Raw genomic sequence first — 110,533 nt, 5'->3', positions numbered from 1 at the left:
CGAGCAGATGCTCGACTCGATGGATATCGAGAAGGAACGCGGCATCACCATCAAGGCGCAGACCGTGCGCCTGGAATACCGGGCCGAGGACGGCAAGGATTACATCCTCAACCTGATGGACACGCCCGGCCACGTGGACTTCGCCTACGAGGTGTCGCGCTCGCTGGCCGCCTGCGAGGGCTCGCTGCTGGTGGTGGACGCCTCCCAGGGCGTGGAGGCGCAGACGCTGGCCAACGTCTACCAGGCGCTCGACGCCAACCACGAGATCGTCCCGGTCCTCAACAAGGTCGATCTGCCGGCCGCCGAGCCGGAGCGGGTCAAGGAGCAGATCGAGGAGGTGATCGGCCTCGACGCCTCGAACGCGGTGCCGATCTCGGCCAAGACCGGCCTGAACATCGAGGCGGTGCTGGAGGCGATCGTGACTCGCCTGCCGCCGCCCAAGGGCGACCGGAGCGCGCCGCTCAAGGCCCTGCTGGTGGACAGCTGGTACGACGCCTATCTCGGCGTCGTCGTGCTGGTGCGCATCATCGACGGCGTGCTCAAGAAGGGCATGACCATCCGGATGATGGGCGCGGACGCCGTCCACGGCGTCGACCGGATCGGCGTGTTCCGCCCGAAGATGGCCGAGATCGGCGAGCTCGGCCCCGGCGAGGTCGGCTTCTTCACCGGCTCGATCAAGGAGGTCGCCGACACCCGCGTCGGCGACACGCTGACCGAGGACAAGCGCCAGACCACCTCGATGCTGCCGGGCTTCAAGGAGGTCCAGGCGGTCGTGTTCTGCGGCCTGTTCCCGGTGGACGCCGCCGAGTTCGAGAACCTGCGCGCGGCCATGGGCCGGCTCCGGCTCAACGACGCGTCCTTCTCCTACGAGATGGAGAGTTCGGCCGCGCTGGGCTTCGGCTTCCGCTGCGGCTTCCTCGGCCTGCTGCACCTGGAGATCATCCAGGAGCGGCTGGAGCGTGAGTTCAACCTCGACCTGATCTCAACCGCGCCCTCCGTGGTCTACCGGCTGAAGATGCGCGACGGCACGCTCAAGGAGCTGCACAACCCGGCCGACATGCCGGACGTGATGAAGATCGAGCTGATCGAGGAGCCGTGGATCCGCGCCACGATCCTGACGCCGGACGAGTATCTCGGCGGCGTGCTCAAGCTCTGCCAGGACCGCCGCGGCGTCCAGATCGACCTCAACTACGTCGGCAAGCGCGCCATGGTGGTCTACGACCTGCCGCTGAACGAGGTGGTGTTCGATTTCTACGACCGTCTGAAATCGATCTCGAAGGGCTACGCCTCGTTCGACTACCACGTCTCCGACTACCGCGAGGGCGACCTCGTGAAGATGTCGCTGCTGGTCAACGCCGAGCCGGTGGACGCCCTCTCGATGCTGGTCCACCGCACCCGCGCCGAATCGCGCGGCCGGGCCATGTGCGAGAAGCTGAAGGACCTGATCCCGCGGCACCTGTTCCAGATCCCGGTCCAGGCGGCGATCGGCGGCAAGATCATCGCCCGCGAGACGATCAAGGCCCTGTCCAAGGACGTGACCGCCAAGTGCTACGGCGGCGACATCTCGCGCAAGCGCAAGCTGTTGGACAAGCAGAAGGAAGGCAAGAAGAAGATGCGCCAGTTCGGGCGCGTGGAGATCCCGCAGGAGGCGTTCATCGCGGCGCTGAAGATGGACGATTGAGGCATTCCATTAGATGACTGACCGAGGCACGCGCGGAGAAAAATCTTTCAGCCTTCTCTGCTCCGATGCAGGCCTTATCTGCAATTCATCGGAAGAAGACATAGCGGGGTGGGATTTTTTCGTTCAATTTCCACTAGACACAGCATTTACCGGATCGGCAGACCACCGCCCGCCAGCCATCAGTGCTTTTTTCCAAGTAAAAACATCACAAAAACAGTTTGACGCAATATGCATCAAGTTGTCTAACGCCGAGCGAATGGCGAGAGAAATCAAGCCGACATTTTTTGCTCTTGGCTTGGACTGCGGACCGGGGAGCCCAATAAAATTTGAACTTGCCCATGTTGGCAAACTTGCGGTGTCTCATATTCTGGCCGCACTGAGAAAAAATCAAACACTGCCCTACAGCAAACGAAAAAAGACAGTATCAATCAGCCGATCAATTTTGGAGATAACTTCGATACAAAGTTCGGACGACCTACGGTCTGCCATTAAAAATTATAGCACAGATAGTATTGAGGGCTATATCAAAAGAAAAATAGAAATTACTAAGACAGTCGGCTACAACGAAAACGCCTTCAAGGGCAAATTTGCATTAAGTGGAATAGACGCAGACGATAAACTTATTTCCTTGATGATTGGTGAAATTGACGAGCTTGAAGTACAAGATTTTTCTGTCGTCGAGACAAGATTTGACATTGCGGTTCCGTTACAAGAAGCAACGTCAGTCATACTCCGGGCCGAACCGTCAGAGAAACAATACGGAATTGTTGAGTTCATCACTAAAGATCGCAGGCACCGGGCTGAATTTGAGTGCGAGGTCAGAGCACCACGCCTCCCCGATATAGATAAAGATAAGTTTATAGTTCGCGTTAGTAACGATATATTTTCTGTCATCTTCAGTCCAAGCCGCGGATTTTACAATTGGGACTGCGATCCCGATACTTCGAAATCTTTGGATTGGGATCAACTAAAAAATCTGCTGTATTTTTTGTATATTTCGACGCTTGAGTCGAGCTATATGTATATATATTTACATGGGCGAAAGGCGGTTGAAGCAAAATTTTCATCAACTGCTTCGTTAAATTGGGAAGAAGCATCATTGAATAAAACTATTTCCCTAATAGATTATTTTTATAAATTTCCTGAGCTCAGGTCTTACTTGAAGTTTTCTGGAAATGAATTTGTCAAAATAATGAACAATCGCACTGGGCTTTTCGCGCTCTTACGAGATCGTGACCGGAGTGACTCAGTCATTAGCTGCACACTATCACGTACTCCAGAAGAAGCTGTGAGCATTGCAAAATTTCTATTCCCGCTCGGCTTTCAATGCGGAGGAAGATTAATCGCAATGATGTTAATAGTCGAGGGGATACCTAAAATTGACGGTCGAGACGTAAGAATGAACATTAAAAATATCGAACTTGATGCGTTTGGCAGCTTTGAAAACAAATCTTTAGCTCTTAAGTCAATTGAAAATGCCGCGAAAAAATTTGCATCAAGAGAGCCGGACTCAACCCTCGTTGTCGTTGAACCAAGTATATACTCAGAAAAAGCAATCTCGAGCGATAAAACCATTTAATCAATTGGGCGGCAGCACGTCGATCTGGATGCCCGCATAATACGCGGCCAGGTTTGCGATATCGGCGTCCGACAACTCCTTGGCGACCACGTTCATGATCTCGTTCTGACGCTTGCCGTCGCGGTACTCGCTGAGCGCCTTCACCAGATAGGGCTCGACCTGCCCGGCGAGATTCGGCGCCTCCGGCAGCTTCGAGAGCCCGTCCATCCCGTGGCAGGTCTGGCAGGCGGTGGCCTTCTTGCGCCCGAGGGCCGCGTCGCCGGCCTGGGCCGAGAGCGGGACGAGCAGAGCGGCGAGAAGGAGAAGCGGGCGGATCATCGGCTGGGCTCGGTAGGCGGTTTCACGAACGGTCAACGGAATAGGCGCAGGTCCCCTCTCCCGTGCGGGAGAGGGACAGGGTGAGGGGTGCGACCTCTCCGGAAAATTCGGGTCCCTCACCCCAACCCTCTCCCGCACGGGAGAGGGGGACTGTCGCGCCTGTTTGCGGCGGTGGCGCCTCTCACGAACAGAGGCGCCAAGTCCCGAAAACCTACTTCTCGTAGGAGATCCGGTAGATCGCCCCGGCGGAATCATCCGAGACCAACAGCGAGCCGTCGAGCATCACCGCCACGTCCACCGGGCGGCCGAGATACTCGCCGTCGCCGGTCAGCCAGCCTTCCGCGAACGGCTTGACCGCGCCGAGCTTCCCGTCCGCCCCCATCGGCGCGAACATCACCCGGGCGCCCACCGGCTCGGTGCGGTTCCAGGAGCCGTGCTCGGCGATGAAGATCCCGCCCTTGTAGGAGGCCGGGAATTGCTTGCCGGTGTATAAGGTCATGCCGAGATCGGCCGCGTGCGGCGGCAATTCGGCGACCGGGGCGACCGCGTCGGCGGGCGGGGTCTGGTCCTTGTACTCGACGGTGCGGACCGCGCCGCCGCCATACCAGGGGAAGCCAAAGTTCTCGCCCGCCTTCGTGGCGTGGTTCAATTCGCCCGGCGGCTTGTCGTCACCCATGCCATCGACCTGGTTGTCGGTGAACCAGAGCGACTTGTCGGCGGCGAAATCCATGCCCACCGAGTTGCGGATGCCCGTCGCGAAAACCTCGCGGTTCTTGCCGTCGGCATCGATGCGGATGATGCCGCCGATGCCGGCCTTGCGGTACAGGTCCATCTTCTCGGCCGGCGGCACGTTGTAGGGCTGGCCGAGGGCGATGTAGGTCTTGCCGTCCGCACCCACCCGGCAGACCCGGGCGGTGTGATTGAAGCTCTCTTCCCCGGCCGGGATCAGCGCGCCTTCTTTCACCAGGATGCCGGCGGCGACATCCGGATTCTCGTAGAAGAACTCGGCGGCCGGGAAGGCGAGCACCCGGTTCTGCTCCACGATGGTGAGCACGCCGTCCTTCGAGAAGCAGACGCCGTTGGGGATCTTGAACGCGATGCCCGGCGCGAAGGCGCGGACCTCGTCGGCGACCCGGTCCTTGTCGCGGTCGGTCACCGTGTAGACCTTGGTCTTGCGGGTGCCGACGAACAGCACGCCGGCATTGGGGCCGACCGCGATGGCGCGGGCATCCGGCACCACGGCGTAGAGGTCGATCTTGAAGCCCTCGGGCAGCTTGATCTTGGTCAGCGTCTTGCGGATCGCGTCGGCGCGGCGGCCGGTCTGCGGGATCTCGGGGGCGGCCTGGGTGTCGGTGCTGCGGAGGTTCTGCAGCTTCTCCAGGTCGTCGGCCTTGGCCTTGGTCTCGGCCGGCGCCGCACCCTGTGCGAGGGCCGGAGCCACGAGGGCGGGCAGGGCGACGCCCGCCCAGAGCGCGGCGATGAACAGCGATCGCATCGTCTTCAAATCCTCCCGGCCGCCCTTGGGTTCGGACGGTTCCGGATCGGAGATAGACGACGCAAGCGGGCGGGCAAGTTGCGCCGGTGACGCGCGCCCGCAGCTGTCGCGTGTCAGGCGACCTTGCGGGGGACGAGACGCTCGCTGCTCAACGCCGCCTGCACGCCGGATTCGGTGTATTCGGCGTCCTCGTTGACCTGCCAGACATCGTGCCGGCGCCGGCCGCAGAGAATGTTCTCCACGGTCAGCATCGCGGTCATCATCGCGTGGTCCTGGTTGTTGTACTTGTGCATGCCGTTGCGGCCGACGAGGTGCAGGCTCGGGAAGTCCCGCTCCAGCTCGCGCCGCACGGTGACGACGTGGCCGGCATAATCCGCGTCGTAGACCGGATAGGCCTTGGGCTGGCGGACCACGCAGGCATCGACCACGTCGGCCGGGTCGATCAGGCCGATCTGGCCGATCTCGCGCTTGGCGAGCGCCACCAATTCCTCGTCCGAGGCGGTCCAGAGCCCGTCGCCCTCGAAGCAGAAATACTCGAGGCCGAGACACGTATGGTCGTCGTCCGGCACCATCTCGGGCGACCACGAACGGAAGTTCTGGACCCGGCCGACCTGCACGGACGGATCGTGGATGTAGATCCAGTTGTCCGGGAAGTTCTTTTGGGATTTCGCGATCAGGGCGACCGTGAGGAAGTCGCGGTACTTGAGGGACCTCGCGTTGAAGGTGCTGAGCGGGCGCGGGCGGATCGCGTCCACCAGTTCGCGCACCGGCGCCGACGAGATCACGTTCCGGGCCGTGAAGGTCTCGCGGCTGCCGTCGGCGCTGCGGGCCGCCACCGTCCAGATGCCGGTGCCGGCATCGTAGGACAACGAATCGACGCCGCGGTCGAGGAGCACGCGCCCGCCCTGGGCCTGGACCTTGGCGGCGGCGGCCTCCCACATCATGCCGGGGCCGCGGCGGGGATAGCGGAACGACTCGATCAGCGTCTTGATCACCTGGCCGCCGGCCTTGGGCGCCTTGCGCAGGCCGAGCGAGCGCTTGATGCCGTCGCGGATCGCCGCGCCGAGGTCGAGGCCCTTGATCCGTTGGGCCGCCCAATCGGCCGAGATCGCGTCGCAGGACATGCCCCACACCTTTTCGGTGTAGGTCTTGAAGAAGATCGCGAACAGGCGTTCGCCGAACTGGTTGCGCACCCAGGCGTGGAAGTTCTTCGGGTCGCGCACCGGCCGCATGCGGGCGTACAGGTAGGAGGCCACGCAGGCCGCGCTCGTGAACAGGCCGAGGTTGCGCAGTGCCTCGAACGCCCTGAGCGGATAGGCGTAGTACCGCCCGCGATAGTAGATCCTGGACAGGCGTGGCCGCTCGATGAAGTCGTTGGGCAGGATCTCGTCCCAGAGATCGACCACCGCCTTGGACTTCGAGAAGAACCGGTGTCCGCCGATATCGAACAGGTAGCCGTTGTGCGAGACCGTGCGGGAGATGCCGCCGACCTGCGCCGGATCCCGCTCCAGCACGGTGACCGACCGCCCCTGCTTCGACAGCAGGTAAGCGGCCGTGAGACCCGCCGGCCCCGCGCCGATCACCAGCGTCTCGGTGTGGTGGCTCATCCCCTGCTCCGGCTGCCGTCCCGGCCGGATCGCGGACCGGCTCGCGCGGAGATTGCGGAGGGATGGTTAAGGAACCGCCTCACGGTCGATTGACCGGCCATTAAGCCCGGACGCGCACCATGGCTCCCGCGCTCGCTTTCGGCGCATTCGGAAACCTGAACCGATGCCGCCCGCGGCCGCCGCTTCGCCGGCACGGATCGATCCGCGTACGTTCCTGTGGCTGCTCGTCGTCCTGTCGCTCGCGACGCTGAACGCGCCGCAGGACGTGTGGGACACGATCCGGCACCTGCGTGTGCCCGACACCGACGACGCGATGCGGCTTGTCGAAGTGCGCGACCTGCTGGCCGGCCAGGGCTGGTACGACAACACCCAGTACCGCTTCCTGGGGCCGGACGGCGTGGCGAGCCACTGGTCACGCCTCGTGGACGCGCCGATCGCGGGCCTGATCTGGGCGTTGACGCCCCTGGCCGGGCCCGACCTCGCCACAGGTCTGGCGGCGGCGATCTGGCCGATGCTGCTGTTCGGGCTGTTCTGCACCCTGCTGTACCGGGGCGTGAACGCGCATTTCGGGGGCCGGGCGGCGATCCTGGCGGTGCTCGCGGCGACCCAGACCTTCGGGATCGCGATCCAGTTCCAGGCGGGCCGGGTCGATCACCACAACGTCCAGATCCTGGCGATCCTGGGCCTCGCGTTCTGCGTGATCCGCGGCGGCTTCCGCGCCGGGGTCGTCGGCGGCGGGCTGGCGGCCCTGTCGCTGGCGGTGGGCCTCGAAGGCCTGCCCTATCTCGCCCTCGGCGCGCTCTACCTTGCCGGCGACTGGTGCCGGCGCGGCGGCGGCGCCCTCCCCTGCCTCGCAGGCTTCGGGCTCGGCCTCGGCCTGGCAGCGCCGCTCCTGTTCGCCGCGCAGACCGCCCCCGGCCTCTGGACCGCCACGCGCTGCGACGCCCTCTCCCCGCCCTGGCTGTGGCTGGCGACCGGTGGGCTCGTCTTCGGCGCCGCAGCCGTCGTCCTGGACCGGTCCCGCGCCACGGGCCGCACGCGCCTCACCCTGGCCATCGCCTGCGGCGTCGTCCTGCTGGGAGGGTTCGCCCGCGCCTTTCCGGTCTGCCTCGACGGGCCGTTCCCCGGGATGACGCCCCTGGTCCGGGACCATTGGCTGCTCACGGTCAACGAGATGGCGTCGGTGCGGAAATCCGTGGCCCAGGGGCGCTGGGAGATGCTCGTCTTCTACCCGGTCGTCCTCCTCGCGACCCTGGCCGCGAGCGGGATGGCGTGGCGCGGTCCGCAGCGGCGGGCCTGGTCGGTCGCCGCGCTGTTCCTCTGGCCCGGGCTGATCCTCGGGATGTTTCAGTTCCGCGGGCTCTACATCGCCTCCGCCTTCGTGCCGCTGGTGGCGGGGCCGGTGATCGACCGGGCGCTGACGCTGGCCGCCCGGGCCGCCCCCCGCCGCTGGGCGGCCGCCGCGCTCGGCGGCGGCCTCATCAGCACCCTCTGGTTGGCGCCCACGGCGCTGGCCGGCTGGCTCGGCGGCGAAGCCCGGACCGGGTCCAATCCGGCCGCCGCCTTCGCGTGCCAGGGCGACGCCGCCGTCCGGCCCCTGGCGGCGCTCCCCGCCGGGACGGTGCTGGCGCCGATCGCGCTGGGACCGTCGATCCTGCTGCGCACGCCGCACACCATCGTGGCCGCGCCCTATCACCGGGCGATTCCGGGCCTGACCGCAGCGATCGAGGGACTTGGCGGCACCGAGGCGGATCTCGGCCGCGTGCTCGACGCCTTCCGGGTCCGCTACGTGGTGGCCTGCCCGGCCCGGCCGGCCGACGACCTTCAGGCCGAGCCGGCCTTCGCGACCCGGCTCGCCCGCGGGGAGGTTCAGTCCGACCGGCTGGAGTCCGTCGCGCTGCCGGGCCCGCTGAAGGTTTGGCGAGTTGTTCGTTAGGCTGTCATAGCAGCCGGCGATCGAGACGGATGATCCGGCAGGCATCGCCGGCCTTCGCGGCCTTCTCGTGCGGCGCGCGGATCAGCAGCGCCTCGGCGCGTCCGAGCACGGCCAGCATGGAGGAATCCTGGCGCTTCTCTGGATCCGCCACCGGCAGACGGCCGGGTTCGAGCGAGAGGGTGGCGCGCATGTAGTCGGCGCGGCCATCGTTGGGCGGCAGGTCGCGGGCGAGCGTGGCCGGCTCGCTCCGGTCGGCGCCCGCCTGCGGGTCGCCCTGCAGCGCCCGGATCGCCGGCACCACGAACAGCAGCCCGCAGACGATCGACGAGACCGGATTCCCGGGCAGGCCGATCACCAGCATGTCGCCCAGCCGCCCGTGCATCAGCGGCTTCCCGGGCCGGAGCGCCACCCGCCAGAAGCCGAGTTCCAGCCCCTCCCGGGCGAGCGCGGCCTGGACGAGGTCGTGGTCGCCGACGGATGCGCCGCCGAGCGTGATCAGCAGGTCTGCCCGGGCCTCGCGGGCGCGGCGGAACGCGTCCTCGAGGGCGCCGTGGTCGTCGGCGGCGATGCCGAGGTCGATGATCTCGGCGCCGGCCTCGGCGGAGAGGGCGGCAAGCGCGAGGCTGTTCGAGGCGACGATCTGGTCCCAGGCCGGCACGGCGCCGGGCTCCACAAGTTCGTCGCCGGTGGCGAGGATCGCCACGCGCGGCCGGCGCCGGACCGAGAGTTCGGGATGGCCGGCCGCCGCGGCCAGCGCCAGGCGCCGGGCATCGAGAGTCATGCCGGCGACCAGCAGCGTCTCGCCGGCGGTGAAATCGAGGCCGGCCCTGCGGATGAAGCGGCTCTGTTCGACCGCCTCCATCACCCGGACGGATTCGCCCTCGGCTTCCGCGTCCTCCTGGATCAGGATCGCGTCGGCACCCTCCGGCACGGGGGCGCCGGTGAAGATCCGCACCGCCTCGCCGGGGCCGATGCGTCCCGGGAAGCCGTGGCCGGCCGCGCTGGTCCCGATCGATCTCAGGCTGGCGCCCACCACGGACGCATCGGCGAAGCGGACCGCGTAGCCGTCCATGGCGGAGGCGGGGAACGGCGGCTGCGTCCGGGAGGCGGCGACATCGGCCGCCAGCGTTCGCCCCGCGGCCCGGGCCAACGGAACCGTCTCCGCCTCGACCGGCGCGGGGATGCTCGCGAGCACCCGTCCCAGCGCCTCGGCGACCGGGATCAGCCCGGTGCTCATGCGTCGGGCGCCCGGTAGGCACCGGAGCGGCCGCCATCCTTGGCGATGAGGCGGATGCCCTCGATCCGCATGCCGCGATCCACCGCCTTCACCATGTCGTAAACCGTCAGGCAGGCCACGGAGACCGCGGTCAGCGCCTCCATCTCGACCCCGGTCGGACCCTCGACCCGGACCTCGGCGGCGATGCGCAGGCCCGGCAGCGCGTCGTCCAGCTCGCACTCCACCCGCACCTTCGACAGCAGCAGCGGATGGCAGAGCGGGATCAGCTCGTGGGTCCGCTTCGCGGCCATGATCCCGGCGAGCCGCGCGGTGCCGACCACGTCGCCCTTCTTGGCGTCGCCCTCGCGGATCAGCGCCAGGGTCTCGGGCCGCATCACCACGCTGCCCTCGGCCCGGGCGGTGCGGTCTGTGGCGGGCTTGTCGGTGACATCGACCATGTTGGCCGCGCCGCTGGTGTCGAGATGGGTGAGCGTCGAACCCGGTTCCATGCTCACCCCTTCTTCTTGTCGTCTTGCTTCTTGGCCTTGCCGGCCCTGGCGTCCGGCTCCGGCCCGTCGCCCTCGCCGAACAGCAGTTCCCGGGTCGCCCGCGTGACGTCCGCCTGGCGCATCAGGCTCTCGCCGACCAGCACCACGCCCAGACCGTGCTCCCTAAGCCGCTTCACGTCGGCATGGCCGCCGATGCCGCTCTCGGCCACGGCGATCCGGTCCGCCGGGATGCCCGGGGCGAGGCGGATCGCGGTCTCGAACGAGACCTCGAAGGTCTTGAGGTTGCGGTTGTTGATCCCGATCAGGGCCGTGCCGAGCGGCACCGCGCGGTTCAACTCGGCCTCGTCGTGGACCTCGACCAGCACGTCCATGCCGAGCTCGTGCGCGGTGGCGACCAGGGCCTGCGCCTCGTCGTCGTCCAGGCAGGCCATGATGGCGAGGATGCAATCGGCACCCCAGGCCCGGGCCTCGTAGACCTGGTAGGGCTCGAACAAAAAGTCCTTGCGCAGGACCGGGAGCCCGCAGGCCGCCCGCGCCTCGGTGAGGTATTCCGGACGCCCCTGGAACGACGGCTCGTCGGTGAGCACCGACAGGCAGGTGGCACCGCCGGCCTCGTAGGCCGCCGCCAGCATCGCCGGCGCGAAATCCTCGCGGATCAGGCCCTTCGACGGCGAGGCCTTCTTCACCTCCGCGATCAGGGCCGGGCGCCCGGCATCGAGATGGGTCCGGATCGCCGCCGCGAAGCCGCGCACAGGCTCGGCCTGGGCCGCCCGCCGCTCGAGCTTGGCCAGCGGCACCCGCAGCTTCGCCTCGGCGATCTCGCGGCGCTTGTAGGCCTCGATCCGGGCCAGCACGTTGGGCCGCTCGTTCGGCGCCTCGGCAGAACCCTCATGGGTCACCGATCCCTGCGTGAGCGTGCTCATCGGCGCTCCTCCCCGTTCGAGCGATCGTTCGAGGCCCGGACCAGGCGGGCGAGGGTGTCCCGCGCCGCCCCGGAATCGACGGCATCCTGCGTCCGCGCGAGCCCGTCCGCCAGGGTCGGAACCGCCCCCGCGACGACGAGGGCCGCGCCTGCATTGAGAACGGCGATGTCCCGGTAGGCGTTGCGTGCGCCGGCCAGGACGGCTTCGAGGGCCCGGGCGTTGTCGGCAGGATCGCCGCCGCGCAGCTCTTCCGGCGCCCGCAGCGTGAGGCCGAATTCCCGCGGATCGATGGTGAACCGGGACAGACGGCCGTCGTCCAGGGCGACCACGCGGGTCGGCCCGGTGACGGTGATCTCGTCCAGGCCGTCGGAGCCGTGGACGGTCCAGACCCGGCGGCTGCCGAGTTCGGCGAGCACCTTCGTCAGCGGTTCGGCCAGCGCCTCCTGGGCGACGCCGAACAGCTGGTAGGCGACGCCGGCCGGATTGCAGAGCGGGCCCAGCAGATTGAAAATCGTCCGCACCGGCAGTTCGGAGCGTACCGCTGCGACGTGGCGCATGGCGCCGTGATGGGCCTGGGCGAACAGGAAGCACAGGTTGGCCTCGGCGAGGCACCGGGCCTGCCCTTCGGCATCGAGCCCGAGCTTGACGCCCAAAGCCGCCAGCACGTCGGCGGCCCCCGAGCGCGAGGTCGCGGCGCGGTTCCCGTGCTTGGCCACCGGCACGCCGCAGGCGGCGACCAGGATGGCGGCGAGCGTCGAGACGTTCACGCTGCCGGAATGATCGCCGCCGGTGCCGACCACGTCGACGGCGCCTGCGGGCGCATCGATCCGGGTCATGCGGGCGCGCATCGCCTCGGCGGCGCCGACGATCTCCTCGACGGTCTCGCCGCGCACCTTCAGGGCGGCCAGGAAGGCGCCGGCCTGGACGGGGGTGACCTCGCCCGACAACAGGTCGTCGAAGGCCGCGCGTGCCTCGGCGCGGTCGAGAGCCAGGCCCCCGGCGACCTTGGCGAGATGGGGTCTGAAGCTGTCCATGCGCTCTGTCGGAAGGCCGCCCCGGCCGTCCGGCGTCAATGCACGTCGGCGCGGGTCCTGTCACGCGCCGCGTTCCAGGCGGCGGCCAGATCCAGGAAGTTCTTCACGATCTCCGTGCCGTGCTGCGACCGGATGCTTTCGGGGTGGAACTGCACCCCGTGGAGCGGCCGCTCGGCGTGCTCCAGCCCCATGATCAGGCCGTCGGCCTCGGCCGTGACCCGCAACGTGTCCGGGCAGCTGGCCCGGTCGACGATCAGGGAGTGGTAGCGGGTCGCCTCGAAGCTGTCGTTCAGGCCCCGGAACAGGCCGCTGGCGCCATGCCGGATGGTCGAGACCTTGCCGTGCAGCGGCAGCGGCGCGCGGATCACGTCGCCGCCGAACGCCTGGCCGATCGCCTGGAGCCCGAGGCAGACGCCGAAGATCGGGATGTCTTCGGACAGCTCGCGCACGACATCGAGGCAGATGCCGGCTTCGTTGGGCGTGCACGGACCCGGCGAGAGCACGATCGCGTCCGGCGCCTTGGCCCGGATGTCGGCGACGCTCAGCGCATCGTTGCGGGCGACCTCGACGGCGCCGCAGAGCGGGCCGATCAGGTGGACGAGATTCCAGGTGAAGGAATCGTAGTTGTCGATGACGAGAACGTTGGACATCGCGGAGGCACGCTCGGGCATGACCGCGATGTGACGACTCGCAACCCTCCGGTCAACCGGTGGCTACTGTCCCCGCTTGGCCTGCGCCGCGAACCGCACCGCCTCCTCGGCGGCCCGGAACAGCGCCTTGGCCTTGTTGACGCATTCCTGCTGCTCGGAGGCCGGATCGGAATCGTAGACGATGCCGGCGCCGGCCTGGACGTGCATGCGCCCGTCCTTCACGATCGCCGTACGCAGGACGATGCAGGTGTCCATCTCGCCGCGGGCGCCGAAATAGCCGATGCAGCCGGCGTAGGGCCCGCGCTTCTCGCGCTCCAGCTCGTCGATGATCTCCATGGCCCGCACCTTCGGGGCGCCCGAGACCGTGCCGGCCGGGAAGCCCGCCGCAAGGGCATCGAGCGGATCGTGGCGCGGATCGAGGTCGCCCTCGACGTTCGACACGATGTGCATGACCTGGCTGTAGCGCTCGATGAAGAACGAATCGGTGACCCGCACGGTGCCGATCTTCGAGACCCGGCCGGCATCGTTGCGACCGAGATCGAGCAGCATCAGGTGCTCGGCGCATTCCTTGGGGTCGGCCAGCAATTCGGCGGCGAGCGCCGCGTCCTCGGCCGGGGTCGCGCCGCGACGGCGCGTGCCGGCGATGGGACGCACCGTGACGATCCCGTCGCGCACGCGCACCAGGATCTCGGGCGACGAGCAGACGATCTGGAAAGCCTCGAAGTCGAGGTAGCAGAGGAACGGGGCGGGGTTGGTCCGCCGCAGCGACCGGTACAGGCTGTAGGCGGGCAGCGTGAACGGCGCCGAGAAGCGCTGGGACAGCACCACCTGGAACACGTCGCCGGCGACGATGTATTCCTTGGCCTTCGCGACCATGCCGGCGAAGGCCTCGGGCGAGGTGTTCGAGACCGGCTCAGGATGCGCCACCGTGGACAGGTCCACCCGCGCGTCCACCGGCAGCGGTCCTTCGAGGGCGTCCGCCACCCGGTCGAGGCGCGCGAGCGCGGCCTCGTAGGCGGCGCGGGCGGTGACGCCGGGCGAAGGCCGCACCGGCGAGATCACGGTGATCTGGTCGCGGATCGAATCGAACACGACCATGACGCGCGGGCGCATCAGGATCGCGTCCGGCACGCCCAGGGGATCCGGGTTCGGCTCGGGCAGCCGCTCCATGGCGCGGACCATGTCGTAGCCGAGATAGCCGAACAGGCCGGCGGCCATGGGAGGCAGGTCCTGCCCGCCGGATTCGCCGATCGCGCTCTCGGCGATCAGTGCCCGCAGGCTGGCGAGCGGCGCCCGGTCGTCCGGCTCGAAGGCGTCGAGATCGGCCCCGCGGGCGATGGCGGGGGCGCCGTCGCGGCAGCGCCAGATCAGGTCCGGATCGAGACCGATCATCGAGTAGCGGCCGCGCACCGCGCCGCCCTCCACCGATTCGAGCAGGAACGCCGGCCCGGCATGCCGGGCGCGCAGCTTGAGGAACGCCGCCACCGGCGTCTCGAGGTCGGCGACCAGGCTGAGTTCGACGAGGCTCGGCTGCCCGGCCTCGTAGCGTCCGGCGAAGGCCGCGTAGTCAGGCGCCTCGGCCATGGCCCTCAATACTCTCCGCCGATGGCCCGGCGCAGAGCCGCCTGATCGATCTTCACGCCCGCGTTCTTCTGGACCTCGGAGATGTACTGGGACAGCACGTCGTCGGCCAGCGCCGCCTGGAAGTTCTTGGTGATGGCCTTGTCGCCCTGGGTGTCGGCCACGAAGGCTGGCATCGTCGCCGCCGTGACCTTGAACACCGCGCGCGCATCGCCCGCGGCCGCGGTGCCGGCCTTGCCGACCGGCGTCGCGAAGATCAGGTTCACGTCGTCGGCGGTGAGCATGTCCTTGGCCTGGTTGCGGGCGAGGTCCTGCGCCTCCTGCGTGTTGACGCCGACCTCCTGGGCGACCGCCTCGATGGTCGCGCCGCCGTTGAGCTTCTCCGCCAGCTCTCGGCCCTTGGCCTGGAGCCGCTTGGCGATCTCGGCGGTGGTCCACCCGGCCTTCACGCCGTCCCGGACCTCGTCCAGCGGCTTGCCGTGCGCGGCGTCGATTCCGGTCACGTCGTACCAGACGTAGCCGCCGGACTTGGTGCGCAGCGGCTCGTTGTCGCCGCCGATCTCGGCCCGGAACAGGGCCGGCAGGGTGGTGTCCGGATCGGGGATGTCGGCGACGCGCTGGCCGTCCGGGCCCTTGCCCTGGGGATCCACCGCCTTGACGGTCACGAGCTTCAGCCCGCGCTCGGCGGCGATGTCGGCGAGCGGCTTGGCGCTGGCGCGCTGGTCCTCGATGGCGTCCCGGGTCGTCTCCATGGCGTCCCGGGCACGGCTGAGCGCCAGGCCCTTGCGGATCTCGCCCTCGACCTCGGCGAACGGCTTGACCGTGCCGGGCTCGATCTTGGTCACCCGCAGCAGCACGGTGCCGAAGCGGCCCTGGACCGGCTGGCTCACGCCGCCCTCGGGCAGCGCGAAGGCGGCATCCGCCACCACCTTGTCGAACAATTCGGCCTTGGTCAGCGTGCCGAGCGTCAAGTCGGTGCCGCCGGTGCTGCGCTCTTCGGCGACGGCCTCAAAAGTCTTCGCGCCGTCCTCGATCGCCTTGCGGGCGGTCTCCGCCGCGGTGGCATCCGGGAACACGACCTGCTGGATGGTGCGCTTCTCCGGGCTGCCGTAGCGGCCCTTGTTCAGCTCGTAGGCGGCCTTGGCGTCCGCATCGGTGATCGCGTCGGGCTTGGCCATCGCCTCGGGATCGACCACCAGCAGGGTCGCGGTCCGGAATTCCGGCGCCCGGAAGCCGGACTTGTTGGCCTCATACCAGGCCTTCAATGCGTCCTCGGTCGGGGCCGGGATCTCTCCGGCCACGGACGGGGTCAGCATCAGGTAGGCCGCCGCGCGACGCTCCGTGGTGTAGCGATGGACCGCCTCGCGCATCGCCGCCGGCACGTGCAGGTCGGACGACACGGCCTCGGCGAGCTGCAGCCGCGCGATCACGGAGCGCTGCTCGCGTACGAACAGGCCCTCGTTCAGGCCCGCCCGTTGGAGGGTCTGGTAGAACAGCTGCGGATCGAACTGCCCTTGCGCGTTCTGGAAGCTCTTCTCGTCGTGGATCGCCCGGATCACCGAGGCGTCCGGCACGCCGAGGCCGAGATCGTGCGTCTTCTGGTCGAGGGCCGCCTCGGTGATCAGCTGCGACATCACCGTCCGGTCGAGACCGAGCATGCGAGCTTGGTCGGGCGTGAGCGCGCGCTTCAGCTGCGTCTGATAGCGCTGCAGCTGGTTCTGGTAGGCCTGGCGCACCTGCTCAGCGTTGATCGGCGTGCTGCCCACCGTCGCGACGTTGCTGCTGGAGCCGCCGCGGAAGAATTCCTCCACGCCGAAGATCCCGACGCCCGCGATCAGCAGGGTGAAGATGATCGTCAAGACGATCTTGCCGAGCCAATGCTGGCTGGCGTTGCGGATGCCCTGAAGCATGATCTGTGATCGGATACCTTCGGCCGTCGACCCGTCGCCGGGCCGGTGCCATCCCTGAAAGCCGACCGCGATAGACCATTCGCGCCCACAGGCAAAGGCTCACCCATTCGGACGGTTTGCGCGCCCAAGCTCGCTCTGGTAGGCCCCGCCGACCCCGGAATACCGTGGCGGCGCGGGGACGAGGCGAGGGCTAGGGATGTCGCAGACGGGGCGGAAACCGCTGGTCGCCGGCAACTGGAAGATGAACGGGACCCGGGCTTCGATCAAAGTGGTCGAGGCGATCCGGGACGGTCTCACGCCGGACCTGGCATCCCGCGTCGAGGTGCTGATCTGCCCGCCCGCGACGCTGATCGGCTCCTGCGTGGCCGCGGCCGCCGGCTCGCCGATCGTCATCGGCGGCCAGAACCTGCACGCCCGGCCGAGCGGCGCCTTCACGGGATCGATCTCGGCGGAGATGCTGGCCGACCTCGGCGCGAAATACGTGATCGTCGGCCATTCCGAGCGCCGGGCCTACCATCACGAGACGGATGACGGCGTCCACGCCAAGGCGCTCGGCGCCCGCCGCGCCGGCCTGAGCGGAATCATCTGCGTCGGCGAGACCATCGAGGAGCGCGAGCAGGGGCGCGCCCTCGACATCGTGCGCGCGCAGCTGGCCATCGGCTTGCCCAAGGGCGCCACCGCGGCCGACACGGTGATCGCCTACGAGCCGGTCTGGGCGATCGGCTCCGGCCGGACCCCGACGCCTCGCGACATCGCCGAGGTCCACGCGTCCCTGCGGGAGATGCTGGACAAGCTCGTCGGCGACGAGGCGCACCGGATCCGCATCCTCTACGGCGGCTCCGTGAAGCCCAGCAACGCCCGCGAGCTGATGGCGGTGGAGAACGTCGACGGCGCCCTGGTGGGCGGCGCGAGCCTCGTGGCCGAGGACTTCCTGGGGATCTGTGCCGCCTACGCGTGAGGCGCGAGCGGAGTCTCGGGCGGAGGGGGCTCGGGCAGGGTCTCGGGACTGTCACACGATCCTGCTTTGTGGGGCGTGACGACACCCGACCGCGAAGCCTGCCATGACCATCGATCACGACCGCGCCGACCCATCGATGGTGGACATGATCCGCCGCGAGATCCTCGACAGCTACGACGAGGAGATGGAACTCGGATTCGAGGACGACCGCCTCGACAGCCTCGAGGGCGGGACCGGCTCCGGCAGCGACCGCCGCTTCTATTTCCGGGAGCTCCTGCGCCTCCAGCACGAGCTGGTCCGCCTGCAGGACTGGGTCCAGCATAGCAAGCTTCGCGTCGTCGTCCTGTTCGAGGGGCGCGATTCGGCCGGCAAGGGCGGCGTGATCAAGCGGATCACCCAGCGCCTCAACCCGCGCGTCTGCCGGGTCGCGGCGCTGCCGGCGCCGAGCGAGCGCGAGCGCACGCAATGGTATTTCCAGCGCTACGTCAGCCACCTGCCGGCCGGCGGCGAGATCGTGCTGTTCGACCGCTCCTGGTACAATCGGGCCGGCGTCGAGCGCGTCATGGGCTTCTGCTCCGATGCCGACGTCGAGGAGTTCTTCCGCTCGGTGCCCGAGTTCGAGCGCATGCTGGTGCGCTCCGGCATCGTGCTGCTGAAATACTGGTTCTCGATCACCGACGAGGAGCAAGCCCTGCGCTTCCATATGCGCATCGCCGACCCGTTGAAGCAGTGGAAGCTGTCGCCGATGGATGTCGAATCCCGTCGGCGTTGGGAGGATTACACCCGCGCCAAGGAAGACATGCTGACCCGCACCCACATCCCAGAGGCGCCCTGGTGGGTCATCGAGGCTGTGGACAAGAAGCGCGCCCGGCTGAACTGTATCAGCCACCTGCTCGAACAGATCCCCTACCAGGACGTCGAGCATCCGCCGGTTCACCTGCCCGAGCGGGTCCGCCACGCGGATTACATCCGCACGCCGACCCCGCCGGAGATGCTCGTCCCGTCGCGCTACTGAGCGGCGAACTGGTCGCGCGTCAGAGCTTGAACGCCTGGCGCGCCATCAGGCGCCAGCGGCCGTCGTCCCGGCGCCAGACCTGCAGCACACCGATATGGACCGGCGCAGTTTTTCCACCCGCGACGGTCTCACCGGTGAAGACGTGCCGGACGATCGCGTCCTCCCCGATCACCGAGGCCGAGCGGTCCGACAGCGTGATGCTGGGGAAGCGCAAGGCGCCGCTGGTCAGCGCGCCGACGAAGGCCGCCTTGTCCTGCACAACGCCGCTCGAATGGCCGTAGCTCAAGCCATCGAGGGTGAGGGCATCGAGGGCGGTGCCGTCGGCCGCCACCAGAGCCTTGGTCAAGGCATCCACCGCCGCCTCGACCTCGGCGGTCTGGGCGGAGGCCTCCGGTCCGGCGGCGAGTCCCGGCGGCGCATGAATCAGGATCGGCGCGGCGAACGCGGCGGCGAGCGCCGAACGGCGTGAGATGGTCATGGCGGGCCTCCCGGGCGGGGCGGCGCGTTCGATGAGCCGCCTTCCCGCCCGACAGAGCACGGTCCGGTGCCGGACGCGAGGCCGACCGAGAACAACCGGGGGCCGATCGTCAAGTTGGCGCCGGCCAGCGAGTGGTGTATGGCCCGGGGCAGATTTGCGACCGGCGCGCCAGGTCCGACGTCTGGCACCGGCCGCCCCGCGCCCGCCGCCGGACCGCCCCTCGAGACCGACGCGCGAAGCCGCACCAGATTCCGGAACACCGATGCAGACCGTCCTGATCGTCGTCCACCTCATCATCGTCCTGGCGCTGATCGGCGTTGTGCTGCTTCAGCGCTCCGAGGGCGGCCTCGGGCTCGGCGGGGGCGGCGGTGGTGGCGGCGTCGGCGGTTTCATGACCGGCCGCGGCCAGGCCAACGCCCTGACCCGGGCGACCGCAATCCTGGCCGCCCTGTTCTTCACCACCAGCATGCTGCTCGCCGTGATGTCGCACCGCTCGGCGGCGCCGAAGTCGATCCTCGACACCGGCGCGTCGACGCCCGCCGGCCAGCCGGCCAAGCAGCCGACCGGGGCCGACAACCTGCTCGACACCCTGCGCCAGCAGCAGGACCGGGCGCCCGCGACCGCCCCGGCCCAGCCGGCCGTACCCGAGGCGCCGCAGTCGCGCTGACGCGGCGCATGGCCGAAACGGATACCGGGTCGGCACTGGACGCGCGTGACAACCGGCCCCGTGAGCCGCAAGAGGTCAGGCGGCGGATGAGCGAGGGCCGACGATTCGGCTCAGCTCCGGTCCGCCCTGGCGGGCCGTTCCCGTTGCCCGCCTGATCCCCAACCATTCCATCGCCGGCAGGCTTGCCGTTTGGCAAAGGCCAGCGCTTTCTGTATGGACCGAGGCCCATGACGCGGTACGTTTTCATCACCGGCGGCGTGGTTTCCTCCCTCGGTAAGGGACTCGCCTCGGCGGCGCTGGCCGCCGTACTCCAGGCCCGGGGTTACCGGGTGCGGATGCGTAAGCTCGACCCCTACCTGAACGTCGATCCGGGCACGATGAGCCCGACCCAGCACGGCGAGGTGTTCGTCACCGACGACGGCGCCGAGACCGACCTGGATCTTGGCCATTACGAGCGCTTCACCGGCGTGCCGGCGAGCCGGGCCGACAACATCACCACCGGCCGGATCTACCAGGACATCATCGCCAAGGAGCGGCGCGGCGACTATCTCGGCGCCACGATCCAGGTGATTCCGCACGTCACCAACGCGATCAAGGATTTCGTCCTCGATGGCAACGACACGTTCGACTTCGTGCTGGTTGAGATCGGCGGCACGGTCGGCGACATCGAGGGGCTGCCGTTCTTCGAGGCGATCCGCCAGCTCGGCCAGGAACTGCCCCGCGGCACCTGCGCGTACGTCCACCTGACGCTGCTGCCCTACATCCCGTCGGCGGGCGAATTGAAGACCAAGCCGACCCAGCACTCCGTGAAGGAGCTGCGCTCGATCGGCATTCAGCCCGACATCCTGCTCTGCCGCTGCGATCGGCCGATCCCGGTCGAGGAGCGGCGCAAGCTCGCGTTGTTCTGCAACGTCCGCGAGACCGCGGTGATCGAGGCCCTCGACGTGGCCTCGATCTACGAGGTGCCGCTCTCCTACCGGAAGGCCGGGCTCGACCGGGAGGTGCTCGGCCATTTCGGCCTGGAGCACGGCGAGGAGCCGGATCTCGGGCGCTGGACCACCATATCGGACCGGGTGCGCAACCCCGAGGGCGAGGTCTCCATCGCCATCGTGGGCAAGTACACGGGCCTGAAGGACGCCTACAAGTCGCTCACCGAGGCGCTGATCCATGGCGGCATCAGCCACCGGGTGAAGGTCAACCTCGAATGGATCGAGGCCGAGGTGTTCGAGCGCGAGGATCCGGCGCCGTTCCTCGAAGGCCTCAACGGCATCTTGGTACCCGGCGGCTTCGGCCAGCGCGGGGCAGAGGGCAAGATCCGCGCGGCCCGCTACGCCCGCGAGAAGCGCATCCCGTATTTCGGCATCTGCTTCGGCATGCAGATGGCGGTGATCGAGGCCGCCCGCTCGCTGGCCGGCGTCCCGGACGCCAACTCCACCGAGTTCGGCGAGACCTCCGAGCCGGTGGTCGGGCTGCTGACCGAGTGGCTGCGCGGCAACGAGCTGGAGCGCCGCGCCGCGGTCGGCGACCTCGGCGGCACGATGCGGCTCGGCGCCTACGACGCGCAGCTCGAGCCTGATTCGAAGATCGCTCAGATCTATGGGTCCACGCAGATCTCGGAGCGCCACCGCCACCGCTACGAGGTCAACATGGCTTACCGCGAGCGGCTGGAAGCGAAGGGTCTGCGCTTCTCCGGCCTCTCGCCGGACGGGCTCCTGCCCGAGACCGTCGAGCATGTCGGGCACCCGTGGTTCATCGGCGTGCAGTTCCATCCGGAGCTGAAGTCGCGCCCGTTCGAGCCGCACCCGCTGTTCAAGGGGTTCGTCGGCGCGGCGATCGAGCAGAGCCGGCTGGTCTGAGCGACGGGGCGCGGCTCCGCGCCGCTGCTCGCGCCGTGGCCCCGAACCCTATATCGGTCGGACCGTGACCGAGATCCTGTTTTACCACATGCAGCGACAGCCCCTGGAGAAGGTGCTGCCGAACCTCGTCGAGCGCTCGCTCGGCCGGGGCTGGCAGGCCGCGATCCAGGCGGCCACCGAGGAGCGGCTTCAGGCCCTCGACGACCACCTGTGGACCTATTCCGACGAGAGTTTTCTGCCCCACGGCACCGACCGGGATCCCGATGCGTCAGGACAGCCGGTGGTGCTGACGCTCCGCGACGTGAACCCCAACACGGCCTCCATCCGATTCCTGGTGGAGGGCGCCGACCTGCCGCCGGACGCACAGAGCTACGAGCGGATCTGCATCCTGTTCGACGGGACCGACCAGGACGCCCTGCTGCGCGCCCGCGAGCAGTGGCGCCAGGCCAAGGAGGCGGGCCACACCGTCGCCTACTGGCAGCAGGACGATTCGGGCCGCTGGAACAAGAAGGCTTGACCGTGCTCCTCCGCAAGCGTCTCGCGCATGCCGCGCTCGTCCTGACCCTGGCGGCGCCGCTACCGCTCCACGCGCAGGACGCACACCATCCCGGCTCGCAAGCGGAGGCCAAGCCGGCGCCGCGCGGGCCGGAGGGCCGACGCCTGCCGCCGGACTCGACCACCCGCCAGAGCGTGACGCTCCCCGATGGACGGACCCTCGACTTTACCGCCACGGCCGGCAGCCTGCCGCTCGTCGACGAGGCCGGGAAGCTTCAGGCCGAGGTGGCCTACGTCGCCTACACGATGGCCCCGCAGTCCGGGCGCGAGCGCCCCGTCACCTTCGCGGTCAACGGCGGTCCGGGGGCGGCGTCCGCCTACCTGAATATCGGGGCGATCGGTCCGTGGCGCCTGCCCACCGGCGGCGCCAGCATCAGCCCGTCGCAACCGGTGGCGCTGACGCCCAATGATGGCACCTGGCTCGACTTCACCGACCTCGTCTTCATTGATCCGGTCGGCACCGGCTACAGCCGGGCGGCGGACGGGAACGGCAAGAGCTACTGGAGCATCGACAGCGACGCCGCCACGCTCGCGGCCGTCATCGCCCGCTACCTGCGGGTCAACGACCGCATGGCGAGCCCGAAATTCTTCGTCGGCGAGAGCTACGGCGGCTTCCGCGGGCCGCTGATCACCGAGAAGCTGCAGGAGGACATTGGGGTCGGCCTGTCCGGCCTGGTGCTGCTGTCGCCGGTGCTGGATTTCGGCTGGCTCGAGACCCCGCGGGCCAATCCCTGGGGCTACGTGCTGAAGCTGCCGTCCCTGGCGGCCGGCGCCCTCGAACGGGCCGGCACCGTGCCGAGCCCGGCTCTGCTCGGCGACGCCGAGGCCTACGCGGCGGGCCCCTACCTCGCCGACCTGCTCAAGGGCCCCGGCGACAAGGCCGCCGTCGCCCGCATGACCGACAAGGTCGCGGCCTTTACCGGGTTCGATGCAGCCTTCGTGAAAGCGCAGGCGGCGCGCCTGTCCACCCGCAGCGTCCAGCGCGAGTTCGACCGGGCGGAGCAGCGCGTCACCAGCGCCTACGACACCGGCATCACCGGTTGGGATCCGAATCCGGACGCAGCGCAATCGGGCTTCAAGGACCCCCAGCTCACCGCACTCCAGGCGCCGCTGACCAGCGCGATGCTCGACCTCTACGCGCGCACGTTGAAATGGCCGGTGCCGAACATGCGCTACGAGTTGCTGAACAATGCCGTGAACCGCGGCTGGACGTGGGGCTCGGGCCGGCAGGCCCCGGAGGCGCTGTCAAACCTGAAGGGCGTGCTGGCGCTGGACGGCCGGCTCCGGGTGCTCGTCGCCCACGGCTTCACCGATCTCGTGACGCCCTACTACGCCTCGAAGCTCCTGCTCGCGCAGGTGCCGGCCTACGGCGCCGGGCGGGTCAGCCTCGCGGTCTACCCCGGCGGCCACATGTTCTACTCGCGGGACGAGTCCCGGGCCGCGTTCAAGCGGGACGTCGAGCGCCTGTACCGGGATGCCGTACAGGCGCGCGGGGCGATCGCGGACCCCGTCGAGCACCGTGAGGACAAGCCCTGATCCTCAGGCAGCGTCGTCGAAGGCCAGCGCCTCGGCCGGGTACTCGATCATCATCCGGCGCTGCGTGTCGGTGTTCTGCCAATCGCCGACCTTGATGTAGCGCTCCTCCAAATCCCGGACCTCGACCACCCGGTCAATCGACGGGATGCCCCGGAAGATCTGCGGCCAGTTGGACGCGAAGTAGAAGACCTGCTCGACCCGCTCGGACAGGTGGCAGATCGCCGGGCCGAAGGTCCCCAGGCCGAACACGAGGTAGCGGCCGTTCACCAGGGCCGTGACGTCGGCGATCAGCGACTCGCTCTGCGTCTCCACCGGCAATCCGAGCCCCCGCGCGTAGGCCTCGACCTCGGCGATCACCGGGTTCAGCCGGTTCTCGAAGACCAGCTTGACCGAACGGATGCGGCCCTCGCCGAGCAGCCGGTCGATCACCATGCGGTAGAACGCGAAGGGCGGCTGGGGATAATGCGGGTCGACCCAGGTGCTGAAGATGTCGCCCGAGCGGATGTGGATCAGGAGCAGGTCGTCAGGCTTGGGCGGGAACGTCGCCGGCAAGCCGTTGAACAGAGGGCGGATCATCCCCTGGATGATCGCCCGCGAATCCGGCGGCGCGTCGAGGCTCACCTGCCGCTGGAACTGCGTCGGATCGAAGAACAGGCCGGACAGGAAATACCCATCGGCCGGCAGCGGCTCGTCCGGCGGCAGGAAGGTGATGCCGTCACAGGTCAGACGCTCGGTCAGGAAGATGACCTTGCTGCGGTCGAACTTCGGAACCGCCACGTATTTCAGGTTCAGCGCCTTCGCGACGGACAGCGCGATGATGTACTGGATCAGGCAATTGCCGAAGGCGCCGTTCTGGTACACCGCCACGCCCACCAGGGCGCGGCTCGTGCGGCCCGGACTGCTCTCCAGGGTGTAGGCGGTGAAGGCGTTGGCGCCGGGCTTCTCGTTCAGGAGCGTCACGTCGAGGCCCAGCATGGCCCGCAGGGCGATCAGGTCGAACGCGGCCTCCTCGCACATGACCCGGACCGTGGCGTTCGGCATCGCGGCCGGAATCGCGACGCGCACGGAGCGTGTCCAGGCGCGCTCGTCCGCCTCGATGACGGCAGTGCCGACACCCGACTCGACCTGACGGGACGCGATACCGGGTTCGGACCAGGGTGCGCCGTCCTGCGAGAACAGGATGGCGCCCTTAGCGGCCGAACCGCCCTCCCCGCCCGGGATCACGACGACGGACTGGACCGGGAAGCGGCCGCCGAGGTCGAGCTCCAGCCAGGTCCCATCCGCCTCGACGACGCTCTGCGGGGCGCGGCCGGCGGCGAGATCGACGAGGGCGGGTGTCGGGGCGTCTGCCGGGGCCATCGTGTCTCCGAAGCGGTCTGGACCGGACGCGGAGGACGCGGCCGGAAAGCGCGCCCGGCGGTGCCCGTATCGAACCCGGCCCGTCAAGCCCATGGGCGCGCCGTGAGGGCCGCTCCCGATCGGGGGGCAATCGGGAACGGCTCTCAGTTTTCGATACAACGCGCTCGCTTACGCCGAACCGGTATCCACTTCGGCGGCGAGCGCTCGAGACCGCCCGACCGTCTCATCCGCCCGACCTGGTCTTGAGCAGCAGGATATCGATATCCCGCTTCGGAACGTAGTCCCTCGCGATCATCTCGAAGGTCGTCGGGCCGGTCTTCTTCACCTCGGCACCGCAGAACGAGACCAGGGTCGCGGGATCGCCCTTGTCCACGACCAGCTTGAACACGCCGATCGGGCCGGCCCAGTCGCCCCCGGAGGTGATCACGTGGGAGAGGGATCGCTCGTAGGCCTGGAACGCCCGGCTGCCGTCGGCACTCGCCCGCCGGTACAGGGCCTGGGCCACCCGCTCGAAGGTCGGGTCCGTGCAATATCGGATCGCGTAGTGCGCCTTCTGCGCCGGGTCGAGGGTCGGCGCGCCGTAGGACAGGCTCGCGAGACCCCCGAGGCTCGGAACGTAGCTCTGGCGGATCGCGATCTCGCGCCCGGCCGGGAAGACCTGCCGGCGCCAGAACTTCGATTTCAGCGTCCAGAGCGGGGCGTCCGCGATCGTCCCGTCCTTGTGCTCCTGCCGCTCCAGGATCCCGGCAGCGATCAGGTCGCGGCGCTGGCGCTCGCCGAGCCGGCGCAGGGCCGCTTCCGTCGCCGCGGTGGTCGGCACGAGCGGGATCCCCAGTGCCTTGAGCTCGGCGGTGATCTCCACGGGCGGTGTGGCGCTCCGCATCAGGAAGGCCCGCTGCTCGACCTGCGCTTCGACCGGCTCGCCATCGACCGCGGCCTGGAGCTTCAGGAAGTTGTCGTGGGCCGGATCGGGAATCGAGACCAGCATCTCGGAGTCGCCGGTGATGTCGGGCATCGGGAACGTGATCGTGGTCTCGATGTCGGCATCGGTCTGGTTCCGGAACCGATAGTCGATCCGCACGGCCTGCTCCGAAAGGTACAGCTCCTCCGCGGCCAGGGCGATCCTGTCGGTCTTCCCCACGACAAGCCCCCCGGCGACGAGCGCGGCGGCGCGGTCGTCGGCCCGGACCGGAAGGGACGCCGCCGCCAGGATGGCGAGGGCCAGCGACAAGGTACGCATCGACATCAACGCTCACGGGTTCGAGAATCGGATACGGACCGGGATCGTCCACGCCGGCCGTTACACGGCGCCGGTGCTGACGGCCAAGCTGCGACGGCGGAAGCGCGCGTCGGCGACTCGCGCCCGGACGCGTTTCGACGCGCCCGGTGACCGCCCGACCCGCATATCCGCGCCGTACCCCAAGAGTCGGAAACGATTCCGCTTCGCGTCCGTTGTGCGAGAGCTTTCATGCGTCTACAACGATGGCGTGACGGTGCCCCGGTGACTGGGTGAAAAGGGAATGCGGTGAGGGGTGCGAACCTCGAATCCGCGGCTGCCCCCGCAACTGTGAGCGGCGAGCGTCTGCCAGTAGGCCACCGGAGCGATCCGGGAAGGCGGCAGGCGCGCCGAGCCGCGAGCCAGGAGACCTGCCGTCACGACGAGATCCCGCAATGCCGCCGGTGGGGCGGCTGGAGACATGTTGATGACCACCTCGACCCTCGCCCCCGTCGCCACCGGCACCCGCGCCGGAGAGCGCCCGGTCGCCGTCGCGCTCGCGGCCTTCCTGGGCCTCGGCCTGCTGTTCATGGCGGGCTTCTCGCCGGCGATCGCGCTGCACAACGCCGCGCACGATTTTCGGCACACCCAGAACTTCCCCTGTCACTGACGCCCCTGGCGCAGGGATGATCATCCGGCTTCTGTCGGCGGCCCTGGCCGCCGGCTTCCTCGCGGCCGTCGTCGTGACGGGCCTCGAGTTGACGCTGACCTCACCGCTGATCGTGGCGGCCGAGCGCTACGAGACCAAGCAGACGCATCAGGCCGACCGGGGCCTTCCGGTCGTGCTGGCGCATGCCGGGCACGATCACGCTACCCCCGACGCCGCGCCCGAGTGGCAGCCCGCTGAGGGCCTGCCCCGGATGGCCTTCACGGCTCTGGCAACGCTCATGGGCGGGGTCGGCTATGCCCTCCTGCTCGGCGCGGCGATCCTGGCCTGCGGCCGTGAGCCGACGCGTCAGGTCGGTGTGGCGTTCGCGATCGCGGGCTTTGCCAGCGTCGCCCTGGCCCCGGGCCTGGGATTGCCGCCGGAATTGCCGGGCAGCGAGGCGGCACCGCTCGCCGCCCGACAGGCGTGGTGGGTCATGACCGCCGCCGCCACCGGGATGGGCTTGTACCTGATCACGATCCGGCGCTCACTGATCGCGATCCTGGGCGGGCTCGTGCTGATCGTGGCACCGCACGTCGCCGGCGCGCCGCTGGCTTCGGAGGTGTCCTCGGAGCTTCCCGCAGCGCTCGCGGCGCAGTTCGCGGCGCGTTCGCTGGCGATCAGCTTCGTCTTCTGGATGCTGATCGGCCTCGGCTTCGGCTGGGCCTGGCAGGCTCTCGGCCACGGAAGCGCGCGCGGGACGGCCCATGCCTGAGGCCGTCCTCCCCGAGACCGTCCTCTACGTCTGCACGACCTGCCGCCGCCCGGGCGACGATCCGGACGGGCCCCGAGCCGGCACGCGCCTGCTCGATGCCCTGCACGCGTGCAACACGGCCGGGCAGTTGCGGATCGAGGGCGTCGAGTGCCTGTCGGTGTGCAAGCGGCCCTGTTCAGTGGCGGTCGCATCCGGGAACCGCTGGACCTACGTCTACGGCGACATGGACCCGGCCGAGTCGGCAACCACCATCCTGGACGGACTCGCGGCCTACGTGGCGACGCCGGACGGCATCGTGCCCTGGCGGGAACGCCCCGCCGCATTCAAGACCGGCGTGATCGCCCGCATCCCGCCCTTTCCCGATCCCCGCCCGCGTCCGGCCGGCACCTTGGAGGCTGCGGAATGACCATCGTGACCAAGATTCCCTGCACCATCGTCACCGGCTTCCTTGGGGCCGGCAAGACGACGCTGGTCCGCCACGTCATCGAGAACGCCAAGGGCCGCCGCCTGGCGATCCTGGTCAACGAGTTCGGCGATGTCGGCTTCGACAAGTCGTTCCTGGCCGCCTGCGGCGTCGAGGGCTGCACCGAGGATTCCATCGTCGAGCTGCCGAACGGCTGCATCTGCTGCACGGTCGCCGACGACTTCGTGCCGGCGCTCGAGAGCCTGCTCGGTCGCGCTGAGCCGCCGGAGCACATCCTGATCGAAACCTCCGGCCTCGCCCTGCCGAAGCCGCTGGTCCAGGCGTTCCAGTGGCCGGCGATCCGCTCGCGGGTCACCGTTGACGGCGTCGTCGCCGTGGTGGACGGGCCGGCCGTGGCGGCGGGTGCCTTCGCGGAGGATCCCGAAGCTCTGGCCGCCCAGCGCGCCGCCGACACGGCGGTCGATCACGACAACCCGCTGGAAGAAGTGTTCGAAGACCAGCTCCTCTGCGCCGACCTCGTCGTGCTCAACAAGTCCGACCTGCTCGACGCCGAGACCCGCGCCCGGGTTCGTGCCGAGGTCGAGGCGCAGCTGCCCCGCGCCGTGAAGGTGGTGGAGACCGAGAACGGCGCAATCGACCCGCTGGTGCTGCTCGGGCTCGGCGCCGCGGCCGAGGACGACCTCGACGCCCGCCCCTCGCATCACGGAGACGGCGAGGACCACGACCACGACGACTTCGAGACCGTGGCCCTGCCGATCCGCCCAGCCGTCACCGCCGGCGACCTCGCGGCCCGCGTCGAGAAGGCCGCCGAGGCCGCGGGCGTGCTGCGGATCAAGGGCTTCGCCGAGGTCGAGGGCAAGGCCATGCGCCTCGTGGTGCAGGGCGTCGGCCGGCGCGTCGCTCACCATTTCGACCGGCCCTGGCGGGCGGGCGAGAACCGGGACGGGCGCCTTGTGGTGATCGGCCTGAAGGGCTTCGACCAGGGCGCCGTCGCCGCGGCGCTCGCGGGATGATCGCGATCGCGCGCGCTCCCTCGTTGAGACGCTGCGCGCACGCCCGATCCGGCGTGGCCTAGGAGGCGCGCCATGCATCTCGTCCGCATCGATACGGTCTCCCTCGACGAGGGCGAGGCGGCGGTGGATCTCGGGCAGGAGCCCGGCGACCTCGTCGTTCTCTCGTTCACCGACAGCGACCTCGCGGGCATCGGCCAGGCCCATGCCGGCGAGCCCGGGCTGCCGAGCCTGCGGCTCGCCAAGCTCGCCAAGCTCCGCCACCCGATGTCGGTGGACCTCTACGTCGAGCGCGTCGTCGCCCGCGCGAAGCTCGTTGTGATCCGCTGCCTCGGCGGGCTGGATTACTGGCGCTACGGCATCGAGCGCTGTGCCGCCGCGGCACGGGCGCACGGCGTCGTGCTGGCGGTGCTGCCGGGCGACGACCGGCCGGACCCACGGCTCGCCGGCTTCTCCACCGATCCGGACCTCGCCGAACAGCTCGACGGATATTTTCGCGCCGGCGGCCCGGAGAACCTGCGGCGGATGCTGCGCCTGCTGGCCGTCCGGATCGGTGCGGGCGGCGTGGTCGAGCCGCCTCAGCCGCTGCCACGAGGGTTTCCCTGGTGCCCCGGCTGCGGCGCGCTGCCTCTGACCATCGCCATCGCGGCAGCCGAGACGGCGGTTCCGCTGGCCGACGTGCGGACCGGCACGGCACCCCTGGTCTTGCTGCTGGTCTACCGCTCCGCGGTGCTGGGCGGCGATACCGCGCCGTTCGTCACCCTGGTCGCGTCGCTGCGCGCCCGCGGCATCGGCGTGCTGCCGATGGCGGTGTCGAGCCTCAAGGAGCCGGAGGCGGCCCGGGCGGTGGCCGAGGCCGTGCGCGCCCGCAAGCCGGATCTGGTGATCGCCGCCACCGCCTTCTCGGCGCGGGAGGACGGGATCGACTTCGTCCTCGATGGCGCCGATTGCCCGGTGCTCCAGGCCTACACGGTCGGCTCGCCCCAGGCGGCCTGGGAGGCTTCGGCCCGCGGCCTCGGCGCCGCCGACCTCGCCATGCAGGTCGCCCTGCCGGAATTCGATGGCCGGCTTTCCGGTTTCTCGATCTCGTTCAAGGAAGAAGCCGCCGAGGTCGCCGGCTTCGCCGAGCGCCGGGCGGTTCCGTATCCGGCCGGCATCGAAGCCCTGGCCGAACGGGCGGCGGGCTGGCTGCGTCTCGCCGCCCTCCCCCGGGCCGAGCGACGGGTGGCCGTCGTGCTGTCCGACTATCCCGCCCGCGGCGGCCGGGCCGGCTTCGCGGTCGGCCTCGACACCCCCGAGAGCGCCCGCGCGATTTTTTCCGATCTTGCCGGGTCGGGTTACGCGACCGGCCTGCCGCCCGAACCAGCCGTGCTGATGCAGGCGCTTACCGAGGGCGAGACCGGCTTCGTGGTCCCGCTGGCGGATTATGGCGCTTGGCTCGCCGGATTGCCGGCAGGAATGCGTGACGCGCTGACCGCGGCCTGGGGCGAGCCGGCCGCCGACCCGGTGTGTCGCGATGATCTTTTCCGGTTCCGGATGGTCACAGTCGATGCCGCTGCACGTCGGCCAGCGTCACACGGCGGTCCGGGCAGCCTCGAAGAGAAGCAGCTTTCGCACGCCTTACCGGAGGAGTCGTGGGTCCCCTCTCTGGTGCGGGAGAGGGACAGGGTGAGGGATGCGCCTCGTCCGGAAAGACCTGATCCCTCACCCCAACCCTCTCCCGAACGGGAGAGGGGGCACGTGGCGTTACCCGCGGGCCGCGATGTGACTGCCAAAGCTGTTGCGGCTGGTGCGGGTAAACTTGCGCTCTTCCTTCAGCCGGACCGCGGTCGCGACCCCGACCGCAAGTCCGGCTACCACGATCCCGAGCGCGTCCCGACCCACGCCTACCTGGCGTTCCACCTCGGGCTCCGGCAGCATTTCGATGCGCTGGTACAGCTCGGGACCCACGGCACCACCGAGTGGCTGCCCGGCAAGGCGGTGGCACTGTCGCCCGGCTGCTTCCCGGCGCTCTGCGTCGGCGGATTGCCAGTCATTTACCCGTTCATCGTGGACGATCCGGGCGAGGCCGCGCCGCTCAAACGCCGGCTGGGCGGGATCGCGCTCGGCCATCTCACCCCCGATACGGAGGTGCACGCCCTGTCACCGGAGGCCGCGCGCCTGCGCGAGTTGGTGGAGGAATATTCGTCCGCCAACGTGCTCGATCCGCGCCGGGCCGGGCTGATCGCCACCGCGATCCTGGAGGATGCGGAGGCCGCCGGACTGCTGGCGGGTGCCGGGATCGGGCCGGACACGCCCATGGACGAAGCGCTCACCCGCCTCGACGCCCATCTCTGTGACCTCGGCGAGACCACGTTCCGCGACGGGCTGCACGTGTTCGGCCGTGCCCCCGACAATGCTCCGGAGCCGGTCCTGGCGAGCGCCGCCGGCGAGCGCGCGGGCCTTCTGGCGGCCCTGGACGGCCGCTTCGTGCCGCCGGGCCCCGCGGGCTCGCCGTCCCGCGGCCGCGCCGACGTGCTGCCCACCGGGCGCAACCTCGCGACGCTCGACCCGCGGGCGATCCCGAGCCGTGCCGCCGCCCTGCTGGGCGAGAAGGCCGCCGCCTCCGTGGTGACCCGCTATCTCCAGGACGAGGGCGAGTACCCGGCCCGGATCGTCATGGATCTCTGGGCGTCGCCGACCCTGCGCACCGGGGGCGAGGACGTCGCCCACGCCCTGGCGCTGATGGGCGTCCGGCCGGTCTGGGACCACGCCAGCACACGGGTCACCGGCTTCGAGGTGCTGCCGCTGGCGATGCTCGACCGGCCGCGCATCGACGTGACGGTGCGCGTCTCCGGCGCCTTCCGCGACACCTTCCCGGATACGCTGGCGCTGCTCGACCGTGCCGCCCGCGCAGTGGCCGAACGGGACGAGGAGGATTTCGAGAATCCCCTGGCTGCAGCGCGCCGCCGTGGTGAGACGACCGCCCGGGTCTACGGCGCGGCACCGGGTCGCTACGGCGCCGCCACGGCCGCCACCGCCCTCGACGGCGCGTGGGACGTCCGGGCCGATCTTGGACGGGCTTACCTCGCAGCCAGCAGCCACGCCTACGGCGACCGCGAGGGGCCGGACGCGGAATTCGGCGCCCGGGTCGCGGCGGCGGACGCCTATCTTCACGCCTTCGACGTGGCCGAACGCGACCTGTTCGACGGCGACGCCGCGGTGGACGCGATGGGCGGGTTCGCCGCCGCCGCCACGCTCCAGGGCGCCAGCCCCACCTTGTACAGCCTCGACGTCTCCGTTCCCGAGCGTCCGAAGGCCCGCACCGCCCGGGAGGATGCCGCCCGGCTGATCGGCGGGCGCCTGGCGGACGCCCGCTGGATCGCGGGCCAGCTCCGCCACGGCTACCGCGGCGCGCAGGAATTGGCTCAGGGCCTCGACGCCGTGTTCGTGCTGGCCGCGGCGAGCGACGCCGTGACCGATGCCGGCTTCGACCGCCTCTACGCGGCCTGGATCGCCGATCCCGACGTGTTCGACCGCCTGCGCGCCGCCAACCCGGCCGCGACCCGAGCGATCCTGGAGCGGTTCGACGAGGCCCGCGACCGTGGCCTGTGGCACAGCCGGCGCAACGCGCTGCCGGCCGACGCGCTGATGCCGGAGGCGGCCGAATGACTGTCTCCACCCATCGCCGGGTGCTCCCCGAGGCTCCGGCGCGCCGGGGCTGGTGCCCGGGGCTCAGCCGCCCGATGCCCACCGGCGACGGCCTGCTCGCCCGGGTGCATCCCCCCCTCGGGATCCTGACCTTGGCGCAAGCGCACGCCGTCGCCGAGGGCGCGCGCCGCTTCGGCAACGGCCATCTCGACCTCACCGCCCGGGCCAACCTCCAGATCCGCGGCGTCTCCGACGCGACGCGCACGCCGCTCGCCCGGCTACTGGAAGCCGCCGGGCTCGGCGACGCGCGTAGCGATGGCGGCCCGCAGCGGCTGACGCTGACAAGCCCCCTCGCCGGCCGCGATCCGACCGAAACGTTCGATGTGCCGGCCCTCGCGCGTGCGGTGGAGGCGGCGGGGCTCGCCGTGCCGGGGCTGCCGGCCAAGACGCTGGTGGTGGTCGAAGGGCGCCTGGGTGCGGAGCTGCCGGAGGCCGACGCGTACCTGTTCTCACATATATCCGGGGACATCGGGATCGCGGTCGCCGGAGGTCAGGGCTTTCACGATCTCGCCACCTGCGCTGCGGAGGAGGCGCCGGCCGCGATAGCGGCACTGCTGCAGGCCTTCGCCCGGACCGGATTGCGGCGAATGCGCGATCTGTCGCCCGATGACTTCAGCGCACTGGACAATGCCGTTCGGGTCGAAATCCAGACGCAGGTGCCCTCTCCCGTGCGGGAGGGGGGGCACCGTGGCGTCTCCCGATGGGCAGTGCCCTTCTCGCCGCGGGTCGGTGTCGAATGGTTGGCGCCAAGGCAGCGCATCCTCACGGTGGATGCGCCGTTCGGTCGCTGCACGGCCGATGCCCTCGACCAACTCGTGGGCCTTGCCGCCCGCCTCGGCGCCGAGGAGATCCGCCTGTCCCCGGCCCGCGGCTTCGTGTTGCTGCCGCTTCAGGATCCGTCCGCCGCAGATCTGACGGCTCTGGCCCGCAACTTCATCATCGCCCCCGATGATCCGCGGCGCAGCGTCGCCGCCTGTACGGGCGCGCCGGCCTGCGCCTCCGGATCGACGCCGACGCTCGTGGATGCCGCGCGTCTCGCGACGATGTTCGCGCCCCTCGGCCTGGAGGGGCGCGCGGCCCACGTCTCCGGCTGCGCCAAGGGCTGCGCCCGGCCCGGCCCCGCCGACCTGACCCTCGTCGGAAGAGGTGGCCTCTACGGCACCGTCATCGGCGGCGCGCCCGGCGATGAGCCGGCGATGCACCTCCCTATCGAGGCGGTGCTGGAGCGGTTAGGAAGGGCCAAGACCGTCGGGCTCGCCGCCGCCTTCGCGCCGGGGAACACCGTGACGGATTTCGGGAGGAACGAGAGACCGGCATGAGCGCGAGCCAGAATGCCCTGCGCCAGGCAGGTTCGGAGCCGGAGACGGCCTCCCGCTACGACTATATCCGCGACGGTGCGGCGATCTACGCGCGCTCCTTCGCGATGATCCGGGCCGAGGCCGACCTCGCGCGCTGGTCGGGAGCGGCCGAGCGCGTCGTCGTCCGGATGATCCATGCCTGCGGCATGACCGACCTCCCCGTGGACGTTGAGATGTCGGATGGGTTCGCCGAGGCCGGGGTCGCGGCGCTCCAGGCCGGAGCCCCGATCCTGTGCGATGTCCGGATGGTCGCCGACGGCGTCACCCGGGCACGGCTGCCTGCCAAGAACGCGGTGATCTGCACGCTGGGCGATCCGCGGGTGCCGGATCTCGCCGCGAGCCTGGGCACCACCCGCTCGGCCGCCGCCATGGAGCTGTGGCGGGAGCACCTGCCGGGCAGCATCGTCGCGGTCGGCAATGCGCCCACCGCGCTGTTCCGCCTGCTCGAGCTGCTGGACGCCGGCGTGCCGCCACCGGCCGCCGTGATCGGCATCCCGGTGGGCTTCGTCGGCGCCGCCGAATCGAAGGACGCTCTGGCCCGGGACGGACGCGTCCCGTTCGTGGTCGTCCACGGCCGGCGTGGCGGCAGCGCCATGACCGCGGCGGCGGTCAACGCACTCGCCAGCGAGGTCGAGTGATGGACGGGTTCGAGCGCGTCGAAGCCCCCGTCGAGGAGATTCCCGCAACGGCCGTGACCGGCACCCTCTACGGGGTCGGCATGGGCCCGGGCGACCCGGAACTGCTCACCGTGAAGGCGCAGCGCATCCTGATGCGCGCGCCCGTGCTGGTGCATTTCTGCAAGCGCGGCCGGCGTGGCAACGCCCGTACCATCGCGGACGCGATCCTGCGCGACCCCGCCCGGGAGATGCCGCTGGCCTATCCCTACACCACCGAGATCCACCCGGAGCATCCGGATTACGTGGCGGCGCTGGCCGCCTTCTACGACGACGCGGCCGGCCAACTCGCCGACCATCTCGGCGCCGGGCGCGACGTGGCGATCCTGTCGGAGGGCGACCCGTTCTTCTACGGCTCGTTCATGCACCTGTGGCGGCGCCTCAAGGACCGCTTCCCCGTGGAGGTGGTGCCGGGCGTCACCGGCATGTCAGGCTGCTGGACCCGGGCCGGCACGCCGATCACCTGGGGCGACGACATCCTCACGGTCCTGCCGGCCACACTGCCGCTGGACGCGCTCACCGAGCGCCTGCGCGGCACAGACGCCGCCGTGGTGATGAAACTCGGTCGGCATTTGCCAAAGGTGCGCGCGGCGCTCACCGCCGCCGGGCTGCTGGGCCGGGCCGTCTATGTCGAGCGCGGCACCATGGCGGGCGAGCGCGTGGTGATGCTCGCAGACAAGGCCGACGACGACGCGCCCTACTTTTCGATGGTCCTCCTGCCCGGCGAGGGGCGTCGGCCGTGAGAGCCGGACACGATCCGCGGCTCTGGCCAGTCATGCAGCGCAGCCTTACACTTTGTAGGTTGGAGGATGCATCATGACGACCTTGACGGTGACCGACCAGGGTCCGGTCACGTTCCGGAAGGACATCCTGAAGCATCTCGGAATTCAGCCCGGCGACAAGATCAGGCTGGAGCTGCTGCCCGATGGCCGGGCCGAACTGAAGGCCGATCGGCCGCGCGGCTCCTGGCGGCAGCTTCACGGGATCCTCAAGGGCAAGGGTAACGGCGCGCGTTGCTCGATCGAGGAGATCGACGAGGCCATCGCCGAGGCGGGGGCGGCCGCCGCTATGGCCGGTCTGGACCGGCCGTGAAGCTCACGCCTGATACAAACGTTCTGCTGCGCCTGGTCGTGGACGACGATGAAGCGCAGGCGCGCGCTGCGTTGGACCTAATGGAACGGGCCAGCCAGGTCGCGATCAGCCTTCACACGCTGTGCGAACTGGTTCGGGTTCTCCGCAGCCGATACGCGATGCCACGTGCTGAGATCGCGACTGCGATCCGCGGCCTGATCGAGGCCGACAACGTGGTAGCGAACCGACCGGGGGTCGAGGCGGGTCTGACGCTTCTCGAAGCCGGCGGTGACTTCGCCGACGGAGTTATCACCTTCGAGGGGCGGTGGTTGGGAAGCGAGGCTTTCGCGTCCTTCGATAAACGGCCCGTCAAGCTCCTTGGTGAGCAGGGCTTCGCCGCCCTGGTGCTGACATCGCAGGCAGACGCACGTTGAACCAGGGTGTGAGCGGCAGCGTCACGGTGGTCGGCCTCGGCCCCGGGGATCCCGGGTTGCTGACAGAGTCCGCACGCCGGGCCCTCGACGCCGCGCAGGACCTGATCGGCTACTTCCCCTACGTGGCGCGCGTGCCCGAGCGGCCGGACCTGGTGCGTCACGCCAGCGACAACCGCGTCGAGGTCGACCGCGCCCGCCATGCCCTGCAGCTCGCCGCCTCCGGCCGGCGGGTGGCGGTGGTGTCCGGCGGCGATCCGGGCGTCTTCGCCATGGCCTCGGCCGTCTTCGAGGCGGTGGAGTACGGCGAGCCCGGCTGGCGGGACCTGACCATCACGGTGGAGCCGGGGATCACCGCGATGTTGGCCGCCGCCGCCCGGCTCGGCGCGCCGCTCGGCGGCGACTTCTGCGCCCTGTCGCTCTCGGACAACCTGAAGCCCTGGCCGGTGGTGACGGCCCGGCTGGACGCGGTGCTGCGGGCCGACTTCGTGATCGCGCTCTACAACCCGATCTCGGCGGCCCGGCCCTGGCAGCTCGGCGCCGCCCTCGATCTCGCCGCCGGGATCCGGGCGCCCGAAACGCCGGTGATGTTCGCCCGCGCGATCAGCCGGCCGGACGAAGCGATCCGGGTCTCGACGCTCGCCGAAGCGCATGCCGTACCGGCCGACATGGCCACGATGGTGATCCTCGGCGCCTCCACCACGCGGCTGATCCCACGGTCCGGCGGCGTGCCGTTCGTCTACACCTCGCGCAAGGTCGCGGGCACGGCATGAACGCCGGTCTCGAGCCAGCACAGAGCGCCCGCGGCGTCGGCGACGCTCGGTACGTCGGGCTTCTCCGGCCGGCGCACCATGACCACCGGGATCGCGAGGCTGCGCGCCGCGGCGATCTTGCCGTAGGTCGCCGCACCGCCGGAATTCTTGCTGACCAGGATCTCGGTGCCGGTGGCGTGCATCAGCGCGGCCTCGGCCGCCGCGTCGAACGGGCCCCGCGCCTCGATGGCGGTGAGGTCCGGAACTGGCAGAACCGACCCGAGCGGCTCGACGCTCCGGGCCAGATAGCTGTGCTGCGGCGCCACCGCGAAGGCGCCGGCCTCCTGGCGGCCGATCGTCAGGAACACGCGCCGGGGCGCCTGCCCCAGGGCTGCGACCGCCTGCTCCATGGTCGCCACCTCGGTCCAGAGGTCGCCGGCCGCGCGGCGCCACCCCGGCCGGCGGATCGCCAGCAGCGGCACCCCCGCAGTCTCCGCGGCGGCGGCGGCGTTGGCCGAGATGGTCGCTGCGAACGGGTGCGTCGCGTCGATCAGGCGATCGATACCCTCCGCACGCAGATAGTCGCCGAGACCCGCGGCGCCGCCGAACCCGCCGATCCGGGTCGGCACCGGCTCGGCCTTCGGGGCCGCGGTCCGGCCGGCCAGCGACAGCATCACGGCGTACTCGCCCCGTCCGGCCAGGGCCCGGGCCAGGGCGCTGGCCTCCCCGGTGCCGCCGAGGATCAGGATTCGCATCGCGCCGCGGTTCATGGGGGTCTTGTCCATGAGCGCTGATCCCCTGTCGAGCCACCGCTGGCTATCGATCGTCGGCATCGGCGAGGATGGACGCTCGGGCCTCGCGCCGGCGGCCGCTGCCGCGCTCGATGGCGCACAGGTCGTCTACGGAGGCCGCCGCCACCTCGCCCTCGCCGCCCCCCTCGACGCCGAGACCCGGACCTGGCCGAGACCGATCCACGACGCCTACCCGGAGATTTTGGCCCGGCGCGGGCGGCCGACCTGCATCCTCGCCACCGGCGACCCATTCCATTACGGCATCGGCGCCGAGATCGCCCGGCTGGTGCCGCCCGCCGAGATTCGTACCTTCCCTCAGCCCTCGGCCTTCAGCCTCGCCTGCGTGCGGCTCGGTTGGCCGCTGGCCGAATGTGGTCTCGTGACGCTGCACGGGCGGGCGCTGGCCCGGATCGTGCCGCACATCCAGCCCGGCGCCCGCCTCCTGGTCCTGTCCTGGGACGGCAGCACGCCGTCCGCGCTGGCGACGCTGCTCGCCGAGCGCGGCTTCGGCGCCTCGATCATCACTGTGTTGGAGGCGATGGGCGGCCCGCGCGAGCGGGTCCGCTCCGGCCGGGCCGATGGCTTCGACCTCGAAACGATCGACCCGCTCAACACCGTGGCCATCGCGGTCGCCGGCGCGGGACAGGCCCTGCCGCTGGCGCCCGGCCTCGACGACGGGCTGTTCGAGAATGACGGGCAGCTGACCAAGGCCGAGATCCGGGCGTTGACGCTGGCGGCCCTGCGCCCGCATCCGGGCCAGCATCTCTGGGATGTCGGGGCCGGGGCGGGATCCATCGCGATCGAGTGGATGCTGCGCCATCCGAGCCTGCGCGCCACCGCCATCGAGGCTCGGCCGGACCGGGCCCAGCGGATTCTCCGGAATGCTCAGGCCCTCGGGGTTCCGGACCTGTCGGTGGTCACCGGCGCGGCCCCGGCAGCCCTCGCGGGCTTGGCCGCCCCGGACGCGATCTTCATCGGCGGCGGCGTTTCCGAGGCCGGGGTTCTGGCAGATACGCTCGCGTCTCTACGGCCGGGCGGGCGCTGCGTGGCCAACGCGGTTACGCTCCAGGGCGAGGCGGCGCTGCTTGCGGCCTTCGCCCAGCATGGCGGAAGCCTGCGGCGGTTCTCGGTCGATCGGGCGAGCCCGGTCGGGGGGATGCATGGCTGGCGGCCCGCGATGCCGGTGACCCAATGGGCGTGGACCAAGCCATGACCGACCCGCTCGTAGCCGGGATCGGGTTCCGGCGCGGCACAGGCGCCGACGAAATCGCCGCGCTGATTACCCGCGCCCTCGGTGCCGTCGGTGCCGCCCGGACCGATCTGACGGCCGTCGCCACGGCGTCCGACAGGGCTGCGGACCCGTCCATCTGCACGGCGGCGGCGGCGTTCGGCCTCTCCCCTCTGCCCATCGAGGCCGCGGCCCTGGAAGCCTGCGACCCGGAAGTGGTCACGCGCTCGGCCCGGATCGAACGCTTGCGCGGCGTCGGCTCGCTGGCCGAGGCGGCCGCCCTGGCGGCGGCGGGTCCCGAGAGCCGCCTCGCCCTTCCCCGCATCGCCAGCGCCGGCGCAACCTGCGCCCTCGCGATCCCGCACAACACCGCTCGGCACCCATGACCGTCCACTTCATCGGCGCCGGACCGGGCGCCGCCGACCTGATCACGGTGCGCGGGCGCGATCGCATCGCGGCCTGCCCGGTCTGCCTCTACGCTGGATCGCTGGTGGCGCCCGAGATCTTGGGCTGGTGCCCGCCGGGCGCCCGCATCGTCGACACCGCACCCCTCGATCTCGACGCGATCATGGCCGAGATCGAGACCGCGGAGGCGAACGGGCACGACGTGGCGCGGCTGCATTCGGGCGACCTCTCGATCTGGAGCGCGCTCGCCGAGCAGATGCGCCGGCTCGATCGACTCGGCATCGCCTACACGGTGACGCCGGGCGTCCCGGCCTTCGCGGCCGCAGCCGCGATGCTGCGCCGGGAGCTGACGGTGCCGGGCGTCTCGCAATCGGTCGTGCTGACCCGCACCTCGGGCCGGGCGAGCGCGATGCCGGAGCGCGAGACGCTGGCCGCCTTCGCGGCGACCGGGGCGACGCTGGCAGTGCATCTCTCGATCCACGTGATGGAGAAAGTCGCGGCCGAGTTGATTCCATTCTACGGCGCATCCTGCCCGGCGGCGGCGGTGTTCCGCGCTTCCTGGCCGGACGAGCGGGCGCTGGTCGGCGACCTCGCCGGGCTCCCCGCCCTCGTGGCGGAGGCCGGTCTTGAACGCACCGCCCTGATCCTCGTCGGGCCGGCACTCGGCGCGGCCGACTTCCGGGAGAGCGCGCTCTACGCCCCCGACTACGACCGACGCTACAGACCGGGCGGTACCGTGGGAGGCGCGGCATGAGCGCCCCCGGACTGCTGGTCGCGGCCCCGCGCTCGAGCTCGGGCAAGACCACCGTCACCCTCGCGCTGATGCGGGCGCTGACCCGGCGGGGCCTGCGGGTGCGCGGCGCCAAATGCGGGCCGGACTACATCGACCCCGCCTTCCACCGGGCGGCGACCGGCCAGCCGAGCTTCAACCTCGACAGCTTCGCCATGGCGCCCGGGCTCCTCGACGCGCTGGCGGGCGAGACGGCGGCGCAGGCCGACATCGTGGTCGCCGAGGGCTCGATGGGCCTGTTCGACGGCGTCCGGGCCGCGGAGAACCGGACCGGGGCGAACGCCGACATCGCGGCCCGCTACGGCTGGCCCGTGGTGCTGGTGATCGACGTCTCCGGCGCTGCGCAATCGGCCGCCGCCGTGGCGCTCGGCTGTACGCTCTACGACCCGCGGATCCGGATCGCCGGGGTGATCCTCAACAAGGTCGCGAGCGCCCGCCACCGCCGGCTGGTCGAGGCCGGCATGGAACGTGCCGGCCTCCCGGTGCTCGGCGCCCTGATGCGCGATGCCGAGCTGGTCTTGCCCGAGCGCCATCTCGGCCTCGTCCAGGCGGGCGAGACCGCCGACCTGGAGGCGCGGCTCGACCGCCTCGCCGACCTGGCGGAAGCGGGTATCGACCTCGATGCCGTGATCGCCTGCGCCGGCGGCAGCGCTCCGTCGTCGGTCGGCGTGCTGCCGCAACCACCCGGGCAGCGGATCGCGGTGGCCCGGGACGCGGCGTTCAGCTTCCTCTACCCGCACCTCGAAGTCGGATGGCGGCTGGCCGGGGCCGAGATCGTCCCGTTCTCGCCCCTTTCCGACGAAGCACCGCCGGATTCGTGCGACACCTGCTGGCTGCCGGGGGGATATCCGGAGCTGCATGCCGGGCAACTCGCTGCCGCGACCCGCTTCCTCGACGGCCTGCGCGCCTTCGCGACGACACGGCCGGTCCACGGGGAGTGCGGCGGCTACATGGTGTTGGGTCGGACACTCGAGGATGCGGATGGCACCACCCACGCCATGGCGGGGCTGCTGCCGGTCGCCACCTCGTACCGCAAGCGCAAGCTGCATCTCGGCTATCGCGTCGCCCGCCTCAGCAGCGACGGTCCGCTGGGCCGCCGGGGCACCCGGGTCGTGGGCCACGAGTTCCACTATGCCAGCGAGCTGTCACCGTCCGCCGCGGAGGCGGATGCCCTCGCCCGCGTCACCGATGCGGAAGGCACGGATCAGGGCTTGGCCGGGCATCGGGTCGGCCTAGCGGGCGGAAGCTTCTTCCACCTGATCGCGGCCGAGGAGGTCTGAGCGTCGATCGGCGTGCGGGTGCCGGATCGGCGGGGCCGAAACGCGATCCATTCGATCACGCCGCGCGTGCGGAACCGCCCCGGTGGAAACCGTTCAGACCGGATCGGCTGAGGGCGGTGCGGTGCGGTGCGGGCCTGCGCCAGCCGCGCGGCGCTCCGGACCAGCGCGAGGACGTCGCGGCGCATCTGCTCGTCCTCGATCAACGCGTAGGCGCGCAGCAGCTCGATCGCCCCGTGGGCGCTGAGGAAGCCGAACACGTCCTCCTGGGCGTTCTCGCGGGGCTCGCTCTCCTCGAAGAAGGCCGACACCGGCACCTCGAGCAGGCGCGCGATCTCGCGCAGCCGGCCCGCACCGACCCGGTTCTGGCCCTTCTCGTATTTCTGGACCTGCTGGAACGTGACGCCGACGGCGTTGCCGAGCGCGGTCTGGCTGAGGCCGCGGGCCTTCCGCAACGCGGTGATGCGAATACCGACCAGTCGATCGACGTCGGTGGTCTGCTTCGGCATGATCTGACTGGTCACGTCCTTGTCCGCGCTTTGAACAGCGTCCCCTTGCGGATCCGGTGTTCCCGCCTCGCCATCGCGCCGCTTCACCGTCCGACCCTCGATCTCATAACGCGCCTATACCTAACGTGCGGTGTCGCACGCTAGAGCAGCAACCGAATGCATTGCAAACGGCAACGGCTCTAAGCCCTTATTGTCACTTGCTCCCGTTTGCCGAACAAAATTTCGCGTCGACCGTGAGCGCTATAGCAATCGGCCTACACCCCGACTGCGACACAATATGGACCGTCCGGCAATTGGACACCAAGTTGTTAAGCTCCGCAAGTCTAAGCATACATCTTGTGGTTTAACCCGACGTATCTTCGAAACATTGTTGCTGAAATGTCGATCAGATAAGTCTGCGCAGTGCTTCGCGCGCGCCGCGTCGCCGCAGCAGGGCTCGCCCGGACCGGCTTCGGGGCCTAAATTCAGCCTCTCAACGGAGAACAGCATGTTTATCGCGATGAATCGCTTCAAGGTCGTTAAGGATGCGACCGAGGACTTCGAGGCCGTCTGGCTCGGGCGTGACAGCCATCTCGGCGAGATGGAGGGCTTCGTCGAGTTCCACCTGTTGCGTGGGCCGGAGCAGGAGGATCACGTCCTCTACGCCTCGCACACCGTCTGGCGCTCGCGCGCCGAGTTCGAGGCCTGGACGCGCTCCGAGCAGTTCCGCAAGGCGCACAGCCGGGCCCCGTCGACCAAGCCGCTTTATCTCGGGCACCCGCAATTCGAGGGCTTCGAGATGGTGCAGACCGTCGGCGGCGCCGAATCCGCGAAGCAGGCCGCCACCGCCTGACGCTGCTAACACCGCCTTCATGACCCGCCGCCGGACCAAAACCTGGTCCGGCGGCGGGACGACGTAAGGTTGGGCGACCCCGTCGACGGCCGCGCGCAGGCACCGCGCCGCCCCTGTGTCCGGGATACCGCGAGACTCGGCCAAGCTTCTTAGTCCGCCAAAATTCAACCGTTCAGCAACGTCCCGGCATTACCACGCAACTGCTGGTATCAAGCCGTCGAACGGTCGCGCACTGCATGTCTCCGTATTCTGGTGACTCAGCATTTACCATGTATTGCCGACCGCCAGACGTTCGCCTAAATGGGCGGCCACTCCGAAGCGGCCGGACTACCGGATTTCGCGGCTCACCCCTTGCTCCGTCATCGGCAGATGCCGGCGCTGAAATCTTTCGTGTTTCAGACCGGGACAAAGTCCGATCAAACCGGGACGTGGCAAGCAACATGTTTCACGAGCGGGTTCCGGAGACTTTCCAGCCCCTGCCGACCTCGGCCGAACGCCGTCGCAGCGTGTGGTCGGCGCTCCTGCCACGCCGCGGTCGCGCGTTCGCGCGGATCGCGATGTCGTCGTCGCTCGCCGTGGCCGAGATCGGGGCGATCGTCGCCGTCATCCTGGCCGTGGAATTCGGCTACCAGATCGCTTTCGCGGGCGACAGCGTGTGGGTGACGGCCTTCCGCGGGCTGCGCCTGGCCGCGCTGCTCAGCGCCATCATCGTCTCGTCGAACGTCCTGCGCGAGGATTACAGCCTCGACGGCATCATGGCGCAGAAGCTGAACGTCCAGCGCATCGCCTCGCTCTGGCTGGTCGCCTGGGCGGCGGTGCTGGTCGTCGGCTTCCTGACCAAGACGACCAACGACTATTCGCGTATCGTCTCGATCACAGCGTTCCTGCTCGGCCTGCCCGCTCTGCTGCTGACCCGCACCGTGGCGACCCGCCTGGTCCGCCGGAGCCTGACGGCGGGATCGGCCTCGGCCAGCCGCGTCCACCTCGTGGGCTACGAGGAAGACATCGCCCGGTTCTACGCCAGCCACGAGGCCGAGCAGCTCGGGTCCCGGATCGTCGGCACCAGCTACCTGCGCCGGGTCGATCCGGGCGCCGACACCGTGTCGCGGCACGACCAGCTCCAGGAGGATCTCGACCTCGCCGTGTCGGTGGTCCGGTTCCTGCGCCCGGACGACGTGTTCGTGCTGGTGCCGTGGACCGACACCGCCGAGGTGGAGCGCTGCATCGACGCGTTCCTGCGGGTGCCGTCCGCGCTGCACCTGCGGCCAGGCAGCGTCCTCGACCGATTCCCCGACATGCAGGTCGCCCGGGTCGGCGGCGTCTCCGGCATCAATATCGGTCGCCGGCCGCTCAACGTCACCGAGATCCTGCTCAAGCGCGCCCTCGACCTCACGGTGGCGGCGATCGCCCTGGTGTCGCTGTCGCCGCTGCTCGCGGCCATCGCCGTGGCGATCAAGCTCGACAGCCCGGGCCCGGTCTTCTTCCGCCAGAAGCGCTACGGCTTCAACCAGCAGCCCTTCGGTGTGTTCAAGTTCCGGTCGATGCGGGCGGATGCCAACGCGGTGTTCAAGCAGGCGACCCGCAACGACAGCCGCATCACCCAGGTCGGCGCGATCCTGCGGCGGACCAATCTCGACGAGCTGCCGCAGCTCCTGAACGTCCTCAAGGGCGAGATGTCGCTGGTCGGCCCGCGCCCCCACGCCCTGGCGCATGACCGCAGCTTCGAGCGTCGGATCGCGCTCTACGCGAGGCGGCACAACGTGCGCCCTGGCATCACCGGCTGGGCCCAGGTCAACGGCTATCGCGGCGAGACCCTGACCGACCTCGACATGGAACGCCGCGTCGCCTGCGACCTGCACTACATCGACAACTGGTCGATCTGGTTCGATCTCCAGATCATGGTCCAGACCATCGTCTCGCGCCGTGCCTACAAGAACGCGCGCTGAGCGACCCGGGGCGCACCTCAGGATTCCTGCGCACGCTCCCGGCAGGCCCCGCAATCACCCTCGACTTCCAGGATGCTGTGGGCCGGCGTGAAGCCCGCCCGCTTCAAGGTGCGGCCGAGACCGTCCTCCAATTCCTCGGACGAAGCTTCGTCGACGCCGCCGCAGGTGCGGCAGATCAGGAACACGACCCCCTCCCCCGGGGCATGCCCGTGGGCGCAGGGGATGAACGCGTTGCGGCTGGCGATCCGGTGGACCAGGCCCTGCTGCATGAGGAAGTCCAAGGCGCGGTAGACCGAGACCGGCGCCACGCGCTTGCCCGGCGCGCTGAGCTTCTCGGCGATGTCGTAGGCACCCTGGGCCTTCCCGGCCTCCGCCACCGCTTCCATCACCTCGCGGCGCAGCGGCGTGAATTGCAGACCGCGCTCGCGACAGACGGCTTCCGCCCGCGCGAGCATGTCGCCGACGCCCGCCTGGCACGCGTCGTGACCCTCGTGACGGTGCATGATCGCTCCAACCCCGAAACCGCCGGTTGTCCGGCGGGTTTGTTACAGTGTATCACCGCGGCCCCGGAACGCACCAGTAGCCCGACCGGTCCCCGCGCCGGCCCGAGCGCGCGACGAGGACGTCTTGCCCCCGATTTCCAGCCCACGCCAAGCGGTTCCGCGATCTCTGTTCCGCAGCGGCATCGGCCCGCGCCTCGCACTGGCGGTGGCGCTGTCGGCCCTGGTCTGGCTGGCGATCGCCTGGGCGCTCTCCGCATGAGCGACCGTCCCGCGATGCAGGATGCGATCCACCTGGTCGGCCTGACCCTGGGCTACGATCGGCATCCGGCAATCCACCACCTGTCGGGAACCGTGCGCGCCGGTGACCTGCTGGCGCTGGTCGGGCCGAACGGGGCCGGCAAGTCGACGCTGCTCAAGGGGATGGCCGGCGAGATCCGCTGCCTCGAAGGGCATATCGATCGCTCCGGCGCCCTCGCCTACCTGCCCCAGGCCGACGAGATCGACCGAAGCTTTCCGCTGAGCGTGATGGACCTCGCCGGCATGGGTCTTTGGCGGAAGGCCGGATCCTGGCGCAGCCTTGGCCGGCGTCGGCCGGAGATCGGGGCGGCCCTCGATGCGGTCGGGCTCGGCGGCTTCGAGGCGCGCCCGATCAGCACCCTTTCGGGCGGGCAATTCCGGCGGGCCCTGTTCGCCCGCCTGATCCTGCAGGATTGCCCGGTGATGCTCCTCGACGAGCCGTTCACCGGCATCGACAACCGCACGGTCGACGACCTGCTGGCGCTGATCCGGATCTGGCACGGCCAGGGGCGCACCGTCGTCGCCGCCCTGCACGACCTGACCCAGGTGCGCGAGCATTTCCCGACCACGCTCCTGCTGGCTCGGGAAGCCGTGGCCTGGGGGCCGACCGCCCGGGTTCTGACGCCGGAGAACCTGGCGCGGGCGCGCAACCTCTCCGAAGCCTGGGACGAGGACGCCCCGGTCTGCGTCGGGCCCCGGACAGCCGACGCGCGCGGGCATGATCACGGATCGCACGGCCCGGACGCCCACGACCATCATCACGAGGACGCGGCGTGATCGATCCGTTCGGACCGCTGCTGGCACCCTTCGTGGAGTTCGGCTTCATGCGCCGGGCGCTGGCGGGCTGCCTCGCACTGTCGGTCTCGGCGCCGCCGGTCGGGGTCTTCCTGACCCTGCGCCGGATGAGTCTGATGAGCGACGCGATGAGCCACGCGATCCTGCCGGGTGCCGCGGCCGGCTTCCTGGTCGCCGGCCTTTCGCTGCCGGCCATGACGCTCGGCGGGCTGGTCGCCGGTCTGGCGGTGGCGCTGCTCGCCGGCGCGGTCACCCGGGCCACGGTGGTGCGCGAGGATTCGAACCTCGCGGCCTTCTACCTGATCTCGCTGGCCGGCGGCGTGCTGCTGGTGTCCTTACGCGGCTCGCAGATCGACCTGATGCACTTCCTGTTCGGCTCGGTGCTGGCCCTAGACGACGCCGCGCTGATCCTGCTCGGCGGCATCAGCACGCTGACCCTGGTGGTGCTCGCCGCGATCTACCGGCCGCTGGTGATGGAATGCGTCGATCCGCTGTTCCTGCGCACGGTGAGCCGCAGCGGCGGCCCGGTGCATCTCGCCTTCCTGGCGCTGGTGGTGGTGAACCTCGTGGGCGGCTTCCAGGCGCTCGGGACCCTGCTGGCGGTCGGGCTGATGCTGCTGCCGGCCGTGGCGGCCCGGTTCTGGGCGCGCGACCTCGGCGGCCTGATCCCGGTCTCGATGCTGATCGCCGCGGTGGCGAGCGTGACCGGGCTCAGCCTGTCCTACCAGCTCGACTTGCCGAGCGGCCCGGCCATCGTGCTCGCCGCCGGCGCGCTCTACATCGTCTCGATGCTCGCCGGCCCGCGCGGCGGCCTGCTCCGTCGCCTCGTCCGGCCGCGGCACCTGGAAGCCTGATCAGGCCTCGTCCTTCAAGGCAGCAAGCCCTTCGCGATAGGTCGGGTAGGCCAGCGCGACGCCGAGTTCGTCCCGGATCAGCCGGTTCCGCACGCGCTTGTTCTCGCCGTAGAAGCTGCGCGCCATCGGAGACAGGTCGGCGGTCTCGAAGTCGATCTCCGGCGGCAGCGGCAAGCCGGCGAGCACGGCGGCGTGCTCGGTCACGGTCTGCGGCGGCGTCGGCTCGTCGTCGGTGACGTTGTAGACCGCCCCCGGCCTCGGACGGTCGAGCGAGGCCAGCAGGGTCGTCGCGATGTCGTCGACATGGATGCGGTTGAAGACCTGGCCCGCCTTCACGATGCGCTGCGACCGACCCTCGCGCAGCTTAACGATCGGGTTGCGCCCCGGGCCGTAGATACCCGACAGCCGGAACACCTGCACGGCCTTGCCGGTCCGGGCGCCGAGATCGAACCAGGCCGCCTCGGCCTCGAGCCGGATCCGGGAGCGGGCGCTGCGCGGCGCGGCCGGCGTGGTCTCGTCGATCCAGGCGCCGCCCTGGTCGCCGTAGACGCCGATGGTCGAGAGGTAGCCGATCCAGCCGACCCGGCTCGCCGCGATCGCGTCCGCATAGCGCCGCAGCACCGGGTCGCCCCGCTCGGACGGCGGCGCCGAGACGAGGAGCGCATCGGTGTCGGCGAGATCATCGGCGATGTGGGGATCGTCGGCTTCCGGCCCGAAGGCCCGCATCGTGAAGCCGGTCTCGGCGGCGATGCGCGCGGCACTCGCCGGGTCGGTGACGGTGGCCCGCACCGTCTGGAAGCGGTCGCGCGCCCGCTCGGCGAAACGCCGGCCTGTGAAGCCGAGCCCGAAGATGAAGAGGTTCATGGCGGGGATGTCTCGCCGGCCCGGACTTCCGTCAAGGCGGTGACGGCACTCCACTCGTCGCGAACGTGCGAATCCGTCTCGGCGGCTTCGTGCTGCCGGCGCAGTGCCTGGACGGTGGCTGGCTCCAGCAGGCGACCGCAGGCCCACACCGCCATGCCGCGCACCAGCGGCGAGTCGTCTGCGAGCCGCGCGATCGCCGCATCCGCGAGGTCGGGATCCCCGGAATTGCCGACCGCGATCATGACGTTGCGAAGAAACCGGTCCCGGCCGGTGCGCTTCACCGGCGTGCCGGCGAAGAGTTTCCGGAACGACGCATCATCCAATCCGGCAAGATCCACCAGCGCCGGAGCCGCGAGGTCCGCCCGGGCGGCCAGGCGGGCATCGGCCGCGGTCCGGGCGAACTTGTTCCAGGGGCAGACCGCCAGGCAATCGTCGCAGCCGAACACGCGGTTGCCGATCGCCGTCCGGAACTCCGCCGCGATCGGCCCGGCATGCTCGATGGTCAGGTATGAGATGCAGCGCCGCGCATCGAGCCGGTACGGAGCCGGGAAGGCATCGGTCGGGCAGATGTCGAGGCAGGCCCGGCAGGAGCCGCAATGGCCGCGCCCGGGCTCGTCGGCCTCGAACTCGGCGCTGGTGTAGATCGCCCCCAGCAGCAGCCAGTTGCCGTGCTCCCGGGAGAGCAGCACCGTGTGCTTGCCCTGCCAGCCGAGACCGGCGGCCTCAGCCAGGGCTTTCTCCATGACCGGGGCGGTGTCGCAGAAGACCTTCACCCGGACGTCGCCCTTGGCGGACAGGTAGCCGCCGAGTTCCTTCAGGCGGCCTTTCAAAACGTCGTGATAGTCCCGGCGGCGGGCATAGGCCGCGATCGCGCCGCGCTCCTTCATGGCCACGAGGTCGAGCGGATCGTCGTCCGGGCGGTAGCTCATGGCGAAGACCAGGATGCTGCGCAGGCCCGGCCAGAGGCCGACCGGGCTCGCGCGCTGGTCGGCGCGTTCCGCCATCCAGTCCATGGTGCCGTGGGCGCCTTCCTCCAGCCAGGACGACAGGCGCGCGGGCAGGTCCGGGAGCCGGTCGGGCCGCGTGACCCGCATCCCGCAGAAGCCGAGATGGCGCGCCCGCCCCTCGACGAGGCGGCGCAGGTCGGCACCGTGATAGGTCCGTCGTGCGCTCAGAAATCCAGATCCGCGTAATGGGCCGCCGGCGGCATGCCGGCCACCCGGTCGGCGAGCAGCCCCCGGAACGAGGGCCGCGACTTGACCCGAGCATACCAGTTGCGGGCCATCTCGTCCTCGTCCCACGGCACGTCGCCGAGATAGTCGGCGCACGAGAGATGGGCGGCCGCCGCCAGGTCGGCATAGGTCAGGTTGTCGCCCGCGAGCCAGCGCCGGCGCGCGATGAGATAGCCGATATACTTGAGGTGGTAGCGCACGTTGGTGCGCGCCGCCCGGATCGCGTTCATGTCCGGCGGGCCGCCGCCCTCGTGCGCCGACATGAAGCGCTTCGAGATCTTCTCGTTGACCAGGTAGCCGGTGACCTCGGAATCGAATTTGATCAGGAACCAGTCCAGCAGACGCCGGACCTCGACGCGCTCCACCGTGTCGTCCGGCAACATGCGGCGGCCGGAAAGCCCGAGGCCCCTCGTCTCGTCCAGGTATTCGGCGATCACTCCGGCACCCGGCACGACGAGACCGGTCTGCTCCAGCAGCACGGGCGTGGAGCCCGCCGGATTGATCAGCAGAAAATCGTCCCGGCGCTCCCAGGGGCGCTCCTCGAACAGCGTCGGTTCCAGGCCCATCTCGGCGAGCACGAGACGGATGAACCGGGAGTTCGCGCAGAAGGGGAAGTGGTAGAGGGTCGCCATTGAGGCCGTGAGGACTGCTCGGTCAGACGGCGCGGACAGTCCCGCGCCGGTCGTCGGCCCCGGCGCGTGGGATTTCGGCGCGCAGGACTTCAGAGCGAGCGTTATTGCTCGATCGTTGCCGAGCCCTTAACACGCGCGGCCCGCTCCGGTAACCGCTCGTCAACCCTGATGGGCGAAGCCTCCGGGCACATTCTTTGGACGGTTCGCGACGCGCCTGGTTCGGGCCGGCGTGCGCCCGCGGCGCGAGGCTCGACAATGGATCCGGTAAGCATCGGGAAGGCGGTCCTTCTCGCTCTGGTCGAGGGCGCGACGGAGTTCATCCCGGTCTCGTCCACCGGTCACCAGCTCCTGGTCGGCCACTTCATCGGCTTCCACTCCCCCAACAACACCTTCGAGGTGCTGATCCAGCTCGGGGCGATCCTGGCGATCCTGACGGTGTATTTCCGCCGCCTGGTCGGCATCGCCACCGCACTCCCGACCAACCCGCAGGCTCGCCGCTTCGTGATCGGCATCCTGGTGGCGTTCCTGCCGGCCGCGATCATCGGCGGCCTCTTCTCGAAGGTGATCAAGGCCTACCTGTTCAACCCGTGGATCGTGTGCGCGACGCTGGTGGCCGGCGGCCTGGTGCTGCTCGTCCTCGACGACACCGACCTCGAGGTGAAGAAGACCGACGTCTACGACTTCTCCCTGCCGATGGACCTGAAGATCGGCATCTTCCAGTGCCTGGCCATGATCCCGGGCGTGTCGCGCTCGGGCGCGACCATCGTGGGCGCGATGCTGATGGGCGCCGACAAGCGCTCGGCCACCGAGTTCTCGTTCTACCTGGCGATGCCGACCATGGCCGGCGCCTTCGCCAAGGACCTGTTCGACAACTACAAATTCCTCTCGCGCGACGATGTCGGCCTGATCGTGATCGGCTTCATCGTGTCGTTCGTCTCGGCCCTGTTCGTGGTCCGCGTGCTGCTCGACTACGTGTCCCGCCATGGGTTCCGGCTGTTCGCCTGGTGGCGGATCATCGTCGGCGCCCTGGGCTTCGCCGGGTTGATCATCCTCGGATAACAATCCTCGTCCAACGGGCGATTGCCTCCGGGCGAGCGGCATGCGAGGCAAGTCCCTGAAAGCGGTGCACAAGACGCCGCGCCCGGGGACTATCCGATGGAAGACACACCGCTCGCCGACCTGTTCAAGCCCGCCGACCGGGCGCGCTGGCTCGGCCTCGTGGACAGCGTCCTGAAGGGCGCCGACTTCGAGAAACGGCTGGTCTCCCGGACGAGCGACGGCCTGCGGATCGAGCCGCTCTACGAGCGTGCGGAGCCGACTGCGCAACCCTTCCGCGAGCCCGGCCCCTGGCGCGTATCCCAGCGGGTCGATCATCCCGAGATCGCGATCGCCAACACCCAGGCGATGACCGACCTCGAAGGTGGCTCCGACGCGCTGGCCCTGGTGTTCTCCGGCGCGGCCGGCGCCCGGGGCTACGGCCTGACCGCCCGGAGTGTCGAGGATCTCGACGCCGTGCTGAAGGGCGTGATGCTGCCGCTGATCGCCCTGCGCTTCGACGCGGGCGCGTGCGGCCTGGAAGTCGCCGCCCTGGTGAAGGACCTCGCGGCCCGCCGCGGTGAAGACCTCTCGACCTACGACCTCGACCTCGCCATCGATCCGGTGGGGACGCTCGCCGCCACCGGCAGCCTCGGCGCGGTCTGGTCCGAGATCGCCCCGCGGCTGGCCGACACCGTCTCCGACCTCGAAGCCGCGGGCTTCACCGGCCGAGCCCTCCTGGCCGACGGGCGCCCCTACCACGAGGCCGGGGCCGGAGAGGCGGCCGAACTCGGCGCCGTGCTCGCTACCGCGGTCACCTACCTGCGCGCCCTGGAAGCCGCCGGCCACGACCTCGCCACGGCGCGCGACCGGATCTCGGTGCTGCTCGCCGCCGATGCCGACGAGTTCGTCACGGTCTCGAAGTTCCGCGCCATGCGGCGGCTCTGGGCCCGGATCGAGCAGGCCTGCGGGCTGGATCCGAAGCCCCTGCGCCTCCACGCCGAGACCGCATGGCGGATGATGACCCGGCGCGATCCGTTCGTGAACATCCTGCGCACCGGCATGGCCGCCGCGTCGGCCGGCATGGGCGGCGCCGACAGCGTCACGGTCCTGCCCTACACCCTCGCGCTCGGCCTGCCCGACGCCTTCGCCCGGCGGGTGGCACGCAACAGCCAGATCGTTCTGCTGGAGGAATCGCACCTGGCGCGGGTCAGCGATCCGGCGGCCGGTGCGGGCGGGTTCGAGACGCTGACCGCCCAGCTCGCCGAGGCGGCCTGGGAGGCGTTCCAGGCGATCGAGGCCGAAGGCGGCATCGTCGCCTCGCTCAGCGTCGGCAAGCTGCAGCGGCGCATCGAGCTGACTCGCGAGGCCCGGGCCAAGGCCGTGGCGACCCGCCGCGAGCCCCTGACCGGCGCGAGCGAGTTCCCGAACCTCGCCGAGAAGCCGGTCACGGTCCTCGACGTGAAGCCGGTGACCGCCCGCCCAGCCTCGAATTTCGGCTCCGGTTCGGCCGTCGCCTGCGATGCGCTGCCGTCGATCCGTCTGGCCGAGCCCTTCGAGGCGCTGCGCGACGCCTCCGACGCAGTCTTGGCGAAATCCGGGCGTCGGCCCGCCGTGTTCCTGGCCAATCTCGGCACGGTCTCGGCCTTCAACGCCCGGGCGACCTTCGCGGCCAACGCCTTCGCGGCGGGCGGCATCGAGGCCGTGTCGAACGACGGCTTCACGGACCCGGCCGCCCTCGCGGCGGCATTCCGGGAATCCGGCGCGACGCTCGCCTGCATCTGCTCGACCGACGCGCTCTACGCCGAGCACGCGGTGGCGGCCGCGGAAGCCCTTAAGCAGGCGGGTGCCGGAACGATCTACCTCGCCGGCAAGCCGGTGGACCTGATCGATCCCCTGAAGGCGGCGGGCGTCCATGCCTTCCTGCATGTCGGCTGCGATCTGGTGAGCCTGCTCAACGGTGCCCTCCGGGCCGCCGTGCGGCCGCCCGCCGCCTGAGACGATCACGAGACCGCCTGCCCCGATCATCGCCATGAGCCGACACCGTTTCGGGTGCCTGACCGGCGCCGCCCTGATCCTCGGACACGCGATCCCAGCCGCGGCGACGCCGCGGGGCGTCCGGATCCCGGACCGGTTCGACGGCCCATACCGGTTCGACGGCACTTGGAGCGTCGAGATCCGCACCGAATCCGGTCCCTGCCACCGGGCCTACCGATACCCGGTGCGCATCGAGCACGGGCAGGCGCGCCTCATGGGGACAGCCTTCGTCGTGCAGGGCAGCGTCGCCCGGAACGGCGTGGTCCGGGGCTCGATCGCCAACGGGCTCGGCACCGCCGACGTCGCCGGCCGGCTCGGCCCGAACGGGTTCGGCGCCGGCACCTGGGCCGCCTCCGGCGCCCTCGCCTGCCGCGGCCGCTGGCGGGCCGAGCGGCGGGGCTGAGCGCGGTCGCGAAATCGTCCGCATCTTGCCCGAGATCGGGCGGACGCAACGTCCCGTCAGCCGCGATCCCGACGCAATCATGAGGGAATGCTGAACGCCATTCGGACACCCGACGAGGCCGCCCGCATGAAGTCCACGATCCTCGCCACCTTCGCCGTTCTCGCGCTGGCATCGACGGCTGAGGCGCGTCCCCACCGCCATCCGGCCGCGCCGGTGGTGAACAAGGCGGAGGCCGAGAAGGTTCTGGGCCCGCTGCGGCAGGCGGCGACGGAATGCTTCGCCGAGACCGTGCTGGCGAACCCGAAGGCGACGGCCGAGGCCCGGGCCGGCCATTGGTACGAGGCGGTGGGCATCACCGGTTTCCTGTGCCGCCCGGAGGTGGCCGCGATGATCCAGGCCCATGACCGGCTCTACGGCGCAAAGACGGGTGAGCGCTACTTCAAGGGCGCCTACGTCAAGCATCTCGACCAGCAGCTCGCCGAGCACCTGCAGCCGATGCTGGCCCACAAGGCGGTCGCCAGCGCCGAGCCGCCGCCCGAGAAGGCGACCGACGGCGACGCCCCGGGCAACTGAGCGGGAACCGCGCGCCGGCACCGCGCCTTCCCGGTGGAGGAGACGCGATGCCCTACGAGCTGCATTACTGGCCGATGATCCAGGGGCGCGGCGAGTTCGTCCGCCTCGCCCTCGAAGAGGCCGGTGCCGACTATGTCGACGTCGCGCGCCACGACAACGACGCCGGCGGCATCGAGCCGATGCTCGACCGCCTCGCCGATCCGGGCAATCGCCGGCCGCCCTTCGCGCCGCCGTTCTTGCGCGACGGCGATGTCGTGATCGGCCAGAGCACCGCGATCCTGCTCTATCTCGGGCCGCGCCTCGGCCTCGTCGGCGCCTCCGAGGCGGACCGGATCTGGACGCACCAATTGCAGCTCACCATCGCGGATTCGGTGGATGAGGCCCACGACACGCACCATCCCCTCGGGGTCGGCCTGTACTACGCCGACCAGAAGCCGGAGGCCGCGCGCCGGGCCGAAGGGTTCCGCCAGGACCGCATCCCCAAATTTTTCGGGTATTTCGAGCGCGTGCTGGCGGCGAACGGGAGCGAACGCCTGGTCGGATCAAAGCTGTCCTACGCCGACCTATCCCTGTTCCAACTTGTCGCCGGATTGCGCTACGCCTTCCCGAACGCATCCAATGCTGCCCTGCGCGACACGCCGCATGTCGCCCGGCTGCACGAAGCGGTGGCGCAGCGCCCGCGCATCGCCGCCTACCTGGCGAGCGACCGGCGCATCCCGTTCAACGAGGACGGAATCTTCCGCCGGTATCCCGAACTGGACCGTTGACGCGCCGAGTCACCGGGGCGGGTGGGCGATCAGGATGCCGGCCAGCCCGAGTGCGACGAGGCCCAGCACCAGCGACAGCAACCGCCAGAACAGCAGCGGATCGCGCTCTAGCAGCGACGCCCGTCGGGTCTCCGTGAAGGCCGGGTTGGGGTGCCGGAGATCGTGGACGAATTCCGAGAGCGCCTGGTACCGGCGGGCGGGATCGGCATGCACGGCCTTCCGGAGCGCCCCATCGACCCAGGCCGGCAACAGCGGCCGGGCATTGCGGGCCGAGACGTAGCGGAGCTTGCGCTGGGCCGCGCGCGTCAACGCCCGGGGCACCCGGTCAGCGTAGGGCAGCCGGCCGGTGAGCATCTGGTAGGCGATCACCCCCATCGCGAAGATGTCGGAACAGGCCATGGACGGCTCGCCCAGGAAGCATTCCGGCGCCGTGTATTGCACGGTCCCCAGGATCTCGGCCGCATCGAGCCGGGGATCGCCCTCAACCACCCCGGCCACCTTGGTGGCGCCGAAATCGATGACCTGGACGGTGCCGGCTTTGTCGATCAGGACGTTGTCGGGACGCAGATCCTGGTGGACCATCTCTTTTCGGTGGAAGGCCTGCACGCCCTTCGCCAGTTGCTCGACGAGGCCGCGCACCGCCTCCAACTCGGGAGCCGGGTGGTCGCGCATCCACTGGGTCAGGGTCTGACCCTCGACGTAGCGCATGACCGTGTAGAGGTGGCTGCGGCGGCGGGTCTGCAGATGGGCCTTGAGCACGTGCGGGCTGTCGATCCGCCGGGCGATCCACTCCTCCAGGGCGAAGCGCTTGCGCTGGGCCGGGTCGTCGCGCAGATCGAGGGATAGGACCTTCAGCGCGACCGGATCCCCGGTCTCCGCGTCGAGCGCCAGGTAGACCCGGCTGCGCGGTCCGGAATGCAGCGTGCGCAGCAGCCGGTAGCCGTCGAAGTCGGCCGGCGGATCGAGCAGGGGTGCCGGATCGAGCCCCTCGACGCCACCGAGCAAGTCGGCCGGCTCGCCCTCCGGCACGGAGTCGATCCGCACGATCTGGACGGTCAGGTTGTCCGGGCTGCCGGCCTCGTGCGCGGCCTCCACGATCGCCCGGGCGGCGCCGTCGAGATCGTCTCCGGCCTCGGCGATCATGGCGGCCACGTCCCGCGGGCGGACATGCTCGTGGACGCCGTCGGTCGTCAGCACGAAGACGTCGCCGGCCTCCAGGCTCGCCGTGTGATAATCGATCTCGACATGCCCACCCGCCCCGAGCGCGCGACCGAGATACGATTCCGCCGCGGAGACCACGACTCTGTGATCCTCGGTGAGTTGCTCCAAGGACCGGCCGGCGACACGCCAGATCCGGGCATCGCCGACATGGAACAGGTGCGCGGTGCGCGCCTTCAGGACAAGCGCATCGAAGGTGGTGACGTAGCCCTTGTCGGCATCGTGCGGGTCGCGCCCGCGCCGTGTCTGCGCGTAGAGCCAGGAATTCGTCGCCGCGATCACCCGCTGGGCCGAGGACTTCACCGACCACGTGTCCGGGGTGGCGTAGTAGTCGCCGAGGAAGCTCTTGACCGCGGTCTCGCTCGCCAGGGCGCCGACCGCGCTGCTGCTGATCCCGTCGGCCAGCGCCACCGCGATCCCTTTGAGGCCGAGCGCCGGCTGCACCGGCACCAGGGCACCGTGGAAATCCTGGTTCGCATCCTTGCGGCCGGCCGCGCTGGCCTGCCCGATCGTGACGGCCAGGTCCGCGCTCACGCGGCCGCCGCGGACGCGTCGCCCCGGCCGCGATAGGACAGAGCCTCGGCCAGGTGTAGCCGGCGCACCTGCGCCTCTCCGTCGAGGTCGGCCAGCGTGCGCGCCACCCGGAGGGTTCGGTGGAAGCCGCGGGCGGAGAGCCGCATGCTCTCGGCCGCCTGCCGGATCAGGGCCGCACCCTCGGCATCGGGGCTCGCCACCTCCTCGATCAGCGTCGCCGGGCAGGTGGCATTGGTGGTGGCGGCCGGCAGGGCGCGGGCGGCATAGCGCGTCGTCTGGAGCGTGCGGGCTTCGGCGACCCGGGCGGCGGCCTCGCGGGAGCCCTCGGCCGGCGGCGGCAGGATCAGGTCGGCGGCCGTGACCGCCGGGACCTCGATGCGCAGGTCGATCCGGTCGAGCATCGGCCCGGAGATCCGGGACTGGTACTGCGCCATGCAGCGCGCGTTCGGCCCGCGCCGGCAGGCATAGCCCGGCTCCAAGCCTTGCCCGCAGCGGCACGGGTTCATGGCCGCCACGAGCTGGAAGCGCGCCGGGTAGGTCACCCGGTGGTTCGCCCGGGCGATCATCACCTCCCCGGTCTCCATCGGCTGGCGCAGGCTGTCGAGCGCCTGCGGGTTGAACTCGGGCAATTCGTCCAGGAACAGCACGCCGCCATGGGCGAGCGACACCTCCCCGGGTCGCGCGCCGAGACCGCCGCCGACCAAGGCCGCCATCGAGGCGGAATGATGCGGCTGCCGGAACGGCCGGCGGTTCGAGAGCGCGCCGCCCTTCAGCTGGCCCGCCACCGACTGGATCATGGAGATGTCGAGCAATTCCCGCGGCGTCAGCGGCGGCAGGATCGACGGCAGACGGGCGGCGAGCATCGACTTTCCGGAGCCGGGCGGCCCGTTCATCAGAAGGTTGTGACCGCCCGCCGCCGCAATCTCCAGGGCCCGCTTGGCCCCCTCCTGACCCTTGATATCGGAGAGATCCGGCAGCGGTCCGGCCAGGCTGGCCACGGACGGTTCCGGCCGGGCCATGACCTGGCTGCCCTTGAAGTGGTTGGCGAGCTGGATCAGCGAGCGCGGGGCGAGCACGTCGAGATCGCCACCCGCCCAGGCCGCCTCGGACCCGGTCGCGGCCGGGCAGATCAGCCCGAGGCCGCGCGCCCCCGCCGCGATGGCGGCCGGCAGCACGCCGTTCACCGCCGTGATGCTGCCGTCCAAAGCCAGCTCGCCGAGCACGCAATAGCCCCCCAACGCGTCGGCTGGGATCGCCCCGATCGCCGCCATGACGCCGAGCGCGATCGGGAGGTCGTAGTGCGAGCCTTCCTTCGGCAAGTCGGCCGGGGCGAGGTTGACGGTGATGCGCTTGGCCGGCAGCGCAAGACCCGAGGCGATCAGCGCGCCACGCACCCGCTCGCGCGATTCGGCCACCGCCTTGTCGGGCAGGCCGACCACGTTGAAGACGACGTTGCCCGGGATGATCTGGACCTGCACGTCCACGGCCCGGGCCTCGATCCCCTCGAACGCCACGGTGGCGACGCGTGTGACCATAGGTCGGCAGTCCTGGGCCCCGGCGCCGGAGCGGCGCGACGGGCAACCTTAGCTGTGCGGGAAAATCGAAGCGGCCTCAAGAGGATCGCGGTCAGGCCGGAACCTCGGCGTCCTCTTCCTGTTCAAAGCCGGCACGCAACGAAGACACGGAGCCCCTCATGCGCCTCGCCGCCCCCTTCCTCGCCCTCACCCTGGCCGCCGGCCTCACCAGCGTCGCCCGGGCCGACGAGAAGCTGCCGCCCGACCAGCAGGCCAAGGTCGAGGCCGTGCTCCGCCAGGAGGGCTTCACCAAGTGGAAGGAGATCGAACTCGACGACGGCATGATCGAGGTGGACGACGCCATCGACGCCAGCGGCAAGCAGTTCGACCTGAAGCTCGATCCCAAGACCCTTGCTGTGGTCAAGCGCAAGGCCGAGTAGCCGGCGCTTGCGTTCGGCAAAGAGCCCGGCCATATAGCCGGCGGGGGGTTGGCGAGGGACGTTTCACTCGCCAACCGGGTCAGATCCGGAAGGAAGCAGCCCTAACGAGACCGAGCGGGTCTTCGTCCAGCCTCCCACCTTATTTCTTGCCTCGTTTCTTGGCGCTCGGCAGCCCGACCCGATACGGCATGGACGCTACGACCGGCACGCCTGACGACGAGCCGGGCCTGCCCGGGTTCGCGAGCCCCGCTGGCGCGGTGACGCCCTATCGGGTGCTCGCGCGGAAATACCGCCCGACCAATTTCGGCGACCTGATCGGCCAGGACGCGATGGTCCGGACACTGGCCAACGGGTTCTCGGCCAACCGCATACCGCAGGCGTGGATGCTGACCGGCGTGCGCGGGGTCGGCAAGACCACCACCGCCCGCATCCTCGCCCGCGGCCTCAACTACGCCCGCGCCGGAGTTCCCGATACCGGCCCGACCGTGTCGATGCCGGAACTCGGCCTGCACTGCGCCGCGATCATGGAATCCCGGCACATGGACGTGCTGGAGATGGATGCCGCCTCGCATACCGGCATCGACGACGTGCGCGCGATCATCGACGGCATCCGCTACGGACCGGTCTCGGCGCGCTACAAGGTCTACATCGTGGACGAGGTCCACATGCTGTCCGAGAAGGCGTTCAACGCCTTCCTGAAGACGCTCGAGGAGCCGCCGCCCCACGCCAAGTTCGTGTTCGCCACCACGGAGATCCGCAAGGTCCCGGTGACGATCCTGTCGCGCTGCCAGCGGTTCGACCTGCGCCGGGTCGAGGCGCCGGTCCTGCACGCCCATCTCGCCAAGGTCTGCGCGGCGGAAAAAGGCGAGGCCGAGGAGGAGGCGCTGGGCGCCATCGTGCGGGCCGCCGAGGGCTCGGTCCGCGATGCGCTCTCGCTGCTCGACCAGGCCATCGCACACGGCGCCGGCGCGGTCACGGCCCAGAGCGTGCGCGACATGCTCGGGCTCGCCGACCGGGCGCGCATCCTCGACCTGTTCGAGGCGGTGATGCGCGGCTCGGTGCCGGCGGCCTTTGCGGAGCTGCGGGCCCAGTACGATTCCGGCGCCGACCCGTCGGTGGTACTGTCCGACCTCGCGGCCTTCACCCACCTCGTGACCCGCCTCAAGGCCGTGCCGGAGACCGCCTCCGACCCGACGCTCAGCGAGACCGAGCGGGTCCGCGGCGGTCAGTTCGCGGAACAGCTCTCGATCCGCGCCCTGTCGCGGGCCTGGCAGATCCTGCTCAAGGCGATCCCCGAGGTCCAGGCCGCGCCCCGCCCCCTGGCGGCGGCCGAGATGGCGATCGTCCGCCTGGCCTACGCGGCCGACCTGCCGACACCGGACGAGGCCCTGCGCCAGCTCAAGGCCGAGGCTGCGGCGGCACCGGCCGAGGAGGCACCGCCATCCTCCGGCCGTCCGCCCCTGCCGCCGATCCCCGACCTGCGTGGCGGCGGACAGACGGCGGCGGCCGTCGCTTCCCGCCCCATGCCGGTCTCCGCACCGATGGCGGCGCCCGCTGCCGCCCCAATGGCGGCCCCCATTGCAGCGCCGGTGGCGAGGGCGGCTCCCTCCGTCATGGCCGCCCCGGCCGAGCGGCCGGCTGCTCCGCCCGCGCCGCGGCTGGCCCGCTACGAGGACGTGGTGGCGCTGGCCGACGCCAACCGCGACATCCTGCTGAAGACCGCGCTGGAGCGCGACGTCCACCTCGTACGCTTCGAGGAAGGGCGGATCGAGTTCGCCCTCGCCCCGGGCGGCCGGGCGACGCTCGCCACCGATATCGCCGCCGCGATCCTGCGCTGGACCGGCCAGCGCTGGGTCGTCGCGGTCTCGAAGGAGGCCGGCGCCCCGACCCTCGACGCCGCCGTGAAGGCCGCGACAGAGACCCGCCGCGAGAATGCCGCCGCCGACCCGTTCGTTCGTGAGGTGCTGACCCGCTTCCCCGGCGCGGAGATCGTGGATGTGCGGGAGACCGCGCCGCTCCCCTCACCCCATCAGGAGATCCCGGGGGACGGCGATCCGGTGCCGGCGGACGAGGCCCCGGACGACGACTTCTGACACGCAGGCGCCGCCGCACATGGCGGCGAGCCGACGCGATACCCAACTAGACTAACCGAGACACCACACGAGAGAGCTGCATGCGCGACCTGATGGGCATCATGAAGCAGGCTCAGGCCATGCAGGAGAAGATGGGCTCCCTGCAGGCCGAGCTCGACGAGATCGAGGTAACCGGCGCCTCGGGCGGCGGCTCCGTGCGGGTGACCATGTCCGCCAAGGGCCAGATGAAGGGCGTCAGCATCGACCCGTCCCTGATGGTCGCCGACGAGCGCGAGATCCTCGAAGACCTGATCGTGGCCGCCTGCAACGACGCCCGCGGCAAGGCCGAGGCGACTATGCAGGAGCGGATGGCAGAGTTGACCAAGGGCATGCCCCTGCCGCCCGGCATGAAGCTGCCGTTCTAGGAGCGGGCTCAAGCTGCGTCCGCCTCACCGCGGCCGGCGGCTCACCAGGACGATCCCGGCCAGGATGAGCGGAATCGCCAGCGCGAGGATCGGCGGCACGCTCTCGCCCAAAAGCACAACGGCGAGCCCCTTGCCGGTGATCGCCCCGATCCAGCCGATCTGGCTCAGCCCGACCGGGCCGCTGCGCTTCTGCAAGACGAAGAACAGCGCGTAGGTCCCAGCGATGATCGCCGCCTGGAGGGGCAGCAGGCCGGCTGTGTGGACGGAAGTTGCCGCCAGGAGCGGGATCTTGGAGATCACCGCGTAGGCGCCGACGATCGCCGCGGCGATCAGCACCATGACCGGCGCCAGCAGCCGCGGCGGCGCGTCGGCGGGCCATGCCACCGTGCGATAGATGTTGCCGGCTGCGACGCTGACCGGCGCCGCGAGCGCGAGCGCAGTCCAGAGCCCGCCTCCCTCGGCTCCGGTCAGGCGTGAGGCGGCGAACAGCATCGCGCCCCCGAGTCCCAGCGCCATGCCGGCCAGCCCCTGAACCGACAGCCGATCCATCCCCAGGACCAGGGCGAGGCCGTAGGTCAGCAAGGGCGGGAAGGCGAGGCAGAGCGCCACGAAGCCGGAGCCGACATGCGGGATTGCCGCGAAGGACAGGATGTTGGGCAGCGCGAAGCTCAAAAGTCCGGCCTGCAGCCCGTAGCGCAGGAGCGCGGGCGACGGCGTCAACCTCTCACCAGCCGCCAGGGCGAGGATGGCCAGGATCAGCCCGCCGCCGAGCGCCGACCAGAACAGGAACGCGATCGGCGGCCAGCCCAGCCCGGCGGCGAGACCGGCCACGACGGTCGTCAGGCCCAACAACGACCCGGTGAACAGGAGCAGGAGGTGAGCCGACACCGCAATGTGACCCATGGTGGTTTGGACCGGCAGAGCCATCGCCTCCTCCATCCGCAGCGGTGATTCCCACACGATTGCCCGTGCGATTCTCTCAGCCTAAAATCTCGATGGGAAGTATCTTGACGTCAAGATATCTAGGCAAAGGGGAGGGCGTGTGACGGACCGTGCGGCGCAGGCCGTGGCGCAGTGGCGGCGCGAGCGGCCCGACATCGAGGCCTTCTCCATGGAGGTCCTGGGGCGGCTGACGGAGCTGGCGCAGCTTGTGGTGCGGGACCGGCACAATCCGGTCTTCGCCGAGTTCGGCCTGCAGCAAGGCGAATTCGACGTGGTCGCGACCTTGCGGCGGTCCGGCGCGCCTTATGCGCTGACGCCGACGGCCCTGTGCGACGCGGCGATGATCTCGTCGGGCGGGATGACCGCGCGGATCGACCGCCTGGAGAAGGCCGGTCTGATCGAGCGGCGAAAACATCCGACGGACCGGCGCGGGACGCTGGTAGCGCTGACGGATGGGGGAAAAAAGCTGATCGACGCCCTGCTGCCGGTCCATGTCGAGACCGAGCGCAGGGTCCTGGCCGTCCTGACGGATGGCGAGCAGCGCACGCTGAACGCGCTGCTGGCGAAGTTGCTGAGCGGGCTCGGGTGAACGGGCGGCAGCGGCAATCGCCGCCCGATCCGCGTTTTAGGCGGCGATGGCCTGCGCGGTCGGCCCGGCGGCGCGCACGTCGGAATCGACGTGGGCCTCGAAGCGCTTGAAGTTGTCGTCGAACATCTTCACCAGCCGCGCCGCCGTCTCGACGAAGGCGCTCTTGTTGCCCCAGGTCTTGACCGGGGTGAGGATGTCCGCTTCGACGCCCGGGACCGAGACCGGAACCGCGAAGCCGAAATACGGGTCGCGGCGGAACTCCGCCTGGGCGAGAGACCCGTCGAGGGCCCCGGCGAGCAGGCGGCGGGTGACGCGGATCGGCATGCGCCGGCCGGTGCCGACGCCGCCGCCGGTCCAGCCGGTGTTGACCAGCCAGCAATCGACCTCGTGCTTGGCGATCAGGTCGCGCAGCAGGTTGCCATAGGCGCTCGGGTGCCGGGGCATGAACGGCGCGCCGAAGCAGGTCGAGAACGTCGCCTCCGGCCCGGTGAGTCCGCGTTCGGTGCCGGCGACCTTGGCGGTGTAGCCCGACAGGAAGTGGTACATCGCCTCGGCGCCGGTGAGCTTGGCGATCGGGGGCATCACCCCGAAGGCGTCGCAGGTCAGCATCACGATGTTCTTCGGATGCCCGGCCCGGCCGGTGGCGCTGGCGTTGGCGATGAAGTCGAGCGGGTAGGCGCAGCGGGTGTTCTCGGTGAGCGACCCGTCGTCGAAATCCGGCACGCGGCTGACCGGATCGATCACCACGTTCTCCATCACGGTGCCGAAGCGCTCCGTGGTGGCGTAGATCTCGGGCTCGGCATTGCGCGAGAGGCGGATCGTCTTGGCGTAGCAGCCGCCCTCGAAGTTGAAGATGCCCTCGTCCGACCAGCCGTGCTCGTCGTCGCCGAGCAGCTGGCGCGAGGAATCGTTCGACAGGGTGGTCTTGCCGGTGCCCGACAGGCCAAAGAATATCGCCGAGCCGCCCTCGGCGTCGAGCGCGGCGTTGGCCGAGCAGTGCATCGGCATCACGTTCTGGCCGGGCAGGATGTAGTTCAGGTAGGTGAAGACCGACTTCTTCATCTCGCCCGCGTAGGCCGAGCCGCCGATCAGCACGAGCTTCTTGGAAAAGTCGATGGCGATCACGGTCTTGGACCGGCAGCCGTGCCGGGCCGGATCCGCCTGGAAGCTCGGCAGATCGATGATCGTCAGGTCGGGCACGTAGGCCGCGAGCTCGGAGCGGTCCGGCCGGATCAGCAGGTTGCGGATGAAAAGCGAGTGCCAGGCGAACTCGGTGAACACCCGGGCCTTGACCCGGTGGGCCGGGTCGGCGCCGCCGTAGAGGTCCTGGGCGAACAGCTCCTTGCCCTCGGCATGCTTGAGGAAGTCCTGGTGCAGGACCGCGAACTGCTCCGGCGTGATCGCGCCGTTGTTCTCCCACCAGATCTCGTTCTCGGTGCTGGCATCGCGCACCACGAACTTGTCCTTGGGCGAGCGGCCGGTATGGCTGCCGGTGGTCGCCACGAAGGCGCCGCCGCGGGCGAGCTGGCCCTCCTTGCGGGCGAGCGCCTCCTCGTAGAGGCGCGGGGCCTCGAAATTCCAGTGGACGGCCTTCAGCGCGTGGAAGCCGGCCGCGTCGGCATCGTGGGCCGCGTTGTGATCACCGATGTTGGTCAAGAGCGTGTCTCCCGGGGCCCCTGTTCGTGCCGTCGACGCGACAAGACCGGACGCCAGGGGCGTCCGGGACTAACCCGGGAGACGTCCGTGCGGGCGTACAGGACCGCCGCACGCTGGATCACCGTTCCCCGGTCGCTCGCCCCCATACTGGATAGGCGGCCAAGCGTTGCCGTCTTACTGGGTGTTGCTGAGCGCCCGCAACATCATGGGGCGTGTTTGACCACAGTGCTGATCGCAAGTGGCGCCTAGTGTAACCCATTGCTGCTCGGTATTCTTAATTTGCGTCGGAGCAGAACGCGTCGGGAATACCCATATCCTGGGTGGGCTGAGATGCGCCCTTGCGCGTTGCCCGGTGGCGGCTATGCCCTGCCGGACGTTTCGACGTCCCGACCTTCGAAATCCCCACCGTTGATCCCCGCCAAGAGGCATGATGCCCCAAGCCGTCGCCGGCCCCGAGATCGAACGCCTGATCCAGCTTTTGTCCCGGATGCCGGGTCTCGGACCGCGTTCCGCGCGCAGGGCCGCGCTCCAGCTGATCAAGAAGCGCGAGACGCTGCTCGCCCCGCTGGCCGACGCCATGCGGGTGGCGGCCGAGCGCATCGTTGTGTGCACGAGTTGCGGCAACGTCGATACCTCCGAGCCGTGCACGATCTGCCGGGACACCGAGCGCGATCCCACGACCCTGGTGTTGGTGGAAGACGTATCGGACCTCTGGGCGCTCGAGCGGTCCGGGGCGGTCAAGTCGCGCTACCACGTGCTCGGTGGCGTGCTGTCGGCGTTGGATGGCGTGCGGCCCGAGCACCTGAACCTGGCCAGCCTCGTGGAGCGCGCGGCCGATCCCGCCGTCAAGGAGATCATCCTGGCGCTGAACGCCACCGTCGACGGCCAGACCACCGCCCACTACGTCACCGAGTCGATCCGACACCTCGACCGTAAGGTGACGCGGCTGGCCCACGGCGTCCCCGTCGGCGGCGAGCTGGATTACCTCGACGAGGGCACGCTCACCGCGGCGATCCGCAGCCGCACGGCGTTCTGAGCTGAGCCGGTAGCGCGGACCGCGCGGCAACCCTGGATAGGGGCGGGTCGGAGCATCGGAATTTGACCGGCCCCGACCCACGCCATATTGCCTCGGGATCCCCGGGGCACAGGTTCGATGCGCGCCCCCTGCCGGTTTCCGCCATGACCATCCGTCCGCTCGTCATCCTCCCCGACGCCGTCCTGCGCCGCGTCTCCGATCCGGTCGGGCCGATCACGCCCGAGATCCGCACGCTCGTCGCCGACATGTTCGAGACGATGTACGACGCGCCGGGCGTCGGGCTGGCGGCGATCCAGGTCGGCGTCGCCAAGCGGGTCGTGACCATCGACACCTCGAAGGAAGAGGGCGTGCGCGACGCGCGCGTGTTCATCGATCCGGAGATCGTCTGGGCCTCGGAGGAGAAGCGGGTCTACGACGAGGGCTGCCTGTCGATCCCGGAATACTACGCCGAGGTCGAGCGGCCGGACCGGGTCCGGGTGAAGTTCCGCGATATCAAGGGTGAGGTGCAGGAGATCGAGGCCGACGGCCTGCTGGCGACCTGCATCCAGCACGAGATCGATCACCTGAACGGCGTGCTGTTCATCGACCACATCTCGAAGCTGAAGCGCGACCGGGTGATCAAGCGCTTCACCAAGGCGGCCAAGCGCGACGCGGCGTGACCGCCATGCGCGCCGTCTTCATGGGCACGCCAGATTTCGCGGTGCCGACGCTCGCCCGGATCGCGCAGGACGGCCACCAGATCGCCACAGTCTACACCCGGGCCCCGGCCAAGGCCGGCCGCGGCATGAACCTGCGCCCCTCGCCGGTCCACGCGTTCGCGGACACGCTCGGGATCCCGGTGCTGACCCCGGGGACCTTGCGGACGCCGGAGGCCGCCGAGACCTTCGCCGGGCACGCGGCCGACGTCGCCGTGGTGGTCGCCTACGGCATGCTGCTGCCCCAGGCGATCCTCGACTTGCCCCGGCATGGATGCCTGAACCTGCACGGATCGCTTCTGCCGCGCTGGCGCGGTGCCGCGCCGATCCAGCGCGCCGTGATGGCTGGCGATGCCGAGAGCGGCGTCGGGATCATGCGGATGGAGGCCGGGCTCGATACCGGACCGGTGGCCCTGGAGGCGCGGGTCCCGATCACGCCGGGCATGACCGCCGGCGCGTTGCACGACGCGCTGATGCCGGTGGGCGCCGCGTTGATGTCCGAGGCCCTGGAACGCCTGGGCCGCGGCGACCTGACCTTCACGCCGCAATCCACTGAGGGCGTGGTCTACGCGCACAAGATCGGCAACGACGAGGCACGGATCGACTGGTCACGTCCGGCCGGGCAGGTGGCGAACCACATCAACGGCCTGTCGCCGTTCCCCGGTGCGTTCTTCGAGCTCGATCTCGGCAAGGGGCCGGAGCGGGTGAAGGTGCTCCGGGCGTCGGCTGCCGAGGGCGCCGGTGCTTCGGGGGCGCTCCTCGACGCGGAGGGCCTGGTCGCCTGCGGCGCGGGTGCGATCCGGCTGCTCGAATTGCGGCGGGCCGGCAAGGGCGGCAGCGCCAGCGGGGCGGAGTTCGTGCGCGGCGCGCGCATCGCGCCCGGCACGCGTCTCGGCTGATGCCCCGCTACAAGCTCGTCATCGAATACGACGGCACGCCGTTCTGCGGCTGGCAGCGCCAGACCGCGGCGCCCACGGTCCAGGGGGCGATCGAGGCGGCGGTGACCCGCTTCTCCGGCGAGCAATCCCGGTTGACCTGCGCCGGCCGGACCGATGCCGGGGTGCACGCCATCCATCAGGTCGCCCATCTCGACCTCGTCAAGGATTGGCGGGCCGACACGGTGCGGGATGCGCTGAACGCCCACCTGCGCCCCCGGCCGGTGGCGATCCTCTCGGCCGAGATCGTCCCGACGAGCTTCGATGCGCGTTACTCCGCGATCCGCCGGCACTACCGCTATCGGATCCTCAACCGCCGCAGCCCCGCCGCGCTCACCCGCGCCCATGTCTGGCAGGTGCCCTGGCCGCTCGATCCGGACGCGATGGACCGCGCCGCGCAGCGCCTCGTCGGCCTGCACGACTTCTCCGCGTTCCGTGCCGCCGAATGCCAGGCCAACAGCCCGATCCGGACCCTGGAACGGCTCGACGTCGCCCGCACGACGATGGCGTTGCACGAGGAGATCGTGGTGACGACCTGCGCGCGCTCGTTCCTGCACCATCAGGTCCGGGCCATGGTCGGAACGCTGATGCTCGCCGGCTGCGGCCGGCTCTCGGCCGACGACGTCGCCGACATCCTGGCCTCCGGCGAGAAGCGCCGGTGCGGGCCGCTCGCGCCGGCCGCCGGGTTGACGTTCGTGGGGGTGGATTACGCCTGACCGCGTATTCGAAATCGCGATTTCCGGCGGAAGACGGTTCGTGGCAACGGGGATCCTATCTCTCCCTTATCCTTAGGTGCCGGAGCGAAGCGGAGGCCTCGGAGGAGTCCTCCCGGGATCGCCGAGCCATCTGAAGGGCTCCTTCGAGGCCCGATGGCGCAATCAGGTCAGGATGAGGGCGGGATGGGAAGCCGGATCGGACCGGATCGGAACGCGCCGTCCGATCAGTCCTGTGCCGAAAAATACGCCTCCAGCACCCGTTCGTAGATTGCCGTCAGGCGGTCGAGATCCGCCACGGCCACGCATTCATCCACTTGGTGCATGGTCTCGCCAACGAGGCCAAACTCGATCACCGGGCAGGCATCCTTGATGAAGCGGGCATCGGAGGTGCCGCCGGTGGTCGACAGGGCGGGCGTCAGGCCGGTCTCGGCCCGGATCGCCTCGGAGACGAGATCCACGAAGGCGTCCGGCCGGGTCAGGAAGGCGGGTGCGTTCGAGGGCTGCAGGTCCAGGCTGAAGCGGATCGCGTTGCCGGCGGCCTGCTCCAGCCGCCCGCGGAGTTCGGCGCCCAGACTCTCCGCGGTCCAGTCGTCGTTGAACCGGACGTTGAAGGTCGCCCGGGCGGTCGCCGGGATCACGTTGGTGGCCGGGTTGCCGACGTCGATCGTCGTGAATTCGAGGTTCGAGGCGTCGAAATGCGCCGTGCCGCCGTCGAGCGGCTCCGCGACGAGCGCCGAGGCGAGCCGCAGCAGCCCGGGGATCGGATTCTCGGCCTTGTGCGGGTAGGCGACGTGGCCCTGGCGGCCCAGCACGGTCAGCTTGCCGGTGAGCGAGCCCCGGCGGCCGATCTTGATCATCTCGCCGAGCCGTCCCGGATTGGTCGGCTCGCCGAGCAGGCAATGGTCGAAGCGCTCGCCCCGGGCACGGGCCCAGTCGAGCAGCTTCACCGTACCGTTGACCGCCGGCCCCTCCTCGTCGCCGGTGATCAGGAAGGCAATGGAGCCGGCAAAGTCGCTGCCCCTGCGGCCCAGGAACGCCAGGGTCGCGGCCAGCATGCAGGCGATGCCGCCCTTCATGTCGGCGGCGCCGCGGCCGTAGAGCATGCCGTCCGCCACCGCCCCGTCGAACGGTCCGTGGCGCCAGGCCCCGTCGCCTTCCGGCACCACGTCGGTGTGGCCGGCGAACACGAGGCAGGGGCCTCGCGTGCCGATGCGCGCGTACAGGTTTGGCGTATCGGGATAGCCCGGCTCGGCGAAGACCGGGCGCTCCACCGAAAAGCCCGCTCCGCTCAATGCCTGCGCCACGATATCGAGGGCGCCGCGATCCTCAGGCGTCACGGAGGGACAGCGGATCAGCGCCTGAGCGAGCGACAGAGCGGATTGAGCGGCCGGCATGGGGCGTGTCCCGGGACGGATGGGCTGACGTTGCCCCTTACACCAAGTCGGGCGGTCCGCAGACGGGAGACCGACGAGAAGCTATCATCCGAGAACATTGCCGTTCGCGCAGCGCCTTTTCCCGGGCGTATGCAGCAGCAGCGGAATGCGATCCGGGACCCAGCACGAAGACCCGCGAAGCGTCCGCTAAATCATTCATTGTTGCCGCCTCGCGGCGCGTCCCCCTCCGGGGTCCCGGAGCACATTCCACTGACGGTCCAGGCGTCCGGGAAGGGGCGTGTCAGCTGTCCCGTCCTCGACCTGCCATGAACAAAGCCTAACGTCGGCTGCAAGCCAGCCGCCGCGGCGCCGTCACCGGGCCGCGGCGACTGGCGGGCCCGCCTACTTCGTCACGATCAGCTGCACGTCGCCGTGGCGGCGCAGCACCGAGACCGTGACGTCGTCGTCGTAGCGCTGGAACCGGATGTCCAGGCGCGAGTGACCCAGCTTGACGTTGTAGAGCGTCACGCCGTCGAGGAATCCGGGCAGGACCGGATTCTTCAACCGGACGCTGTTGCGGTCGTGGTCGAGTTCCAGGCCCAGGCAGGCGGCCAGGAACGCGAAGGGCGCTGCCGCGGCCCAGGCCTGCGGGCTGCAGGCCACCGGGTACGCCACGGGACCGCGCTGGCGCCGGCGCATGAAGCCGCAGAACAGTTCCGGCAGCCGCTTCTGGTCCTGGTAGAGCGAGGTGTCGAACATCCCCTGGAAGATGCGCGCCGCCTCGTGCTTGCGGTCGTAGCGGGCCAGCCCCATCGCGATCAGGGCGTTGTCGTGCGGCCAGATCGAGCCGTTGTGGTACGACATCGGGTTGTAGCGCGCCTCGCCCTTGGCGATGGTGCGCACGCCCCAGCCGTTGAAGCCGTCCTTGCCCAGGAGGGTCTCGGCGACCCGGGCGGCCCGCTCCGGCTTGGCGATTCCGGTGAACAGGGCGTGCCCGGCGTTCGACGAGCGCACGGCGCACTGCTTCTTGGAGCCGTCCAGCGCCAGCGCGTAGGTGCCGATCTCCTCGTTCCAGAACGCGGCGTCGAAGCGTTCGCGCAGGGCGGTGGCTTCCTGCGACAGGCGCTCGGCCATCGGATCGTGCCCGAGCAGCGCCGCGAGCTTGGCCATGCCGTTCTTGGCGGCGTAGACGTAGCCCTGCACCTCGCACAGCGCGATCGGGCCCTTGGCGAGTTGGCCATCGGTGTGGAAGATCGAATCGTGGCTGTCCTTCCAGCCCTGGTTCTCGAGGCCTTTGTCGGTGTCGCGGGCGTATTCGACGAAGCCGTCGCCGTCGCGGTCGCCGTACCGGTCCATCCATTCGAGGGCGAGTTCCAGGGATGGCCAGATCGCCTTGATGGTCTCGAGGTCACCCGTGACCGCGTAGTACTCCCAGGCGAGCATCACGAAGAGCGGCGTGCCGTCGATGGTGCCGTAGTAATGGCGGAACGGCACTTCGCCGAGCATCGCCATCTCGCCCCGGCGGGTCTCGTGCAGCACCTTGCCGGGCTGGGCGTCGGCGGCAGGGTCGACCGCCCGGGCCTGGGTCGCGGCGAGGTAGCGCAGGACGCCGCGGCCGAACTTCGGATCGATCCACAGCGCCATCATGGCGGTGATGATGCCGTCGCGGCCGAACACCGTGGAATACCAGGGGATGCCGGCGAACGGGTAGATCCCCTCCGGCGTGCGGCTCGCCAGCATGTAGAGGTCGGCCGTGGCCCGGCACAGGCCCTCGTTGAACTGGTCGTTCGACGAGATGATCGTGGTGATCCCCGCCGTCAGCTCGCGCAGGTCCCGACGCGAATCGCGATAGGCCCGGGCGAAGATCATGCCCTCGGCGAGGTCCTTCGGCTCGCGACGGGCGCCGCCGACATTGGCCGCCAGGGTCAGCTTGGCGGCCGCGTCCTCGCCGACCATCTCGGCGCCCGGGGGCTTCGTGAAGGCCCGGTGGGCCTCGAAGGCCACGCGGATGAACAGGGAGGCACGGCCCTCCGGCGGCAGGGACACGTCGAAGGCCACGCGGCCCGGCTCGATCACGTCCGGCTTCGGGCCGAAGTGGAGGGAGGTCGTGCGCACGATCTCATCGAGCCCGACATAGCGGAACTGCACCTCCCGGTCGCTCGCCACCAGGACGCCGCGCTTGCCGCGCTCCTTGCGGTCCGTCCCGCGCACCTCGAACAGGTCGCGGTAATCGGCATCGAACGTGATGGCGATGCGCAGGCGGCGATGCTTGGAATCGAACGAGCGCAGGCCGATGCGGTCGTAGCAGGCGCCCCGGAACAGGAACTTGGTGCGCTCGATCGCGATGGTCTCGCGCGGGATCGAGGTCTCGTCGTGGGCGTCGAGGCGGATGTCGGGCGTCGTCATGTCGACGCTGAGAGCGCCGTTGTCGTCCTGCATCACCGAGGACAGCATCAGCGGACGCTGGCCCTCCACCGTGAGTTCCAGGCGGGACAGGTACCGGGTGTCCTGAAAGTACAGGCCCTCCGGTCCGGGCTGGACGCCGATATCCCCGTAGGAATCCAGGACGCCGAACGCCTCGCCGAACTTCAGGGCCCGCAGCGGGCGCTCGACCAGCGAGGTGTGAGCCTCGATGTGGTAGGTCGGCAGCACATCGTCAGCGTCCTGGAAGCCAGGGGCTACCGAGACGGTGCCGCCCTGTGTCCGCGCGGTCGCGTCGTGGGCCGCCGTATTCTCCGCCGCCATGCAGAACGTCTCCGAGTGCGTGTGAGGGTACGAATCGAGAGGGCCGCCGCATCAACGCTGATGCGGCGGCCCTCGTGACCATTCGGATGAGGCGCCTTTACGACGCTAGGCCGGGCTGGCCGTCTCTCGCAAGCCCGATGCCGGATCTTAGGCCGGCATCGCGGCGACCGAGATGGCCGGACGCGCGGAGCCGTTGACGTCGCCGTAATGCGGCTGGAACCCGGACTTCTGCATCTGGATCACGTCGGCGCCCCGGGACAGGAGCTCCTCGTAGGCGGCGACGTACTTCTTGACCATGCACTCGGCCGTGAACTGGCTCTCGAAATGGCGGCGCACGCCCTCGCGGCTCATGGTCTTGACCTTGGCCACCGCGTTCACCGCGTCGTCCATGGTCTCGCACAGCACGCCGCTGACGCCGTCCTTGATCACCTCCGGCACGGAGCCGTTGCGGAACGCGATCACCGGCGTGCCGGCCGACATCGCCTCGATCATGACCAGGCCGAAGGGCTCCGGCCAATCGATCGGGAAGGCAAGCGCCAGGGCGTTGCCAAGGAACGCCTTCTTCTGCTCCTCATTGATCTCGCCGATGTACTCGACGAGCGGGTGATGGGTCATCGGCTCGATGACCTCGTCCCAGTAATCCTGGTCCGCCTTATCGACCTTGGCGGCGATCTTGAGCGGCGTGCCCGAGCGGATCGCCATCTCGATGGCACGGTCGGGGCGCTTCTCAGGGGAGATGCGGCCCAGGAACGCCAGGTAGCCGCCCGCAGCATCGGGGGTGTAGGGGCAATTCTGCGACGGCAGGCCGTGATGGATCGTCGCCAGCCAGTTGACGTTCGGCGGCATCGGCTCGCGCTGGTTGTCGGAGATCGACACGAGCGGCATGCCGGTGAACGTGCGGTAGACGGGCATGAAGTCCGGCACGTCGAGCCGACCGTGCATCGTGGTGATGCACTTGTGGTTCAGATCCTCGAACATCGGATACTGGAGCAGGTCGATGTGGAAGTGCAGGATATCGAACTCGTGCGCCCGGCGATGGACCTGATGCAGCATGGCCAGGTGGCTGGCGGTGTGATCCCGGTAGCCGAGCAGGCGCAGGCCCTCGGGCGTGCAGGCGGCGAGCTTGGCCGACGTCTCCGAATCGCCGCTGGCGAACAGGGTGACGTCGTGGCCCTGGCGGACCAGTTCTTCCGTGATCCAGCTGACGACGCGCTCGGTGCCGCCGTAGAACTTCGGAGGGACGGCCTCCGACAACGGAGCGATTTGGGCAATGCGCACGAAGTGTCTCCTGGTTGGCCGACTTTGACGAGAGGTCTAACTCTGACGGCCTGAGCGGGACATGAATGAAACCGACGGCCAAGGTTATGGTTCCTGCGCCTGCAGGTTGTCTCGATAACTTTTGTGCAGCGCGGAAGCTGTCCCCGCATTCCCCGATGCGAGCCTGCTTCCAGGCTGTATGAGCGGAGGGCTGCGATGCCGCCGAAGCCGTTGCCGTGGCTTCGCGTTTCTGTCATAAGCCGCCCCGCGTCGAACCGCCCGGCCGATAGGGCTGCCGTGGCGGCTCGTGCTGCTCCACCAGAAGCATCATCGCGCACACCTCATCCGACCCTCACGGGTCGGCCCGGAGGGATTTTCGCGCAACGGAGAGCCAAATGCCCAAGCTGAAGACCAAATCGGGCGCCAAGAAGCGCTTCAAGATCACCGGCACCGGCAAGGTGATGTACGCCCAGGCCGGCAAGCGCCACGGGATGATCAAGCGGACGACCAAGCAGATCCGCAACCTGCGCGGCACCACGACCCTGTTCGAGGGCGATGCTGCCAACGTGAAGAAGTACTTCCTGCCGAACGCGCGGTAAGCCTTCGTCACCCGTTGCCACTGTCTTTCGTCGAAACCAGGAGATAACCGATGGCCCGCGTCAAACGCGGCGTGACCAGTCACGCGAAGCACAAAAAAGTTCTGAAGGCCGCCAAGGGTTATTACGGCCGGCGCAAGAATACCATCCGCATCGCCAAGCAGGCGGTCGAGAAGGGCATGCAGTATGCCTATCGCGACCGCAAGAATAAGAAGCGCACGTTCCGCGCCCTCTGGATCCAGCGCCTCAACGCGGCGGTCCGGGAGCATGGCCTGACCTATTCGCGCTTCATCAACGGTCTTGCGAAGTCCGGCATCGTCGTCGACCGCAAGGCGCTGTCGGAGTTGGCGATCCACGAGCCGGCGAGCTTCGCCGCCGTGGTCGAGAAGGCCAAGGCCGCCCTCCCCGAGACCACCGCCAAGGCCGCCTGACCTCAGGCCCTCGGCGAGACACAGGAAGGCGCGGCTCTCTCCCGAGAGTCGCGCCTTCTGCGTTCCAGGGGCACGGCCCTGACACGCGCACGCTTGCGCGACGGCGAACAACGCGCGAGAGCACGCCGCAACGGCGGCTCCGACAACCCTGCTCGAAGGCAGCGATGACCGATCTCGATACCCTCGAACGCGACCTCCTGGCTCAAGTGACGGCGGCCTCCGACGAGACGGCCCTCGACGCGGTGCGCGTCGCCGCGCTGGGCAAGAAGGGCAGCGTCTCGGACCTGTTGAAGACGCTGGGCTCGATGACGTCGGACGAGCGCAAGGAGCGCGGGCCCCTGATCAACGGCCTGCGTGACCGGATCCAGGGCGCCGTCACCGCCCGCAAGACCGTTCTGATGGAAGCCGCCCTGGAGGCACGCCTCGCCTCCGAGCGGGTCGACGTGACGCTGCCGTTGCGCGAGGCCCCGGAGGTCCGCGGCCGGATCCATCCGATCACCCAGGTCATCGACGAGATCACGGCGATCTTCGCCGACATGGGCTTCGCCGTCGCGGAAGGCCCCGATATCGAGACCGACGAACTGAACTTCACGGCACTCAACTTCCCGCCCGGCCACCCGGCGCGCGAGATGCACGACACCTTCTTCCTGGCGCCGGACCATGCCGGGAAGCGCAAGGTGCTGCGCACCCACACCTCGCCCGTCCAGATCCGCACGATGCGGTCTCAGACGCCGCCGATCCGGGTGATCATCCCGGGCCGGACCTACCGGCACGATTCCGACCAGACCCACACGCCGATGTTCCACCAGGTCGAGGGCCTGGTGATCGACACGGCGGCCAACATCGCCAACCTGAAGTGGGTGCTGGAGGAGTTCTGCAAGGCGTTCTTCGAGGTCGACGGCGTGAAGATGCGCTTCCGCCCGTCGTTCTTCCCGTTCACCGAGCCGTCGGCCGAGGTCGACATCCAGTGCTCCCGCAAGGGCGGCGAGATCCGCTTCGGCGAGGGCGACGACTGGCTGGAGATCCTAGGCTGCGGGATGGTCCACCCGAACGTCCTGCGCAATTGCGGCCTCGACCCGGACGCCGTGCAGGGCTTCGCCTTCGGGGTCGGCATCGACCGCATCGCCATGCTGAAATACGGCATGCCGGACCTGCGTCCGTTCTTCGACGCGGACGTGCGATGGCTCGACCATTACGGCTTCCGGCCGCTCGACGTGCCGAGCCTGATCGGCGGTCTGACGGGGTAGGGAGAGGTCGGGAGGCGGCGATGATGACTGAGAGCGAGATCCGTACGATCGCCAGCGAGATCCTTGCTCGGACGCTTGGAAGTTCCGGTTACGAGCGGGTCGAGGTGCATCCTGGCTTCGATCACTCCGGCGAGCCGTCCTTGTTCCTGAAAGCGGTCTTCAAACCCGGTTCCGGCGTTACTGACGGAGGGCGATTAAATGGGGCCAACGCCGATTTGCGGATGCAACTCTTGGAGCGGGGCGAAGATCGATTCCCCTATCTGAATGTCGAATATCCCGATGATGAGGTGTTAACGGATGACGAGTGTGGGAATCCGTAATGCCACGGCTCGGCAATCCCATCGTCTACGACCTTCTCGAAGTGGCCGAAACGCTAGCCCACCAGAGCGGTCGGATGAACTTGCGCAAGGCGTCGATGCGACGTGCGGTGAGCACGGCCTATTACGCCGTCTTCCACGGTTTTTGTTTCGTTTGCGCGAGTGTGATCGTCGGCTGGAGCCGAACCGGCGAATTGGAGCCCATCTACCGCATGCTCGATCATGGCCAAGCGAGGAAGCGTCTCACCTCCGCTGAGGCAGCCGAGATCGGACCTGTCGTGGCCAGGATCGGTGCGACCTTCGCGTTTCTCCAGGAGCGGCGTCACCTCGCCGATTACAGCCCTCCGGCCCTGCTCGTGAACAAGAATGAAACACTCGCGATCGTGGCTCGCGCCGGAGAGGCCGTGGAGGCTCTTGAGTCCCTGGGCGACGATCAACGCCGCAAGCTGGCCATCCTCCTCATAACGAAAGCCCGGCTCTCTTGAGCCGAGAGGTTACGATCGATGAAATTCACCCTCTCCTGGCTCAAGGAACACCTCGACACCGAGGCGTCCCTCGACACCATCGCCGAGACGCTGACGCGCATCGGTCTCGAGGTCGAGGGCGTCGAGGACAAGGCGGCCGCGCTCAAGCCCTACGTCGTCGCCCGGATCCTGACGGCCGAGCAGCATCCGAACGCCGACCGACTCCGGGTCTGCACCGTCGAGACCGGGGCCGGCGCGCCGATCCAGGTGGTCTGCGGTGCGCCGAACGCACGCGCGGGTCTCGTCTCGGTGTTCGCGCCGCCCGGCACCTACGTGCCCGGGAAGGCGATCACCCTCTCGGTCGGCACGATCCGCGGCGTCGAGAGCCACGGCATGTTGTGCTCGGGGGCGGAACTCGGACTCGGGGATGACCATGACGGCATCCTCGAACTCCCGGCCGATGCGCCGGTCGGCCAGGGCTACGCCCTCTATGCCGGGCTCGACGATGCGGTCATCGAGATCAACCTGACGCCGAACCGTCCGGACTGCACCTCGGTGCACGGCATCGCCCGCGACCTCGCGGCGACCGGGATCGGCACCCTCAAGCACGAGGCTGCGCCGGGTGTGCGCGGCGAAGGCCCCTGCCCGGTCGAGGTCGACCTGTCCTTCGCACCCGAGGATCGCCGGCTCTGCCCGCTCTTCGCTCTGCGGCTCGTGCGGGGCGTGAAGAACGGTCCGTCGCCGGCCTGGATGCAGGCCCGGCTGCGGGCGATCGGTCTTCGGCCGATCAACGCGCTCGTGGACATCACCAACTACGTCACCTTCGATCGCGGCCGGCCGCTGCACGTGTTCGACGCCGCCAAGGTCTCGGGTCATCTGACGGTGCGGCGCGCCCAGGAGGGCGAGAGCCTGCTGGCGCTCGACGGGCGGACCTACCCGCTCACCGACGACGCCGTGGTGATCGCCGACCAAGCCGGCGTCGAATCGATCGCCGGCATCATGGGCGGCCAGGCCTCCGGCTGCGACGAGACCACCACGGACGTGCTGATCGAATCGGCCCTGTGGGATCCGGCCAACATCGCCCAGTCCGGGCGCCGGCTCGGCATCATCACCGATGCGCGCTACCGGTTCGAGCGCGGCGTCGACCCGGCCTTCACAATCCCCGGCCTCGACCTTGCCACGCGCCTCGTGGTCGATCTGTGCGGGGGCACGCCCTCCCAGGCGACGATCGCCGGCGAGCCGCCGGAGGCGGAGCGGATCATCGATTTCCCTTGGACCGAGGTGCGGCGCCTGGCCGGCATCGAGCTGCCGCGAATCGAGATTAAGCTGATCCTGGAGACGCTGGGTTTCCACATCTCCGGCACCGGTGACCGGGTGAAGGTCCTGACGCCGTCCTGGCGGCCCGATGTCGAGGGCAAGGCAGACCTGGTCGAGGAGGTCATCCGCATCGCCGGCCTGGACCGGATCGAGCCGAAGCCGCTGCCGCGACTTGCCGGGATCGGCCGGCCGCTGCTCACGGTCATGCAGAAGCGCACCCGGACGGCCAAGCGGGCCCTGGCGAGCCGCGGACTGATGGAAGCGGTGACCTGGTCCTTCGTCCCGCATTCCGATGCCGAGCTGTTCGGCGGTGGCGGCGCCGACCTCGTGCTCGCCAACCCGATCGCGTCCGAACTGTCGGACATGCGCCCGAGCCTCGTGCCGGGCCTGCTGCGGGCGGCGCAGCGCAACGCCGACCGCGGCTACCCGGACGCGGCCCTGTTCGAGGTCGGCCAGTGCTTCGCCTCGGACGAGCCGGAAGGGCAGAGCATCCGCGCCGCCGCCGTGCGCCGCGGCAGTGCCACCCTGACGGGCGCCGGGCGCCATTGGGACGGCGCGGCCAAGACCGTCGACGTGTTCGACGCCAAGGCCGACGCGCTGGCCCTGCTCGGCGCCCTCGGCGTGCCGACGGGGGGCCTGCAGGTGGCTGCGGGCGGCCCGGCCTGGCTCCATCCGGGCCGCTCGGGCACGCTGCGCTTCGGGCCGAAATCGGAGATCGGCTGGTTCGGCGAGGTCCATCCGCGGACCCTGCAGGCGCTGGACCTCAAGGGCAGCCTGGTGGCGTTCGAGATCGTGCTCGACGCCCTGCCGCTGCCCAAGCACAAGCCGACCAAGGCCAAGCCCGCTCTGGCCCTGTCCGAGTTCCAGCCGCTGTCCCGCGACTTCGCCTTCGTGGTCGGCCGCGACGTCCCGGCCGGCGACATCGTCAAGGCGGCCCAGGGGGCGGAGCGCAAGCTGGTCACCGGCGTCGAGGTGTTCGACCTCTACGAGGGGGCCGGCGTGCCCGACGGGTCCAAGTCGGTGGCCATCGCGGTCCGCCTGCAGCCGGTGGAGCGAACCCTGACCGATGCCGAGATCGAGGCGGTGAGCGCCAAGATCGTCACCGAAGTCTCGCGCCGGACCGGCGCGACCCTTCGGTCCTGAGGAGAGCGGCATGAACCGGATCGCAGCGCTCATCGAGGACTTGGCAGCGTCCGAGCACCGGCCGACCAAGGCGCTGCGGGAGGCGCTCGAACATCCGGCCGAGATCGCCGAGGCGACGCTGCCGCTGCTGGAGGCCGCGGCCAACGGTGACGAGCTCACCCCGGAGCAGGAGAACCTCCTGTTCTGGGGCCTGCACGTCCTGGCGCATGCCCGGGACACGCGCGCCCTCGCGCCGCTCCTCAAGCTCCTCCGGCAGGACGAGGACACGCTCGACGCGATCCTGGGCGACGCCGTGACGGCGACGCTGTCCAAGGTCGTGGCGAGCCTGTTCGACGGGGATCACCAGCCCCTGTTCCGGCTGATCCTCGACAGCACGGTCGATGACCTCACCCGCATGGCGCTGCTGTCGGCCTGCACCTTCCTGACCCTCGAGGGCCGGATCGACCGCGACGCGATGCACGCGCTGCTGGTCCGGTTCGACGACGCGCAGGCGGCCGTCGAGGAGGGACCGGCCTGGGTCGGCTGGGAGGAGGCGATCGCACATCTGGGCTTTCGCGATCTCGCCCCGCGTGCCGCGGCGGCCCGGGCGGACGGGCGGATCACCGACGAGATCAGCGACGCCGCCTGGTTCAAGGAGGCGCTGCGCAAGGCCGAGACCAAGCCGGAGGACCGGGATCGTCTCGGGCCCTACCAGTACGGCTATCTCGACGATCCGGTCGAAGCGCTCGACTGGACCGCGGAGGGCGCCGGCGAGCCGCAGCGCAATCCGTTGAAGGATGTCGGGCGCAACGATCCGTGTCCCTGCGGCTCGGGCAAGAAGTTCAAGAAGTGCTGCCTCGGCAAGACGGAGACTGACGGCCCGTGGATGCCGCCGGGCGCTCTACTGGGCTGAGGCCGCGGTGCCGCTGAGCGGATTGTCCGGGTCCCAGCCGTAGCGCAGCGTCTCGAATCGCATCGAGCGAGCGTCCACCATGAGCAGGCGCCCGACCAGCAGCTCGCCGAATTGGGCCACGGCACGGATCACCTCCATGGCCATCAGCGAGCCCATCACGCCGGCCAGCGCCCCGAGCACGCCGGCCTCCGCGCAGGCCGGCACGCTGCCGGGCGGCGGCGGGTTGGGGAACAGGCAGCGATAGGTCGGATTCGGCTTGCCGTCCGGGCCGGTCTCGTGCGCGCGGATCGTGGTGAGCGTGCCGTCGAACCGGCCGAGCGCAGCGGTCACCAGCGGTCGCCCGGCGTGGAAGCAGGCATCCGAGACGGCGTAGCGGGTGGCGAAGTTGTCGGAGCCGTCGGCGACGAGGTCGTAGCCCGCGATCAGGTCGACGGCATTGTCCGGCGCGATGCGGAACGGGTGCTGGATCACCGCCACGTGCGGGTTGAGGCGTTCGACCGCGTCGGCCGCGCTCTCGACTTTCGGCCGGCCGAGATCCGGCGTGCCGTGAATCACCTGGCGCTGCAGGTTCGACAGCGAGACGGTGTCGTCGTCGACGATGCCGATCGTGCCGATGCCGGCGGCCGCGAGATACTGGATCAGCGGCGCGCCGAGCCCCCCTGCCCCGATCACCAGCACCCGGGCCGCCTTGAGGCGTGCCTGCCCGGGGCCGCCGACCTCGGCCAGGACCAGGTGACGGGCGTAGCGTTCGATCTCTTCGGGAGCCAGGGCCATGGCCCCGAGATAGTCGCCTCCGCGGCTTTGCGGAAGCGCTACAAATGCGAACGCCGCCCCGGGTCAGGAGGCGGCGTAAATCGCTGTGGCCGAGCGGATCAGCGCGGCGCGAGGATCATGATCATCTGGCGGCCTTCGAGCATCGGCTCGCTCTCCACCTTGGCGATCTCGGCCGTCTCGTTCTTCACGCGCTCCAGGAGGCGCAGGCCGATATCCTGGTGAGCCATCTCACGACCACGGAAGCGCAGGGTCACCTTGACCTTGTCGCCCTCCTCGAAGAAGCGGTGAACCGACTTCATCTTGGTGTCGTAATCGTGCTTGTCGATGCCGGGGCGGAGCTTGATCTCCTTGACCTCGACGGTCTTCTGCCGCTTGCGCGCCTCGTTTTGCTTCTTCTGCTCGTTGAAGCGGAAGCGCCCGTAATCGAGCAGCTTGCAGACGGGCGGCACCGAGTTCGGCGCGATCTCCACGAGATCGAGGCCGGCTTCCTCAGCGAGAGTCAGCGCGTCGAAGAAGGGGACGACGCCGCGGTTCTGCCCGGTATCGTCGATCAGCTGCACTTCCCGCACCCCGCGAATGTCGCGGTTGGCGCGCGGCCCGTCCTTCTGCGGGGCCGGCATGGCTCTCATCGGTCTACGAATGGCTTCGGTCTCCTGCTGCAACGACGAAACGGCGGACCTGGCGACCCGTTCCTCGGATCCCCTGACCGCCAGCCGTTCCGGTCTCTCCCGGACCTACTACGTTGGAGGAAGCTCCACGAGAGTCAACGGGTCGCCGACGCGGTCGGCGAAATAATCGGCACCCCGGGGTCGTCTGGCCGGCCCACCGTGCCCGGAGGCCACGGCTTGTCAGGTGTGCCGCCCGAGCAACTGGGCGTAGACCGCCAAGGTGTCGCTGGCCATGCGCTCAAGGGAGAAATTCGCCTCCACATGGGCCCGTCCGCGCCGGACCAGGGCATCGCGGGCGCTGGCACCGAGAGACAATGCTTCGGTGAGGGCTGCGGCGAGCGCGCCGGCATCGCCTGGCGGCACGCGCCAGCCCGTCCGCTGGCCGGACGCGACGTCCGGCGGCGCCAGCACCGTCTCGGGCACCGCGCCGAGATCGGAGACCACCACGGGCGTGCCCAGCGCCTGGGCTTCCACGGCCGAGCGGCCGAACGCCTCCGGCTCCACGGACGGGACGGCCACCACGGACGCTGCGCGGAAAGCCGCGGGCATGTCGGTGCAGTGGCCGACCCGACGCACGATGCCGCCCAGGCCCCGGGCGGCGATCAGCGCATCGAGCTCGCGCTCGTAGGACGTCCGACCCTGCGGATCGCCGGCGAGCACAACCGCGAGGTCCGACACGCCCCGATCCCGCATCTGCGCGGCGGCGTCGATCAGCACCCGATGACCCTTCCAGGCGGTCAGGCGGGCCGCGAGCAGGATCACCCGCTCGTGGGGCGCCACGTTCCAGGCCCGGCGCAGGGCCTCGACCCGTCCGGCGCCCACCGCCACCGGATTGAACACCGCGAGATCCGTGCCCCGGTGGATGACCCGGACGCGGTCGCCGGCCTGCTCGGCGTGCAGCCGGTGGATCAGGTCGGCGGTGTAGCGCGAGTTGGCGATCACCACGTCGCCCCGGGCCATCACGGAATTGTACAGCACCTTCACGCCGGTCCGGCCGGAATAGCTGCCGTGATAGGTCGTGACGAACGGCAGGCCGAGCCGGCGTGCGGCCCCGAGCGCGACCCAGGCCGGCGCCCGGGAGCGGGCGTGGACGATCTGCACGCCCTCGCGCCGACACAGGGCCATCAGCCGCACGACGTTGATCGCCATGCTGGCCGGATTCTTCGACGCGGCCGGGAAACGGAGCCAATGCCCGCCCTTCGCCTGAAGCTCGCCGATGAGGCGGCCGCCCTCGGTGGCGACCAGGGCCCGGGCGCCCACCGCGGCCAAGGCGCCGGCCACGTCGACGGTCGTCCGCTCGGCGCCACCGGCATCGAGTTCCGGGATGATCTGCAGGACGCGGGCGCCCGCAAGGACATCGATTTCGGCGGGGAAGCCCGTGAGGCCGCGCGTCACATCACCCATCCGCGCTCGTTCGGCGTGGAGACGCAAGCCTCCCGCCGGCATCTGCAACATGCTGGTACCCATTGCTCCAGCATCGCGGTCGCGCTTTACGGTCTGGTAAACGCAGGCTGAAGCCGATCCGGTCAGGGATGGACTTCTTCAGGATCGAGATAGGCCTACCGGAGAGATCGATGACCGATACAGGGCCGAACTTCATCAGCGTCGGCGAAGGTAAGGCCGCACGCAAGATCGCCGTGCGGGTTCGAGAGGGCGCGAGGCCGCCGGTGGTCTGGCTCGGGGGGTTCCGCTCCGACATGACCGCCACCAAAGCCGCGGCCCTGGACGCGTGGGCCGCGGAGGAAAAGCGCGCCTTGGTGCGGTTCGACTATGCCGGCCACGGCGCCTCCGGCGGCACCTTCGCCGACTGCACCATCTCGTCCTGGCTGGAGGACGCTCAGGCGGTCCTGTCGGCCTTCGTGCCCGAGCCGCCGATCCTGGTCGGTTCGTCGATGGGCGGCTGGATCGCGTGCCTCGCCGCCCGCGACCGCGCCGCGCTCGGCCAGACGACGGCGGCGCTGGTGCTGGTCGCTCCGGCCCTGGACTTCACTGAAGACCTGATCTGGTCCAACCTCGACGAACCGGCCCGCGCGATGATGAAGCGAGAGGGTATGCTCCGCCGGCCGAGCGACTACGCGCCGGAGCCCGATCCGATCACCCTGGCGCTGATCGAGGATGGTCGCGGCAACAGGCTGCTCGAGCGCCCCTTCGACCCCGCCTGTCCCGTCCACATCCTGCAGGGGATGCGCGACCCGGACGTGCCGTATCAGCACGCCCTGAAGACGGTGAGCCGCCTTCCCGCCGAGGGCACCGTGCTCACGCTGATCGCGGACGGAGACCACCGCCTGTCACGGCCGCAGGACATTGCGCGGCTCGTGGCGGCGGTGGCGGAGTTCGCCTGACTAGCACGGCCTGCCCGGCGTCAGTGCAGGCTGACGGCGTGGAGGTCCTGGGCGACGGCATTGGCCAGAACCACATCCCGCGAATCGGCCAGCATGATCGGCTCGCCGCTCGCCGAGAGCAGGGCGAACAGGTCGAGACCGGGCATCAGTTCCGGGGCCTGCGGGAACAGGCGACGCACCTCGTCGGAGCGGATCGGGCGGACGTAGGCGATATGGCCCTCGCCGAGCGCCGCGAGATCCGCCGGGTTGAACTCGGTCGGGTCGAGATCGGCGGGGGTGAGGGGCGATGCGTTCAAGTTCGTCATGTCTAGCCCTCCTGGGGTGGCAGAGCGTCTACCTCCGGTCCCGGAGGCACCGGTGGTTCCATCCTGATGTGGGGTGTTCCGGCGTCCAATCAATCGATTGCAGGCATCGCTGGGCTGCGTTCACGCCGCACCCTGGATCGCCGACCCGCTAGCCGCGCGCACCGATATCGATCTTGCGCACGATCCGGTCGGGTTCCGGGCGGACGAGATCGATGGAGAGCAGGCCGTTGGCCAGATCCGCCCCCAGGACCACCATGCCGTCGGCCAGCAGGAACGTCCGCTGGAACTGGCGCGCCGCGATGCCACGGTGCAGGAAGTGCCGCTCACGCTCGTCCACCTGTCGGCCGCGGACGACCAGCTGATTCTCCTCCAGCGTCACGTCGAGTTGGTCCTGGGTGAAGCCGGCCACCGCGAGCGTGATGCGCAAGCGTTCAGGCTCGCGCTCCGTGCGGGGCAGCCGTTCGATATTATAGGGGGGATACCCGTCGTTGGCGCCCTTGGCGACCCGGTCAAGCGCCTGCTCGATCTCGTCGAAGCCGAGCAGGAACGGGTGCCCGAAGGGCGAGGGTCGAGTCATTGCGGCCGCCATCCTCACAGCGAGGCCTCCGACCCCAAGGCTAGCCGCAGCCCGCGGATCTCCGAGCACCTCGACGCTATGGAGCCCGTCCGGGACAGCGCTCCGCCGGGCGGAACGCCGCCGGTGAGTGGGATATGGCCGAGGGAGGCAACCCCATCAAGGGAACGGTTTAATTCTCATACCCGCCCCAGCAGTGCACCGCGAAAAAGCGAACGAACCAGGATAATTCGGCATATTCAAACGGGATATTTTAGCAAGTCCACGAGCAGCCACGCTTCTGACTAACAGTTTGGAACTGCTCTGATTTTCGCGTCGGGCCTTGATCCAGGAAGCGCCCATGTCTACTGCCGCGACTGGTGATCGTCCGGGTCGGACGGACGCTCGCCGGAAGTTCCCGAACCCGACGGGATGCAGTGGAGTCCCGATGAGCGCGCCTTCGACACCGGCAAGTCATGCGGCGATGCAGCGTGTCGCCGACGTGTGCGGCGACGAGGCCGATATCCTGGCGCTGTCGGTGGCTCGGTTCGTCGCGGCCGGGTACATGACCAGCGACATCGCCTGCTGGAATGCCGCCTTCGACGGCGCGGAACAACTCCTCGGCGCGGCTGAGGGCTGCCGTTTCGTCGCGAGCGTGGTCGCGATCGTGCGCGCGCTGAGGGCGGAGCGCGAGGACGACTGGTCCTTCATGCCGGCGAGCTGCTGCCGGGTCACCGGCCACGAATGCGCCCTGGTCGCCCTGATCGGTCGTGGCCGACGTCGGCTCTGGGCCGACCTCGAAGAGGCGGCTGCCGAAATCACCGGGCGGGAAGCGGCGCCCCGTCTGGTCGAGGCGGTCCGTGCCGCTGTGGCGACCCTCGACGCGGCGGCGGAGCGCCTGGCGCCGGCAGCCTGCCCGCGGCGGGTCGTGCTTCACTGAGTCGGCCGCTTCGACGGCCTGGTCCGGCTGCGGCCGACCCTGAGGAAAGAGGAAATCAGTCTGGTGCTTGCCCTGAGCGTCCCACTGTACCGCCGACGGATCGGTCGGATCGCCCTCGATACGGCCGCGTGCTTCGCACTCTCGGCGCTCCTGGTCGCGTCGGCGCTGGCGCAGGACGCCGGCGCCGACAAGACGCCGCTGAAGCTGCAGCTCAACAAGGTCGAGACCGCGGGCGAGGCGTGCCGGGTGACCATGGTGGTCGACAATTCCAAGGGCGCCGGCCTCAAATCCTACAAGGTCGACCTGTTCGCGTTCGATCCCGAGGGGGTGGCCCAGAAGCGCGTCGCGGTGGAACTCGGCCCCCTTCCGGCCCGCAAGACCATCGTGAAGATCTTCGACTTCCCCGGCATCGCCTGCGGCAAGGTCGGACGGGTGCTTCTGAACGACGTCCTGGCCTGCGATGGCGGCGATGCCGCCCGCGAGGCTTGCCTGGAGCGGACCGAGACCGAGAGCAAGGCCGGCCTCGCCTTCGACCGCTGATGCAGGCGCCATAAGGGTCGGTTCGACCAAACCGTCCGGCGGTGCGCCGCCGGACGGCCAGCGGCTTTCGCCGCCCCCCGATGCGATGGCGGCCTCAGGCCGCGTGACACCACGATCCCAGGAGCCCCTGATGGACCCGACACAAGCCCCGACCGAGGTCGCCCACGACTTCTCGTTCCTCGGCCTGTTCCTGCAGGCCGACCCGATCGTGAAGGGCGTGATGATCCTGCTGGTCATCGCCTCGATCGCGTGCTGGACGGTGGTGTTCGAGAAGATCATCCGGCTCTCCGCGGCACGGCGTCAGGCGAAGGCGTTCGAGAAACTGGTGCGGTCCGGTGGCAGCCTCGACGGCAATCACAAGGGCCTGACCGGCCACGTCGTGAAGGCCGCCATCGAGGCGTGGCGCGACCAGGACCCGACCGAGACCCGGGCCGAACGGCGCGAGCGGATCGAGCGGGCCATGCGCGGCGCGCTCGGCCTCGAAGTGAAGCGCCTGCGCACCGGCCTGTCGCTGCTGGCGACTTCGGGCTCCACGGCCCCGTTCGTCGGCCTGTTCGGCACGGTCTGGGGCATCATGAACTCCTTCTCGTCGATCGCGCGGAGCCAGGACACCTCGCTCGCCGTCGTCGCCCCGGGCATCGCCGAGGCGCTGTTCGCCACCGCCATCGGCCTGGTCGTCGCGATCCCGGCCGTGATGGCCTACAACAAGCTCGCCGGCGACATCGGCGGCATCCAAAGCTCCTTCACGTCCTACATTTCGCTGCTGGGCGATCGCCTCGCCCGCGAGCGGACGGGGGCCGGGCAGCACCGCGCGGCCGCCGAGTAGGTCTCCCTCGGCGCAGGGGCCCGTCGCGAGCGGGCCCGGCGCTCCGTCCCTGATCCGAGGCGCCCAGCCGGTCGGCCGCGTGCCGCGGCCAAGGATGCCTCGAACCCCGGCTCGATTCGGGCCGAACCCCTTCATTCGGAGACGCCGCCATGGCGATGGCATCGCCCCGCGCAAGCGACGATGACGACAACGACGACATGCCGATGTCCGAGATCAACGTCACCCCCATGGTCGACGTGATGCTCGTCCTGCTGATCATCTTCATGGTCGCGGCGCCGCTGATGACCACCGGCGTGCCGGTGCAGCTGCCCAAGACTGCGGCCGCCAAGGTGGCGCAGTCGAAGAAGCCCCAGGAGGTCACGGTCGACAAGGACGGCAACCCGTCGATCGCCAAGGAGGTGTTCACCATGGACAGCCTCGTTCCGCGCCTGCGCGAGATGGCGGCCTCCGACAAGGACCAGGTGATCCTGGTGCGGGGCGACCGGGACGTCCCCTACGGCAAGATCATGCAGGTGATGGGCCTCGTCGGGCAGGCGGGCTTCACCAAGGTGTCGCTGATCGCGCAGTCGCCGGGCGGCCCAGCCCCGGCGGCACCGGCCGCCCCCGCAGAGACCGCGCGCTGACATCCATGAGCACGCTGACTTCGACGGATCTGTCGTCAGGGCCCGGCGAGGGGCGCCCGAACGGGCTGCTCGCCGCCTTCCTGGTCGCGTTCGCGCTGCACGCGCTCGTGCTCGTGGCGGTGATGTTCTATCGGCTGACGCCGCCGGCCCCGCCCGGCGAGCAGCAGATCTCGATCGATCTGGCGCCGGTGATGACTGAGTCCTCGACCGAGGCTCCGGCGGAACAGCAGATGAGCCAGGCGGCGCCTCCGGAGGCGAAGCCGGTGGAATTGCCGCCCGACGAGGCCGTGCAGCCGCCACCGCCCGAGATGACAGAGGTCAAGCCGGACGAGACCGAGGCCGTCACCGAGCCGCCGCAGGAGGCCGTTCCGGTGGAGGCGCAGAGCGAGGTCATCACCTCGACGGCCGAATCCGCCGAGCCGCTGGCGCCGCCGCCGACCGAGGTCGCCAAGACCGAGGAGCCGCCGAAGCCGACGCCGGATCCGGCCAAGATCAAGGCCGAGCGCGAGGCGAAGCTGCGCAAGATCCGCGAAGAGAAGCTGCGCGAGCAGAAGCGCGAGGAGCGTCTCGAGGAGATCCGCGAAGCAAAGCAGAAGGCAGCCCGCGAAGCGAAGGCGAAGCAAGCCAAGGCCCAGCAGGGGGCCGAGGCGCGCAACTCGGCGTCGGCATCGCGCCAGAACGCCGCCGGCCGGGCCGCCGCGGGCAGCGATCCGAGTGCGCTGCGTCAGTGGACCGGAGCGATCAGCGCGGCGATCCACGGCCGGATGAATCCGGGCGCCGCAGCCGGCACCGCCGGAGGTACCGCCATGGTCCGGTTCACCGTGATGCGGTCTGGCGCGGTGTCGGGGGCGGGCCTCGCCCGGTCCAGCGGCGTGGGTCAGATCGACAGCGCCGCGCTGGCGGCGGTGCGGGGCGGCTTGCCGCCGGCGCCCCCCGGCGTGACGCAACCGAGCCTTTCGGTGACGATCCCGCTCAACTATCGCGTGCGCTGAGAGCGAATAGACGACACGCGGCGAGGCAGAGGCGTCGGTTTCGATTGAACAGGCGCCTCACGATCCGGGACGAATACGTTCCACTGTCCAGCACGATCAACAGGCCGGATTCGCCATCCGGCGCGGGAGCGTGCTAAAGCCTTTGCGATCACGGCCTCGAACAGTCGTCTCAGGACGGCGCGGCGGGGCGGATCATCCGGCCTTGCCCCTTCACCCCTCGAACAGGCCGGACCCGCTCCAGAAGACCGTTCCCGCGCGCGACGCGCAGGACGCGGTTCCGCTGGACCGGGGCGAAAGGCACAGGATGAGCGACGAGACTGAGACCGACCTCGAAGAGGCCGAGGACATCCGCGACGCGGAGGCGGAAGCCAAGACCCGGGCCGACAACCGTGCCGAGCGGGCGGAGCGGGCCGAGCGCATGGCCCGCGAGGGCGCGCAGGCGATGGCCGAGCACCACGCGTCGATCAAGGCGATCGACGAGCGGACGCTGAAGCTGCGTTCCCTGCGTCTCGCCAAGGAAGCGGCCGAGGCCGAGGTCAAGGCCGCCGAGGTGCAAGCCAAGGTTGCCGAGAAGGAAGCCAAGGCCGCCGCCAAGATCGCGAGCAAGACTGCAAAAGGTGCCGCCAAGAAGGCCGCGCCGAAGAAAGCCGTCGCGAAGGACTGAGGGCCGATGGCCGACGATCGCAACCGCCGCCGCTTCACCGATCCGCGCGCGGCCGCCGAGGCGGCTTTCAAAGCCGCCACGACCGCCAAACCCGCCGCTGCCCCTCCACCACCCGCGCCGTCGGCTCCCCGCCCGACGGCGGTCCCGGGCACGCGCGAGATGGTCACCCTGCGCCTCGACAGCGCCGTGCTGGCCCATTTCCAGAAGGACGGCCCGGGCTGGCAGGACCGCGTCAACGAGGCGCTGAAGACCCTCGTTCCCGCTGACGACGCGTAGAGCGGATCGGGACTTCCCGGTTCGATGGCGGGTTCCTCGAAGGCGCCGGGGGTTCGCGGCCGCTTGCGCGCGCCGTCGATTCCATCCGAGCCGGCCGACCGCTTATGACGGGGTCCGTGGGCTGTGCTCGTCCCCCGAAGGTCTTGGCGTGCGGTGTTGCGCTGATACGCCGGGCCGGCCTCATGGTGCCCGCGTCCACGTGGCAGTTTACGGTGAACCGGCTTCAGATTGGGTAGCGAGCGGCCTCGCGCATCGTGCCGGTTGTCGGACCACCAGGACAGAGCGGGATCTTGGCCTGGTTCCGATCAGCGCCCTGCCGACCCGATCCCCGGATTCGGGGTCTTCCGGTTCGCCGCTCCGGGCAGAGGATGCGGCGCGCTCGGGACCTTCCTCTCCCTGACCAAAAACGGGACATTCCCGAAAGTCGGGGCCGAAGGTAATGGCAGAGGGCGAACACGCGATCCGGTTGGCAAGCAGTTGCCCACATATGCTTCTGCGGAAGGTGCGGGTCCCAGCCCTTTCAAGGTGTTTGCCGTGGTGGTCTGCATATGACCGTCCCGCTTGGCCTGCGACCCCTGTCCCATGTAGAGGCCGTTCTGAAGACAGCCCGTCATCCCGGGGCCGCGAAGCTGAACCCTGGATCAAGAACCATTGTTGGATCAATGACTTGCGCTGCCTGCGGATCTGGATCCCGGGCGCGCCTGCGGCGCCCCGGGATGACAGAGTGGGGGCTGAAGCGTCTGCGGAAATTTGCCATCCTGACGAGTGATTGGCGCATACCGTCGGACCTAGCCTGCGTCTCTGAGCCGGACCGTTACCCTCGCGGCTCGATCGCCGTCATCGTTTGCCCGAACGTTGGCGACAGCACGCGGCCGAGAATGCGGCCGAGTTGATCGGCCGAGTATGGCTTGTGGATCAGCTCGAAGCCGTGCAGCCCGTCCTGGGCCAGGACATGGCTGTAGCCGGTCGCGAGCAGCACCGGGAGTTTCGGCATCCGGCGCTGGAGCAGCCGCGCCAGCGCGATGCCGCCCATGCCGGGCATCACCACGTCGGAGAACACTGCGTCGTATCCGGCGCCGTCCGGGCCGAGCTTCTCGATCGCATCCTCGGCGTTCGCCGCCCAGGTCGCCCGGTAGCCGATATCCTCCAGGATCTGGGTGGCGAAGCGCCCGACCTCGACGTTGTCCTCGACGATCAGGACGTGCTGGCCGCCGCCCGACGGGAAACCCTCGCGGAGATACGGCACCGCAAGGTCCTCCGGTGCCACGATGTCGATCTCCGGCAGGTAAAGCGTGAAGGTCGTGCCACCTCCGACGACGCTGTGGACCTCGACGTCGCCGCCGGATTGCTTGGCGAAGCCGAACACTTGGCTGAGCCCCAGTCCGGTGCCCTTGCCCACTTCCTTGGTGGTGTAGAACGGCTCGAAGATACGGCTGAGCATGTCCGGTGCGATGCCGGTGCCGGTATCGGTGAGCGACACCGCCGCGAACGGACCCAGGGCGGCCGCGTGGCCGCGGATCGGCGGCAGGGCGCTCGCACAGGTCAGCCGAAGCGTGAGCGTACCTGCGCCGTCCATGGCGTCGCGGGCGTTAACCGCCATGTTGACCAGGGCGGTCTCGAACTGGCTGAGATCGGCTTTCACGTAGCAGGGTTCGGCCGGCAGTTCGGTGCGCACCTGGATGCGCGCACCCGTCAGGGTGTCGAGCATGTCGGCGACGCCGCGCAGGCGCTCGCCGACTTCGAACGCCTCGGGCTTGAGCGTCTGGCGCCGGGCGAAGGCCAATAGCTGGCTCGTCAGCTTCGTGGCGCGGTCGACCGTGTCGGACACGGCATCCATGTAGCGGTCGCGCCGGTCGGCCGGCAGGTCGGGACGGCGTAGGAAATCCACCGACGAGCGGATGATGGTCAGCAGGTTGTTGAAGTCGTGGGCGACGCCGCCGGTGAGCTGGCCGACCGCCTCCAGCTTCTGCGACTGGCGCAGCGCCTCCTCCGCCCGGCGCAGCGCGTCGGCCTGCTCGTGCTGTGCGGTGGTATGCCGGCCGGTGCCATAGATCTGCCCGTCCTCGAACGCCCCCGTCCAGGCGAAGCGGCGATAACTCCCGTCCGCGTGCCGCAGACGGGACTCGAACGGGACGCTCACGGGAGCCGTCACGATGCCGGCCAAGGCAGCGTGGGCCGCAGCGAGGTCGTCCGGGTGGATGAAGGCGAAGACCTTCTGCCCGACGAGATCGACTGCGCCCCAGCCGAGCAGGGTCGTCCAGGCGGCATTCACGGCCGCCACGACGCCATCGGCATCCGCCATCACGAGCAGATCCGGAGAGAGCCGCCACGCCCGGTCGAGGGCGCGGGCGCGTTCCGCCACCCGGACCTCCAGCGTCTGATTGAGGTCCTGCAGGGCGATCCGGGCCTGGTCCGCGTTGCGGCGGGCCTCCAGAAGGTCACGCTCGTAGCGGCGGCGGTCCGAGGCATCGAACACCGTGATCCGGATGAAGCGGATGGCGCCCGCGTCGTCCCGGCGGACGACCGCGTTGGCGATGACCGGCAACGCCGTGCCGTCGCTCCGCACGAGATCGAACGCCACCTCCTTGAACGATCCCTGCAGGCGCAGAACCGGGGCGAAATGGGTCTCGTAGTAGACCTTGCCCGCAATGGTCAGCAGGTCGAGGAACCTGCGTCCGACGAGATCCGCGGCCTGATAGCCCAGCCAATCGGCCAGCGTCCGGTTGACCCGTGAGAACCGCCCGTCCGGCAGGGCCGAGGCGTAGCCGCACGGGGCGTTCTCGAAGAGGTCTTCGAGGTCGTCGACGGCCGGCCCGGAAGCGCAGTGCGGCGCGTCGCCCTCAACCGCCAAGGACGAAGGCCTCGATCGCCGCGATGGTCTCCTCCGGGGCGCTCAGGTTCGGGCAATGTCCCGACGCCTCGAAATGGACCAGCGTGCTGTTCGGTAGCTTGTGATGGACGTACGCGCCGACCTGCTGCGGCGCGACGATGTCGTCCGAGCACTGGATGACGAGGCAGCGGGCGGTGACGCCATCCAGGTCGGCCCGGTTGTCCGACAGGAAGGTGGTCCGGGCGAAGCGCTTGGCGATCTCGGGATCCGTGCGGCAGAAGCTGTTGGTCAGTTCCTGCCCGAGTTCCGGCCGGTCGGGGTTGCCCATGATCGCCGGGGCCATCGCGTGCGACCATCCCATGTGGTTGCTGTCGAGGAAGTCGAGCAGTTCCTCCACCTGCGCCTGGCTGAAACCGCCGACGTAATCGCCGTCGTCGACGTAGCGCGGCGACGGGCAGACCAGGACGAGGCTGTCGAACAGGTCCGGCGCCCGCTTCCAGGCAAGGATGCCGATCATCGCGCTCACCGAATGGCCGACGAACACGCCGCCCTTCACGCCGAGCGCGCGCGACAGCGCCACGACGTCGTCGGCGTAGCCCGCCAGGGTTGCGTATTTCGCCGGGTCGTAGGCCGACAGGTCCGACCCGCCGGCGCCGACATGGTCGAACAGGACAGTCCGGAACCGGTCCTCGAACGCGGGCGCCACGAAGCGCCACATGTTCTGGTCGCAGCCGAACCCGTGGGCGAAGACCATGGCGGTCTCGCCGGATCCCGCGACCCGCACATTGTGACGTTGGAGGACCGACACGTCCGCTCCCTTCGATCGCGTTCCGGTCTAAGGCCGTTTCCGATCGCGAAGCAATCCGGAGGGTCACTGAGCCCGTCATGGAACGCTCGGTTCGACGCGGCGAGCATCGCTCACGGCGGCGAGCACCCCGCGCCCTCGGATAAGCCTGGGCGCTGTCCTGGGACTGGCGGCCGTCTCGGCTGTGCGCCGAGGCCTGCGCGTTGTCCCGAACCTCAGGAGCCGCTGTCCCGGTCGATCCTTCCGCTGCACTGGCTCCCCGGCCACGTGCCTGCGATCCGCGCATCACCGGCTCAGGATCCCGCGCGGCCGCCGCAGCCGACGACCGCGCGGGGTAGCGGAGTGCGTCAGCGGATTCCGCCGCTGGCGGTGATCACCTCGCCGGTCAACCAGCGGGCGTCGTCGGAGGCCAGGAACGTGACCACGCCGGCGATGTCGTCCGGACGTCCGGCGCGGCCGAGCGGCGTCTGGGCGATGAAGCCGGCCTCCATCTCGGAGCCGACGATGCCGGCCGTGTGCGTGCCCTCGGTCACCACGAAGCCCGGGCTGACCACGTTCACGCGTATCCGGCGGGGCGCCAGCTCGTTGGCCAGGACGCCTGAGATCGCGTTCAGCGCACCCTTGGTCCCGGCATAGGCCGCGGCGGCGGGTGTGTGCACGTGGGTGATGGCCGACGAGATGTTGATGATGCTCGCGCCCTCGCCGAGATGCGGCGCGGCGGCCTGGCTGGTCAACAGGACGCCCAGCACGTTGACGTCGAACAGCCGGCGGTAATGCGCCTCCGTGATCTCCTCCAGCGTCGCGAATTCGTAGACGCCGGAATTGTTGACCAGCACGTCGAGCCGGCCGAACTGTTCCACGGCCGCCGCGATCAGGCCCTGCGCCTGCCCAGCCTTGGACACGTCGCCCTGCACCGCGACGGCCTTGCCGCCCTCCGCGGTGATGGCCGCGGCCACGGCCTCGGCATCCGCCCGGCTGCTCGCATAATTGACCACGACCGCGGCGCCCTCCCGCGCCAGCGCCTTGGCGATCCCGGCTCCGATGCCCTTCGATGCGCCGGTGACCACGGCGACCTTGCCCTCGAGCTTCGACATGTGTGCTAACCTCGACCCGGGACCGGCGCCGGTATGGCCACCTCAGTCCCATAGTTCGGAAATTCGGAACTAACGAGGCGCGGATCAAGACCCCACATGCGAAAATCATGAGGCCGCTGTTTCACCCCGCCATCGAGGACATCCAACCGGAGGCGATCCTCCACGCCCTGTCCGATCCGAACCGGGCGGCGATCTTCGCGCGGATCATGCGGACGGGTTGCGTCGAGGCCTGCTCGGCCGTCTCCGCGCTGGGCGATCGGGTCATCCCGAAATCGTCGCTGTCCACGCACTTCAAGGTGCTGCGCGAGGCCGGCCTGATCCGGAGCGAGCGCCACGGGGTGGAGATGCGCAACCACTCGCGCTGCGCCGAGGTGGAGGCGCGGTTTCCGGGCCTGCTGGCGGCGATCATCAACGCCTACGCGTCGGACGCCTGCAAACACGCGCGCGGGCCCGACGCGTAACGTTCCGCATCAAAGACCGCCGACCCGGCCGCGCCGCCCGTCCGGGTCGGTCCGTAGACAAGATCCCCTCCCCCAGACGGCCAGCAACGGCCGAGGCTCGCCGCAGCCTCATTGCCGGCTCACGCACACGTTTGTTCGCCGCGCCGACGGCAACCCGAGCGCATGGCGCAACATATGTTTGTCTATCGCGCCGACTTAAGTGCGGCAATTGGCTGCAAAACTAACATCGTTTGGTTTCTGCTCTTCAAGATGGTCATTGGCGGCGCAAAAAGCGCATCCTGATCGCAAGAAATACTGAACCGATCCCGCCAAACGCGGTTGATCGGATAGCGCGGCGGGATACCCCGACGGTATCGAGCCCGCACCAGTTTGCGCGCCTAAAGCCGGCGCCCATCATCAGCGCGAGGAGCAAACCGCATGTACTACCTCGACAAGCGCCTCCAATACCCGGTCAAGGTCGATAGCCCGGACCCGATCTACGCACGGATGCTTCAGCAGGCGATCGGCGGGATCGAAGGCGAGATCCGAGTCTGTATGCAGTATTTCTTCCAGGCGTGGGGCAATCGCGCGCCGACCACGAAGTATCGCGACATGCTGCTCAACACCGCCACGGAGGAGCTGGGCCATATCGAGATGCTCGCCACCGCGGTGGCGATGAACCTCGAGACCGCCCCGACCAAGGTGCAGGAGGCGGGCGCCGCCGACGCGATCGTCGGCGCCGTGATGGGCGGCGAGAACCCGCGCCACGTCGCCGAGGGCATGCTGCACAAGACCCTGCTGTCCGCCGGCATGGCGGCTTTCCCGGGCAATTCCGACGGCCTGCCCTTCGACATGAGCCACGTCTACGCCAGCGGCAACATCGCCGCCGACATGTACTGCAACGTCGCCGCCGAGAGCACCGGCCGGGTGCTGGCCGTGCGGCTGTACAACGCGACCAACGATCCCGGCATGCGCGACATGTGGAGCTTCCTCATCGCCCGGGACACGATGCACCAGCAGCAATGGCTGGCGGTGATCGAGGAGCTGGGCGGCCATGCCGGCACCCTGCCGATCCCGAACTCCTTCCCGCAGGAGAAGGAGAACCAGAAGTTCAGCTACAACTACTTCTCGTCCTCGGCCGACGGCTCGCCGCCGCCCGAAGGCCGCTGGACCCAGGGCCCGTCCCTCGACGGCAAGGGCGAATACAGCATCGTCCAGAACCAGCCGATGGGTCAGGAGCCGGTGCTCGGCCCGGCACGGCCCGACAGCGCCGCCCAGTCCCAGCAGATCGGCTGATCGCTCAGCTCCCCAGGGCCGGGGCGCGGAGTCCGGCCCCGGGGCACAATCAGGGCCTGCGGACAGAAAAACTCCGGAGTTCCGGCCGGTCCGACGACGATCGGACGACGAACAGAAGCGGGAAGAACGCCCCCATGAAGGCACTGGTCTGGCACGGCACGCGTGACGTCCGCTGCGACACGGTCCCGGACCCCGAGATTGAGGACGGGCGCGATGCGATCATCAAGGTGACGAGCTGCGCGATCTGCGGCTCGGACCTGCACCTCTACGACCACTTCATGCCGGGCATGAAGTCGGGCGACATCCTGGGCCACGAAGCCATGGGTGAAGTCGTCGAGGTCGGCAAGGACAACAAGGCCCTGAAGGCCGGCGACAGGATCGTCGTGCCGTTCACCATCACCTGCGGCCAGTGCGACCAGTGCCGGCGGGGCAACTTTTCGGTGTGCGAGCGCTCCAACCGCAACAAGGCGCTCGGCGATACCGCGTTCGGGCACACCACCGCCGGCCTGTTCGGCTACACCCATCTCACCGGCGGCTACGCGGGCGGCCAGGCCGAGTACCTGCGCGTGCCGTATGCCGACGCGACGCACATCAAGGTGCCGGACGGCATCTCCGACGAAAAGCTCCTGTTCCTGTCCGACGTCTTCCCGACCGGGTGGCAGGGCGCGGTCCAGTGCGACATCCAGCCGACCGACACGGTGGCGATCTGGGGCTGCGGCGCCGTCGGCCAGATGGCAATCCGCTCGGCGATCCTGCTCGGCGCGAAACGCGTCATCGCGATCGACCGCGTTCCGGAGCGCCTGAGGATGGCCGAGGCCGGGGGTGCCGAGGTGATCGACTACAACACGGAATCCAACATCGTCGGCCGCCTGAACGACATGACCGACGGCAGGGGCCCGGAGAAGTGCATCGACGCCGTCGGGCTCGAAGCCCATGCCATGGGCGCGGTCGATGCGGTCTACGACCGGGCCAAGCAGGCGATGATGCTCGAGACCGACCGGGCCCACGTGCTGCGCCAGATGATCATGGTCTGCCGTCCGGCCGGCGTGCTCTCGGTCCCGGGCGTGTATGGCGGCCTGATCGACAAGTTTCCCATCGGCGCGCTGATTAACAAGGGCCTGACGGTCCGCACCGGGCAGACGCACGTCAACAGGTGGACACCGGACCTGCTGCGGCGGATCGAGGCCGGGCAGATCGATCCGTCCTTCGTCATCACCCACACCATCGGGCTGGAGGACGGCCCGGAGATGTATCGGGTGTTCCGCGACAAGCAGGACGGCTGCATCAAGGTGGTGATCCGGCCATGAGCGCCAGACAGCATTCGCAGGCGACCCGGGGTGCACCGGGGCGCGGTCCCGAGACCGGGCACGACGCGCTGGCGCGCGGGCTCGGCTGGTTCTCGATCGGCCTCGGCCTCCTGGAGCTGACGGCGCCGCGCGGCCTGTGCCGGGCACTCGGCCTGCGCGGCCGGGAATCGTTGGTGCAAGCCTACGGCGTCCGTGAGGTCGCCACCGGCGTCGCGATCCTCATGAGCCACGATCCGACGCCCTGGATCATCGGGCGCGTCGGCGGCGACGCGCTGGATCTCGCCACGCTGGCGACCGGCTTCGAAGGCGACAACCCGAAGCGCACGAACCTCGCCGCCGCGACCGCCGCCGTGGCGGGGGTGACGGTCCTCGACGTCCTATGTGCGCAAGGGCTGATCGGGCAGAAGCGCCTGTCACCCCCCGGGACCTTCGATTACGGCGACCGGAGCGGCTTCCCGCGTGGCGCCCGGAGCATGCGTGGCGCCGCCTCCGACTTCGAGCCGCCGGCGGATTTCCGCATCCCGGAGCCGCTGCGGCCGTGGTCGGGCGAGCGCGTCGGGCCGGGGAGCTGAAGCATCGTTCCGAAAGGGTGGCCGCCGGCTCGGATATGCGGCACCATGGATTAGGGCCGTTCCCGCAGGATCCGCATCACCGCCCGGTCGAGGGCCGAGAGGAACGTCGAGCGGTCGGCGCGGGAGTACGGCGCCGGACCGCCCGTGATCGTGCCGGCCTCACGCAGGGATTGCATCAGGTCGCGGGTGGCCAGCGCCATGCCGATCGAAGACTCGCTGAACGGCTTGCCGGTAAAGGCCAGGACCGTGGCGCCGGCCTTCACGCAGCGGGCGGCGAGCGGCACGTCGGCGGTGAGCACGATGCTGCCGCGCCCGGCCCGCTCCGCGATCCAGTCGTCGGCGGCGTCGAGGGCGGAACCGACGACGACGCGTACGATCCAGGGCTCGCGCGGCAGGTTGAGCACGCTGTTGGCGACGACGTAGACGGTGAGGCCGTAGCGCGCGGCCACCCGGTAGGTCTCGTCCTTCACCGGGCAGGCATCGGCATCGAGATAGATCGTCGGCCGGTTTTCCGGAGTGCTCATCGCTGGGGCACCAGCTTGGAGGTGAAGCCCGCCAGGATCAGGAGCGCCCCGAGGGCGAACTGCCAGCGCTCGATATCGCCGCCGATCGACAGCACCACCGCGCGGCCGATGACGATCAGCCCGAGCAGCGGAAAGCCGAAGCGCACGGCCATCTTGACGACAACCAAGACGGTCCGGGGTCTGGCCTGGGCTGCTGCCATCAGCGGATCGCCGCGACCTTGCGCGGGGCCGGCTCCTCGGTCACCGCGGTTCCGGCCTCGTCACCGCGCTCCAGCGTCGCCACCGACAGCGGTGCGCCGCGGCCGCGCAGGGCGTGGGCGCCGAGCGAGCGCGCCCGCACGCCCGCCGGCAGGCGCGGCAACCGGCCCAGGAGATCCTGCGAGATCAGGATGCCGACCCCGAGCGGCCGGCACAGGGCCTCGATCCGCGAGGTCACGTTCACGGCGTCGCCGAAATACGCGATCTTGTGGCGATCGACGCCGACTTCGGCGGTGACCACCGAGCCGCCATGCAGCGCGGCGCGCAGCTTCGGCACCGTGCCGAACCGGGCGGTCCACGCGGCCTCGTCGGCCTCGATCCGGTCGATGACGTCGAACACGCAGGTGACGCAGCGCGCGTCCTTCAGTCCGCGGCTCATCGGCCAGGTCACCATGGCGAGGTCGCCGATATAGTCGTCCACGGACCCGCCGTTGCGGCGCACCGGCTCGGCCAGCGTGGCGAAGACCGCGCTGAGATATTCCTGCGCGCGCAGATCGCCGTGCGCTTCCGCGAAGGCGGTCGATCCGACTACGTCGAGGAACAGGAAGATCCGCTCCTCGGCCACCGGCTTGTGATAGCGGCCGATCATGAAGTTCACGAAGATCTCGCCACCGACGAGGTCGCGCATGCGGATGACGAAGACCAGAAGGCCGGCCACCGCCAGCGCGTAGGCGAGGACGCGGGCGGTCATCCGGGTCGCCACCGCGAGTTCGTCGCCGGTCAGGCCGAAGCTCCACACGATCAGGCCGCCCAGCGCGTTGCCGGCCACGATCATCAGCACGGTAGGCCAGCTCGGCCGCGATGACGTAGAGCCAGGCCGGGAGCCGCCGGATCCGGGCCTGCAACCCGGCCAGGATCAGGCCGCGGTCGAAGGCCAGCACGGTGGCGCCCATGCACAGGCCGTAGGTGAAGCCGGCGAGCGGCGCGGCGGCATCGGCGAAGATGACGTTGTAGAGCAGCCCGGCGCCGGCGGCGGCCAGGAGGATCAGCGACCAGAACATCCGGTGAGCCGGCAGCATCAGCGCGTCCCCCCCAGGGTCGGCTCGGCGGCGCCACCGCACGGGGCGCTCCAGGCCCGCGCGGGCAACCGGGCAGGCCCTCTGGCGGCCTCGTTGAGCGCGGTGTGAGACACTGGCCTAAAGTTCAACACCGGAGCGGCGACGGCCCATTGCTCATCCCCCCAAGATGGCGCGAGTAAGGCGCAGCGGGGTCCGCGGACCGGCTCGGTCGGGTCGGTCGGACGATCAGAACGAGACCCCGCGCGGCCGGAAGGGAGCGCTGCCATGTACGCCAGAAGCTTCGGGGCGACGCGCGTCTCGGTGCCGGTCATCGGCCAGGGCACGTGGCACATCGACGGCTCGGACAGGGCCGACGCCGTGCGCGCCCTGCGGGCCGGCATCGATGCCGGCATGACGCATATCGATACCGCCGAGATGTACGGCGACGCCGAGGCGATCGTGGCCGAGGCGATCGTGGATTGCCGCGAGGAGGTGTTCTTGGTCTCGAAGGTGGTCCCGGGCAACGCCACGCGCCGCGGCGTCGTGCGGGCCTGCGAGGCCTCCCTGCGGCGGCTGAGGACCGACCGGCTCGACAGCTACCTGCTGCACTGGCCCGGCCAGCATCCCCTGGCCGAGACGATCGCGGGGTTCGAAGACCTGCGCCGGGCCGGCAAGATCCTGTCCTGGGGCTTGAGCAACTTCGACGTGGACGACCTCGACCGGGTGCTGGCCATCGCCGGGCCGGACCGGATCGCCTGCAACCAGGTTCTGTACCACCTCAACGAGCGGGCGATCGAGCACGCGGTGCTGCCGTGGTGCGAGAAGCACGGCGTCGCGATGGTCGGCTACTCGCCGTTCGGCAGCGGCGAGTTCCCCGACCCCGCCAGCGCCGGCGGCCGCGTGCTCGACGGCATCGCCAGCGCCCACGGCACGACGCCCTACGCGGTGGCCCTGGCCTTCCTGACCCGGTTGCCGGCGACCTTCACGATCCCCAAGACCGGCCGGCCGGCGCGGGCGATCGAGAACGCGGGCGCCGCGGACCTGCATCTCGGCCCAGCCGAGATCGCCATGATCGACGCGCATTTCCCCCGCGGGCCGCGGCCCCGGATGCTGCCGATGCTGTGAGCGGCGGGGGTAGCGGGATTCCGTCGAGGCGTGTGGCGGGGGGCGCGGAATCGCTGTACCGCGGCCGTCACGCGCACGCCGTCCGAAAGCCCCCGACCGTCATGCTGAAACTGCTTCTGCCCTCGGCGCTCGCCCTCACGGCGGGCGTCAGCATCGTCATCCAGCAGGCGCTGAACGCGAACCTGCGCACGGCCCTCAACTCGTCGGCGCTGTCGGGCGTCGTGAGCTTCACGGCCGGGGTGGCCTGCATGATCGTCTTCGCCCTCGTGGCCCGCGACCCGATCCCGTCCGCCGGGGTTCTGGCGCGGATCCCCTGGTGGGCGTGGAGCGGCGGCATGTTCGGGGCGATCTTCATCGGCCTCGGCATCGTTCTGGTCCCGCAGCTCGGGGCCGGAACTTTTCTGGCGCTCCTGGTCACCGGCCAGATGCTGGCCTCGGTGATCTTCGACCATTATGGCTGGCTCGGCCTCGCCCAGCGGCCGATCGACCTGCCGCGGGCGCTCGGCGTCGCGCTGCTGATCGGCGGCGTGGTCCTGATCCGGCGCTGAGCCGGACCGGCTTACTCGCCGATCCCGAACAGCTTCTCGACGAAGTTTCGGTCGTCCTTCGGGGCCGCCCGGCGCGCGGGGGCCTGCTGGCGAGGCGCGGCCGGATCCCCAAAAATCTGGCCGAGGATGTCGGTCGGGCCGCTCGGCGCCGCGCTCGCCACGGAGGCCGTGGTCTCGGGCGGCGGCTTGCGCCAGCGGTTCAGGCCCGGCAGCGGAACCGGGTTCTGGCCCTTCAGCGCCTGGGTCATGTAGGTCTTCCAGATCTCCGCCGGCAGGTTGCCGCCGGTGACCTTCTTGGTCAGCTCGCCGTCGTCGTTGCCGAGCCAGATCCCGGTGACGAGGGTACCCGAGTAGCCGATGAACCAGGCGTCCCGGAAATCCTGGGTGGTGCCGGTCTTGCCCGCGAGCTCCCAGCCCGGGATGTCGGCTTTCTTGGCGGTGCCCGACACGAAGGTCTCGTGCATCATCGCGTTCATCATGCCGTCGGCGTTGGCGTCGATGACCCGGCCGAGGCCGTTGTCGGAACGCTTGTACAGCATCTTGCCGGCGGCGCTCTTCACGGAGGTGACCACGTAGGGGATCACGCCGGTGCCGCCGTTGGCGAAGGCCCCGTAGGCGCCGACCATCTCCAGCAGGGTCACCTCGGAGGTGCCGAGCGCGATCGAGCCGTTGGCCTGGAGCGGCGAGGTGATGCCGAGGCGCTGCGCCGTCTGCACCACCGTCTTCGGGCCGACCTCCTGGCCGAGCCGCACCGCCACCGTGTTGAGCGAGTGCGCCAGCGCCATGCGCAGGGTGACCGGGCCCTCGTAGCGGTGCGAGTAGTTCTCGGGCGCCCAGGTGCCGATCCGGATCGGCGCGTCGTCCTTGACGGTCTCGGGCGTCGCCCCGTGCTCCACGGCGGCGAGGTAGACGAACGGCTTGAACGAGGAGCCGGGTTGCCGCTTGGCGGTGGTCGCCCGGTTGAACTGGCTCTGCGCGTAGTCGCGCCCGCCGATCAGCGCACGGATCGCCCCATCGGGCCGCATCGAGACCAGGGCGCCCTGGCCGACGTTGAACCGCGTGCCCTTGGCGTTCAGCTCGTCGGTGAGCGCCTTCTCGGCGAGCCCCTGCAGGCCGGTGTCGACGGTGGTCTGGACCGTGATGTCGGTGTCGAACTTGCCGACGTAATCGTCGAGCACGTCCATCACGAGGTCGGCCACGTAGTTGGCCGAGCCGCCGCCGCGGGCGTTGGCGGGCCGGGCCGGCTGGGCGAGCGCCACCTTGGCGTCCTGCGCCGGGACGAAGCCGAGTTCCTGCATGGCGGCCAGCACCTGGGCGGCGCGGGCCTGGGCGGCGGGCAGGTTGCGGTTGGGGGCGAGCCGCGAGGGCGCCTGCACGAGGCCGCCGAGCATCGCGGCCTGGGCCAGCGACACCTCCTTGGCGGGCTTGCCGAAGTAGCGCTGCGCCGCGGCCTCGACGCCGTAGGCGCCGGCGCCGAAATAGACCCGGTTCAGGTACAGTTCGAGGATCTCGTCCTTGCTGTACTTGTGCTCCAGCCACAGGGCGAGGATCGCCTCCTGGATCTTTCGCGAGGCCGAGCGCTCGGGGGTCAGGAACAGGTTCTTGGCGAGCTGCTGGGTCAGCGTCGAGCCGCCCTGCGCGACGCCGCGGCGCGTCAGGTTCTGGCCGATCGCCCGGAGGATGCCGACCGGGTCGACGCCGAAATGCTGGTAGAACCGCCGGTCCTCGATCGCCACGAAGGCCCGGGGCAGGTAGGGCGGCAGCTCCTTGATCGAGACCACCCGGCCGCCGGTCTCACCCCGGTTGGCCAGCAGCGAGCCGTCGCTCGCCAGGATGGCGATGTTGGGCGGGCGCTTGGGCACCGCGAGCTGGTCGATCGGCGGCAGCTGCGAGGCATGGTAGGCGATGAGGCCGGCGACGCCGATCACCGCCCACAGGCCGAGCACCACGCTGCCGTAGGCGATCCGGCTGAGCCACGAGCGCCGGCGCCGGCCGGACTTCTTTTGGGTCCGGCGTGGCGCCGTCTTGGCCGGAGCCCGCGCCGTGTCGTCCGCTCGCTTGCCCACGCGTTCCCCTGTCCCGGCCCGGTCTTCCCGGGACAGGCGCAGGTCGAGTTCGCCGCGATCCCGGACGCGCCCTTCGGGCACGTCGAAATTCGGCTCCATCCTGCCCCGACCCTTGGCCATGCATCCCGTCTTCGAACGATCCGAAACCAGCGCGCGCGTGCGTTGCGGCGTAGCCCGGTTACGGCACGCTAAATGCGGCGGTTTAAGGGGTCGTTAGCGTTCCGTTCAGCAACCCACCCTCGGGGCGCGGGTGCTCCGTTGTCTTCAACCGGCCGCCGTCGGATCCTGGCCCAGCACCCGCCGGGCCTCGGCGAGGAGCACCGAGTGCCGGACCGATTGCGGGCCGGAATCCGGCGTCTCGCGGCCGAGACGGGCGATGCGCGCCGTGAACAGCTTCCGGCGCAGGCCGAACCGGCCGATGCTGGCCGTAAGCGCCAGCAAGACGACCCGCACGGCCTCGGTGCGCTCCCGCTCGTGGACGATCTCGGTCTTCAGTGCCTCCTCGCGCCGCAGGGCCGCGTCGAGTTCGAGCCGGACGGCGGCCCGGCTCGCTTCGTCCCGGCGCGCGGTCTCCAGCTGGATCCGGCATTCCTGCAGCGCGCTGAGGATCATGAGCTCCTGCGCCGACGCATCCCGCATTGAGTCCTCCCGGCGCACCGTCGCCCGGTAATCAACCCGGCACGCGCCCGATCCTTGTCATGAAAATTCGGCCCCGACCTGCGAAGGCGTCGAAGGGCGGACCGTCGGTGAGGCTCGCCTTACCGATGCGGGGCGCCGGCTGGAAGGCACCGCCCCGGGATATCGAGGCCGCGACCGTCGGCCAAGCCGGGATCGACGCCGTGCGTTGCAGGATTGCCGTGACCCGGTTGTGTCAGGGTCGGCTTTATCCTGGCGAGGCCGCAGCGGCGGCGCATCGACCGGCATGATACAAACGCGTATTGAGTTTCAGCCAGGGATAGCAGTCTCCGCGCGCTATCGGGCCTGTTAACCGCCCTGCCGCATTGTTCACTCCGCGCGCCCGGGAGTCGCGGGCCGGGACCGGAGGGAAGGTGCGATGACGGAGGATCGCCGCGGGGCATTCCGCAAGAACGCCTTCACGTTCGGTACCCTGCTGCTCGCCTGCGGCGAAGTCGGCTGCCTCGTCTGGGACGCCACCGAGACCGGCGCGCAGATCGAGGTCGAGGACGACCAGGCCGTGCCGGACCGCTTCCCGCTTCGTCTGACGGACGGGGCCGACCCGCGGCCGGCCGCCGTGGCGTGGCGCCGCAGCCGCCGGATCGGCATCGCGTTCGAGGGGTGAGCCGCCGGCCTCACGTGGCCGCCAGGGACCGGCGCGAGCGCGGCCCATCCGCCAGCCGGAACCAGGCCGGGCGCACGAACAGCAGGGCGAGCGGCGTGTTCCGCACCAGCCGCTCCAGCGCCAGCGGCACCAGCAGCGCCGCCGCCATCACGATCAGCCCCGCGAGCCCGATATCGTTCACGAGGCCGGTGCGGACCAAGGTCTCCCGGGTCGCGGCCATGGGCAGCAAGAAGGCGAGATAGATCACGATCGAGCGCTGCCCGCAGGTCCGGAGAGCTTCGGCGACGACGCCTCCCACCCGCTCGATCAGCGCGGCCACGACTACGATCGCCAGGGCGCCGGCCGCCCCGAGGACGAGGCTCACGAGGGGCAGGCTGGCAAGGGTGGGATAGGCCGGATCGCCGGCGGGCGTCAGCGCCAGCCATCCCTCCACGACGGCCCAGGCGGCGAGGCCGCACAGCGCGGGGCCGACATGCCGACGGGCAGCGTCGGCAAGGGCGAAGATCCGGCCGGCGAACAGGTAGCCCGCCACGAAGTAGACGTAGCGGCCGCAGAACTCCTCGATGAGGGTCGCGTCGCTGCGGATGTCGGCGACCTGCAGCAGGGCCGCGCCAGCCAGCAGCAGTGCCCCCGGACACCGGCGCAAGGCCTTGGTCACCACGGAAAAAACCGCCAGCAGGTAGACGAACCACAGGCTCGAATAGGGCTCGACCAACGCGTGGGCGAGGTGGGCGGCGAACGCGCCCGGCCCGGCCTCCCCGACGATGCCGCCGTAGCGGGCCGCCGACTGGATCACCAGCCAGAGCCCGTAGAAATACGCGAAGTGCAGGACCCGGCGGTCGGCGAACAGGCGCCAGTCCCGGTCGATCACCCGACCCAGGAACAGGCCGGACAGCAGGAAGAAATCCGGGATCCGGAACGGCTTGGCGAAGGCCACCACCGGGTGCAGGAACCCCTCGCCGCCCAGGGCCGTGCCGGTGCCGATGACGGAATGCATCATCACCACCAGGAGGATGCAGATCCCCTTGGCGATATCGACCCAGGCCAGCCGGCCGTCCGCGTCCCCTGCCCCGCCCATCGATCAGCTCCCAGACCGGGGCCAATGTGGATCGACAAGGTTGACAGGCTTGCCGGCCGTGGGGCGGAACCTGCGGATGTCCTGAGCGCCGGGTAAACGGCGGCCTCAATCCCGGCGCTTGCCCGCGCGGCGGTCGCGGGTCATCCGCGTGGCGGCATGGAAATCGTCGGGCTTGCCGCGGATCCAGGCCAGGAACCGCGCGATCTCGGGATCGTCCCGCAGCGCGTCCACGTCGGCGAGCCGCCGGGCGATCTCGGCCTCGCTGTAGCGGGCATGGATCGCCGAATGGCAGATCTGGTGCAGCCGCACCGTGCCCTGGTGGGTCCCGCCCTTCAGCTTCGGGGTCAGGTGGTGCAGGCTGGAGCGGGCGCGGGGCGGGATCGGCCGACCGCAGAGCGGGCAGACCGGATCCGCCCGGGCAACCGCTCCGGGCATCTCCGGATCGTCGGCATTCCAGCGCCGGGAGCGGCGTCCGACCAAACCGTGTTTCCTCCCGCCCGCTTCAGGGCACAGCCTGATCCGCCGTCCCGCAGGCCGGCCCGACGAACAGCCGGAACAGCGCCTCGGCCTCGCGGTCCCGGGCCCCGACGATCGACACGTGGTCCCCCGGCACCAGCGCGAACTGCGCCCGGGGACCCGCCGCCGTGGCGAGCGCCCAAGCGAGCTTGGCCGGCACCACCGGGTCGTCGGAGCCCTGGACGATCAGGATCGGCGCGGACCCGCCGCGGATGCGCAGGTCCGAGCGATAGGTGTCGCGCAGGAGCCAGGACGGTGCCAGCGGGACATGCAGACGCACGGCATGGGTCAGCGAATCGAATGGTGCCTCAAGGTAGAGCCCGATCGCCTCGACTTGCCCGGCGATCGCGACCGCCACCGCGGTCCCCAAGGAATGGCCATGCAGCAGGATCGGCGCCCCCGGGGCCCGGGTACGCGCGGCCGCGACCGCCGCGAGCCCCTCGCGGATCAGGCCGTGCTCGCTCGGCGTGCCCGTCGAGCCCGGATAGCCGCGATAGGCCGGCGCCAGCAGGCCCCAGCCGGCCGCGCGCCACGGATCGGCCGCGAAACGGTCCGCGTGCGGCTCGGGCCGGGAGCCGTTGCCGTGGAAGCTGATCACGATGCCGCAGCCGGGACGCGGCGACCGCCACAGGGCGAACAGCCGCTCGCCGTCCTCCGTCGCCAGAGTGACTTCTTCGGTCCCGGGCGGGGCGACCCGGATACGTGCGGGCTGCCCGTTCCAGGCGGCGCCCGGGTAGATCAGCCGCCGCTGGAACAGCGCGAGGGCGACGAGCCAAGCCAGGTACAGCACCGCCACGGCGGCCAGCAGCAGGAGCAGGATGCGCATCGTTCCTTGAAGGTTCAAAGATGGGCATCGTAGCCAAGTTTGTTTGGCCCAGGGCGGCTTTGATGAGTGGTTGGGCGGCCCTGCCCCTACACAGGGCTCTCGGCTTTGGGCGACCGGAGCTTCTCCCGCCGGACAACACCGGCCTCTTATCCGCTCGCCTCGCCGCAGCATTGACAAACCCATCCCCGGGGCCGAGTCTTGAACCGTTCCGAGGGGGGCCCTGAAGGGGGCTGAGATTGGGCATGCTGCCCTGACCCTTGAACCTGATCCGGCTCATACCGGCGGAGGGACGGGAACCTGCGGCTGCCCGCGTGCGTGCGGCCGGATCTCATCTCAGCCATCGCGTGGTCCGGAGCGCTCCAACACGAGGAGAGGCCCACGATGAACGCACCCGTTCTGCCCAAGGACGTGAAAGGCAGCCCCGAGACCGTGACCACGGGTCCGGTCACCGGGTCGCGCAAGGTCTACGCGAACCCGGTCGGCCGGCCGGACATCCGGGTGCCGTATCGCGAGATCGCCCTGTCCGATCCGAAAGAGGAGCCGGTGCGGGTCTACGATCCGTCGGGTCCCTACACCGAGACCGACGCCCGCATCGACCTCACCGCCGGCCTGCCCGGCGTGCGCGAGCCCTGGATCGCGGCGCGCGGCTACACCGCGGTGGAGCCCCGCGCGGTGAAGCCGGAGGATAACGGCTTCGCAGGCGACAAGCTCGTGGCGCCCTGCCCCGCCACCCGGACGATCCGCATGGCGGCCCCCGGCCAGATGGTGACGCAGTACGAGTTCGCCCGAGCCGGGATCATCACCGAGGAGATGATCTACGTCGCCCACCGCGAGAACGCCTGCCGCGACGCGATGCTCGCGGGCGCCGAGGCCACGCTCGCAGACGGCGAGAGCTTCGGTGCGTCGGTGCCGCCGTTCATCACCCCGGAATTCGTGCGCGACGAGATCGCCCGCGGCCGGGCGATCATCCCGGCCAACATCAACCACACCGAGCTGGAGCCGATGGCGATCGGCCGGAATTTTCTGGTCAAGATCAACGCCAACATCGGCAACTCGGCGGTCACGTCGTCGGCCGCGTTGGAGGTGGAAAAGCTGGTCTGGTCGATCCGCTGGGGCGCCGACACGGTCATGGACCTGTCCACCGGCCGCAACATCCACAACATCCGCTCGTGGATCATCCGCAACAGCCCGGTGCCGATCGGGACGGTGCCGATCTACCAGGCGCTCGAGAAGGTCGGCGGCGATCCGCTCAAGCTCGACTGGGAGGTCTTCAAGGACACGCTGATCGAGCAGGCCGAGCAGGGCATCGACTACTTCACCATCCATGCCGGCGTCCGGCTGGCCTACGTGCCGCTGACCGCCCGGCGGGTCACCGGCATCGTCTCCCGCGGCGGCTCGATCATGGCGCGCTGGTGCCTGGCCGGGCACCGGGAATCGTTCCTGTACGAGCATTTCGACGAGATCTGCGACATCATGCGGGCCTACGACGTGTCGTTCTCGCTGGGCGACGGTCTGCGCCCGGGCTCGATCGCCGACGCCAATGACGCCGCGCAGTTCGGCGAGCTGGAGACGCTGGGCGAACTGACCAAGATCGCCTGGGACAAGGGCTGCCAGGTGATGATCGAGGGCCCCGGCCACGTGCCGATGCACAAGATCAAGGTAAACATGGAGAAGCAGCTGCGGGAATGCGGCGAGGCGCCGTTCTACACCCTCGGCCCACTGACCACCGACATCGCCCCAGGCTACGACCACATCACCTCGGGCATCGGCGCCGCGATGATCGGCTGGTTCGGCACCGCGATGCTCTGCTACGTCACCCCGAAGGAGCACCTCGGGCTGCCGGACCGCGACGACGTGAAGACCGGGGTGATCACCTACAAGATCGCCGCCCACGCCGCCGACCTCGCCAAGGGCCACCCGGCCGCCCAGCTGCGCGACGACGCGCTCAGCCGCGCCCGGTTCGACTTCCGCTGGGAGGACCAGTTCAACCTGGGCCTCGATCCGGATACGGCCCGCCGCTACCACGACGAGACCCTGCCCAAGGACGCCCACAAGGTCGCGCATTTCTGCTCGATGTGCGGGCCGAAGTTCTGCTCGATGAAGATCACGCAGGACCTGCGCGCCGAGGTGCTGGCGATGGAGGAGGCCGGCGCGGTCGTGGGCGCCGCACCCGCGATGTCCAAGGCCGAGGCCGAGGCCGGCATGCGGGCAAAATCGGAAGAGTTCCTGGCCGAGGGCGGCAAGCTCTACGTCGACGCGGCCGAGTGAGGAGCCGGCACGCCCCGTCCGCTCAGGACGTGGGCGTGCCGCATCCGGCGCCGCCGCCGCGCGGCGCCGTGATCGCGATCGCCGAGTCCGGCTCGGCCCCGTAGGCATCGTAGAGCACCGCGAGCATCAGTTCGGCGGCGATGCCGACATCGGGAGGATCTCCGAGGATGACGGTGCGCGAGAAATTCGCTCCTCCGTCGGCTTGGTCATACTGAAGGGCCCGGAGGGCGGCCTGGGATTGCGCCTGGAGCCGAAAACCCGTTTTCCCGTAGGCGCCCGACGAGGCTTCGCACAGCATCGCGGTGTCGAAGGGCTGGAAGATGCACTGGACGTAGTGCATCGGCCGATCGCGCAGCGCCACGACGATGAAGCGATCGCGCGACGTTTCGACGGGTCCGCGCCGATGGATCGCGTCGAGGCGCGCCACGACCGCGCAGCGATGCTGCCGGATGAACGCCTCCCGGAGTGATAAACCTGGTCGCGCCTGCACGCTGCCCGCTGGTGCCTCGGCAGACGCCGCAACCAGGAACGCCATCGCCATTCGGGTCCAGCGCATGGATACCTCCGGACGCGTGCCGTGCCCCGTGGCGCAACAGCGGCACGGATCGCCCCACCCGCGCGGCACGCGGGACCAAGGACCGGACGAATCGCAAAATGATGCCGTTCCGGTAACGGGATCTTCATCGCGACTCGGGCTGGCCCGCAACCATCCCCTGCGCCGGGGGCGTCCGTTAACGGACGCTTAGGCGGCGGAACCGCTGAATCCCTCGATCACAGGATCGCAGGAGATCAGCCATGGATATCCGTCCGCTCAACGCGACGACGCCGGGGCCGCAGGGTCTCGAATCGCTCGCGGCGTCGGCCGCCCCGGCCGCCACCCAGGTCACCACCCCGGCGCAGGCCGCCACCGCCCCGCTGGAGCCGGCGGTCAAGCTCGACATCACCCCAACCGGCGACAAGGCGCGCTACATCCAGGATCCGGACACGAGCTCGATCGTGTTCCAGGTGGTCGATTCCCGGTCCGGCAACGTCGTCGAGCAGCTGCCCAGCGAGACGGCCCTGCGCAACCGGGCCTACGACGCCGCCCGCGAATCGCACGCCGCCGCGGGGAACCTGTCCCGGATAGCTTGAGCCACCCGCTCAAGCCGAGGCAGCTTTACTGGGCGCGGTCCGACCTGCGGACATGCGGCCTTACGGAAACTGGAAAAACCCCGTTTGACGGACTCGTCGGCGGGCTGCTAGATCGCTCTCGTACACGGGCGCACGGAGCACCCGCGAGGCCCCGGCCTCGTGGGCGCGACACCACCGCGCCGGCCGTGTCCGCGGGCGTAGTTCAGTGGTAGAACGTCAGCTTCCCAAGCTGAATGTCGTCGGTTCGATCCCGATCGCCCGCTCCAACTAACTTTCCAAGACCGTTGTACGCACGTACCCCGCTTGGTTTCCCGAGGATTGGTAAAAACCTGTCTTCGCGGCCCGGTGGGTCGGCTTCAGGCTCGTTTCCGTCCGTGATTTCCGAGCCGCGAATAGCTCTGCGTCGTCGAGATCCGTGTGGGGGCTGTGGCTGACCGGATGCGGTTTCGGTCGGGCTTGCGGGCTCGGTGAGCGCCCCGGCTGTGAAAGCCGTGTCCCAGGCCTGTCCCGGTGCGCAGGCCTCGATCCGCTCGCGCCGGTCGGAGACCGATTGGGCATGGGGCCGACCCACGGACCTGCGGATCGCCTTGACCGACGCGGTGACGCTCTACCCCGGTGACACCCCAACGGTCCCGTGAGGCAGCATCGCACGATCTCGTCGGGTTCCGGTCGCCAAGCCATCGGTTCCGTCCAGGGTCGGCTCGAAATTCATACGTCAGGGCGGACCGGTCCCAGGGGACCGATCCTGTGCGACAGGCCCGCCCCGGGCTGTTCAGAACCTGACCGTGAAGGCGCCCTTTGCGGCGTGGTCCTG

At 69.7% G+C, this 110,533-nt stretch carries 107 protein-coding genes, 1 tRNA gene, 1 other RNA gene, 2 pseudogenes and 2 riboswitches (1 of these 113 cut by a window edge); of the genes and pseudogenes, 68 read left to right on the top strand and 43 right to left on the bottom strand.

All coding sequences use genetic code 11. From position 1 onward, the window contains the following. Nucleotides 1-1,681, top strand: partial view of a translation elongation factor 4 gene (gene lepA / locus MFF40_RS00550; protein ID WP_147938642.1) — the 3' portion only. It extends 122 nt beyond the left edge of the window; the window shows 1,681 of its 1,803 coding nt (coding positions 123-1,803); its start codon lies beyond the left edge, outside the window; the stop codon is at nt 1,679-1,681. A gap of 13 nt (nt 1,682-1,694) precedes the next feature. Further along, nucleotides 1,695-3,260, top strand: a complete 1,566-nt coding sequence (locus MFF40_RS00545; protein WP_238259363.1) for a hypothetical protein — start codon at nt 1,695-1,697, stop codon at nt 3,258-3,260. On the opposite strand, the gene MFF40_RS00540 is transcribed toward MFF40_RS00545, so the two are convergent. The 3 genes from MFF40_RS00540 to MFF40_RS00530 form a co-directional block, all read right to left on the bottom strand. Next, nucleotides 3,261-3,578: a c-type cytochrome gene (locus MFF40_RS00540; protein WP_238259362.1), complete on the bottom strand. Its 318-nt coding sequence runs from the start codon at nt 3,576-3,578 to the stop codon at nt 3,261-3,263. A 211-nt stretch (nt 3,579-3,789) separates the two neighbouring features. Beyond that, on the bottom strand, nt 3,790-5,073 hold the full coding sequence (locus tag MFF40_RS00535; RefSeq protein ID WP_238259361.1) for a PQQ-dependent sugar dehydrogenase: 1,284 nt from the start codon (nt 5,071-5,073) through the stop codon (nt 3,790-3,792). 113 nt (nt 5,074-5,186) lie between these two features. After that, the gene (locus tag MFF40_RS00530) at nt 5,187-6,680 is read right to left on the bottom strand and encodes an NAD(P)/FAD-dependent oxidoreductase (RefSeq protein ID WP_238259360.1); all 1,494 of its coding nucleotides are present in this window, start codon (nt 6,678-6,680) and stop codon (nt 5,187-5,189) included. Nucleotides 6,681-6,843: 163 nt separating this feature from the next. Between MFF40_RS00530 and MFF40_RS00525 the strand changes: the two genes are divergently transcribed. Further along, on the top strand, nt 6,844-8,616 hold the full coding sequence (locus MFF40_RS00525) for a hypothetical protein (RefSeq protein WP_238259359.1): 1,773 nt from the start codon (nt 6,844-6,846) through the stop codon (nt 8,614-8,616). 4 nt (nt 8,617-8,620) lie between these two features. Here MFF40_RS00525 and MFF40_RS00520 read toward each other — a convergent pair whose 3' ends face one another. From MFF40_RS00520 to MFF40_RS00490, 7 genes are all read right to left on the bottom strand, one after another. Continuing rightward, on the bottom strand, nt 8,621-9,853 hold the full coding sequence (locus tag MFF40_RS00520; RefSeq protein ID WP_238259358.1) for a molybdopterin molybdotransferase MoeA: 1,233 nt from the start codon (nt 9,851-9,853) through the stop codon (nt 8,621-8,623). Beyond that, entirely contained in the window at nt 9,850-10,341 is a 492-nt protein-coding gene (gene moaC / locus MFF40_RS00515; RefSeq protein ID WP_238259357.1) for a cyclic pyranopterin monophosphate synthase MoaC, read from the bottom strand. The genes MFF40_RS00520 and moaC overlap by 4 nt, the downstream gene beginning before the upstream one ends. Before the next feature lie 2 nt (nt 10,342-10,343). Further along, nucleotides 10,344-11,264, bottom strand: a complete 921-nt coding sequence (trpC, locus tag MFF40_RS00510; protein WP_238259356.1) for an indole-3-glycerol phosphate synthase TrpC — start codon at nt 11,262-11,264, stop codon at nt 10,344-10,346. After that, the gene (trpD, locus tag MFF40_RS00505) at nt 11,261-12,298 is read right to left on the bottom strand and encodes an anthranilate phosphoribosyltransferase (RefSeq protein WP_238259355.1); all 1,038 of its coding nucleotides are present in this window, start codon (nt 12,296-12,298) and stop codon (nt 11,261-11,263) included. The genes trpC and trpD overlap by 4 nt, the downstream gene beginning before the upstream one ends. 35 nt (nt 12,299-12,333) lie before the next feature. Beyond that, nucleotides 12,334-12,948, bottom strand: a complete 615-nt coding sequence (locus MFF40_RS00500; protein ID WP_238259354.1) for an anthranilate synthase component II — start codon at nt 12,946-12,948, stop codon at nt 12,334-12,336. Nucleotides 12,949-13,011: 63 nt separating this feature from the next. Beyond that, complete coding sequence (trpE, locus tag MFF40_RS00495; protein ID WP_147898634.1) at nt 13,012-14,532, bottom strand: anthranilate synthase component I; 1,521 nt, start codon at nt 14,530-14,532, stop codon at nt 13,012-13,014. A gap of 5 nt (nt 14,533-14,537) precedes the next feature. Continuing rightward, complete coding sequence (locus MFF40_RS00490; RefSeq protein WP_238259353.1) at nt 14,538-16,439, bottom strand: peptidyl-prolyl cis-trans isomerase; 1,902 nt, start codon at nt 16,437-16,439, stop codon at nt 14,538-14,540. 196 nt (nt 16,440-16,635) lie between these two features. Here MFF40_RS00490 and tpiA point away from each other — a divergent pair, with 196 nt between their 5' ends. Both tpiA and ppk2 read left to right on the top strand, forming a co-directional pair. After that, nucleotides 16,636-17,397, top strand: coding sequence for a triose-phosphate isomerase (gene tpiA, locus MFF40_RS00485; protein WP_147854921.1), 762 nt, complete (start codon nt 16,636-16,638; stop codon nt 17,395-17,397). A 103-nt stretch (nt 17,398-17,500) separates the two neighbouring features. Next, nucleotides 17,501-18,412: a polyphosphate kinase 2 gene (gene ppk2 / locus MFF40_RS00480; protein WP_187277719.1), complete on the top strand. Its 912-nt coding sequence runs from the start codon at nt 17,501-17,503 to the stop codon at nt 18,410-18,412. A gap of 19 nt (nt 18,413-18,431) precedes the next feature. On the opposite strand, the gene MFF40_RS00475 is transcribed toward ppk2, so the two are convergent. Beyond that, nucleotides 18,432-18,890 carry a nuclear transport factor 2 family protein gene (locus tag MFF40_RS00475; protein ID WP_238259351.1) on the bottom strand — a complete coding sequence of 153 codons (459 nt, stop codon included), beginning with the start codon at nt 18,888-18,890 and terminating at the stop codon, nt 18,432-18,434. 262 nt (nt 18,891-19,152) lie between these two features. Here MFF40_RS00475 and secG point away from each other — a divergent pair, with 262 nt between their 5' ends. The 4 genes from secG to MFF40_RS00455 all read left to right on the top strand — a co-directional run bounded on the left by secG (nt 19,153) and on the right by MFF40_RS00455 (nt 23,504). Further along, nucleotides 19,153-19,557 carry a preprotein translocase subunit SecG gene (secG, locus tag MFF40_RS00470; RefSeq protein WP_147896929.1) on the top strand — a complete coding sequence of 135 codons (405 nt, stop codon included), beginning with the start codon at nt 19,153-19,155 and terminating at the stop codon, nt 19,555-19,557. A 227-nt stretch (nt 19,558-19,784) separates the two neighbouring features. Continuing rightward, nucleotides 19,785-21,413, top strand: a complete 1,629-nt coding sequence (pyrG, locus tag MFF40_RS00465) for a CTP synthase (protein ID WP_147854407.1) — start codon at nt 19,785-19,787, stop codon at nt 21,411-21,413. A gap of 64 nt (nt 21,414-21,477) precedes the next feature. Then, nucleotides 21,478-21,930, top strand: a complete 453-nt coding sequence (locus MFF40_RS00460; RefSeq protein ID WP_238259350.1) for a DNA polymerase III subunit chi — start codon at nt 21,478-21,480, stop codon at nt 21,928-21,930. Between the two features lie 2 nt (nt 21,931-21,932). Next, complete coding sequence (locus MFF40_RS00455; protein ID WP_238259573.1) at nt 21,933-23,504, top strand: S10 family peptidase; 1,572 nt, start codon at nt 21,933-21,935, stop codon at nt 23,502-23,504. Between the two features lie 3 nt (nt 23,505-23,507). Here MFF40_RS00455 and MFF40_RS00450 read toward each other — a convergent pair whose 3' ends face one another. After that, nucleotides 23,508-24,863: a coagulation factor 5 8 type domain-containing protein gene (locus MFF40_RS00450; protein WP_238259347.1), complete on the bottom strand. Its 1,356-nt coding sequence runs from the start codon at nt 24,861-24,863 to the stop codon at nt 23,508-23,510. 223 nt (nt 24,864-25,086) lie between these two features. Further along, complete coding sequence (locus tag MFF40_RS00445; RefSeq protein WP_238259346.1) at nt 25,087-26,103, bottom strand: DUF4424 domain-containing protein; 1,017 nt, start codon at nt 26,101-26,103, stop codon at nt 25,087-25,089. A gap of 234 nt (nt 26,104-26,337) precedes the next feature. Beyond that, a riboswitch (cobalamin riboswitch) is annotated at nt 26,338-26,532 on the top strand. A gap of 34 nt (nt 26,533-26,566) precedes the next feature. Between MFF40_RS00445 and MFF40_RS00440 the strand changes: the two genes are divergently transcribed. From MFF40_RS00440 to cobJ, 11 genes are all read left to right on the top strand, one after another. Beyond that, nucleotides 26,567-26,749 carry a CbtB domain-containing protein gene (locus MFF40_RS00440; RefSeq protein ID WP_147854404.1) on the top strand — a complete coding sequence of 61 codons (183 nt, stop codon included), beginning with the start codon at nt 26,567-26,569 and terminating at the stop codon, nt 26,747-26,749. A gap of 16 nt (nt 26,750-26,765) precedes the next feature. Next, entirely contained in the window at nt 26,766-27,500 is a 735-nt protein-coding gene (locus MFF40_RS00435; RefSeq protein ID WP_147896926.1) for a CbtA family protein, read from the top strand. Further along, the gene (locus MFF40_RS00430) at nt 27,493-27,906 is read left to right on the top strand and encodes a DUF1636 domain-containing protein (protein WP_147896925.1); all 414 of its coding nucleotides are present in this window, start codon (nt 27,493-27,495) and stop codon (nt 27,904-27,906) included. The genes MFF40_RS00435 and MFF40_RS00430 overlap by 8 nt, the downstream gene beginning before the upstream one ends. Further along, the gene (cobW, locus tag MFF40_RS00425; RefSeq protein ID WP_147896924.1) at nt 27,903-28,937 is read left to right on the top strand and encodes a cobalamin biosynthesis protein CobW; all 1,035 of its coding nucleotides are present in this window, start codon (nt 27,903-27,905) and stop codon (nt 28,935-28,937) included. Before MFF40_RS00430 ends, cobW begins: the two co-directional genes overlap by 4 nt. Nucleotides 28,938-29,009: 72 nt before the next feature. Next, nucleotides 29,010-32,585 (top strand): cobaltochelatase subunit CobN, encoded by a 3,576-nt coding sequence (gene cobN, locus MFF40_RS00420; RefSeq protein ID WP_238259344.1) that lies wholly within the window; start codon nt 29,010-29,012, stop codon nt 32,583-32,585. Further along, the gene (gene cobG / locus MFF40_RS00415) at nt 32,582-33,943 is read left to right on the top strand and encodes a precorrin-3B synthase (protein WP_147896922.1); all 1,362 of its coding nucleotides are present in this window, start codon (nt 32,582-32,584) and stop codon (nt 33,941-33,943) included. Before cobN ends, cobG begins: the two co-directional genes overlap by 4 nt. Beyond that, on the top strand, nt 33,940-34,620 hold the full coding sequence (locus MFF40_RS00410; protein ID WP_147896921.1) for a precorrin-8X methylmutase: 681 nt from the start codon (nt 33,940-33,942) through the stop codon (nt 34,618-34,620). Before cobG ends, MFF40_RS00410 begins: the two co-directional genes overlap by 4 nt. Then, entirely contained in the window at nt 34,620-35,399 is a 780-nt protein-coding gene (locus tag MFF40_RS00405) for a precorrin-2 C(20)-methyltransferase (protein WP_147856049.1), read from the top strand. The genes MFF40_RS00410 and MFF40_RS00405 overlap by 1 nt, the downstream gene beginning before the upstream one ends. 73 nt (nt 35,400-35,472) lie before the next feature. After that, on the top strand, nt 35,473-35,748 hold the full coding sequence (locus tag MFF40_RS00400) for an AbrB/MazE/SpoVT family DNA-binding domain-containing protein (RefSeq protein WP_147896920.1): 276 nt from the start codon (nt 35,473-35,475) through the stop codon (nt 35,746-35,748). Continuing rightward, nucleotides 35,745-36,161, top strand: a complete 417-nt coding sequence (locus tag MFF40_RS00395; RefSeq protein WP_147896919.1) for a type II toxin-antitoxin system VapC family toxin — start codon at nt 35,745-35,747, stop codon at nt 36,159-36,161. Before MFF40_RS00400 ends, MFF40_RS00395 begins: the two co-directional genes overlap by 4 nt. A gap of 8 nt (nt 36,162-36,169) precedes the next feature. Beyond that, on the top strand, nt 36,170-36,931 hold the full coding sequence (gene cobJ, locus MFF40_RS00390; protein WP_147896936.1) for a precorrin-3B C(17)-methyltransferase: 762 nt from the start codon (nt 36,170-36,172) through the stop codon (nt 36,929-36,931). Here the strand turns inward: cobJ and MFF40_RS00385 are convergent. Further along, on the bottom strand, nt 36,898-37,695 hold the full coding sequence (locus MFF40_RS00385; RefSeq protein WP_238259342.1) for a cobalt-precorrin-6A reductase: 798 nt from the start codon (nt 37,693-37,695) through the stop codon (nt 36,898-36,900). The genes cobJ and MFF40_RS00385 overlap by 34 nt on opposite strands. Between MFF40_RS00385 and cbiE the strand changes: the two genes are divergently transcribed. From cbiE to MFF40_RS00365, 4 genes are read left to right on the top strand one after another with little or no spacing between them, the layout of a single operon-like run. Beyond that, nucleotides 37,694-38,914, top strand: a complete 1,221-nt coding sequence (cbiE, locus tag MFF40_RS00380) for a precorrin-6y C5,15-methyltransferase (decarboxylating) subunit CbiE (RefSeq protein ID WP_147896918.1) — start codon at nt 37,694-37,696, stop codon at nt 38,912-38,914. The genes MFF40_RS00385 and cbiE overlap by 2 nt on opposite strands. Further along, nucleotides 38,911-39,315, top strand: a complete 405-nt coding sequence (locus MFF40_RS00375) for a cobalamin biosynthesis protein (protein ID WP_238259341.1) — start codon at nt 38,911-38,913, stop codon at nt 39,313-39,315. The genes cbiE and MFF40_RS00375 overlap by 4 nt, the downstream gene beginning before the upstream one ends. Continuing rightward, a complete protein-coding gene (gene cobM, locus MFF40_RS00370) occupies nt 39,312-40,088 on the top strand; it encodes a precorrin-4 C(11)-methyltransferase (protein ID WP_147896916.1) in 777 nt (258 codons plus the stop codon). The genes MFF40_RS00375 and cobM overlap by 4 nt, the downstream gene beginning before the upstream one ends. After that, on the top strand, nt 40,085-41,404 hold the full coding sequence (locus MFF40_RS00365; RefSeq protein WP_147896915.1) for a cobyrinic acid a,c-diamide synthase CobB: 1,320 nt from the start codon (nt 40,085-40,087) through the stop codon (nt 41,402-41,404). Before cobM ends, MFF40_RS00365 begins: the two co-directional genes overlap by 4 nt. A gap of 128 nt (nt 41,405-41,532) precedes the next feature. Here MFF40_RS00365 and MFF40_RS00360 read toward each other — a convergent pair. Beyond that, nucleotides 41,533-41,913 (bottom strand): annotated as a pseudogene (locus tag MFF40_RS00360) (helix-turn-helix domain-containing protein); the annotation flags it as partial. Between the two features lie 484 nt (nt 41,914-42,397). Between MFF40_RS00360 and hmuQ the strand changes: the two are divergent. Next, nucleotides 42,398-42,742 carry a heme-degrading protein HmuQ gene (gene hmuQ, locus MFF40_RS00355; RefSeq protein WP_147854303.1) on the top strand — a complete coding sequence of 115 codons (345 nt, stop codon included), beginning with the start codon at nt 42,398-42,400 and terminating at the stop codon, nt 42,740-42,742. A 440-nt stretch (nt 42,743-43,182) separates the two neighbouring features. Further along, nucleotides 43,183-44,688, top strand: a complete 1,506-nt coding sequence (locus MFF40_RS00350; protein WP_147854302.1) for an undecaprenyl-phosphate glucose phosphotransferase — start codon at nt 43,183-43,185, stop codon at nt 44,686-44,688. Nucleotides 44,689-44,705: 17 nt separating this feature from the next. On the opposite strand, the gene MFF40_RS00345 is transcribed toward MFF40_RS00350, so the two are convergent. Then, nucleotides 44,706-45,191 carry a transcriptional repressor gene (locus MFF40_RS00345; RefSeq protein ID WP_147854301.1) on the bottom strand — a complete coding sequence of 162 codons (486 nt, stop codon included), beginning with the start codon at nt 45,189-45,191 and terminating at the stop codon, nt 44,706-44,708. Nucleotides 45,192-45,315: 124 nt separating this feature from the next. Here MFF40_RS00345 and MFF40_RS28765 point away from each other — a divergent pair, with 124 nt between their 5' ends. Genes MFF40_RS28765 through MFF40_RS00335 form a run of 3 tightly spaced genes read left to right on the top strand, consistent with a single transcriptional unit; the run spans nt 45,316 to nt 47,137 of the window. After that, nucleotides 45,316-45,450 carry a hypothetical protein gene (locus MFF40_RS28765; RefSeq protein ID WP_281406482.1) on the top strand — a complete coding sequence of 45 codons (135 nt, stop codon included), beginning with the start codon at nt 45,316-45,318 and terminating at the stop codon, nt 45,448-45,450. Further along, nucleotides 45,447-46,265 (top strand): metal ABC transporter ATP-binding protein, encoded by an 819-nt coding sequence (locus tag MFF40_RS00340; protein WP_147896914.1) that lies wholly within the window; start codon nt 45,447-45,449, stop codon nt 46,263-46,265. The genes MFF40_RS28765 and MFF40_RS00340 overlap by 4 nt, the downstream gene beginning before the upstream one ends. Nucleotides 46,266-46,312: 47 nt before the next feature. Next, a complete protein-coding gene (locus MFF40_RS00335) occupies nt 46,313-47,137 on the top strand; it encodes a metal ABC transporter permease (RefSeq protein ID WP_147896934.1) in 825 nt (274 codons plus the stop codon). On the opposite strand, the gene MFF40_RS00330 is transcribed toward MFF40_RS00335, so the two are convergent. From MFF40_RS00330 to MFF40_RS00320, 3 genes are read right to left on the bottom strand one after another with little or no spacing between them, the layout of a single operon-like run. Beyond that, the gene (locus tag MFF40_RS00330; protein ID WP_147854299.1) at nt 47,138-48,001 is read right to left on the bottom strand and encodes an SDR family oxidoreductase; all 864 of its coding nucleotides are present in this window, start codon (nt 47,999-48,001) and stop codon (nt 47,138-47,140) included. Beyond that, complete coding sequence (gene queG / locus MFF40_RS00325) at nt 47,998-49,143, bottom strand: tRNA epoxyqueuosine(34) reductase QueG (RefSeq protein ID WP_283206082.1); 1,146 nt, start codon at nt 49,141-49,143, stop codon at nt 47,998-48,000. The genes MFF40_RS00330 and queG overlap by 4 nt, the downstream gene beginning before the upstream one ends. A 29-nt stretch (nt 49,144-49,172) precedes the next feature. Continuing rightward, nucleotides 49,173-49,865: a glutathione S-transferase family protein gene (locus MFF40_RS00320; RefSeq protein ID WP_007561448.1), complete on the bottom strand. Its 693-nt coding sequence runs from the start codon at nt 49,863-49,865 to the stop codon at nt 49,173-49,175. Between the two features lie 255 nt (nt 49,866-50,120). Here MFF40_RS00320 and MFF40_RS00315 point away from each other — a divergent pair, with 255 nt between their 5' ends. The 5 genes from MFF40_RS00315 (at nt 50,121) to MFF40_RS00295 (ending at nt 54,680) form a co-directional block, all read left to right on the top strand. After that, nucleotides 50,121-50,924, top strand: coding sequence for an undecaprenyl-diphosphate phosphatase (locus MFF40_RS00315; protein WP_147854298.1), 804 nt, complete (start codon nt 50,121-50,123; stop codon nt 50,922-50,924). A gap of 96 nt (nt 50,925-51,020) precedes the next feature. Next, nucleotides 51,021-52,898: a methylmalonyl-CoA mutase family protein gene (locus MFF40_RS00310; protein ID WP_238259339.1), complete on the top strand. Its 1,878-nt coding sequence runs from the start codon at nt 51,021-51,023 to the stop codon at nt 52,896-52,898. Between the two features lie 34 nt (nt 52,899-52,932). Further along, nucleotides 52,933-53,340, top strand: coding sequence for a hypothetical protein (locus MFF40_RS00305; RefSeq protein ID WP_238259338.1), 408 nt, complete (start codon nt 52,933-52,935; stop codon nt 53,338-53,340). Nucleotides 53,341-53,466: 126 nt separating this feature from the next. After that, nucleotides 53,467-53,913: a hypothetical protein gene (locus MFF40_RS00300; RefSeq protein WP_147856855.1), complete on the top strand. Its 447-nt coding sequence runs from the start codon at nt 53,467-53,469 to the stop codon at nt 53,911-53,913. A gap of 47 nt (nt 53,914-53,960) precedes the next feature. Next, nucleotides 53,961-54,680 (top strand): glutathione S-transferase, encoded by a 720-nt coding sequence (locus MFF40_RS00295; RefSeq protein ID WP_238259337.1) that lies wholly within the window; start codon nt 53,961-53,963, stop codon nt 54,678-54,680. A 9-nt stretch (nt 54,681-54,689) separates the two neighbouring features. Here the strand turns inward: MFF40_RS00295 and MFF40_RS00290 are convergent, their stop codons facing one another. Both MFF40_RS00290 and MFF40_RS00285 read right to left on the bottom strand, forming a co-directional pair. Then, entirely contained in the window at nt 54,690-56,432 is a 1,743-nt protein-coding gene (locus MFF40_RS00290) for a bifunctional protein-serine/threonine kinase/phosphatase (RefSeq protein WP_238259336.1), read from the bottom strand. Beyond that, nucleotides 56,429-57,967: a YifB family Mg chelatase-like AAA ATPase gene (locus MFF40_RS00285; RefSeq protein WP_238259335.1), complete on the bottom strand. Its 1,539-nt coding sequence runs from the start codon at nt 57,965-57,967 to the stop codon at nt 56,429-56,431. The genes MFF40_RS00290 and MFF40_RS00285 overlap by 4 nt, the downstream gene beginning before the upstream one ends. A gap of 158 nt (nt 57,968-58,125) precedes the next feature. Here MFF40_RS00285 and MFF40_RS00280 point away from each other — a divergent pair, with 158 nt between their 5' ends. The 4 genes from MFF40_RS00280 to MFF40_RS00265 all read left to right on the top strand — a co-directional run bounded on the left by MFF40_RS00280 (nt 58,126) and on the right by MFF40_RS00265 (nt 60,883). Continuing rightward, nucleotides 58,126-58,386, top strand: coding sequence for a PepSY domain-containing protein (locus MFF40_RS00280; protein WP_147857039.1), 261 nt, complete (start codon nt 58,126-58,128; stop codon nt 58,384-58,386). Between the two features lie 41 nt (nt 58,387-58,427). Continuing rightward, an RNA gene (gene ffs / locus MFF40_RS00275) (signal recognition particle sRNA small type) lies at nt 58,428-58,526 on the top strand. A gap of 48 nt (nt 58,527-58,574) precedes the next feature. Then, complete coding sequence (locus MFF40_RS00270; protein WP_238259334.1) at nt 58,575-60,479, top strand: DNA polymerase III subunit gamma/tau; 1,905 nt, start codon at nt 58,575-58,577, stop codon at nt 60,477-60,479. 80 nt (nt 60,480-60,559) lie between these two features. Further along, nucleotides 60,560-60,883 carry a YbaB/EbfC family nucleoid-associated protein gene (locus MFF40_RS00265; protein ID WP_238259332.1) on the top strand — a complete coding sequence of 108 codons (324 nt, stop codon included), beginning with the start codon at nt 60,560-60,562 and terminating at the stop codon, nt 60,881-60,883. A gap of 24 nt (nt 60,884-60,907) precedes the next feature. Here MFF40_RS00265 and MFF40_RS00260 read toward each other — a convergent pair whose 3' ends face one another. Next, nucleotides 60,908-61,810, bottom strand: coding sequence for a DMT family transporter (locus tag MFF40_RS00260; protein ID WP_147855759.1), 903 nt, complete (start codon nt 61,808-61,810; stop codon nt 60,908-60,910). 115 nt (nt 61,811-61,925) lie between these two features. Here MFF40_RS00260 and MFF40_RS00255 point away from each other — a divergent pair, with 115 nt between their 5' ends. After that, complete coding sequence (locus tag MFF40_RS00255; protein WP_147855758.1) at nt 61,926-62,414, top strand: MarR family winged helix-turn-helix transcriptional regulator; 489 nt, start codon at nt 61,926-61,928, stop codon at nt 62,412-62,414. 36 nt (nt 62,415-62,450) lie between these two features. On the opposite strand, the gene MFF40_RS00250 is transcribed toward MFF40_RS00255, so the two are convergent. Beyond that, on the bottom strand, nt 62,451-64,070 hold the full coding sequence (locus MFF40_RS00250; RefSeq protein WP_238259330.1) for a phosphoenolpyruvate carboxykinase: 1,620 nt from the start codon (nt 64,068-64,070) through the stop codon (nt 62,451-62,453). 430 nt (nt 64,071-64,500) lie between these two features. Between MFF40_RS00250 and recR the strand changes: the two genes are divergently transcribed. The 4 genes from recR (at nt 64,501) to truA (ending at nt 67,452) form a co-directional block, all read left to right on the top strand. Then, entirely contained in the window at nt 64,501-65,106 is a 606-nt protein-coding gene (gene recR, locus MFF40_RS00245; protein ID WP_238259328.1) for a recombination mediator RecR, read from the top strand. Between the two features lie 143 nt (nt 65,107-65,249). Beyond that, entirely contained in the window at nt 65,250-65,765 is a 516-nt protein-coding gene (def, locus tag MFF40_RS00240) for a peptide deformylase (RefSeq protein ID WP_238259326.1), read from the top strand. 5 nt (nt 65,766-65,770) lie between these two features. Then, the gene (fmt, locus tag MFF40_RS00235) at nt 65,771-66,700 is read left to right on the top strand and encodes a methionyl-tRNA formyltransferase (RefSeq protein ID WP_238259324.1); all 930 of its coding nucleotides are present in this window, start codon (nt 65,771-65,773) and stop codon (nt 66,698-66,700) included. Further along, the gene (gene truA, locus MFF40_RS00230; RefSeq protein WP_147854532.1) at nt 66,700-67,452 is read left to right on the top strand and encodes a tRNA pseudouridine(38-40) synthase TruA; all 753 of its coding nucleotides are present in this window, start codon (nt 66,700-66,702) and stop codon (nt 67,450-67,452) included. The genes fmt and truA overlap by 1 nt, the downstream gene beginning before the upstream one ends. Before the next feature lie 224 nt (nt 67,453-67,676). On the opposite strand, the gene dapE is transcribed toward truA, so the two are convergent. From dapE to MFF40_RS00215, 3 genes are all read right to left on the bottom strand, one after another. After that, a complete protein-coding gene (gene dapE / locus MFF40_RS00225; protein ID WP_147854531.1) occupies nt 67,677-68,846 on the bottom strand; it encodes a succinyl-diaminopimelate desuccinylase in 1,170 nt (389 codons plus the stop codon). Nucleotides 68,847-69,227: 381 nt separating this feature from the next. Continuing rightward, the gene (locus tag MFF40_RS00220; RefSeq protein WP_147854530.1) at nt 69,228-71,570 is read right to left on the bottom strand and encodes an amylo-alpha-1,6-glucosidase; all 2,343 of its coding nucleotides are present in this window, start codon (nt 71,568-71,570) and stop codon (nt 69,228-69,230) included. Nucleotides 71,571-71,717: 147 nt separating this feature from the next. Then, the gene (locus MFF40_RS00215; RefSeq protein ID WP_147854529.1) at nt 71,718-72,848 is read right to left on the bottom strand and encodes a glycosyltransferase family 4 protein; all 1,131 of its coding nucleotides are present in this window, start codon (nt 72,846-72,848) and stop codon (nt 71,718-71,720) included. 374 nt (nt 72,849-73,222) lie between these two features. Here MFF40_RS00215 and rpmI point away from each other — a divergent pair, with 374 nt between their 5' ends. The 7 genes from rpmI (at nt 73,223) to MFF40_RS00180 (ending at nt 79,234) form a co-directional block, all read left to right on the top strand. Then, the gene (gene rpmI / locus MFF40_RS00210) at nt 73,223-73,426 is read left to right on the top strand and encodes a 50S ribosomal protein L35 (protein ID WP_007561407.1); all 204 of its coding nucleotides are present in this window, start codon (nt 73,223-73,225) and stop codon (nt 73,424-73,426) included. Nucleotides 73,427-73,476: 50 nt separating this feature from the next. Continuing rightward, nucleotides 73,477-73,854 (top strand): 50S ribosomal protein L20, encoded by a 378-nt coding sequence (rplT, locus tag MFF40_RS00205; RefSeq protein ID WP_007561402.1) that lies wholly within the window; start codon nt 73,477-73,479, stop codon nt 73,852-73,854. A gap of 164 nt (nt 73,855-74,018) precedes the next feature. After that, a complete protein-coding gene (gene pheS / locus MFF40_RS00200; RefSeq protein WP_147854528.1) occupies nt 74,019-75,101 on the top strand; it encodes a phenylalanine--tRNA ligase subunit alpha in 1,083 nt (360 codons plus the stop codon). Between the two features lie 23 nt (nt 75,102-75,124). Then, nucleotides 75,125-75,421 carry a hypothetical protein gene (locus MFF40_RS00195; RefSeq protein ID WP_238259322.1) on the top strand — a complete coding sequence of 99 codons (297 nt, stop codon included), beginning with the start codon at nt 75,125-75,127 and terminating at the stop codon, nt 75,419-75,421. Beyond that, nucleotides 75,421-75,903: a hypothetical protein gene (locus MFF40_RS00190; protein ID WP_147854526.1), complete on the top strand. Its 483-nt coding sequence runs from the start codon at nt 75,421-75,423 to the stop codon at nt 75,901-75,903. Before MFF40_RS00195 ends, MFF40_RS00190 begins: the two co-directional genes overlap by 1 nt. Nucleotides 75,904-75,921: 18 nt before the next feature. Next, nucleotides 75,922-78,342: a phenylalanine--tRNA ligase subunit beta gene (pheT, locus tag MFF40_RS00185; RefSeq protein ID WP_147896903.1), complete on the top strand. Its 2,421-nt coding sequence runs from the start codon at nt 75,922-75,924 to the stop codon at nt 78,340-78,342. Nucleotides 78,343-78,352: 10 nt separating this feature from the next. Further along, nucleotides 78,353-79,234: a DUF1186 domain-containing protein gene (locus MFF40_RS00180; protein ID WP_147856949.1), complete on the top strand. Its 882-nt coding sequence runs from the start codon at nt 78,353-78,355 to the stop codon at nt 79,232-79,234. On the opposite strand, the gene MFF40_RS00175 is transcribed toward MFF40_RS00180, so the two are convergent. The 3 genes from MFF40_RS00175 to MFF40_RS00165 all read right to left on the bottom strand — a co-directional run bounded on the left by MFF40_RS00175 (nt 79,223) and on the right by MFF40_RS00165 (nt 82,080). Further along, nucleotides 79,223-80,008: a HesA/MoeB/ThiF family protein gene (locus MFF40_RS00175; protein ID WP_147856950.1), complete on the bottom strand. Its 786-nt coding sequence runs from the start codon at nt 80,006-80,008 to the stop codon at nt 79,223-79,225. The genes MFF40_RS00180 and MFF40_RS00175 overlap by 12 nt on opposite strands. Before the next feature lie 98 nt (nt 80,009-80,106). After that, entirely contained in the window at nt 80,107-80,628 is a 522-nt protein-coding gene (infC, locus tag MFF40_RS00170; protein WP_007561393.1) for a translation initiation factor IF-3, read from the bottom strand. Nucleotides 80,629-80,856: 228 nt separating this feature from the next. Further along, nucleotides 80,857-82,080, bottom strand: a complete 1,224-nt coding sequence (locus MFF40_RS00165) for a glycosyltransferase family 4 protein (RefSeq protein ID WP_187278060.1) — start codon at nt 82,078-82,080, stop codon at nt 80,857-80,859. Between the two features lie 170 nt (nt 82,081-82,250). Between MFF40_RS00165 and MFF40_RS00160 the strand changes: the two genes are divergently transcribed. Continuing rightward, entirely contained in the window at nt 82,251-83,018 is a 768-nt protein-coding gene (locus tag MFF40_RS00160; RefSeq protein WP_238259320.1) for an alpha/beta hydrolase, read from the top strand. A gap of 20 nt (nt 83,019-83,038) precedes the next feature. On the opposite strand, the gene MFF40_RS00155 is transcribed toward MFF40_RS00160, so the two are convergent. Beyond that, on the bottom strand, nt 83,039-83,323 hold the full coding sequence (locus tag MFF40_RS00155) for a BQ00720 family protein (protein ID WP_147854535.1): 285 nt from the start codon (nt 83,321-83,323) through the stop codon (nt 83,039-83,041). A gap of 148 nt (nt 83,324-83,471) precedes the next feature. Then, nucleotides 83,472-83,900, bottom strand: coding sequence for an Hsp20 family protein (locus MFF40_RS00150; protein WP_147854536.1), 429 nt, complete (start codon nt 83,898-83,900; stop codon nt 83,472-83,474). A gap of 424 nt (nt 83,901-84,324) precedes the next feature. On the opposite strand from MFF40_RS00150, the gene MFF40_RS00145 reads away from it, so the two are divergent. The 7 genes from MFF40_RS00145 (at nt 84,325) to MFF40_RS00115 (ending at nt 88,737) form a co-directional block, all read left to right on the top strand. Continuing rightward, on the top strand, nt 84,325-84,816 hold the full coding sequence (locus MFF40_RS00145) for a hypothetical protein (RefSeq protein ID WP_147854537.1): 492 nt from the start codon (nt 84,325-84,327) through the stop codon (nt 84,814-84,816). A gap of 63 nt (nt 84,817-84,879) precedes the next feature. After that, nucleotides 84,880-85,356 (top strand): Tat pathway signal protein, encoded by a 477-nt coding sequence (locus MFF40_RS00140; protein WP_147854538.1) that lies wholly within the window; start codon nt 84,880-84,882, stop codon nt 85,354-85,356. A gap of 130 nt (nt 85,357-85,486) precedes the next feature. Next, nucleotides 85,487-86,182 (top strand): MotA/TolQ/ExbB proton channel family protein, encoded by a 696-nt coding sequence (locus tag MFF40_RS00135; RefSeq protein ID WP_238259318.1) that lies wholly within the window; start codon nt 85,487-85,489, stop codon nt 86,180-86,182. A 149-nt stretch (nt 86,183-86,331) separates the two neighbouring features. Beyond that, nucleotides 86,332-86,805 carry an ExbD/TolR family protein gene (locus tag MFF40_RS00130; protein WP_147854540.1) on the top strand — a complete coding sequence of 158 codons (474 nt, stop codon included), beginning with the start codon at nt 86,332-86,334 and terminating at the stop codon, nt 86,803-86,805. Between the two features lie 5 nt (nt 86,806-86,810). Further along, entirely contained in the window at nt 86,811-87,797 is a 987-nt protein-coding gene (locus MFF40_RS00125; protein ID WP_147896901.1) for an energy transducer TonB family protein, read from the top strand. A 304-nt stretch (nt 87,798-88,101) separates the two neighbouring features. Next, nucleotides 88,102-88,461, top strand: a complete 360-nt coding sequence (locus MFF40_RS00120; protein WP_147854719.1) for a hypothetical protein — start codon at nt 88,102-88,104, stop codon at nt 88,459-88,461. 6 nt (nt 88,462-88,467) lie between these two features. After that, a complete protein-coding gene (locus MFF40_RS00115; protein ID WP_238259316.1) occupies nt 88,468-88,737 on the top strand; it encodes a BrnA antitoxin family protein in 270 nt (89 codons plus the stop codon). An 814-nt stretch (nt 88,738-89,551) separates the two neighbouring features. Here MFF40_RS00115 and MFF40_RS00110 read toward each other — a convergent pair. The 3 genes from MFF40_RS00110 to MFF40_RS00100 all read right to left on the bottom strand — a co-directional run bounded on the left by MFF40_RS00110 (nt 89,552) and on the right by MFF40_RS00100 (nt 93,466). Then, on the bottom strand, nt 89,552-91,588 hold the full coding sequence (locus tag MFF40_RS00110) for a PAS domain S-box protein (protein ID WP_147898550.1): 2,037 nt from the start codon (nt 91,586-91,588) through the stop codon (nt 89,552-89,554). Then, on the bottom strand, nt 91,578-92,375 hold the full coding sequence (locus MFF40_RS00105; protein WP_147898551.1) for an alpha/beta fold hydrolase: 798 nt from the start codon (nt 92,373-92,375) through the stop codon (nt 91,578-91,580). Before MFF40_RS00105 ends, MFF40_RS00110 begins: the two co-directional genes overlap by 11 nt. Nucleotides 92,376-92,719: 344 nt before the next feature. Further along, a complete protein-coding gene (locus MFF40_RS00100) occupies nt 92,720-93,466 on the bottom strand; it encodes a glucose 1-dehydrogenase (RefSeq protein ID WP_147854715.1) in 747 nt (248 codons plus the stop codon). Nucleotides 93,467-93,573: 107 nt separating this feature from the next. Here MFF40_RS00100 and MFF40_RS00095 point away from each other — a divergent pair, with 107 nt between their 5' ends. From MFF40_RS00095 to MFF40_RS00080, 4 genes are all read left to right on the top strand, one after another. Further along, a complete protein-coding gene (locus MFF40_RS00095) occupies nt 93,574-93,927 on the top strand; it encodes an ArsR/SmtB family transcription factor (protein ID WP_147854714.1) in 354 nt (117 codons plus the stop codon). 417 nt (nt 93,928-94,344) lie between these two features. Next, entirely contained in the window at nt 94,345-95,202 is an 858-nt protein-coding gene (locus MFF40_RS00090; RefSeq protein ID WP_147898552.1) for a manganese catalase family protein, read from the top strand. A 134-nt stretch (nt 95,203-95,336) separates the two neighbouring features. Next, nucleotides 95,337-96,509 carry a zinc-dependent alcohol dehydrogenase gene (locus MFF40_RS00085; RefSeq protein WP_238259314.1) on the top strand — a complete coding sequence of 391 codons (1,173 nt, stop codon included), beginning with the start codon at nt 95,337-95,339 and terminating at the stop codon, nt 96,507-96,509. Then, nucleotides 96,506-97,081, top strand: coding sequence for a cyclase dehydrase (locus tag MFF40_RS00080; RefSeq protein WP_238259312.1), 576 nt, complete (start codon nt 96,506-96,508; stop codon nt 97,079-97,081). The genes MFF40_RS00085 and MFF40_RS00080 overlap by 4 nt, the downstream gene beginning before the upstream one ends. A gap of 50 nt (nt 97,082-97,131) precedes the next feature. Here MFF40_RS00080 and MFF40_RS00075 read toward each other — a convergent pair whose 3' ends face one another. The 3 genes and pseudogenes from MFF40_RS00075 to MFF40_RS00065 form a co-directional block, all read right to left on the bottom strand. Further along, nucleotides 97,132-97,605, bottom strand: coding sequence for a YaiI/YqxD family protein (locus tag MFF40_RS00075; RefSeq protein ID WP_147898555.1), 474 nt, complete (start codon nt 97,603-97,605; stop codon nt 97,132-97,134). Beyond that, on the bottom strand, nt 97,602-97,805 hold the full coding sequence (locus tag MFF40_RS00070) for a hypothetical protein (RefSeq protein WP_147898556.1): 204 nt from the start codon (nt 97,803-97,805) through the stop codon (nt 97,602-97,604). Before MFF40_RS00070 ends, MFF40_RS00075 begins: the two co-directional genes overlap by 4 nt. Then, nucleotides 97,805-98,882 (bottom strand): annotated as a pseudogene (locus MFF40_RS00065) (adenylate/guanylate cyclase domain-containing protein). The gene MFF40_RS00070 and the pseudogene MFF40_RS00065 overlap by 1 nt, the downstream one beginning before the upstream one ends. 264 nt (nt 98,883-99,146) lie before the next feature. Here MFF40_RS00065 and MFF40_RS00060 point away from each other — a divergent pair. Further along, complete coding sequence (locus tag MFF40_RS00060) at nt 99,147-99,986, top strand: aldo/keto reductase (RefSeq protein WP_147856660.1); 840 nt, start codon at nt 99,147-99,149, stop codon at nt 99,984-99,986. Nucleotides 99,987-100,087: 101 nt separating this feature from the next. After that, nucleotides 100,088-100,534 carry a DMT family transporter gene (locus MFF40_RS00055; RefSeq protein ID WP_147856661.1) on the top strand — a complete coding sequence of 149 codons (447 nt, stop codon included), beginning with the start codon at nt 100,088-100,090 and terminating at the stop codon, nt 100,532-100,534. 11 nt (nt 100,535-100,545) lie between these two features. Here MFF40_RS00055 and MFF40_RS00050 read toward each other — a convergent pair whose 3' ends face one another. Further along, the gene (locus tag MFF40_RS00050; protein ID WP_238259311.1) at nt 100,546-102,720 is read right to left on the bottom strand and encodes a transglycosylase domain-containing protein; all 2,175 of its coding nucleotides are present in this window, start codon (nt 102,718-102,720) and stop codon (nt 100,546-100,548) included. Nucleotides 102,721-102,864: 144 nt separating this feature from the next. After that, entirely contained in the window at nt 102,865-103,212 is a 348-nt protein-coding gene (locus tag MFF40_RS00045) for an ATP-dependent helicase (protein WP_238259310.1), read from the bottom strand. Nucleotides 103,213-103,654: 442 nt separating this feature from the next. Here MFF40_RS00045 and MFF40_RS00040 point away from each other — a divergent pair, with 442 nt between their 5' ends. Continuing rightward, nucleotides 103,655-103,900, top strand: coding sequence for a pilus assembly protein PilZ (locus tag MFF40_RS00040; protein WP_147857463.1), 246 nt, complete (start codon nt 103,655-103,657; stop codon nt 103,898-103,900). Nucleotides 103,901-103,910: 10 nt separating this feature from the next. Here MFF40_RS00040 and MFF40_RS00035 read toward each other — a convergent pair whose 3' ends face one another. The 3 genes from MFF40_RS00035 to MFF40_RS00025 form a co-directional block, all read right to left on the bottom strand. After that, nucleotides 103,911-104,978 (bottom strand): acyltransferase family protein, encoded by a 1,068-nt coding sequence (locus tag MFF40_RS00035; RefSeq protein ID WP_238259308.1) that lies wholly within the window; start codon nt 104,976-104,978, stop codon nt 103,911-103,913. Nucleotides 104,979-105,083: 105 nt separating this feature from the next. Beyond that, nucleotides 105,084-105,458, bottom strand: coding sequence for an HNH endonuclease family protein (locus MFF40_RS00030; protein ID WP_147898560.1), 375 nt, complete (start codon nt 105,456-105,458; stop codon nt 105,084-105,086). A gap of 22 nt (nt 105,459-105,480) precedes the next feature. Next, nucleotides 105,481-106,320, bottom strand: a complete 840-nt coding sequence (locus tag MFF40_RS00025; RefSeq protein ID WP_238259305.1) for an alpha/beta hydrolase — start codon at nt 106,318-106,320, stop codon at nt 105,481-105,483. Between the two features lie 201 nt (nt 106,321-106,521). Further along, nucleotides 106,522-106,627, top strand: a riboswitch (TPP riboswitch). Between the two features lie 74 nt (nt 106,628-106,701). On the opposite strand from MFF40_RS00025, the gene thiC reads away from it, so the two are divergent. Continuing rightward, nucleotides 106,702-108,588, top strand: coding sequence for a phosphomethylpyrimidine synthase ThiC (gene thiC, locus MFF40_RS00020; RefSeq protein ID WP_147857230.1), 1,887 nt, complete (start codon nt 106,702-106,704; stop codon nt 108,586-108,588). Nucleotides 108,589-108,610: 22 nt separating this feature from the next. Here the strand turns inward: thiC and MFF40_RS00015 are convergent, their stop codons facing one another. Further along, nucleotides 108,611-109,144, bottom strand: coding sequence for a TY-Chap domain-containing protein (locus tag MFF40_RS00015; protein ID WP_147898563.1), 534 nt, complete (start codon nt 109,142-109,144; stop codon nt 108,611-108,613). A gap of 239 nt (nt 109,145-109,383) precedes the next feature. Between MFF40_RS00015 and MFF40_RS00010 the strand changes: the two genes are divergently transcribed. Beyond that, entirely contained in the window at nt 109,384-109,719 is a 336-nt protein-coding gene (locus MFF40_RS00010) for a flagellar protein FlaG (protein WP_147853446.1), read from the top strand. A gap of 191 nt (nt 109,720-109,910) precedes the next feature. Beyond that, nucleotides 109,911-109,985 (top strand) — tRNA-Gly (locus tag MFF40_RS00005). Nucleotides 109,986-110,533: the final 548 nt, after the last annotated feature.

This window comes from Methylobacterium mesophilicum, from assembly GCF_022179445.1.
GTDB classification, from domain to species: Bacteria; Pseudomonadota; Alphaproteobacteria; order Rhizobiales; family Beijerinckiaceae; genus Methylobacterium; species Methylobacterium mesophilicum.
This window is presented reverse-complemented; position numbering and strand designations above follow the sequence as displayed.

Excerpts from the sequence above, each read along its gene's own strand:
- rplT (WP_007561402.1), top strand. The coding sequence starts at position 73,477 with ATGGCCCGCGTCAAACGCGGCGTGACCAGTCACGCGAAGCACAAAAAA.
- MFF40_RS00310 (WP_238259339.1), top strand. The coding sequence starts at position 51,021 with ATGGAAGACACACCGCTCGCCGACCTGTTCAAGCCCGCCGACCGGGCG.
- trpD (WP_238259355.1), bottom strand. The coding sequence starts at position 12,298 with ATGGACAGCTTCAGACCCCATCTCGCCAAGGTCGCCGGGGGCCTGGCT.
- cbiE (WP_147896918.1), top strand. The coding sequence starts at position 37,694 with ATGAGCGCTGATCCCCTGTCGAGCCACCGCTGGCTATCGATCGTCGGC.
- MFF40_RS00195 (WP_238259322.1), top strand. The coding sequence starts at position 75,125 with ATGACTGAGAGCGAGATCCGTACGATCGCCAGCGAGATCCTTGCTCGG.
- MFF40_RS00445 (WP_238259346.1), bottom strand. The coding sequence starts at position 26,103 with ATGCGTACCTTGTCGCTGGCCCTCGCCATCCTGGCGGCGGCGTCCCTT.
- trpE (WP_147898634.1), bottom strand. The coding sequence starts at position 14,532 with ATGGCCGAGGCGCCTGACTACGCGGCCTTCGCCGGACGCTACGAGGCC.
- MFF40_RS00385 (WP_238259342.1), bottom strand. The coding sequence starts at position 37,695 with ATGGACAAGACCCCCATGAACCGCGGCGCGATGCGAATCCTGATCCTC.
- MFF40_RS00035 (WP_238259308.1), bottom strand. The coding sequence starts at position 104,978 with ATGGGCGGGGCAGGGGACGCGGACGGCCGGCTGGCCTGGGTCGATATC.
- MFF40_RS00270 (WP_238259334.1), top strand. The coding sequence starts at position 58,575 with ATGGACGCTACGACCGGCACGCCTGACGACGAGCCGGGCCTGCCCGGG.
- MFF40_RS00285 (WP_238259335.1), bottom strand. The coding sequence starts at position 57,967 with ATGGTCACACGCGTCGCCACCGTGGCGTTCGAGGGGATCGAGGCCCGG.
- MFF40_RS00440 (WP_147854404.1), top strand. The coding sequence starts at position 26,567 with ATGACCACCTCGACCCTCGCCCCCGTCGCCACCGGCACCCGCGCCGGA.
- MFF40_RS00330 (WP_147854299.1), bottom strand. The coding sequence starts at position 48,001 with ATGAACCTCTTCATCTTCGGGCTCGGCTTCACAGGCCGGCGTTTCGCC.
- MFF40_RS00190 (WP_147854526.1), top strand. The coding sequence starts at position 75,421 with ATGCCACGGCTCGGCAATCCCATCGTCTACGACCTTCTCGAAGTGGCC.
- MFF40_RS00045 (WP_238259310.1), bottom strand. The coding sequence starts at position 103,212 with ATGATCCTCAGCGCGCTGCAGGAATGCCGGATCCAGCTGGAGACCGCG.
- ppk2 (WP_187277719.1), top strand. The coding sequence starts at position 17,501 with ATGACCATCGATCACGACCGCGCCGACCCATCGATGGTGGACATGATC.
- MFF40_RS00085 (WP_238259314.1), top strand. The coding sequence starts at position 95,337 with ATGAAGGCACTGGTCTGGCACGGCACGCGTGACGTCCGCTGCGACACG.
- tpiA (WP_147854921.1), top strand. The coding sequence starts at position 16,636 with ATGTCGCAGACGGGGCGGAAACCGCTGGTCGCCGGCAACTGGAAGATG.
- cobN (WP_238259344.1), top strand. The coding sequence starts at position 29,010 with ATGCATCTCGTCCGCATCGATACGGTCTCCCTCGACGAGGGCGAGGCG.
- MFF40_RS00115 (WP_238259316.1), top strand. The coding sequence starts at position 88,468 with ATGGCCGACGATCGCAACCGCCGCCGCTTCACCGATCCGCGCGCGGCC.
- def (WP_238259326.1), top strand. The coding sequence starts at position 65,250 with ATGACCATCCGTCCGCTCGTCATCCTCCCCGACGCCGTCCTGCGCCGC.
- MFF40_RS00320 (WP_007561448.1), bottom strand. The coding sequence starts at position 49,865 with ATGGCGACCCTCTACCACTTCCCCTTCTGCGCGAACTCCCGGTTCATC.
- MFF40_RS00375 (WP_238259341.1), top strand. The coding sequence starts at position 38,911 with ATGACCGACCCGCTCGTAGCCGGGATCGGGTTCCGGCGCGGCACAGGC.
- MFF40_RS00315 (WP_147854298.1), top strand. The coding sequence starts at position 50,121 with ATGGATCCGGTAAGCATCGGGAAGGCGGTCCTTCTCGCTCTGGTCGAG.
- pyrG (WP_147854407.1), top strand. The coding sequence starts at position 19,785 with ATGACGCGGTACGTTTTCATCACCGGCGGCGTGGTTTCCTCCCTCGGT.
- MFF40_RS00015 (WP_147898563.1), bottom strand. The coding sequence starts at position 109,144 with ATGCGCTGGACCCGAATGGCGATGGCGTTCCTGGTTGCGGCGTCTGCC.
- truA (WP_147854532.1), top strand. The coding sequence starts at position 66,700 with ATGCCCCGCTACAAGCTCGTCATCGAATACGACGGCACGCCGTTCTGC.
- MFF40_RS00175 (WP_147856950.1), bottom strand. The coding sequence starts at position 80,008 with ATGGCCCTGGCTCCCGAAGAGATCGAACGCTACGCCCGTCACCTGGTC.
- MFF40_RS00050 (WP_238259311.1), bottom strand. The coding sequence starts at position 102,720 with ATGGCCAAGGGTCGGGGCAGGATGGAGCCGAATTTCGACGTGCCCGAA.
- MFF40_RS00365 (WP_147896915.1), top strand. The coding sequence starts at position 40,085 with ATGAGCGCCCCCGGACTGCTGGTCGCGGCCCCGCGCTCGAGCTCGGGC.
- MFF40_RS00405 (WP_147856049.1), top strand. The coding sequence starts at position 34,620 with ATGGACGGGTTCGAGCGCGTCGAAGCCCCCGTCGAGGAGATTCCCGCA.
- MFF40_RS00145 (WP_147854537.1), top strand. The coding sequence starts at position 84,325 with ATGAGCGCGCCTTCGACACCGGCAAGTCATGCGGCGATGCAGCGTGTC.
- MFF40_RS00430 (WP_147896925.1), top strand. The coding sequence starts at position 27,493 with ATGCCTGAGGCCGTCCTCCCCGAGACCGTCCTCTACGTCTGCACGACC.
- cobM (WP_147896916.1), top strand. The coding sequence starts at position 39,312 with ATGACCGTCCACTTCATCGGCGCCGGACCGGGCGCCGCCGACCTGATC.
- MFF40_RS00345 (WP_147854301.1), bottom strand. The coding sequence starts at position 45,191 with ATGCACCGTCACGAGGGTCACGACGCGTGCCAGGCGGGCGTCGGCGAC.
- MFF40_RS00540 (WP_238259362.1), bottom strand. The coding sequence starts at position 3,578 with ATGATCCGCCCGCTTCTCCTTCTCGCCGCTCTGCTCGTCCCGCTCTCG.
- thiC (WP_147857230.1), top strand. The coding sequence starts at position 106,702 with ATGAACGCACCCGTTCTGCCCAAGGACGTGAAAGGCAGCCCCGAGACC.
- secG (WP_147896929.1), top strand. The coding sequence starts at position 19,153 with ATGCAGACCGTCCTGATCGTCGTCCACCTCATCATCGTCCTGGCGCTG.
- cobG (WP_147896922.1), top strand. The coding sequence starts at position 32,582 with ATGACTGTCTCCACCCATCGCCGGGTGCTCCCCGAGGCTCCGGCGCGC.
- dapE (WP_147854531.1), bottom strand. The coding sequence starts at position 68,846 with ATGCCGGCCGCTCAATCCGCTCTGTCGCTCGCTCAGGCGCTGATCCGC.
- MFF40_RS00055 (WP_147856661.1), top strand. The coding sequence starts at position 100,088 with ATGCTGAAACTGCTTCTGCCCTCGGCGCTCGCCCTCACGGCGGGCGTC.
- trpC (WP_238259356.1), bottom strand. The coding sequence starts at position 11,264 with ATGAGCACGCTCACGCAGGGATCGGTGACCCATGAGGGTTCTGCCGAG.
- MFF40_RS00295 (WP_238259337.1), top strand. The coding sequence starts at position 53,961 with ATGCCCTACGAGCTGCATTACTGGCCGATGATCCAGGGGCGCGGCGAG.
- MFF40_RS00530 (WP_238259360.1), bottom strand. The coding sequence starts at position 6,680 with ATGAGCCACCACACCGAGACGCTGGTGATCGGCGCGGGGCCGGCGGGT.
- MFF40_RS00080 (WP_238259312.1), top strand. The coding sequence starts at position 96,506 with ATGAGCGCCAGACAGCATTCGCAGGCGACCCGGGGTGCACCGGGGCGC.
- recR (WP_238259328.1), top strand. The coding sequence starts at position 64,501 with ATGCCCCAAGCCGTCGCCGGCCCCGAGATCGAACGCCTGATCCAGCTT.
- rpmI (WP_007561407.1), top strand. The coding sequence starts at position 73,223 with ATGCCCAAGCTGAAGACCAAATCGGGCGCCAAGAAGCGCTTCAAGATC.
- MFF40_RS00075 (WP_147898555.1), bottom strand. The coding sequence starts at position 97,605 with ATGAGCACTCCGGAAAACCGGCCGACGATCTATCTCGATGCCGATGCC.
- MFF40_RS00350 (WP_147854302.1), top strand. The coding sequence starts at position 43,183 with ATGTTTCACGAGCGGGTTCCGGAGACTTTCCAGCCCCTGCCGACCTCG.
- MFF40_RS00090 (WP_147898552.1), top strand. The coding sequence starts at position 94,345 with ATGTACTACCTCGACAAGCGCCTCCAATACCCGGTCAAGGTCGATAGC.
- pheT (WP_147896903.1), top strand. The coding sequence starts at position 75,922 with ATGAAATTCACCCTCTCCTGGCTCAAGGAACACCTCGACACCGAGGCG.
- MFF40_RS00545 (WP_238259363.1), top strand. The coding sequence starts at position 1,695 with ATGACTGACCGAGGCACGCGCGGAGAAAAATCTTTCAGCCTTCTCTGC.
- MFF40_RS00340 (WP_147896914.1), top strand. The coding sequence starts at position 45,447 with ATGAGCGACCGTCCCGCGATGCAGGATGCGATCCACCTGGTCGGCCTG.
- MFF40_RS00490 (WP_238259353.1), bottom strand. The coding sequence starts at position 16,439 with ATGCTTCAGGGCATCCGCAACGCCAGCCAGCATTGGCTCGGCAAGATC.
- MFF40_RS00125 (WP_147896901.1), top strand. The coding sequence starts at position 86,811 with ATGAGCACGCTGACTTCGACGGATCTGTCGTCAGGGCCCGGCGAGGGG.
- MFF40_RS00410 (WP_147896921.1), top strand. The coding sequence starts at position 33,940 with ATGAGCGCGAGCCAGAATGCCCTGCGCCAGGCAGGTTCGGAGCCGGAG.
- MFF40_RS00060 (WP_147856660.1), top strand. The coding sequence starts at position 99,147 with ATGTACGCCAGAAGCTTCGGGGCGACGCGCGTCTCGGTGCCGGTCATC.
- pheS (WP_147854528.1), top strand. The coding sequence starts at position 74,019 with ATGACCGATCTCGATACCCTCGAACGCGACCTCCTGGCTCAAGTGACG.
- infC (WP_007561393.1), bottom strand. The coding sequence starts at position 80,628 with ATGCCGGCCCCGCAGAAGGACGGGCCGCGCGCCAACCGCGACATTCGC.
- MFF40_RS00130 (WP_147854540.1), top strand. The coding sequence starts at position 86,332 with ATGGCGATGGCATCGCCCCGCGCAAGCGACGATGACGACAACGACGAC.
- MFF40_RS00095 (WP_147854714.1), top strand. The coding sequence starts at position 93,574 with ATGAGGCCGCTGTTTCACCCCGCCATCGAGGACATCCAACCGGAGGCG.
- MFF40_RS00070 (WP_147898556.1), bottom strand. The coding sequence starts at position 97,805 with ATGGCAGCAGCCCAGGCCAGACCCCGGACCGTCTTGGTTGTCGTCAAG.
- MFF40_RS00300 (WP_147856855.1), top strand. The coding sequence starts at position 53,467 with ATGAAGTCCACGATCCTCGCCACCTTCGCCGTTCTCGCGCTGGCATCG.
- MFF40_RS00160 (WP_238259320.1), top strand. The coding sequence starts at position 82,251 with ATGACCGATACAGGGCCGAACTTCATCAGCGTCGGCGAAGGTAAGGCC.
- MFF40_RS00120 (WP_147854719.1), top strand. The coding sequence starts at position 88,102 with ATGAGCGACGAGACTGAGACCGACCTCGAAGAGGCCGAGGACATCCGC.
- MFF40_RS00150 (WP_147854536.1), bottom strand. The coding sequence starts at position 83,900 with ATGACTCGACCCTCGCCCTTCGGGCACCCGTTCCTGCTCGGCTTCGAC.
- MFF40_RS00520 (WP_238259358.1), bottom strand. The coding sequence starts at position 9,853 with ATGAGCACCGGGCTGATCCCGGTCGCCGAGGCGCTGGGACGGGTGCTC.
- MFF40_RS00220 (WP_147854530.1), bottom strand. The coding sequence starts at position 71,570 with ATGGCGGCGGAGAATACGGCGGCCCACGACGCGACCGCGCGGACACAG.
- MFF40_RS00025 (WP_238259305.1), bottom strand. The coding sequence starts at position 106,320 with ATGCGCATCCTGCTCCTGCTGCTGGCCGCCGTGGCGGTGCTGTACCTG.
- MFF40_RS00265 (WP_238259332.1), top strand. The coding sequence starts at position 60,560 with ATGCGCGACCTGATGGGCATCATGAAGCAGGCTCAGGCCATGCAGGAG.
- MFF40_RS00040 (WP_147857463.1), top strand. The coding sequence starts at position 103,655 with ATGACGGAGGATCGCCGCGGGGCATTCCGCAAGAACGCCTTCACGTTC.
- MFF40_RS00165 (WP_187278060.1), bottom strand. The coding sequence starts at position 82,080 with ATGGGTGATGTGACGCGCGGCCTCACGGGCTTCCCCGCCGAAATCGAT.
- fmt (WP_238259324.1), top strand. The coding sequence starts at position 65,771 with ATGCGCGCCGTCTTCATGGGCACGCCAGATTTCGCGGTGCCGACGCTC.
- MFF40_RS00010 (WP_147853446.1), top strand. The coding sequence starts at position 109,384 with ATGGATATCCGTCCGCTCAACGCGACGACGCCGGGGCCGCAGGGTCTC.
- MFF40_RS00135 (WP_238259318.1), top strand. The coding sequence starts at position 85,487 with ATGGACCCGACACAAGCCCCGACCGAGGTCGCCCACGACTTCTCGTTC.
- MFF40_RS00305 (WP_238259338.1), top strand. The coding sequence starts at position 52,933 with ATGAGCCGACACCGTTTCGGGTGCCTGACCGGCGCCGCCCTGATCCTC.
- MFF40_RS00500 (WP_238259354.1), bottom strand. The coding sequence starts at position 12,948 with ATGTCCAACGTTCTCGTCATCGACAACTACGATTCCTTCACCTGGAAT.
- cobW (WP_147896924.1), top strand. The coding sequence starts at position 27,903 with ATGACCATCGTGACCAAGATTCCCTGCACCATCGTCACCGGCTTCCTT.
- MFF40_RS00180 (WP_147856949.1), top strand. The coding sequence starts at position 78,353 with ATGAACCGGATCGCAGCGCTCATCGAGGACTTGGCAGCGTCCGAGCAC.
- MFF40_RS00400 (WP_147896920.1), top strand. The coding sequence starts at position 35,473 with ATGACGACCTTGACGGTGACCGACCAGGGTCCGGTCACGTTCCGGAAG.
- hmuQ (WP_147854303.1), top strand. The coding sequence starts at position 42,398 with ATGTTTATCGCGATGAATCGCTTCAAGGTCGTTAAGGATGCGACCGAG.
- MFF40_RS00280 (WP_147857039.1), top strand. The coding sequence starts at position 58,126 with ATGCGCCTCGCCGCCCCCTTCCTCGCCCTCACCCTGGCCGCCGGCCTC.
- MFF40_RS00260 (WP_147855759.1), bottom strand. The coding sequence starts at position 61,810 with ATGGCTCTGCCGGTCCAAACCACCATGGGTCACATTGCGGTGTCGGCT.
- MFF40_RS00100 (WP_147854715.1), bottom strand. The coding sequence starts at position 93,466 with ATGTCGAAGCTCGAGGGCAAGGTCGCCGTGGTCACCGGCGCATCGAAG.
- moaC (WP_238259357.1), bottom strand. The coding sequence starts at position 10,341 with ATGGAACCGGGTTCGACGCTCACCCATCTCGACACCAGCGGCGCGGCC.
- MFF40_RS00335 (WP_147896934.1), top strand. The coding sequence starts at position 46,313 with ATGCGCCGGGCGCTGGCGGGCTGCCTCGCACTGTCGGTCTCGGCGCCG.
- MFF40_RS00475 (WP_238259351.1), bottom strand. The coding sequence starts at position 18,890 with ATGACCATCTCACGCCGTTCGGCGCTCGCCGCCGCGTTCGCCGCGCCG.
- MFF40_RS00435 (WP_147896926.1), top strand. The coding sequence starts at position 26,766 with ATGATCATCCGGCTTCTGTCGGCGGCCCTGGCCGCCGGCTTCCTCGCG.
- MFF40_RS00155 (WP_147854535.1), bottom strand. The coding sequence starts at position 83,323 with ATGACGAACTTGAACGCATCGCCCCTCACCCCCGCCGATCTCGACCCG.
- MFF40_RS00525 (WP_238259359.1), top strand. The coding sequence starts at position 6,844 with ATGCCGCCCGCGGCCGCCGCTTCGCCGGCACGGATCGATCCGCGTACG.
- MFF40_RS00450 (WP_238259347.1), bottom strand. The coding sequence starts at position 24,863 with ATGGCCCCGGCAGACGCCCCGACACCCGCCCTCGTCGATCTCGCCGCC.
- MFF40_RS00535 (WP_238259361.1), bottom strand. The coding sequence starts at position 5,073 with ATGCGATCGCTGTTCATCGCCGCGCTCTGGGCGGGCGTCGCCCTGCCC.